The 115,343-nt window shown below is 70.6% G+C and carries 97 protein-coding genes and 2 pseudogenes (2 of these 99 only partly in view); 55 read left to right on the plus strand and 44 right to left on the minus strand.

Translation table 11 applies throughout. The features are described 5' to 3' along the window. Both OG965_RS36940 and OG965_RS36945 read left to right on the plus strand, forming a co-directional pair. Window positions 1-144 carry the end of a ricin-type beta-trefoil lectin domain protein gene (locus OG965_RS36940; protein WP_371656441.1) on the plus strand. The gene continues 366 nt to the left of window position 1, outside the view, so 144 of the gene's 510 nt are visible here — the last part of the coding sequence; the start codon falls outside the window, past its left edge; the stop codon is at window positions 142-144. Between the two features lie 383 nt (window positions 145-527). Beyond that, window positions 528-1,394: a GyrI-like domain-containing protein gene (locus OG965_RS36945; RefSeq protein WP_371656442.1), complete on the plus strand. Its 867-nt coding sequence runs from the start codon at window positions 528-530 to the stop codon at window positions 1,392-1,394. 54 nt (window positions 1,395-1,448) lie between these two features. Here the strand turns inward: OG965_RS36945 and OG965_RS36950 are convergent, their stop codons facing one another. Continuing rightward, window positions 1,449-1,595, minus strand: a complete 147-nt coding sequence (locus tag OG965_RS36950) for a hypothetical protein (protein ID WP_371656443.1) — start codon at window positions 1,593-1,595, stop codon at window positions 1,449-1,451. Between the two features lie 59 nt (window positions 1,596-1,654). Between OG965_RS36950 and OG965_RS36955 the strand changes: the two are divergent. Further along, a pseudogene (locus tag OG965_RS36955) lies at window positions 1,655-2,155 on the plus strand (prolyl aminopeptidase); the annotation flags it as partial. Window positions 2,156-2,380: 225 nt separating this feature from the next. Here the strand turns inward: OG965_RS36955 and OG965_RS36960 are convergent. Together OG965_RS36960 and OG965_RS36965 are read right to left on the minus strand one after the other, a co-directional pair. Continuing rightward, complete coding sequence (locus OG965_RS36960; protein ID WP_371656444.1) at window positions 2,381-2,620, minus strand: hypothetical protein; 240 nt, start codon at window positions 2,618-2,620, stop codon at window positions 2,381-2,383. 130 nt (window positions 2,621-2,750) lie between these two features. Further along, entirely contained in the window at window positions 2,751-2,921 is a 171-nt protein-coding gene (locus OG965_RS36965) for a hypothetical protein (RefSeq protein WP_371656445.1), read from the minus strand. On the opposite strand from OG965_RS36965, the gene OG965_RS36970 reads away from it, so the two are divergent. Further along, the gene (locus OG965_RS36970; protein WP_371656446.1) at window positions 2,911-3,528 is read left to right on the plus strand and encodes a TOPRIM nucleotidyl transferase/hydrolase domain-containing protein; all 618 of its coding nucleotides are present in this window, start codon (window positions 2,911-2,913) and stop codon (window positions 3,526-3,528) included. The genes OG965_RS36965 and OG965_RS36970 overlap by 11 nt on opposite strands. A gap of 42 nt (window positions 3,529-3,570) precedes the next feature. Here OG965_RS36970 and OG965_RS36975 read toward each other — a convergent pair whose 3' ends face one another. From OG965_RS36975 to OG965_RS36990, 4 genes are all read right to left on the minus strand, one after another. Then, a complete protein-coding gene (locus OG965_RS36975; RefSeq protein ID WP_371657160.1) occupies window positions 3,571-4,014 on the minus strand; it encodes an RpiB/LacA/LacB family sugar-phosphate isomerase in 444 nt (147 codons plus the stop codon). A gap of 250 nt (window positions 4,015-4,264) precedes the next feature. Continuing rightward, window positions 4,265-4,795: a hypothetical protein gene (locus OG965_RS36980; RefSeq protein ID WP_371656447.1), complete on the minus strand. Its 531-nt coding sequence runs from the start codon at window positions 4,793-4,795 to the stop codon at window positions 4,265-4,267. Window positions 4,796-4,857: 62 nt separating this feature from the next. Beyond that, a complete protein-coding gene (locus OG965_RS36985) occupies window positions 4,858-6,636 on the minus strand; it encodes a ferritin-like domain-containing protein (protein ID WP_371656448.1) in 1,779 nt (592 codons plus the stop codon). Continuing rightward, complete coding sequence (locus tag OG965_RS36990) at window positions 6,636-9,347, minus strand: xanthine dehydrogenase family protein molybdopterin-binding subunit (protein ID WP_371656449.1); 2,712 nt, start codon at window positions 9,345-9,347, stop codon at window positions 6,636-6,638. The genes OG965_RS36985 and OG965_RS36990 overlap by 1 nt, the downstream gene beginning before the upstream one ends. Window positions 9,348-9,680: 333 nt before the next feature. On the opposite strand from OG965_RS36990, the gene OG965_RS36995 reads away from it, so the two are divergent. From OG965_RS36995 to OG965_RS37005, 3 genes are all read left to right on the plus strand, one after another. After that, window positions 9,681-10,592 carry an SGNH/GDSL hydrolase family protein gene (locus tag OG965_RS36995; protein ID WP_371656450.1) on the plus strand — a complete coding sequence of 304 codons (912 nt, stop codon included), beginning with the start codon at window positions 9,681-9,683 and terminating at the stop codon, window positions 10,590-10,592. Between the two features lie 94 nt (window positions 10,593-10,686). Next, on the plus strand, window positions 10,687-11,226 hold the full coding sequence (locus OG965_RS37000; protein ID WP_371656451.1) for a hypothetical protein: 540 nt from the start codon (window positions 10,687-10,689) through the stop codon (window positions 11,224-11,226). A gap of 165 nt (window positions 11,227-11,391) precedes the next feature. Next, complete coding sequence (locus OG965_RS37005; RefSeq protein ID WP_371656452.1) at window positions 11,392-11,847, plus strand: hypothetical protein; 456 nt, start codon at window positions 11,392-11,394, stop codon at window positions 11,845-11,847. A 145-nt stretch (window positions 11,848-11,992) separates the two neighbouring features. Here OG965_RS37005 and OG965_RS37010 read toward each other — a convergent pair whose 3' ends face one another. Further along, complete coding sequence (locus OG965_RS37010) at window positions 11,993-14,614, minus strand: caspase family protein (protein ID WP_371656453.1); 2,622 nt, start codon at window positions 14,612-14,614, stop codon at window positions 11,993-11,995. After that, window positions 14,611-14,961 (minus strand): hypothetical protein, encoded by a 351-nt coding sequence (locus OG965_RS37015; RefSeq protein WP_371656454.1) that lies wholly within the window; start codon window positions 14,959-14,961, stop codon window positions 14,611-14,613. Before OG965_RS37015 ends, OG965_RS37010 begins: the two co-directional genes overlap by 4 nt. 374 nt (window positions 14,962-15,335) lie before the next feature. Between OG965_RS37015 and OG965_RS37020 the strand changes: the two genes are divergently transcribed. The 5 genes from OG965_RS37020 (at window position 15,336) to OG965_RS37040 (ending at window position 21,334) form a co-directional block, all read left to right on the plus strand. After that, on the plus strand, window positions 15,336-16,319 hold the full coding sequence (locus tag OG965_RS37020) for an ABC transporter permease (RefSeq protein WP_371656455.1): 984 nt from the start codon (window positions 15,336-15,338) through the stop codon (window positions 16,317-16,319). Between the two features lie 64 nt (window positions 16,320-16,383). After that, entirely contained in the window at window positions 16,384-17,286 is a 903-nt protein-coding gene (locus OG965_RS37025; protein ID WP_371657161.1) for an ABC transporter permease, read from the plus strand. Beyond that, the gene (locus tag OG965_RS37030; RefSeq protein ID WP_371656456.1) at window positions 17,283-19,370 is read left to right on the plus strand and encodes a dipeptide ABC transporter ATP-binding protein; all 2,088 of its coding nucleotides are present in this window, start codon (window positions 17,283-17,285) and stop codon (window positions 19,368-19,370) included. The genes OG965_RS37025 and OG965_RS37030 overlap by 4 nt, the downstream gene beginning before the upstream one ends. Before the next feature lie 93 nt (window positions 19,371-19,463). After that, the gene (locus OG965_RS37035) at window positions 19,464-21,146 is read left to right on the plus strand and encodes an ABC transporter family substrate-binding protein (RefSeq protein ID WP_371656457.1); all 1,683 of its coding nucleotides are present in this window, start codon (window positions 19,464-19,466) and stop codon (window positions 21,144-21,146) included. An 11-nt stretch (window positions 21,147-21,157) separates the two neighbouring features. Then, entirely contained in the window at window positions 21,158-21,334 is a 177-nt protein-coding gene (locus OG965_RS37040) for a hypothetical protein (RefSeq protein WP_371656458.1), read from the plus strand. A gap of 61 nt (window positions 21,335-21,395) precedes the next feature. Here the strand turns inward: OG965_RS37040 and OG965_RS37045 are convergent, their stop codons facing one another. Further along, a complete protein-coding gene (locus OG965_RS37045; protein ID WP_371656459.1) occupies window positions 21,396-21,995 on the minus strand; it encodes a short chain dehydrogenase in 600 nt (199 codons plus the stop codon). 147 nt (window positions 21,996-22,142) lie between these two features. Between OG965_RS37045 and OG965_RS37050 the strand changes: the two genes are divergently transcribed. From OG965_RS37050 to OG965_RS37070, 5 genes are all read left to right on the plus strand, one after another. Beyond that, the gene (locus OG965_RS37050; RefSeq protein WP_371656460.1) at window positions 22,143-23,027 is read left to right on the plus strand and encodes a LysR family transcriptional regulator; all 885 of its coding nucleotides are present in this window, start codon (window positions 22,143-22,145) and stop codon (window positions 23,025-23,027) included. A 259-nt stretch (window positions 23,028-23,286) separates the two neighbouring features. Then, entirely contained in the window at window positions 23,287-23,805 is a 519-nt protein-coding gene (locus tag OG965_RS37055; RefSeq protein WP_371656461.1) for a hypothetical protein, read from the plus strand. Between the two features lie 82 nt (window positions 23,806-23,887). Continuing rightward, window positions 23,888-24,736, plus strand: coding sequence for a DUF4097 domain-containing protein (locus OG965_RS37060; protein ID WP_371656462.1), 849 nt, complete (start codon window positions 23,888-23,890; stop codon window positions 24,734-24,736). Between the two features lie 71 nt (window positions 24,737-24,807). Then, window positions 24,808-25,797 (plus strand): ATP-binding cassette domain-containing protein, encoded by a 990-nt coding sequence (locus tag OG965_RS37065; protein WP_371656463.1) that lies wholly within the window; start codon window positions 24,808-24,810, stop codon window positions 25,795-25,797. After that, window positions 25,794-26,585 (plus strand): ABC transporter permease, encoded by a 792-nt coding sequence (locus OG965_RS37070; protein ID WP_371656464.1) that lies wholly within the window; start codon window positions 25,794-25,796, stop codon window positions 26,583-26,585. Before OG965_RS37065 ends, OG965_RS37070 begins: the two co-directional genes overlap by 4 nt. A gap of 116 nt (window positions 26,586-26,701) precedes the next feature. Here the strand turns inward: OG965_RS37070 and OG965_RS37075 are convergent, their stop codons facing one another. From OG965_RS37075 to OG965_RS37105, 7 genes and pseudogenes are all read right to left on the minus strand, one after another. Next, window positions 26,702-27,496 carry a GNAT family N-acetyltransferase gene (locus OG965_RS37075; protein WP_371656465.1) on the minus strand — a complete coding sequence of 265 codons (795 nt, stop codon included), beginning with the start codon at window positions 27,494-27,496 and terminating at the stop codon, window positions 26,702-26,704. Window positions 27,497-27,890: 394 nt separating this feature from the next. After that, window positions 27,891-28,100 (minus strand): annotated as a pseudogene (locus OG965_RS37080) (potassium-transporting ATPase subunit B); the annotation flags it as partial. Window positions 28,101-28,243: 143 nt separating this feature from the next. Continuing rightward, window positions 28,244-28,780, minus strand: a complete 537-nt coding sequence (locus OG965_RS37085) for a universal stress protein (protein ID WP_371656466.1) — start codon at window positions 28,778-28,780, stop codon at window positions 28,244-28,246. A 219-nt stretch (window positions 28,781-28,999) separates the two neighbouring features. Then, window positions 29,000-29,908, minus strand: coding sequence for a methyltransferase domain-containing protein (locus tag OG965_RS37090; protein WP_371656467.1), 909 nt, complete (start codon window positions 29,906-29,908; stop codon window positions 29,000-29,002). Window positions 29,909-30,409: 501 nt separating this feature from the next. Further along, window positions 30,410-30,868, minus strand: coding sequence for a TIGR03618 family F420-dependent PPOX class oxidoreductase (locus tag OG965_RS37095; RefSeq protein ID WP_371656468.1), 459 nt, complete (start codon window positions 30,866-30,868; stop codon window positions 30,410-30,412). A gap of 178 nt (window positions 30,869-31,046) precedes the next feature. After that, window positions 31,047-31,604, minus strand: coding sequence for a TetR/AcrR family transcriptional regulator (locus tag OG965_RS37100; RefSeq protein WP_371656469.1), 558 nt, complete (start codon window positions 31,602-31,604; stop codon window positions 31,047-31,049). A 5-nt stretch (window positions 31,605-31,609) separates the two neighbouring features. After that, entirely contained in the window at window positions 31,610-31,972 is a 363-nt protein-coding gene (locus OG965_RS37105) for a DUF1304 domain-containing protein (RefSeq protein WP_371656470.1), read from the minus strand. A 432-nt stretch (window positions 31,973-32,404) separates the two neighbouring features. Between OG965_RS37105 and OG965_RS37110 the strand changes: the two genes are divergently transcribed. Beyond that, window positions 32,405-33,871, plus strand: a complete 1,467-nt coding sequence (locus OG965_RS37110) for an NAD(P)/FAD-dependent oxidoreductase (protein WP_371656471.1) — start codon at window positions 32,405-32,407, stop codon at window positions 33,869-33,871. Between the two features lie 71 nt (window positions 33,872-33,942). Here OG965_RS37110 and OG965_RS37115 read toward each other — a convergent pair whose 3' ends face one another. From OG965_RS37115 to OG965_RS37125, 3 genes are all read right to left on the minus strand, one after another. Continuing rightward, entirely contained in the window at window positions 33,943-35,382 is a 1,440-nt protein-coding gene (locus OG965_RS37115; protein WP_371656472.1) for a condensation domain-containing protein, read from the minus strand. Window positions 35,383-35,437: 55 nt separating this feature from the next. Further along, window positions 35,438-36,838, minus strand: coding sequence for a condensation domain-containing protein (locus OG965_RS37120; RefSeq protein WP_371656473.1), 1,401 nt, complete (start codon window positions 36,836-36,838; stop codon window positions 35,438-35,440). A gap of 281 nt (window positions 36,839-37,119) precedes the next feature. Then, complete coding sequence (locus OG965_RS37125) at window positions 37,120-37,791, minus strand: response regulator (RefSeq protein ID WP_371656474.1); 672 nt, start codon at window positions 37,789-37,791, stop codon at window positions 37,120-37,122. Window positions 37,792-38,293: 502 nt separating this feature from the next. Between OG965_RS37125 and OG965_RS37130 the strand changes: the two genes are divergently transcribed. Both OG965_RS37130 and OG965_RS37135 read left to right on the plus strand, forming a co-directional pair. Then, window positions 38,294-38,650, plus strand: a complete 357-nt coding sequence (locus tag OG965_RS37130; protein ID WP_371656475.1) for a response regulator transcription factor — start codon at window positions 38,294-38,296, stop codon at window positions 38,648-38,650. Window positions 38,651-38,768: 118 nt separating this feature from the next. After that, window positions 38,769-39,962, plus strand: coding sequence for a GAF domain-containing sensor histidine kinase (locus OG965_RS37135; protein WP_371656476.1), 1,194 nt, complete (start codon window positions 38,769-38,771; stop codon window positions 39,960-39,962). A 59-nt stretch (window positions 39,963-40,021) separates the two neighbouring features. On the opposite strand, the gene OG965_RS37140 is transcribed toward OG965_RS37135, so the two are convergent. The 4 genes from OG965_RS37140 to OG965_RS37155 all read right to left on the minus strand — a co-directional run bounded on the left by OG965_RS37140 (window position 40,022) and on the right by OG965_RS37155 (window position 45,790). Further along, window positions 40,022-40,447 (minus strand): hypothetical protein, encoded by a 426-nt coding sequence (locus OG965_RS37140; RefSeq protein WP_371656477.1) that lies wholly within the window; start codon window positions 40,445-40,447, stop codon window positions 40,022-40,024. A 21-nt stretch (window positions 40,448-40,468) separates the two neighbouring features. Beyond that, window positions 40,469-44,413, minus strand: a complete 3,945-nt coding sequence (locus OG965_RS37145) for an SGNH/GDSL hydrolase family protein (protein WP_371656478.1) — start codon at window positions 44,411-44,413, stop codon at window positions 40,469-40,471. A 64-nt stretch (window positions 44,414-44,477) separates the two neighbouring features. Beyond that, window positions 44,478-45,083, minus strand: a complete 606-nt coding sequence (locus tag OG965_RS37150) for a hypothetical protein (protein ID WP_371656479.1) — start codon at window positions 45,081-45,083, stop codon at window positions 44,478-44,480. A gap of 170 nt (window positions 45,084-45,253) precedes the next feature. Beyond that, complete coding sequence (locus OG965_RS37155; protein ID WP_371656480.1) at window positions 45,254-45,790, minus strand: hypothetical protein; 537 nt, start codon at window positions 45,788-45,790, stop codon at window positions 45,254-45,256. 229 nt (window positions 45,791-46,019) lie between these two features. Here OG965_RS37155 and OG965_RS37160 point away from each other — a divergent pair, with 229 nt between their 5' ends. The 5 genes from OG965_RS37160 (at window position 46,020) to OG965_RS37180 (ending at window position 49,326) form a co-directional block, all read left to right on the plus strand. Then, the gene (locus OG965_RS37160) at window positions 46,020-46,163 is read left to right on the plus strand and encodes a hypothetical protein (RefSeq protein ID WP_371656481.1); all 144 of its coding nucleotides are present in this window, start codon (window positions 46,020-46,022) and stop codon (window positions 46,161-46,163) included. A gap of 104 nt (window positions 46,164-46,267) precedes the next feature. Beyond that, window positions 46,268-46,582: a hypothetical protein gene (locus tag OG965_RS37165; protein ID WP_371656482.1), complete on the plus strand. Its 315-nt coding sequence runs from the start codon at window positions 46,268-46,270 to the stop codon at window positions 46,580-46,582. A 241-nt stretch (window positions 46,583-46,823) separates the two neighbouring features. Beyond that, complete coding sequence (locus OG965_RS37170) at window positions 46,824-47,894, plus strand: M14 family metallopeptidase (protein WP_371656483.1); 1,071 nt, start codon at window positions 46,824-46,826, stop codon at window positions 47,892-47,894. Between the two features lie 99 nt (window positions 47,895-47,993). Then, window positions 47,994-48,620: a hypothetical protein gene (locus tag OG965_RS37175; RefSeq protein WP_371656484.1), complete on the plus strand. Its 627-nt coding sequence runs from the start codon at window positions 47,994-47,996 to the stop codon at window positions 48,618-48,620. Between the two features lie 52 nt (window positions 48,621-48,672). Next, window positions 48,673-49,326 carry a DinB family protein gene (locus OG965_RS37180; protein ID WP_371656485.1) on the plus strand — a complete coding sequence of 218 codons (654 nt, stop codon included), beginning with the start codon at window positions 48,673-48,675 and terminating at the stop codon, window positions 49,324-49,326. Window position 49,327: 1 nt separating this feature from the next. Here OG965_RS37180 and OG965_RS37185 read toward each other — a convergent pair whose 3' ends face one another. Further along, window positions 49,328-49,780, minus strand: coding sequence for a nuclear transport factor 2 family protein (locus OG965_RS37185; RefSeq protein ID WP_371656486.1), 453 nt, complete (start codon window positions 49,778-49,780; stop codon window positions 49,328-49,330). 396 nt (window positions 49,781-50,176) lie between these two features. On the opposite strand from OG965_RS37185, the gene OG965_RS37190 reads away from it, so the two are divergent. Both OG965_RS37190 and OG965_RS37195 read left to right on the plus strand, forming a co-directional pair. Beyond that, window positions 50,177-51,229 carry an ETX/MTX2 family pore-forming toxin gene (locus OG965_RS37190; RefSeq protein ID WP_371656487.1) on the plus strand — a complete coding sequence of 351 codons (1,053 nt, stop codon included), beginning with the start codon at window positions 50,177-50,179 and terminating at the stop codon, window positions 51,227-51,229. 324 nt (window positions 51,230-51,553) lie between these two features. Then, the gene (locus OG965_RS37195) at window positions 51,554-52,525 is read left to right on the plus strand and encodes a serine protease (protein WP_371656488.1); all 972 of its coding nucleotides are present in this window, start codon (window positions 51,554-51,556) and stop codon (window positions 52,523-52,525) included. Between the two features lie 45 nt (window positions 52,526-52,570). Here OG965_RS37195 and OG965_RS37200 read toward each other — a convergent pair whose 3' ends face one another. Both OG965_RS37200 and OG965_RS37205 read right to left on the minus strand, forming a co-directional pair. Further along, window positions 52,571-53,290 carry a helix-turn-helix transcriptional regulator gene (locus OG965_RS37200; protein ID WP_371656489.1) on the minus strand — a complete coding sequence of 240 codons (720 nt, stop codon included), beginning with the start codon at window positions 53,288-53,290 and terminating at the stop codon, window positions 52,571-52,573. Window positions 53,291-53,306: 16 nt separating this feature from the next. Beyond that, a complete protein-coding gene (locus OG965_RS37205) occupies window positions 53,307-54,239 on the minus strand; it encodes an alpha/beta hydrolase (protein WP_371656490.1) in 933 nt (310 codons plus the stop codon). Between the two features lie 268 nt (window positions 54,240-54,507). On the opposite strand from OG965_RS37205, the gene OG965_RS37210 reads away from it, so the two are divergent. Continuing rightward, on the plus strand, window positions 54,508-55,251 hold the full coding sequence (locus OG965_RS37210; RefSeq protein WP_371656491.1) for a class I SAM-dependent methyltransferase: 744 nt from the start codon (window positions 54,508-54,510) through the stop codon (window positions 55,249-55,251). A 167-nt stretch (window positions 55,252-55,418) separates the two neighbouring features. Here the strand turns inward: OG965_RS37210 and OG965_RS37215 are convergent, their stop codons facing one another. Further along, on the minus strand, window positions 55,419-58,703 hold the full coding sequence (locus OG965_RS37215; RefSeq protein WP_371656492.1) for a BTAD domain-containing putative transcriptional regulator: 3,285 nt from the start codon (window positions 58,701-58,703) through the stop codon (window positions 55,419-55,421). A 241-nt stretch (window positions 58,704-58,944) separates the two neighbouring features. On the opposite strand from OG965_RS37215, the gene OG965_RS37220 reads away from it, so the two are divergent. Both OG965_RS37220 and OG965_RS37225 read left to right on the plus strand, forming a co-directional pair. Then, on the plus strand, window positions 58,945-59,964 hold the full coding sequence (locus OG965_RS37220; protein ID WP_371657162.1) for an NADP-dependent oxidoreductase: 1,020 nt from the start codon (window positions 58,945-58,947) through the stop codon (window positions 59,962-59,964). Between the two features lie 5 nt (window positions 59,965-59,969). Further along, window positions 59,970-60,572 (plus strand): NAD(P)H oxidoreductase, encoded by a 603-nt coding sequence (locus OG965_RS37225; RefSeq protein ID WP_371656493.1) that lies wholly within the window; start codon window positions 59,970-59,972, stop codon window positions 60,570-60,572. Between the two features lie 244 nt (window positions 60,573-60,816). Here OG965_RS37225 and OG965_RS37230 read toward each other — a convergent pair whose 3' ends face one another. Both OG965_RS37230 and OG965_RS37235 read right to left on the minus strand, forming a co-directional pair. Beyond that, a complete protein-coding gene (locus OG965_RS37230) occupies window positions 60,817-61,320 on the minus strand; it encodes an RICIN domain-containing protein (protein ID WP_371656494.1) in 504 nt (167 codons plus the stop codon). Between the two features lie 162 nt (window positions 61,321-61,482). Next, window positions 61,483-62,124: a TetR/AcrR family transcriptional regulator gene (locus OG965_RS37235; RefSeq protein WP_371656495.1), complete on the minus strand. Its 642-nt coding sequence runs from the start codon at window positions 62,122-62,124 to the stop codon at window positions 61,483-61,485. A gap of 101 nt (window positions 62,125-62,225) precedes the next feature. Here OG965_RS37235 and OG965_RS37240 point away from each other — a divergent pair, with 101 nt between their 5' ends. The 3 genes from OG965_RS37240 (at window position 62,226) to OG965_RS37250 (ending at window position 65,739) form a co-directional block, all read left to right on the plus strand. After that, the gene (locus OG965_RS37240) at window positions 62,226-62,810 is read left to right on the plus strand and encodes a dihydrofolate reductase family protein (protein WP_371656496.1); all 585 of its coding nucleotides are present in this window, start codon (window positions 62,226-62,228) and stop codon (window positions 62,808-62,810) included. A 73-nt stretch (window positions 62,811-62,883) separates the two neighbouring features. After that, window positions 62,884-63,372 (plus strand): VOC family protein, encoded by a 489-nt coding sequence (locus OG965_RS37245; RefSeq protein WP_371656497.1) that lies wholly within the window; start codon window positions 62,884-62,886, stop codon window positions 63,370-63,372. A gap of 138 nt (window positions 63,373-63,510) precedes the next feature. Then, on the plus strand, window positions 63,511-65,739 hold the full coding sequence (locus OG965_RS37250) for an FG-GAP repeat domain-containing protein (RefSeq protein WP_371656498.1): 2,229 nt from the start codon (window positions 63,511-63,513) through the stop codon (window positions 65,737-65,739). A gap of 70 nt (window positions 65,740-65,809) precedes the next feature. On the opposite strand, the gene OG965_RS37255 is transcribed toward OG965_RS37250, so the two are convergent. After that, complete coding sequence (locus OG965_RS37255; protein WP_371656499.1) at window positions 65,810-67,315, minus strand: fibronectin type III domain-containing protein; 1,506 nt, start codon at window positions 67,313-67,315, stop codon at window positions 65,810-65,812. A 301-nt stretch (window positions 67,316-67,616) separates the two neighbouring features. Here OG965_RS37255 and OG965_RS37260 point away from each other — a divergent pair, with 301 nt between their 5' ends. Beyond that, window positions 67,617-69,908, plus strand: a complete 2,292-nt coding sequence (locus OG965_RS37260) for a hypothetical protein (protein ID WP_371656500.1) — start codon at window positions 67,617-67,619, stop codon at window positions 69,906-69,908. A 95-nt stretch (window positions 69,909-70,003) separates the two neighbouring features. On the opposite strand, the gene OG965_RS37265 is transcribed toward OG965_RS37260, so the two are convergent. Continuing rightward, the gene (locus OG965_RS37265) at window positions 70,004-71,236 is read right to left on the minus strand and encodes a phospholipase D-like domain-containing protein (RefSeq protein WP_371656501.1); all 1,233 of its coding nucleotides are present in this window, start codon (window positions 71,234-71,236) and stop codon (window positions 70,004-70,006) included. Window positions 71,237-71,519: 283 nt separating this feature from the next. Here OG965_RS37265 and OG965_RS37270 point away from each other — a divergent pair, with 283 nt between their 5' ends. The 8 genes from OG965_RS37270 (at window position 71,520) to OG965_RS37305 (ending at window position 81,176) form a co-directional block, all read left to right on the plus strand. Further along, window positions 71,520-72,884, plus strand: a complete 1,365-nt coding sequence (locus OG965_RS37270) for a (2,3-dihydroxybenzoyl)adenylate synthase (RefSeq protein WP_371656502.1) — start codon at window positions 71,520-71,522, stop codon at window positions 72,882-72,884. A 125-nt stretch (window positions 72,885-73,009) separates the two neighbouring features. Continuing rightward, window positions 73,010-73,357: a DoxX family protein gene (locus tag OG965_RS37275; RefSeq protein ID WP_371656503.1), complete on the plus strand. Its 348-nt coding sequence runs from the start codon at window positions 73,010-73,012 to the stop codon at window positions 73,355-73,357. 202 nt (window positions 73,358-73,559) lie between these two features. Further along, entirely contained in the window at window positions 73,560-74,108 is a 549-nt protein-coding gene (locus OG965_RS37280; RefSeq protein ID WP_371656504.1) for a GNAT family N-acetyltransferase, read from the plus strand. Window positions 74,109-74,306: 198 nt separating this feature from the next. Next, entirely contained in the window at window positions 74,307-76,505 is a 2,199-nt protein-coding gene (locus OG965_RS37285; RefSeq protein ID WP_371656505.1) for a trehalase family glycosidase, read from the plus strand. A gap of 113 nt (window positions 76,506-76,618) precedes the next feature. Next, a complete protein-coding gene (locus OG965_RS37290; RefSeq protein WP_371656506.1) occupies window positions 76,619-77,902 on the plus strand; it encodes an NAD(P)/FAD-dependent oxidoreductase in 1,284 nt (427 codons plus the stop codon). Between the two features lie 241 nt (window positions 77,903-78,143). Next, window positions 78,144-78,602 carry a hypothetical protein gene (locus tag OG965_RS37295; protein ID WP_371656507.1) on the plus strand — a complete coding sequence of 153 codons (459 nt, stop codon included), beginning with the start codon at window positions 78,144-78,146 and terminating at the stop codon, window positions 78,600-78,602. Between the two features lie 9 nt (window positions 78,603-78,611). After that, window positions 78,612-80,441 carry an alpha/beta hydrolase gene (locus tag OG965_RS37300; protein WP_371656508.1) on the plus strand — a complete coding sequence of 610 codons (1,830 nt, stop codon included), beginning with the start codon at window positions 78,612-78,614 and terminating at the stop codon, window positions 80,439-80,441. A 198-nt stretch (window positions 80,442-80,639) separates the two neighbouring features. Further along, window positions 80,640-81,176 (plus strand): hypothetical protein, encoded by a 537-nt coding sequence (locus tag OG965_RS37305; RefSeq protein ID WP_371656509.1) that lies wholly within the window; start codon window positions 80,640-80,642, stop codon window positions 81,174-81,176. Between the two features lie 34 nt (window positions 81,177-81,210). On the opposite strand, the gene OG965_RS37310 is transcribed toward OG965_RS37305, so the two are convergent. Then, entirely contained in the window at window positions 81,211-81,714 is a 504-nt protein-coding gene (locus tag OG965_RS37310) for a hypothetical protein (RefSeq protein ID WP_371656510.1), read from the minus strand. A 297-nt stretch (window positions 81,715-82,011) separates the two neighbouring features. On the opposite strand from OG965_RS37310, the gene OG965_RS37315 reads away from it, so the two are divergent. Then, on the plus strand, window positions 82,012-82,398 hold the full coding sequence (locus OG965_RS37315) for a hypothetical protein (protein WP_371656511.1): 387 nt from the start codon (window positions 82,012-82,014) through the stop codon (window positions 82,396-82,398). A 67-nt stretch (window positions 82,399-82,465) separates the two neighbouring features. On the opposite strand, the gene fabV is transcribed toward OG965_RS37315, so the two are convergent. Then, complete coding sequence (gene fabV / locus OG965_RS37320; protein ID WP_371656512.1) at window positions 82,466-83,674, minus strand: enoyl-[acyl-carrier-protein] reductase FabV; 1,209 nt, start codon at window positions 83,672-83,674, stop codon at window positions 82,466-82,468. 229 nt (window positions 83,675-83,903) lie between these two features. Continuing rightward, window positions 83,904-84,902 (minus strand): hypothetical protein, encoded by a 999-nt coding sequence (locus OG965_RS37325; RefSeq protein ID WP_371656513.1) that lies wholly within the window; start codon window positions 84,900-84,902, stop codon window positions 83,904-83,906. 326 nt (window positions 84,903-85,228) lie between these two features. On the opposite strand from OG965_RS37325, the gene OG965_RS37330 reads away from it, so the two are divergent. The 3 genes from OG965_RS37330 (at window position 85,229) to OG965_RS37340 (ending at window position 88,141) form a co-directional block, all read left to right on the plus strand. Then, window positions 85,229-86,146, plus strand: coding sequence for an endo-beta-N-acetylglucosaminidase H (locus OG965_RS37330; protein WP_371656514.1), 918 nt, complete (start codon window positions 85,229-85,231; stop codon window positions 86,144-86,146). Between the two features lie 158 nt (window positions 86,147-86,304). Then, window positions 86,305-86,715, plus strand: a complete 411-nt coding sequence (locus tag OG965_RS37335) for a hypothetical protein (protein ID WP_371656515.1) — start codon at window positions 86,305-86,307, stop codon at window positions 86,713-86,715. Between the two features lie 205 nt (window positions 86,716-86,920). Beyond that, window positions 86,921-88,141 (plus strand): GNAT family N-acetyltransferase, encoded by a 1,221-nt coding sequence (locus tag OG965_RS37340; RefSeq protein ID WP_371656516.1) that lies wholly within the window; start codon window positions 86,921-86,923, stop codon window positions 88,139-88,141. Window positions 88,142-88,213: 72 nt separating this feature from the next. Here the strand turns inward: OG965_RS37340 and OG965_RS37345 are convergent, their stop codons facing one another. Beyond that, complete coding sequence (locus OG965_RS37345; RefSeq protein ID WP_371656517.1) at window positions 88,214-89,113, minus strand: NAD-dependent protein deacetylase; 900 nt, start codon at window positions 89,111-89,113, stop codon at window positions 88,214-88,216. A 286-nt stretch (window positions 89,114-89,399) separates the two neighbouring features. Between OG965_RS37345 and OG965_RS37350 the strand changes: the two genes are divergently transcribed. The 3 genes from OG965_RS37350 (at window position 89,400) to OG965_RS37360 (ending at window position 93,481) form a co-directional block, all read left to right on the plus strand. Next, window positions 89,400-89,561 (plus strand): SflA family class IV lanthipeptide, encoded by a 162-nt coding sequence (locus tag OG965_RS37350; RefSeq protein ID WP_371656518.1) that lies wholly within the window; start codon window positions 89,400-89,402, stop codon window positions 89,559-89,561. A gap of 115 nt (window positions 89,562-89,676) precedes the next feature. Next, window positions 89,677-92,409, plus strand: coding sequence for a class IV lanthionine synthetase LanL (lanL, locus tag OG965_RS37355; protein ID WP_371656519.1), 2,733 nt, complete (start codon window positions 89,677-89,679; stop codon window positions 92,407-92,409). Beyond that, a complete protein-coding gene (locus OG965_RS37360) occupies window positions 92,369-93,481 on the plus strand; it encodes an ABC transporter substrate-binding protein (RefSeq protein ID WP_371656520.1) in 1,113 nt (370 codons plus the stop codon). The genes lanL and OG965_RS37360 overlap by 41 nt, the downstream gene beginning before the upstream one ends. 108 nt (window positions 93,482-93,589) lie before the next feature. On the opposite strand, the gene OG965_RS37365 is transcribed toward OG965_RS37360, so the two are convergent. The 3 genes from OG965_RS37365 to OG965_RS37375 all read right to left on the minus strand — a co-directional run bounded on the left by OG965_RS37365 (window position 93,590) and on the right by OG965_RS37375 (window position 97,323). Next, window positions 93,590-94,468 (minus strand): geranyl diphosphate 2-C-methyltransferase, encoded by an 879-nt coding sequence (locus OG965_RS37365; protein WP_371657163.1) that lies wholly within the window; start codon window positions 94,466-94,468, stop codon window positions 93,590-93,592. A gap of 9 nt (window positions 94,469-94,477) precedes the next feature. Then, window positions 94,478-95,803, minus strand: coding sequence for a family 2 encapsulin nanocompartment cargo protein terpene cyclase (locus tag OG965_RS37370; RefSeq protein WP_371656521.1), 1,326 nt, complete (start codon window positions 95,801-95,803; stop codon window positions 94,478-94,480). A 107-nt stretch (window positions 95,804-95,910) separates the two neighbouring features. Further along, complete coding sequence (locus OG965_RS37375; protein WP_371656522.1) at window positions 95,911-97,323, minus strand: family 2B encapsulin nanocompartment shell protein; 1,413 nt, start codon at window positions 97,321-97,323, stop codon at window positions 95,911-95,913. A 428-nt stretch (window positions 97,324-97,751) separates the two neighbouring features. Here OG965_RS37375 and OG965_RS37380 point away from each other — a divergent pair, with 428 nt between their 5' ends. The 6 genes from OG965_RS37380 to OG965_RS37405 all read left to right on the plus strand — a co-directional run bounded on the left by OG965_RS37380 (window position 97,752) and on the right by OG965_RS37405 (window position 104,182). Beyond that, the gene (locus OG965_RS37380) at window positions 97,752-100,898 is read left to right on the plus strand and encodes a hypothetical protein (RefSeq protein WP_371656523.1); all 3,147 of its coding nucleotides are present in this window, start codon (window positions 97,752-97,754) and stop codon (window positions 100,896-100,898) included. 18 nt (window positions 100,899-100,916) lie between these two features. Further along, the gene (locus OG965_RS37385; RefSeq protein ID WP_371656524.1) at window positions 100,917-101,993 is read left to right on the plus strand and encodes a hypothetical protein; all 1,077 of its coding nucleotides are present in this window, start codon (window positions 100,917-100,919) and stop codon (window positions 101,991-101,993) included. Window positions 101,994-102,148: 155 nt separating this feature from the next. Beyond that, entirely contained in the window at window positions 102,149-102,913 is a 765-nt protein-coding gene (locus OG965_RS37390; RefSeq protein ID WP_371656525.1) for an alpha/beta fold hydrolase, read from the plus strand. A gap of 249 nt (window positions 102,914-103,162) precedes the next feature. After that, window positions 103,163-103,738, plus strand: coding sequence for a DUF5994 family protein (locus OG965_RS37395; RefSeq protein WP_371656526.1), 576 nt, complete (start codon window positions 103,163-103,165; stop codon window positions 103,736-103,738). 5 nt (window positions 103,739-103,743) lie between these two features. Then, the gene (locus OG965_RS37400) at window positions 103,744-103,926 is read left to right on the plus strand and encodes a hypothetical protein (RefSeq protein ID WP_371656527.1); all 183 of its coding nucleotides are present in this window, start codon (window positions 103,744-103,746) and stop codon (window positions 103,924-103,926) included. Next, window positions 103,910-104,182: a hypothetical protein gene (locus tag OG965_RS37405; protein WP_371656528.1), complete on the plus strand. Its 273-nt coding sequence runs from the start codon at window positions 103,910-103,912 to the stop codon at window positions 104,180-104,182. The genes OG965_RS37400 and OG965_RS37405 overlap by 17 nt, the downstream gene beginning before the upstream one ends. Before the next feature lie 56 nt (window positions 104,183-104,238). Here the strand turns inward: OG965_RS37405 and OG965_RS37410 are convergent, their stop codons facing one another. The 5 genes from OG965_RS37410 to OG965_RS37430 form a co-directional block, all read right to left on the minus strand. Further along, window positions 104,239-107,298, minus strand: a complete 3,060-nt coding sequence (locus OG965_RS37410; protein WP_371656529.1) for a condensation domain-containing protein — start codon at window positions 107,296-107,298, stop codon at window positions 104,239-104,241. Next, entirely contained in the window at window positions 107,288-109,171 is a 1,884-nt protein-coding gene (locus OG965_RS37415; protein ID WP_371656530.1) for a non-ribosomal peptide synthetase, read from the minus strand. Before OG965_RS37415 ends, OG965_RS37410 begins: the two co-directional genes overlap by 11 nt. 1 nt (window position 109,172) lies before the next feature. Further along, window positions 109,173-111,041, minus strand: a complete 1,869-nt coding sequence (locus OG965_RS37420; protein ID WP_371656531.1) for a non-ribosomal peptide synthetase — start codon at window positions 111,039-111,041, stop codon at window positions 109,173-109,175. Beyond that, window positions 111,041-114,199, minus strand: a complete 3,159-nt coding sequence (locus OG965_RS37425) for an amino acid adenylation domain-containing protein (RefSeq protein WP_371656532.1) — start codon at window positions 114,197-114,199, stop codon at window positions 111,041-111,043. The genes OG965_RS37420 and OG965_RS37425 overlap by 1 nt, the downstream gene beginning before the upstream one ends. A 177-nt stretch (window positions 114,200-114,376) precedes the next feature. Next, a protein-coding gene (locus OG965_RS37430; RefSeq protein WP_371656533.1) for a non-ribosomal peptide synthetase crosses the window boundary here: on the minus strand, window positions 114,377-115,343 show its 3' portion. The gene runs 329 nt beyond the window's last position; the window shows 967 of its 1,296 coding nt (coding positions 330-1,296); its start codon lies beyond the right edge, outside the window; it ends in the stop codon at window positions 114,377-114,379.

Below are 115,343 nucleotides of genomic sequence, written 5' to 3' on the forward strand. Positions count from 1 at the left end.
GGGCCGCCCTCGGGCTGGTACGACGTCTGGCAGAACGTGTCGAGCGGGCTCTGCCTGTCGACACCCAGCGTACGCAACGGCACCCTCCTGCAAGCGACGGCCTGCGATCCCTCCAACCAGTACTACAGGTGGCATCAGCAGTAAGAGCCGTCGCGGGGAAACCAGCAGAGCGGCGAGGCATGCGTGACCGGGGGCCGTCCACCACCTGACGGCACAGCATGCACTGTCTCGCGGACCTGGACCCGGCCCTGGACCTGGACCCGGACCTCGACCCGGACTTGGACGTGTCCGCCGTCCACCCGGGCCACGCCGCAGCTTCAGCTCTGCCCGAGACGCGTGCTCGTCCAGGGGGTACTTCGCAGAGCCAACGGCCCTGCGCCGACCTTCGGCTCCCTGTCCGCCGCGCTCACCACCACCCTGACGCCCGAGGCCCACGCAGCCGTACCCGACCGTACCGGGCACAGGATGTCGGGTGCGGCAAGGTGAGTCCTTCCTAATGTGAGTGATCGAAAGGGAAGGAGGCCGGGGTGCTGGAGCGGCTCAACCAGGCCATGGAGCACATCGAGGGCCATCTCGATCAGCGGATCGAGGCGGCCGACCTGGCGCGGATCGCGGTGACGTCGGAGTACCACTTGCGGCGGCTGTTCTCCGCCCTGGCGGGGATCCCGCTGTCGGAATACATCCGGCGCAGGCGGCTGACGGTCGCGGGTGCCGAGGTGCTGACCGGCGAGCGGACGCTGCTGGAGGTCGCGGTGCGTTACGGCTACACCTCGGGGGAGGCGTTCGCGCGCGCGTTCCGTGCGATGCACGGCGTCGGTCCGGGAGAGGCCAGACGGGTCGGTGCGAGTCTGCAGTCCCAGCCCCGGATGTCCTTCCGCCTCGTCGTCGAAGGGAGCAGCAGCATGCGGTACAGGGTCGTGGAGAAGGAGGAGTTTCGTGTGGTCGGCAGGAAGGCGCGCGTCCCCCTGGTGCACGAGGGGGTGAACCCGGCCATCGCCGACTTCATCCGGGGCATCGGCCAGGAGACGCTGCAGCGCATCCAGAGCCTGTCCGACCAGGAGCCGGAGGGGATCGTCTCGGTGAGCGAGAATCTGGACGAGAGCCGTGCCGAGGGGACCGAACTCGACTACTACCACGGTGTGGTGACGGGCGCCGCCGTGCCCGAGGACATGGACGCGCTCACCGTCCCGGCCGGAACGTGGGCCGTCTTCGAGAGTTCCGGGCCGTTTCCGCAGGCGCTCCAGTACATGTGGCGGGACGTGTTCACCCAGTGGTTCCCGTCCAATCCGTACCGCAGCAGGCCGGGGCCCGAGATCCTGCGGACGCGTCTGTCGCAGGATGCGGCACAGGCGGACGCGGAGCTGTGGATCCCCGTGGAGCGGACCGCGCTGTGAGCCGTGGTGCGCGGTTGCCCAGAGCCGCCGCGCACCACGGCCCGTTCGGAGCGTCTACGGCAGGGCTTCCGCTTCGCCTTCCGGCACCGCACCGCTCTCCTGCGGGCTGTGCGCGATGAGGTGGGGTGCCGCCTCGGCGATCCGCTGCCGCATCGGGCGTCGGCGCAACGCATCCAGTGCCTCGCCGACGAGTCGGCTCAATGGGAACGAGAGTTCCGCCTCGAACTCCGTGGCCGCTGCCGTGGTGGCGGCCCATTCGCGTCGGCCGGTTCTTCCCCGAGCAGTGGGAGCGTTTCCTCGCCGGCGCTCCGGGCACACCGCGCGACGGCGACATCGTCGGGGCCTACGCACGTTTGATGGAGCACCCCGACGCCGCGGTACGGAACAAGGCCACGGCCGACTGGTGTACCTGGGAGGACGTGGTCCTGTCCGGCGAGACCAAGGGCGCTTCCCACCCGTACGGCGACCGCCCGCCGTCCGACCGGCTCGCGCCGGTGCGTATCTGCTCCCACTACTTCTCCCACGGGGCATGGCTGGAGGAGGGCGCGCTGCTGCGCGACGCCGACCGTCTGGCCGGCATCCCTGGCGTCCTCGTGCACGGCCGACTCGACATGAGCGGACCTCTCGACACCGCGTGGGAGCTCGCCCGCGCCTGGCCCGACGCGGAGCTGATCGTCGTCGAAGACGCGGGCCATCTGGGCGGTACGACGACCCGCGACCACGTACTCGGAGCTCTCGACCGGTTCGCTGCCGACGCCTGATCGCGGACGCGTCCCGGGCACGGCTGATGGTCGTCGGTGTCGGGCGGTGGGGTCGCCGGTGTGCTGGCGCCGACCGGGGCCGCGGCGGCTCTGATCGCTGTGGTCTGGCTGGCCATGACCGTACGGCCTCCCTCGTCTGAGAGACGACCGGCCTCGACGGTGCTTCTCACTTCAAGTCCCGCCGAGCATGGCGACGGGGCGAGTTCGTCGGGTGATGCGGTCGGGTCAGGAGTACCTCCTGTAGTGCTCGTTGTCGGCCTCAGATGCGGTGTGTCCGTACTTGGAGTAGAAGTTGCCCTCGTCGTACTGGTGGTCCTCGACGGGGTATGTGTGCGAGCCGTCGGTGGTGTGGTGCCGGGCGCCGGGCGCGACAGTCCTGCTCTGCCCGGCGGCTCCGTGTGTTCCGGCGGCCTGGGCCGCGGCGGCGCCCAGCACAACACTGCTGAGGGCGACTGCGGCGTGCATTCGTCGTGAGATGCGCATGCCCGGGCAAACGATCACGGGTGTTCCGGGTTACCCGCGGCGGCGCGGGCGCGCACGTCGGTGCTGAGGAGCGCTACACCCTGCGGCCGGGGCCGCGACCACACCCGGTCCGCTACATCGCGGCCCGAGCTTCCTCGACGAGCTCAGTGCCCCAAGTGATCGGGTAGATCGTCAGGTTGATGGCTGCCCAGGTGACGAGGGTGCCCGGCGTGTCGAGCGAGGTTCTCGAATATCGCGTGCCGTGCCGGTCGGTGGAAGTGCAGACTCGCTTCATGGCAGACATGTGGGCGTTCCGGGATGCGGTGAGCAGCTGGGCGGCCGGTGGTTCAGGCGAACCGGCGAGTGAACTGGCTGTACGACTGCGGTTGAGGACGGCGGTATTGCTGGAGGGGCCGAGTGATCTCGCGGCCGTCGAGGAGCTGGCCGCACGGCGTGGCCGGGATCTGGCCGCCGAGGGGGTGTGCGTCGTGCCGATGGGCGGGGCGATGAGCGTCGGTCGCTACGCCGGTCTTCTCGGGCCGCCCGGTCTCGGCCTGCGCCTGAGGGGACTGTGCGACGAGGGCGAGCAGCGCTTCTACGACCGTGGCATGGCGCGGGCCGGGGCGCCGCGCCACGGCTTCTACGTGTGCGTCGCGGACTTGGAGGACGAGCTGATCCGCGCGCTGGGCACGGCTCGGGTCGAGGAGATCATCCGGGCCGAGGGCGACCAGCGCGCTTGGCAGACCTTCCTGCAGCAGCCCGCACAGCAGGACCGGCCCCGGCAGCAGCAGTTGCGGCGTTTTCTCGGCACGAAGAAGGGCCGCAAGATCCGCTACGGCCGTCTCCTGGTGGAGGCCCTCGACCCGGGACAGGTACCGGCCCCGCTCGACGACCTCCTCACGAGCGTGTGACCGACGCACGAAAGCGCGTCGCAACCACTCCCGGCGCCCCTGTCACGCCTGGTCAAGGCGCCCCAGATGCCGGATGTTCTGCTGGTCGGTCCGGTCCTGGCTCGGACTGGTGTCGAACCACGCGTCCAGGATTTCCCCGAGTGTGGCTGCCGAGGTCAGTCGCAAGCCCAAGGCCAGGACATTCGCGTCGTTCCAGCGGCGGGCACCACTGGCTGTGTAGGCGTCCGTGCACAGCGCCGCCCGCACGCCAGGGACCTTGTTGGCCGCGATGCTCGCACCGGTCCCGGTCCAGCAGCACACCACCGCCTGGTCCGCTCGCCCCTCTGCCACGTCCCGCGCGGCAGCCTCCGTGCAGAACGCCCAGTCGTCCGTCTCTTCCGCTGCCAGTACGCCATGAGGGATCACCTCGTACCCACGGCGGCTCAGCTCCGCCACGAGTTGACGGGTCACCCCCTCGTCAGAGTCGGCGGAAACAGAGATCCGCAGGGTCGCCATGACATTCCCCTTCCGAAAGGTTCCTTGTTTGCAGCAGGCACCATCGTCTTACAGCAGCCGCCTCTAGACGCTCCGCGACCGTCGCGTGTGCCGCCTGGGCTGCCGCGCCATCGGCGTGGCGGCCGGCACGGATGCGCCGGACCGGTCCGCGGTGCCGGCACCAGCTTCCGCCCCGCTCTGGCAACCCTGGGTGTGTGAGAGGGCGCGAAGCGAGTGAGAGTCGTGCGGGTTCTACCGGTCGTCACAGGTGCTCGAAGTAGCGGATCCACCATGTTGCGCGGCCTCCATACGGGCCGTAGCCGGCGTAGAAGGACCCCTCGTCAGCGAGCCACGTCACGCCGTCGTAGGGCCGGTGGAGCAGCCGTGGGGGCACTAGCGTGTAGCCGAAATCGCAGAGGGCGGCCTCGATTCGGCTGCGGTCCGCAACGGTTAGCGCGCCCTCCCGAACGGCATGGTCCAGGTCGTCGTGGCTGTCGGGTCTCGGGGTGGTCACCACCGCGAGGTTGCCGAAGTTGCTCAGCCGCAGTCCCAGGGGAACCCCGGCCTCGGTCGCCTCCGACGGTATGGCGATGTTGAAGTAGTAGCTGGCGTCCTGGATCTGTTCGTCGAGTTCGCAGGCGTGCCCGAAGTCTTTGGTCAGCTGGTCGTTGAGCTGGGTCGCTCGCGCCGCGGCCAGCAGACGGTCGAAGCCGTCGGGAAACTCCAGGTGGTCTGGTCCCGACAGCTGGTCCAGAGCGTGAAGCAGGACCAGGACCCGCGCGTCTTCATTCATCGCGGCCACCTTACGGAGGCCCTGGCGCAGGCTTTGTGGCGGGCTGTCGAGAAAACCGTATTTCACCGCCCGCCAGGCACCAGCGACAGCTCCCAGAGCGTCTCCCGGGCGCAGTTGGCCGGGTAGTCGTACGGCAGGTGGCGGGCGTAGCGCTGCTGGTCGATCGTGATCTGTTGCACCATGGTGTGGGCCAGGCGCAGGTTCTGTGTGTCGTCCAGTCCGGGAGCGTAGCCCGCGACGAAGGCGTCGAACGGGAGGCCCTCGGCGCGATGGGCCAGTGCGGTGCCCAGGCTGCGCAGCGGGCCCGTCATGTGGCGGCGTGCGGCGCTGTGGAAGAGCATGCCCTGCCGGTAGGACGCGTCCAGCAGCATGCACACCGCCCAGTAGTGGAGGTTCGCGAGGTGGCGCAGTGCCGGGACCGTTTCGTCGGGGATGGGGTCGCCGGAGGGTGGCAGCCCGCTGGAGTGGCTGAGGGGGACCACCGGGTGGTCCGGGCCGGCTGGATTCCATACGTCAGCGCAGTCCTGGAGGGCGGGATGGGTGCCCTCGAACATGGACCGGAAGAGCGTGAAGTGTTCGCTTTCCCCTTCTTCGCGCAGCAGCTCCAGGCGGGCGAACCACGAGGTGTAGTCCAGCCGGTCCGGCTCCCGCTCCTGTAGCAGTTCGAGCACCCGTGTGACCTTGCGGTAGAGGCTGCCGACCTGGTTGGGGCGGGGGGCCGCAGGTGCTGTCGAGCCGAGCACCTCGTACAGGCGGTCGACGAAGGCGCGGTCCTCGGGTGTGTGCTGCTGGGCCGGGTCGACCGCGCTGGGTGATGCCTCGACGTATACGTACTTGGCCAGGCTGTGCAGGCTCAGGGGTTCCAGCACGAAGTCGAAGGGATAGATGTCCTGTTCGTACGGGAACTGCTGGCGGCCGAGGTGCGGGGCCGCCCCGAGTGCGACGAGCAGCGAGTTCACGATGTCGAGGTGGGTCATCTCCTCGATGGCCACGCCCATCAGGTGCAGTGGCCGGCCTCCGTAGCGATGGCTGGGCCAGCCGGCGAGGTCGGCGAAACGCGGCACTTTGATCGAGAAGGCGGCGTACAGGTACTGGACGAGCAGCGAGTGCTCGATCTCCGCGCCGTCGCGCAACAGCCGGATCAGTTCCAGCGTCGGATCGTCGAACACGGGGGTGTATCCGAGCCGTTCGGTGTCCGCCGCGGACAGCGCAGGTGTCCTGCTCAGCCGGGGCATGGCTCTATGGGCGGTTGCCCCGGTCTCCGGAGCGGTCGGTGGCGCGGCCGGGTTGCGTTCGCGCTCCGTCGGGGCGGGGGCCGGGGGCGCGCTCTGCGCGGTGGCCAGTACGGCCGCCCGGTAGCGCTCGTAGTCCGTGCAGCGGCACACATGCGAGCCGAGGACCGTGTCGACGGTCTCCTCCAGCTGCTGCTCCGCTTCGTCCGCAAGGCGGTTGTCGCCGGCGTGGTCGACGACGACGCTGCCGGCGACCGCGAACCCGGCCGCGCAGTATCCGCACTGGAACGCCTCACGCTCCAGGAACGCCTGCTGTACGGGGTGCAGCGTGCCGTCGGCCGCCAGGCCTTCGACGGTGGTGACGTCCCACCCCTGTACGTGGCGCATGCTGGTCATGCAGGCCTGGCGTGTCACCACCGGGGCTTGGGGGAGGGTGCGGACCGCGACGGTGCAGGCGCGGCATTCCCCGATGGAGCAGCCGATTTTCGTGCCGGTCAGGCCCAGGTCCTCGTGCAGGAAGTGGACGAGGGACATGTCGCCGGGCACGGAACGGCCGTGGTGGCGCACGCCGTTGACGGTGAGGTCCAGATCGGTGGTGGGCTCTTGCATCACGACCGCCCGTTGTCGGGGAGGGGCAGGTCCGCCAGGCGGATCGGGGTACGGGAGGGCCAGCAGCGGTCGTCGCCGTGCCCGAGGGCATGCGCGACGGCGTTGGCCACGGCGGGTGCGACACTCGTCATGGTTGCTTCCCCGATCCCCTTGTGCCGCAGGCTCGGACTGCCGGTGCCGAGCACACCCGCCGCCGGCAGGGGAACGAGGATCGTCTCGCGTCGGATTCCGGTGATGTCGGCGTAGCGTGCGAGCCGGTAGCGGTCGAAGTTGACGTAGGGACCGGCACCGGTCTCCGGGGGAAGTTCCTCGTGCAGTGTGTGGGAGATCCCCATGGCGAGCCCGCCCGCCACCTGGCCGTCGAGCGCGGCCGGCAGCAGTGGGTCGCCGGCGTCCAGGAACGTCACGGCGTCCACGACACGGATCGTCCCGTGCGTCGGCGCAATCTCCACGCCGACCAGGTGACCGGCCGCCGCGTACAGCGACCGCGGTACGACGTCCCCGCCCGGTCCACGCGCGACCGGGGCCGTGAGCGGGCCGACCGGGGTGAGGGGCACGGGGTCGTCGTCCGGCGAGTGGACGAGCGTCAGCGCGTCGACGGACGCCTCGTGAGACACCCCGTCGACCTGGAACGTCGCCTGTGACCAGCCGTTGCAGAAGTAACCGTGTGCCATGACGCATGTCTGGCCTCCTGTACGCACCAGCTCGCGCGCCAGTGCGGCCAGCGGCACCGCGGGGTGGCCCGGCAGTTGCACCGCACCATCGTGCCAAGCAGCCAGCAGGTCGGCGTCGGTCAGCGTGGGCTCGTTCAGCAGCGCGCGTGCTGCGGGGAGCAGGCGCAGCCGCAGGAGTGCGCGGCACGCCTCGCGGACCACGTGCACATGGAAGAACGCCGTCTTCGACGCGCTGCTCGCTCCATGGGACAGCGAGATCTTGACCTGGTCGTGCAGTCCCCGCTCCTTGAGGCGCTGGGCGAAGCGTTCGAAGGGCCCCACCACCCCGAGCCGGGCGACCACCGGCACCCCCAGCACGTCGTGGGCGGCCTGCTCCAGAGCGGCGCGGGAGCCCTGTCCCATCTCCACGCTCTGGCCCCACACCGCGACCTGGCCGTCGGCGGTCACCTGCACGGCCGTGTAGACGCTGTCCTGGGTGGTTCCGTACGCCTCCATGCAGCAGGCGAAGCCGACCCCGTACAGCGTGCCGTCTCCGCGCCCGGCGACCCGGTCACGAGCCTCGTCGCGCTGCTGCCACAGCGTGTGGTCGCGAGCCGCCGCGCAGACCTCGGCGGCGCCGACATGGAACCGCAGCGGAGTCCCGGCGAGGTCCGTGTCCGGGGCAGAAGCGGCGGTCGGCCCGTCGGTGGCGGAGCGGACCACGTTGGCCAGGCGGAAGTCGAGGGGATCCATGCCCAGGCCTCGTACGGCGAACCGGTCGAGCGCGGTCTCCAGGTTGAACGCCACCTGTGGGATGCCGAAGCCGCGCATGGAACCGACGGCGGGGATCGCCCGCTCCACCACGATGGCGTGCACCGAGGCCTGCGGCACCCGGTAGGGGCCGGTGGCGTGCAGGGCCGCGAGCCCCAGCACCGGCCCGTTGAGGTTTGCCTCGACACCTCCGTGCAGCACGACGAACGACCGCATCGCCTGGATCCGCCCGTCGGGATCCGCCCGGATCCAGCTGCGGACGCCGGAGGCGTGTCGTTTCAAGCCGCCCTGGAACTGCTCGCGCCGGTCGTACGCCAGCCGGACGGGGCCGGGCGCGAACACCGCCGCGAGCGCCAGGTAGTACGGGAACGGCGACTTGTCCCGGCCCCCGAACCCTCCACCGCAGTCCTTCGACCACAGCCGTACGGACCGTACGCTCGGATGCGCCGCGCGGCCGAGCAGCGTCTGGATGTCCGGCACGTCCCCGTGCGGCGACTGCGTGCCCAGCACCAGGTGCAGGGTGCCGGAGGAGTGGTCCAGCCAGGCCAGTCCGGCCTCCGGCTCCAAGAAGCCCGGGTCGGTCTGCTGGGTGAACGTCGTGGTGACGGCCCCGAGCGCTCCGGGCTGGGCCATGTCGCCTTCGATCGCCGAGAACAGGTGTTCCGCATCGGTGTCGGGCTGCCCGTTCCTGACGAACGTGCTCTGCGTGGCGTCGTAGGTGACACGCCCGCGGTTCCAGTGGGAGTAGCCGTTCGGCACGGTGGCGTCCAGCAGGTAGTGCGCCTGGCGCGGCGTGCCGGTGAAGCTCCGCTGCGTCCAGGCCTCCAGATCCTGCGCGATCAGCTGCTCCTCCGTGGGCGGGAGGACGCCGGTGGCGGGTCCATACGTCACTGGAGCGGCGCCTTCGCGCAACTCCTGCGCCGCGCGGCGGAACCGTACGAAGTCGCCGTAGACCACGATGGCCACCGGCTGACCGAGGTAGTCGGCCTTCTCACCCGCCGGCAGGAGCGCCTGGACGTTGTCGGCGGACACCCGGTTGCTGTACGGGGGCTGCGGGAGGTCCGCGGCTGTGACGACCACGTCGGGCCGCAGATCGGCCGGCAGCCGTGCGAAATCCACACCCGTGAAGAGTCGGTCGACGTGTCGGCTGCGCAGCAGCAGGGCGTGCCGGCAGTCCGTCGGCCAGCCCATGGCGGCCATGTCCGCCGGCCGGAAGTCGCTGGCGAAAACCTTTTCCCCGGTCACTCTGCGCATGCGCCCGTCGGCGGCGTCGCCGTCACTGCCCATGGTTTCGACCTCAACACCCACCGCGGCGCCCGGCAACATACGGTGCGCCTTATGGGGCCCTGCGGAGCGCCCGGGGGAGCGCCCGGGGGAGCGCGGCTCATGTCACCGCCGCTGTCATGGTCGTGAGGATTTCAAATAAATCCGGTCACCAATATTGACGCCGACCTGGCGGCACCTCACATTACCTATGGGTAGAACCGGTTGGTAATCCCGCACCGGTCCTCCGTGGTCGCCGGTGCCCGCACCGTCGTCCCGCTGCCGCCATTCGTTGTTCGAGCCGCTCCTTCGTCGCGCCGATCCGGGTGCGCCGTTCCCCGGGAAGAGAGAGCAACCATGCCCAAGTCAGCTCGATATGTCATGTCTGCGTCAGTGGCGGCGGGTGCGCTGGCCCTTGGACTCGTCGGCGCCACCACCGCGCACGCCACCCAGTCCCCGGCCCAGGATGCGGCCATGGCCCCTGCTCGGGCCCTGAACTACGTCGCCCTCGGAGACAGTTACAGTGCGGGCTCCGGCGTCCTGCCCGTGGATCCCACCAACCTGCTGTGTCTGCGGTCCACCGCGAACTACCCCCACGTCATCGCCGCCCGCACCGGCGCCCACCTCGCGGACGTGACCTGCGGCGGCGCCCAGACCAAGGACTTCTCCACATCCCAGTACCCGGGCACCGCCCCCCAGTTGGACGCCGTCACCGCCGACACCGAACTCGTGACGCTGACCATTGGCGGCAACGACAACAACACCTTCATCAACGCCATCCTGACCTGCGGCACTGCCGGCGTCTTCAGTGGCGGTCAGGGCAGCCCCTGCAAGGACCAGAACGGCACCGCCTTCGACGACCAGATCGACGCGAACACGTATCCCGCGCTCAAGACCGCCTTGCGCGCCGTCCGCGCCAAGGCGCCCCACGCCCGCGTGGCGGTGCTGGGCTACCCCTGGATCACCCCGGCCAAAGCCGACCCGTCCTGCTTCGTGAAGCTGCCCATCGCCTCCGGCGACGTCCCGTACGTACGCGGCATACAGGGACACCTCAACGCCGTCGTCCAACGCGCCGCCGACGAGACCGGGGCCACCTACGTGGACCTCTCCCGGGCGTCCGAGGGCCGCGACGCGTGCGCACCCACCGGGACCCGCTGGATCGAACCGCTCCTGTTCGGGCAGAACGTCGTCCCCGTCCACCCCAACGCGCTCGGCGAGCAGCGCATGGCCGAGCAGACCATGAGCACGCCCGGACTCGGACTCGGCTGATCAGAGGACCGTCGTTCCGCGGTCAGCCGTGATCCGGCGCCGCCCCGCGGTAACTTTAGTTCCCAAGTAAGGCTGTGTGAACTATGGTTGTCGCATGATGGTGCCTGAGATCACCCCAGAAGAACAGGTGGAGCTCGACAAGGCTCTGTACGACGCCTTGAATCCACTGGCCTCAGCCTTTCGCTCCCGAGAGACGGGTCTCTCCGTCGACCGCATGTGGGACGCGGATCCCGCAGAAGTGGCACTGACCGTCCTTGCCGCGTGGAAGGTGGTGGACGCGGAGGTCAAACGGCTGACGGCGAACGCGGCCGCAACCGCCGGCTCCTACGGTGCGAGTTACGAACAGTTGGGGGCCGTGTGGGGCATCACTCGGCAGGGTGCCCGCAAGAAATGGCCCGACGCCGTCAGTCGCCCGGTGCCCCCGACAGTACCCGCAACCACCCTTGAACTCTTCGGGGGAACGGCTGAACTGGTCCAGGTGCCATCCGGCGGCTGGACGTGGACCGGCAGGGGTGCCGATGGGGCATCGAGCGCGGTGGGCGGGGGAACGTGGTACCCGACCACGGAGGAAGCGGCAGCCCATGCGGGCGCGTTCCTCAAGGAACATGCGCTCGACGCTGTCGGTCGGTCCTGACGCCTCTCAGTGAGGGGGTGGAAGGCTGAACTCGGCGGTCAGTACTGCCAGTGAGGGCGGCCGCTGACGGTCCGGCAGTAGATCATTCGCCCGTTCGCGGCGTGCGTGGAACGGCCGAGATCGGCTTTACGGCAGAACTGGCCCGCGTTGTAGCAGTTGCCCGCGTTGGAGACGATCTCGCAGCTGCTGGAGTGGGTGGAGGCGGTGGCCTTCGTGCTCGGGTGGCTGCCCTGCGCCGGGGGCTTCGGGGTGCGCGACTTCGTTGGCGCGGGAGCCGGGGTGTGCGGCTTCGCGCTCGTCCGGCTCGGGGACGGGGTATGGCTGGGGGAGGCGGCGGGACCCGGGGTGGTCGCGGAAGGCGACCCGGTCCCCGGGGTGGCGCTCGCCGTGAGCGACGGTGGCGCCGAGGCCGCGCCCGAGGTGCCGTCCTGGCAGCCTGCGAGCGCGAGGGCGGCCGCCAGGGCCGCGCCGACGACAGCGGCTCTGGCGCGCCGTGAGCGTGAGGGTCTGGATATGCGCATGGCGGAGCACTCCTCATACGGGACGGATCGTGCACGCAGCGAACCTGCTCGCTCGCGCTGCGCAGCAGGCTACGCGCTCGGCGCCGTCGGCATCGGGTAAATGGACTGCGTACCACCGCCGCTGAGGGACTGTCAGGTTCGGAGCGGCGACCCGGCGGTTCGTTCAACCCACGGACGTGGACGGCGCCTTCCCGCCGGGGGCAGGCGTGCCCGATCAGCCTCCCCGTCCACCTGGCCGCGGACGATCACCCGGACAGGCCCCCGTCCGTGGAGCGCGGAATCTCCCGGTTGCCCAGGTGGTGGCCCATGCGGACCGCTCGGGACGACGGGTGGGCGATGGCCTTGGTCGACGGTCCTTCCTCGGCGTCGAGGTCGTGACGCAGTTCGTGTGCCTGGTGCATGAGCTGTCGTGCGTGCGCGTGGTTTCCCAGCGCCCACTCGATCTTGGCGATCAGGCGGTAGGCGTAGCTGAGGTTGGCGGGGGTGCCGACCGCCTCGAAGTGCTCCAGCGCGAGACGGGCATGGCGGCGGGCCATCTCCAGGGTTCCGGCCTTGCGGAGAGCTTCGGCCGCCGTCGCGTGCGCGTGGGCCGCCCCCTCCCGATCGCCACGCTCGTCCAGCAACCGGGCCGCCCTCTGGGCCAGTTCGACCGCGTCGGGATACTGCCCCGCGTGGATGCGCAGGGCTGCCTCGGCCACGAGGCACTCGGCCAGCAGCCCGTTGTCGTCCCCGGTTTCCTCCACCCAGGAGCGTGCCTCGGCCTGGAAGGTCAGAGCCTCCTCGACGAGATCGGCGGCCAGAGCCCGCTCGGCCAGGGCCATGAGGTGCCGGCCGTGCTCGGTCCCGGCCTCGGGTGCCGCCTCGGCCGCGCGCCGGAGTTCGGTGGCCACTTCCTGTCGCGTGGCCGACGGGGCGCTCACCGTGGGCGGGACGCGGCCGGGCGCTGGTTCCGCCCCCAGGCGGGCCAGGGCGGCCCGGGCCCGAGCGATACCGGCGCCGTGGCTGTGGTCCGTGGCGTAGCGGTAGGCGGCCTCGGCCTCCTCCTTGGCCTCCTCGGGCCGTTCCTCCTCGTGCAGGGCGTCCGCCACGTCGCAGCCGAGCTCGGTCGCGAGGTTCCACCGGTCCTCGCGCGCCGCCCGCGCCGCCGCGCGCAGTTCGCCGAGCGCGGCGGCCCGCCAGGCCGTGCGCGCACTGTCCTCGCCCGCGGGCCCCAGACGGCCGCGCAGGTGCAGATACAGCGAGGTCCGCCGCAGGACCTCCCCCGCGGGCGTGGTGCGCGAATAGCTGCGGTAGAGGTCGTGGAAGGCATAGCGGCCGTTGGCGCGCTGGAGGAGACCCACATCGACGAGCTCTTCCAGCATCAGCCCGCAGATGCCGGGCGGCAGACGGCACAGGGCGGCTGCGGAACGGCGGTCGAAGTCCGGCCCGGGGTGGCCGGCGCAGTCCCGGAGGACCTGCTTCTGCTGATCGCTGAGTGCCTCGTACGACACGGTGAAGGCCGTACGGACACGGTCGTCGTCGGAGTGCAGATGCTGCAGCGGACGGTCCGACTCCCGCATGGCGTCCAGGAGAAGGTCGGGCGGGGTGCGGCGCAGCCGGGCGGCGATGGGGCGCAGGGCGAGGGGGAAGCAGCTCAGCAGCTCGGCGATCTCGGTGAGTTCGGCTTCGTGCCCGGTGAGCCCGCTGATGTCCTGCATCAACGCCACCGCGTCGGAGACCTCCAGCGGAGCGAGTGCGTAGCGGCGGATGTGCTGCGGCGGCATCGCGTCGGTGAGCGAGGCACGGCTGGTGACCAGGATCAGCGCATCGCGCGGGGTCACGTCGGTGCGGTTGAGCTCGGCGGCGTCCGTGACGTCGTCGAGCAGTACGAGGGGTGGGTGGGTTGCCGGAGGCTTCTGCGTGCTGGGGGGGAGCCGCTGACGCAGCGCCGCCGCCAGCGCCGACTTGCCCACGCCAGGAGGTCCGTGGATGACGAGGACGCCGGGCCCCCGGGCGGCTTCCGCCGTGAGCTCGCGCAGCTCGCGTTCCCGGCCGAACAGTCGCGTGGCGGGCAGTGGCCCCGCGGCGTCGGCGCCGCGGTCGGCTTCGGGCGTTGTCGGCGCCGTGTGCGCGGGGTTGCGGAAGACGGCTATCCGCTCGCCCGAGTTGTGGGCCCCGATCTGCGGGTGCTGGGGGTGTTCCCGGCTGCTCAGGGTCTGGTGCAGCCGGGCGTGCACGGTCCCGAAGTCGAGCACCGGTCCGGCCTCGGGCGCGCCCGTCCGCAGGAGCCCGAGCAGGGCGCCGGTGAAGGCGGACAGGTCCTCGTCGGCCAGGGAGTAGGCGACTTCGGTGGCCGCGCTGGAGGTGAGGACGCAGACGCCGTCGATGTCGGCGGCCTGTTTCAGCAGGGACTCGCGGGTACTCATACCGCCTTCGACAGCGGCTCCGCTGAAGCAGCAGTCGAGGATCATGGCGCACTTGAGGCCGTGCCGACGGTGGGCCGAACGTACCTCGTCCCGGATGTGCGTGTAGGGCAGCGCGCGCCACATCTGCTGTTCGTTGGAGTCGTGCAGGGCGAGGTGAAGGTCGGTCGGCCGGTCGGGGTGCAGCAGTCCGTGCCCGGCGTAGTAGACGAGCAGTGTGTCCTCGGCTTCCCGCACGGCCGCGTCGATGGCCCGCATGACATCGCCGCCGTCGGCCTCGCTGCCGAGTACGCGGCAGCTCGCCGGGGCCAGGCCCCAGACCGCGTCGTCGCACAGGGCGTCCCGCAGTGCCGTGATGTTCCGTTCCACGGCGGGCAGTTGCGCGAGCTGACCGCCCGCGGCGTATGTGGGGATGCCGATCAGTACCGCCCGGGAGGCCGCGGGGTCGGACAGCCGGGCCGTCATGAGTCGGACTGCTCCGGCTCCCGGCGGCCCTGTAGTACCTGGAGAACGTCCTCGGCCGTCCCCTCCAGCACGGTCCCGTCGCTCTCGGTGATCCGTACGGTGGGAGTTCGCGCTCCGTGTGGGCGCCGCCAGGCGGCCGTGGTGACCAGCAGTCCGAGCAGGCCGACCGTGCTGTTCGCCACGGCGGTGATGGTGTCCACGGTCCCCATGGTGGTGGCCGGGGCCCCGGAGGCGCTCGCAGCCCCGATCGTGGTACCGGAACGGGCGACCGACGGATCGCGGAGCAACCACCCGGCCAGGGCCGTGGCGCCCGCGGCGCTCCCCACGCTGATCCGTACCTCGGTCATCCGGCTCCCCCGTGGATCATGCGACCAGTACCAGCTCCAGCAAGGTCAGCATCCCATCTCCGCCTGGCCCATGGGCGGATTCCCGGCAGTTTCCCCCCGTGGGGGCGTTGGTCCCGCCGGGCCGGGGTGCCACCGCTGACCACGGTCGGGGCGCACATCGCCCCGCAATCCAGACGGTTTACTACAGCCGCGTTTCGGCCTCATGGCGGAAACCCTCAAACCCTGGTGTCCCTTCCCAGGTACGGACCAGACTCATGCACGCACGTCTGTGCATACGTTCCGTACCTCCAGAAGGCTCCACCGCGCATGTATACCTCCCTCAGACCCCGTGCCCCCGAGGCATACCTCCCGCGTGCGGTGAGGAGGTGGCGGGCGTGGTGCGCTATGTGACGCGCAAGGCGACGGGCTGGCTCCTGATGATCGTGGTCGCGACCAACGCGACCTACTTTCTGGCCAGTTGGTTCCTGGACCCGCGGTCGAACTTCAAGGAGCTGCGGCCCGTCCGCAGCGAGGCCCAGATCGACCGGGCTCTCGCGCCGTACAACCTGGACCCGAGCGTGCCCCTGGTGCACCGGTGGTGGGACTGGTTCACCGCGGTGTTCCTCCGCTTCGACTGGGGGAAGTCGCCCACCGGTGTCTCCGTCAACGGGGAGATCGGCTACCGGTCGCTCATCAGCGCGGAGTTGGTCGTCATCGCGACGGTCCTGTCCGTCGTGATCGGCGTCGCACTCGGTGTGTACACCGCGTCGCGGCAGTACGGCTGGGCCGACCGCGTCACGCAGGCGGTGTCCATCGCGGTGTTCAACGTACCGGCGTCCGTCGCCGCGCTCGCCGTGGTCTTCGTCGCCATCTGGCTCAACCAGCACGCCGGGCTGCACTTCCTCTACGTCGCCGGTGAGAATTCACCGAACGTCGAGGGGCTGCTCCCCACGATCGGCGACCGGCTGCTGCACCTGATCCTGCCGACCCTGACCCTGACCCTGATGGGTTACGTCGGCTACCACCTGACACAGCGTTCGCTGCTGCTCGACACGATCAACGCCGACTTCGTGCGCACCGCCCGGGCCACCGGGCTCACCCGCGCCCAGGCGATCCGCAGGCATGCCCTGCGAGCCGCGCTCATCCCGACAGCGGCCTCCGTGGCGTTCAGCATCCCGTCCATCTTCACCGGGGCCATCATCACCGAGACGATCTTCGGCTGGAACGGTATGGGCCGCTACTTCATCCAGACCATCAGCAAGAACGACGTGCACGGCACGGTCGCGACGGCCGCCTTCGCCGCGGCGCTGACCGCGATCGGCGCGATCCTCGCGGACATCGCCACCGTCTTCCTCGACCCACGAGTGAGGGTGAGCTGACGTGAGTACCGATGTGAGTGCGGACGTGACGAGCGGTGATGCGTCCCCGGCGACAGCACACCCTGTGCCGCAGGAGGCACTCTCCACCCAGCGCAACGGACGCCACCTCGGCCGCGGCCGGCTCTATCTGCGGCGCTTCCTGCGCAACCGCCTCGCCGTCGTGGGCGTGCTGATCTTCGGTCTGCTGGTGGCGTTCAGTGTGTTCGGCGGCCTGTTCACCTCCTACGCGTACTCCGACGCCGACTTCGCCGCACTCACCCAGCCGCCGAGCGCCGCCCACTGGTTCGGCACCAACCAGGGCGGCAACGACATCTACGCCTCCACCGTGCACGGTCTCCAGCGCTCCCTGGTGATCGCCGTGAGCGTCTCCGTCCTGACCGTCGTCGTCGCGGCCGTCGTCGGCTCCAGCGCCGCCTACTTCGGAGGGCGGGTCGAGAAGGCGACGCTCGCCGTCATCCACTTCCTGCTGATCGTCCCTTCGTTCCTCATCCTCGCCCTGGTCTCCCACCGCCTCGCCGGCGACTGGCGGGTCCTCATCGTCGTACTGACGGTCTTCGGCTGGATGTCCACAGCGCGCGTGATCTGGTCCGTGTCCACATCACTGCGCGAACGGGACTATGTGACCGCGGCCGAATTCATGGGAGTGCGCCCGCTGCGCATCATCGTGCGCCACATCATCCCCAACCTCGGCTCGCTGCTGATCGTCAACCTGACGCTCGGCGTCGTGGCGACCGTACTGAGCGAAACCGCCCTGTCGTTCCTCGGATTCGGCGTCCAGACCCCGGACGTGTCCCTCGGCACGATGCTCGCGGACGGCGCGGGCACCGTCACCAGCGCCCCCTGGCTCTTCGCCTTCCCCGCGGGCCTGGTCGTCCTGCTCACCGTGTCGATGACCTTCGTCGGCGACGGACTGCGTGACGCCCTCGACCCCACGTCCGTGACCGGTGCGGCAGGAGGCCGACGATGACCCTCGCCACGACTGCTTCCTCCCCGCCCGCGGCGCCCACCGGCGCCACCCCCGTGCTCTCGGTGCGCGACCTGCGCATCTCCTTCCCCTCCGAGGCCGGCCCCGTCCAGGCGGTGCGCGGCGTGAGCTTCGATCTCCTGCCGGGCCGCACCCTCGGCATCGTCGGCGAGTCGGGCTCCGGCAAGTCGGCCACCGCGATGGGCATCATGGGGTTGCTGCCGCCCACCGCGGACCTGCGAGGCCAGGTGCTGCTCGGCGGACGCGACCTGATCGGCCTCGACGACAAAAAGCTCTCCGGGGTACGGGGCAACGCCATCGGCATGGTCTTCCAGGACCCCCTCTCCGCGCTCACCCCGATCTTCTCCGTCGGACGGCTGCTCTGTGACGCCCTGCGCGTCCACCAGGACCTCACCAAGCGGGCTGCCTGGGAGCAGGCCGTCGAACTGCTCGACCTCGTCGGCATCCCCGACCCGCACGAGCGGGCCAAGTCCTTCCCGCACGAGTTCTCCGGCGGTATGCGCCAGCGCGTCGTGATCGCCATGGCGATCGCCAACAAACCCTCCGTCCTCGTCGCCGACGAGCCCACCACCGCCCTCGACGTCACCGTGCAGGCCCAGATCCTCGACGTCCTGCGCCTGGCGCAGCGCGAGACCGGTGCCGGCCTCGTCCTCATCACCCACGACCTCGGAGTCGTCGCCGGCCACGCCGACGACATCGCCGTCATGTACGCGGGCCGGTTCGTGGAGCAGGCGGGCGTGCGGGAACTGTTCCGCCGTCCGACCATGCCGTACACCGCCAGGCTGCTCGCCGCCGTACCGACCGTGGACAGCGGCGTCCACCAACCCCTGGTCCCCATCGGCGGGGAACCGCCCCGCCTGGTGGACCTCCCGCAGGGCTGCCCGTTCGCGAGCCGCTGCGCCGTCGCCCTCGACGCGTGCCGCACCGACGAGCCGGAGCTGAGCGCGGTCACCGGACACGGCCACGTGGCCTGCCTGCGCGCCGGCGAGATCGCCGACGGGTCGCTGGATCCCGCGGGCGGTGTCGCCCCCGTCGACCGGTCCACCGGCTCCGAGCGTGCCGCGGCCGGTGAGGTGGTGCTCCGGGTGGAGGACCTCGTCAAGACGTTCCCGATCACCAAGGGCGCCCTCCTCAAGCGCCGGGTCGGCACGCTGCGGGCGGTCAACGGGGTGAGCTTCGAGCTGCGCGCGGGGGAGACCCTGGGCCTGGTGGGGGAGTCGGGCAGTGGCAAGACCACGACCCTGCTGGAGGTCCTGCGGCTCAGGAAGCCGGAGGGCGGCCGGATCGAGATCGCCGGCACCGACGTCAGTACGGTCGAAACCACCACGCGCAAGCGGGAGTTGAGGCGGGACGTACAGATCGTCATGCAGGACCCGCTGGGGGCCCTGGACCCGCGACTGCCCGTCTTCGACCTGCTGGCCGAACCCCTGCAGGCGATCGGACGGGACCGCGACTCGATCCGCTCCCGTATCGCGGAACTGCTGGCTCTGGTCGGGCTGGACACTTCGGTGGGCGACCGGTTCCCGGCCGCTCTCTCGGGCGGGCAGCGTCAGCGGGTGGGCATCGCCCGCGCCCTGGCCACCGAGCCCAAGCTGCTCGCCCTGGACGAGCCGCTCTCGGCCCTGGACGTGTCGGTGCAGGCCGGAGTGATCAACCTGCTGGCACGGCTCCAGCGTGAACTCGGGCTCGCCTACCTCGTGGTGGCCCACGACCTGGCCGTGGTCCGGTACGTATCCGACCGCATCGCGGTGATGTATCTGGGGCACATCGTCGAGACCGGGGACACCGAGACGATCTTCTCCGATCCCAGGCACCCGTACACCCGGGCACTGCTGTCGGCGATCCCGGTGCCCGACCCGGAGCGCGAACGCACCCGCGAACGCGTCGTGCTGCAGGGCGAACAGCCCAGCGCCGCCCGACTGCCCGCCGGCTGTGCCTTCGTCGACCGGTGCCCGCTGTACCGCCTGGCCGCCGCCGACGTACGGGAGCGCTGCCGCACGGAACGCCCCGCGCCGGCCGAGGTGGCCGGGCAGCCGGGACACCAGTACGCCTGCCACGCCGTCTGAGCACCCACCAGAACCCGAACCCCCAACCCTGCCCGGTCGCGGTCGAACCCGATCGCGACCGATCCGGAACCGAACCAAAGGAACCATTCCGCCATGCGCGCAAGACTGGCCCTGCCCATCGCCCTCGTCGCCGCCATCTCCGTCGCCGCCACCGCGTGCCAGTCCTCCTCCGACAAGGACGCGGCGAAAGGCGACGGCAAGGACGTGCAGAAGGCCGCGTCGTCGGCCGCCGACTACAACCCGAAGCCGTACGAGAACATCAAGGACGGCGGCACCTACACCACGGTCGGAACCTTCGACGAGCAGGGCAACCCGTTCAACGTCAATGGCACCTTGACCGCATCACGGGTCTGGTCCTGGTACAACGCCGACGCGATCACCTACGCACCCACCGGCGAAGTGCAGTACAACCCCGACTACTACAGCGACGTGAAGGTGTCCGTGGAGGGCGGCAACCAGAAGGTCACGCTCACGATCAACCCGAAGGCCACCTTCAACGACGGCACCCCGATCGACTGGACCGCGATCCAGGCCACCTGGAAGGCCAACAACGGGTCGGACAAGGCCTACGCCGCCTCTTCTACGGACGGCTACGACCGGATCACCTCCGTCGAGCAGGGCAAGGACGCCAAGCAGGCCGTCATCACCTTCAAGGGCGTCAACGCCGCCTGGTCGAGCCTGTTCACCACGTTCCTGCACCCCAAGGCCGCCACCGTCGACAACTTCAACAAGGCGTACGTCAAAACGGCCCACCCGGAGTGGGGCGCGGGCCCGTACACCGTAGGAACCTGGGACACCCACTCGGGCAACATCACCTTCGTCCGCAACCCGAAGTGGTGGGGGAAGAAGGGCAAACTCGACAAGCGCGTCTACGTCAACCTGGAGTCGACCGCGGCGGTCAACGCCTTCAAGAACGGTCAGGTCGACTACACCTCCGCCTCCGACGCGGAAAGCCTCAAGCAGATCAAGGGACTCAAGGGCACGGAGATCCGCAGCGGCGGCAGCCCGTTCGAGTACGCGCTGTACTTCAACACGAAGTCGTCCGTCCTCGCGGAGAGCGACGTCCGCAAGGCCCTCCAGCAGAGCATCGATCGCACCCAGATCGCGAAGATCCAGTTCCAGGGGCTCGACTACAAGGAGCCGCTGCCCGGCTCGGCCGTGCTCTACAGCTTCCAGAAGGGCTACCAGGACAACGTCTCGGCCGTGCTGACGTACGCGCCCGACGAGGCCAAGAAGACGCTCGACGCGGCGGGCTGGAAGCCCGGGGGCGACGGCATCCGCGTCAAGAACGGCAAGAAGCTCGAAGTCGGCTACACGCTCATGGGCGATGACCCGCTGGCCAAGGCCACCGCCGGCGCGTTCGCCGCGATGCTGAAGCCGGCCGGCGTCCACCTCGTGATCAAGAAGGCCGACGACGCGGACTTCTCCAAGATCCTCAGCGAGCGCAGGTTCGACCTCTTCGTGTCGGGAAACCGCTCCATGGACCCGTTCGGAGCCCGCTACCTGTGCGACTTCTACTGCTCCGACCGCGACTCCAACATCACCGGCTCGGGCACCCCGGCACTGGACAAGGAGATCCGCGCCGCAACGCAGATCGCCGACCTCGACCAGCAGATCACGGCGGTCAACAAGATCGAGCAGAAGGCGCTCCAGCAGTACGCCTTCCTGCCGCTGTACAGCGGCCCCTCGACCTACGGCGTGAAGAAGGGACTCGCCAACGTCGGCGCGACCATCTTCAACAGCCCGCTGCCCGAGACGGTGGGCTGGGCGAAGTAACGCGCTGCGGCATGGCGCGAAGCCGGGGCCCGCGCACCCAGGCAATCCCGGGGTCCGGCCTCGGGCCGGCGATCGTCCACGACCTCGTCACCGCCGACCACGGCACCGTCTTCGCCGCTGCCGCACCCGACGGCGGCGCCGAGGTCGGTTTCCGTCTGCCTCCCCACGACCCGGTGGGCTGCATGTGAGGGTCAGGGTGAGGGTGAGGGTGCAGGCCGGAGGGTGAACCGGTGCAGGTCTGCCGGAGTGCTAGCGCACCCGGTAGACCTGCCCCGTCTGTGCCCCCTCGACCGAACGGACGTACGCCGTCGCGACGCGTGCCGCCGGGACGGGCTCCATGCCGGCGAAGAACGGCCCGTAGGCGGGCAGGGACTCCTCGGCCACCGTCGGGCTCACCGCGTTGATCCGCTGCGGCGGGAGCTCGATCGCGGCGGCCCGCACGAACGCCTCGACCGCGCCGTTGGCCGCGGACGCGGCGGCGCCTGCCACGATCGGCTCCTCCGTGAGGATCCCGCTGACCAGCGTGAACGAGCCGGTCGCGGCGACGTGCCGGGCGCCTTGGCGGACCAGCTCCAGCTGGCTGAGAGCCTTGCCGCGGAACGTCGCCGCGAAGTCGCCCGCGGTCAGCTCGGCCAGCGGCTTGAACACGGCGTCGCCCGCCGCCACGGCCACCGCGTCCAGCGGACCGGCCTGCGCATACATCCGGGCCACGGCCTCCGGGTCGGTGACGTCGCAGACCAGGTCCCCGCCCGTGCGGCCCACGCCGGTCACTTCGTGGCCGCGCTGCGCGAGAGCCTTGTGCACCGCCGAGCCCAGCGTGCCGCCCGCGCCGATCAGAAGAATCCTCACAACCCACCATCCAATGCCTGGAAAAGAATCCCGGAAACACGGAGTGCCTCGGGGAGGGAACCGGGCGAACCACCCGGTGTATCCGACGCTACGGATCGCGCCCCGCACCCGGAAATGCCATCTGGGCAGTGACTATGCTTGCCAGGCATGGATGTGGAACTGCGTCACCTCAAGGCCCTGGCCGCCATCGCCGAGGCAGGCACCGTCACCGCCGCGGCCGCCGAGCTGCACATGACGCAGCCCGCCCTCTCCCGCACGCTCGCCCAGCTGGAGGCCCGCGTGGGGGTCCGCTTGGTCGACCGCTCCTCCCGGCACCTGGACCTCACCCGGGCCGGGGCGACCCTCCTCGGCCACGGGCGCGCCATCCTCGCCCACCTCGACGCGGCACTCGCCGACACCCGGGCCGTCGACCGGCCGCTGCGGCTCGGCTACACGTGCGCGGTCCTGGGACAGCAGACCGTCCCCCTGCTGCGCTCCTGGCGGCAGGCGCACCCGCACGCGCCGCTCGAAGTGGTCCGGCAGGACAACAGCACCGCGGGCCTGGCGACCGGCGACACCGACGTGGCGGTGCTCCGCACCGTCCCCGCCGACCCGCGCATCCGCACCGAGGCTCTCTACACCGAGGACCGGGTCGCCGCCCTGCCCGACGACCACCCGCTCGCGACCCGTGACCGGGTGCGCCTGGCGGAGCTCACCTCCGGCCCGCCCCTCCCGCTGACCCTGTGGCCGGACACCGGCACCGCCTCGGTGGACCTCTGGCCCCCGGAGCAGCGCCCGGACCGTACGGTCGAGGTACGCAACGTCGACGAGTGGTTGAACCTCATCGCCACAGGCGGCGCGTTCGGCGTCGGCGCCGCCGGTACGGCGGAGAGCCACGGCCACCCCGGTGTGCGCTTCATCCCCCTCGACGACGCCCCCGTCGCCACCGTCTACCTCGCCCGCCCGGCTCACCCCACGCACCCGCGCACGGAGGACTTCCTCGCGGCAGTGCGGGAGGTGGTCAGCACCCTGCCGGACGGAAATTCGGGCTGAGCCCCTGCTGCCGCCTGCGTTCATGCGTCAGCCGCGCCCGGCCGGTGTCCCATGGCGTTACGTGGCACCTGGTGGCACCGTCTGGTGCCATCCGGTGCCATTTCGCGACCCAAGCAGCGCATGGGCGCGCATGGCGGCGCAATGGCTCAGGTTGCCTGCTCTATGTTTCCGCAGGTCAGGGCCACCATCCTCAAGCTCATCCGAGATAAGGCACCACTTGGGTTTGCGTATGGCGCCATAGTGGTGCCACCATGGCGTCATGGACCTCACCCCGTATGTCGACACCCTTCGCCGCGAGCTCGCGGTGGCCGCCGAAGCCGGCGGCGAAGATGCCCGCGCACTGGCGGAGAGGCTCACCGCTCCGCTGGAGTCGGCGACGCGGTTGACCATGCTCAATGTGCTCTCCGCCGCGATGGACGAGGTCACCCGCGAGCTTGCCCCCGGCTCGGTCGACGTACGGCTGCGTGGGCTCGACCCCGACTTCGTGGTGACGCTGCCGCCCGCCGACGGTGGTGCCCCGGCGGAGCCGACCGCGCCCGTCGAACCGCTCGCGGTGCAGGTCCCCGCCGACGGTGACGAGGGTGGCACCGCCCGCGTCAATCTGCGTCTGCCGGCCCACCTCAAGGCGCGCGCCGAGGAGGCTGCGAGCCGCGAGGGCCTGTCGGTCAACGCGTGGCTGGTGCGGGCCGTGTCGGCGGCGGTCGACGGCGGTACGCGGCCGCGTACGACGGAGAAGGCCCACGCCGTCGGACAGAACTTCACGGGCTGGGTGCGCTAGCCGCGCCCTGCCAGCCCCACTTCACTCTCATCACGTCCCCACCAGCGGGGACGCCCCGACGACCCAAGAGGACGGGACAGTCATGCCTTCTTTCGATACCCCCGCAGCGATCTCCGCCACGGCGCACGTGGAGGCCGGTTCCATCCAGTTCACCGCGGGCGACCGCCTTGACACCGTCGTCGAGGTGCGGCCCCGCGACCCGAAGAAGGACCTGGATGTGCGGGCGGCCGAGCAGACCGAGGTCACGTACGCGAACGGCGCGCTGACCGTCAGGACGCCCAAAGGCAATCTGCTCGGCCTCGGCCGCACCGGCACCGTCGACGTGACGGTCGAGCTGCCCACGGGCTCGCGTATCGACATGACCGGCGCCTGGGCCCAGGTGCTCGGCGAGGGCCGGCTCGGTGAGGTCCGCGTGAAGACCTCGTCCGGCGATGTGCGCCTCGACACCACCGGGCCGCTGCACCTGAAGGCGTCGCACGGGTCCATCACCGTCGACCGTGTCGAGGGCACGGCCGAGATCACCACCAGCTCCGGCAGTCTGCGCGTCGGCACTGTGGACGGCTCCGCCGTCCTGAAGAACTCGCACGGCACCACGACCGTCGGCGCCGCGACCGGCGAGCTGCGGGTGAGCGGCGCCAACGGGGACATCGACATCGCGCGCGCCGAGGACTCGGTCACCGCCACCACCGCCCACGGCACCCTGCGTGTAGGCGAAGTGGCTCGCGGTACCGTCCAGTTGGAGACCTCCTACGGCGCCATCGAGGTCGGCATCCGCGAGGGCACGGCCGCCTGGCTCGACGCCGGCTCGGGCTCCGGCCAGGTGCGCAACACGCTCACCGCGTCGGAGGCTCCGGAGGGGACCGAGGACACCGTCAAGGTCCGCGCCCGCACCCGGTACGGCAACATCGACGTCCGCCGCGCCCGGGCCTGAGTGCCTGAGCACCGGCCCCGCGAACTCGCCCACTCACCCCAGTCACTTCACCCTTCGAACGGGAGGGCTCCATGGCTTCATCTGTCATGCCCACGTCCAGGCGGGGCGATGGTCCGCAGTCGCCCGCCGCCGTCTCCACCGTCGGTCTGCGCAAGTCGTACGGCGACAAGACCGTCCTCGACGGCATCGATCTGCGCATCCCGGCCGGTTCCGTGTTCGCGCTGCTCGGGCCGAACGGCGCCGGCAAGACCACCGCCGTAAAGATCCTCTCCACCCTCATCTCCGCCGACGGCGGGCAGGCCCAGGTCGCGGGCCACGACGTTGCCACGTCACCCGACGGGGTGCGTCGCGCGATCGGCGTCACCGGTCAGTTCTCCGCCGTCGACGGCCTGATCACGGGCGAGGAGAACATGCTCCTGATGGCGGACCTGCACCACCTGTCCAGGCGGGAGGGGCGGCGGGTCGCCGCCGAACTCCTTGAGCGCTTCGACCTGGTGGAGGCGGCGAAGAAGCCCGCCTCCACCTACTCCGGCGGTATGAAGCGCCGCCTGGACATCGCCATGACGCTGGTCGGCAATCCGCGGATCATCTTCCTGGACGAGCCGACCACCGGCCTCGACCCGCGCTCGCGGCACAACATGTGGGGGATCATCCGCGAGCTGGTGGCGGGCGGCGTCACCGTCTTCCTCACCACCCAGTACCTGGACGAGGCCGACGAACTCGCCGACCGCATCGCCGTACTGCACGACGGCAAGATAGCCGCCGAAGGCACCGCCGAGGAGCTGAAGCGGCTGATCCCGGGAGGGCACGTCCGGCTGCGCTTCGCCGACCCGGTCGCATACCAGAGCGCCGCGTCCGCGCTGCGCGAAGTCGCCCGGGACGACGAGTCGCTGTCGCTGCAGATCCCCAGCGACGGCAGCCAGCGCGAGCTGCGCTCCCTCCTGGACTGGTTGGACGCGGTCGGCATCGAGGCCGACGAGTTCACCGTGCACACTCCCGACCTCGACGACGTGTTCTTCGCCCTGACCGGCTCCACCGAGCCGAAGGAGTCTGTCCGATGAGCTCCCTCTCCCTTGCCGTGCGTGACTCGTCCACGATGCTGCGGCGCAATCTTCTCCACGCGCGGCGCTATCCGTCCCTCACGCTGAACCTGCTGCTCACGCCGATCATGCTGCTGTTGCTCTTCGTCTATATCTTCGGCGACGTGATGAGCGCGGGCATCGGCGGCGGCGGTCCGGACCGCTCCCAGTACATCGCCTACCTCGTGCCGGGCCTCCTGCTGATGACCATCGGCAGCACCACGATCGGCACCGCAGTGTCCGTCTCCAACGACATGACCGAGGGCATCATCGCCCGCTTCCGCACGATGGCGATCCACCGACCCTCGGTGCTCGTCGGGCACGTCGTCGGCAGCGTGCTGCAGTGCGTCGCCAGCGTGGTCTTCGTCGGCGCCGTCGCCGTGGCCATCGGCTTCCGCTCCACGAACGCCACGGCCCTGGAGTGGCTGGCCGCGTTCGGACTGCTCGTGCTCTTCGCCCTGGCGCTCACCTGGATCGCCGTCGGCATGGGCCTGATCAGCCCGAACGCCGAGGCCGCCAGCAACAACGCGATGCCACTGATCTTCCTCCCGCTCATCTCCAGCGCCTTCACCCCGGTCGACTCCATGCCGGGCTGGTTCCAGCCGATCGCCGAATACCAGCCCTTCACCCCCGCCATCGAAACCCTGCGCGGCCTCCTGCTCGGCACCGAGATCGGCAACAACGGCTGGCTCGCCATCGCCTGGTGCCTGGGTCTCGCGGTGCTCGGCTACTTCTGGTCGACGGCGAGGTTCAACCGCGACCCGAAGTAGCCGAGACGACCGCGCGGGCTGCCTCCCGAGACTCGTCCCGCCCCGGGGCGGCGTACTCCGACACCGCGTCGGCGTACGCCGCCCCGTCCATGTTGGCCTCCACGCTCGCCCCGGAATCACCCAGTCCGCGCGGAAATGCGGGTACTCGTGATTCCTCGGGCTGCTGCCGACCCGGTCGCATGGTGGACGTACTCCCGCTCCAGACGGAAACCGGCCGTCCACGCGAGCAGGCGGCTGGCCCGGTTGTATCGGGAGCAGGTCCAGCTGGCGGTACGGCCGCGGGCGGAAACGTCGGCGCAGAGGGCGACGACGCAGCTGAGGGCGAGTTGTTGGCGGCGGTGGCCGGGGGCGGTGACCACGGCGATGTCCTCGTACCGGCTGCCGAGGAAGTAGGTACAGGCGACCGCGAGAAGGCGGTCCTTGTGGAAGGCGCCCCAGGTGTGCCCGGAGGCGGCGAGCCCGCCGGGGCCGCCCCAACTGGCGTGGATCCAAGAGGAATCGGCATCGAGCGAGGCCAGCGCCTGGGCGTCGGCCGTGTCCATACGCCGCAGACTCACCCCGTGCGGGGGCCGCGGCGCCTCCGGCTTCTCGCGCCGGATGTACACCATCCGCTCCCAGGGCACGACACGGTCGAAGGAGGCGCCGAGCAGCGCCTCGAACTGGGCCGGGGCCTGCACGTATCGACCGGCCAGCGGGGCGAGCGCGGCGGGAGTCACGGCACCTGGTTCTCCGCGCAGGAGGACGTGGCCCGCGCAGGCGACGGCGACCATGTGGGGTCGGTCGGCCCGGTCCACCCACAGACGGCCGACCTGGGTTGCGAGAGCGTGCTCGGCCAGGGCTGCCGCCCCCGCAGAGGCGCGGGGGAACCAGCGGGCGTAGGCCGGGAGTTGGTGTATTGGCAGCTCCAACACGGGAGTCCTCCTGATTCGGGAAATGGGTGGGGGCGGGCGTTCCCCTGTCCGGCTCGCCCGCCCCTTGCCTCGTCGGCTGGGTGCCGGACAGGATTGCGGAAGTCATGGTGGATTCGTGGGTACGGGCACGGTGAGGTCACCCCGGGGAGGGGGGCGGTCGACCTGCGGGAAATGGAGACGCGCGTACGCCGCCGGGTTTGGGACGGCGGCGGCGTACGCGCGGGGGAGGCGCGGCTCTACAGAGCCGGCACGGGAACAGCACGCACTACCGGAGGCATCGGATGCGGTGGCCGGTCGTCATGGCGCGGACTGCTGTTCACAACACTGATCCAACTCCGGGACGATCCCGGACACAAGAGACCGGTCCAGTCCTTGACGCCCCTCTGATACGGGGTCAGCCGAGCCCGGGAATCATCGAGACGAAGAGGTCGACGGGCTTGATGCCGAGAAACGGCAGAACCAGTCCGCCGAGCCCGGAGAGGGCGAGGTTGCGCCGCAGCAGGTCGTGTGCGGAGGCCGGGGTGTAACGCACGCCGCGCAGGGCGAGCGGGATCAGCGCGACGATGATCAGGGCGTTGAAGATGATCGCCGAGGTGATCACCGAGGCGATGGGCGGCACGCTCACCGCCGAGGGCACCCCGGGCGGCGGGATGACCATGGTCCTCACACTGCGCCCGGGACCGGATCACGTGCCGGTCATGCCTGAAGTACCCGCGTCGGCCACGTCCTAGCGGGAATCGGTCGCGGTCAATCTGCCAACTCTCTTACGTCCAGGGGAAGTCGCCACGAGTTGCGGCGCTGCACGGCGTCGAGTTCGCGCTGGAGGGGTGAGGGCGGAACGGCCAGCACCGGGCAGGTGGCGTGCGCCAGGCAGTACCGGGCGACCGAGGGACGCGCCATTCGCCGGAGCCGCCCGCGGGTTCCGGCGCCGACGACCAGCAGGTCGCCGCTTCGACCGGCGGCCTCGACCAGCGCGGGCCCCGGCCTGCCTCGTACGACAAGACCCTGGAGGGGCACCCCGGGCCCGCTCGGCCCGAAGGCGCAGTCGAAGGCGTTGAGCAGCTGCTCGCCCGCGATCCGCCGGCATTCGGCCAGCAGGTCGAGCGTGGGCGATTCGCGGTGCCCGAGCTCGCCACCGGGTGGGGCCCAGGCCAGTACGGCGCAGAGCGTGGCGCCCGAGCGCCGGGCTTCGACGGCCGCGCGGTGGAGGGCCGTCAGGCTGCCCAGCCTGCCACTGACCCCGACAACGACCCGCGGCTCGGGCACCGCGTCCACGGCCGTCACCGCTCCTCGACGTGCAATGCGTTCATAAGCCCCATGAGAAGGCAGGACATTATTGATTTGTCCTCCTGTTGGCATGTTCCATACGCGGAACCGGCCTGCTCTTACACGCTCCTGACGGTGACAGCCGAGGTGCGGCTTCGGGATGGGCCGGCCTGGACAGGGAAGGCTGGGCAGACGAAGAAACGGCACCGCACGTCAGGCGGTTCCATCACCTTCGTCTCATGTCGGGGAAAGCGCGATCTGGATGCTCTGTTGTCCCTCGCGAAGGGTGACGCGGTAGTCGGCGTCGGCGTAGGCGGGCCAGCTGCCGGTCGCGGTCGGCCAGCCGAGCTCGCTGTAGGGGCGTTCTTCGCGTTGCCCGCGGACCTTCATGAATGCCACGCCGGTCACCAGGCGGCCCTGTGCGCCGCCGTTTCCGTCGGCGACGAGCCGCAGCAAGGCGTCGTGGCCGAAGGGGCCGTTGAACGGGGTGATGATGACCGCACCGGGTGCGGCCTGGTCGAGCCAGGCCTGTGGGATGCGGCGGACCGCGGCGGTCGAGATGATTCTCGTGTACGGAGCCCGCCCTGGGTATCCCTGCTCCCCGTCCCCGCACACGACGGTCGGCCGCAGACCGAGGTGGGCGAGCTTGTCCCGGGCCAGGTCGGCGAGGTGTTCGTCGATCTCCACGGTGACCAGTTGCTGCGAAGGAATCCGTTGGGCCAGGAGCGCGGTGCTGTAGCCGGTGCCGGTGCCGATCTCCAGGGCCCGGTCGCCGGGGTGGGGGGCGAGGTAGTGCAGCATGTCGACGACGACGGCCGGGCAGGAGGCGGCAGACGTGAACGCCTCCTTGGTCGGTCCGTCCTGCGGCTGCACACGGCCGTCGGCAACCTGCGTGATGAGTGAGGCCTGGGCGGTGTAGACGGCCCGCAGCCACGAGCGTGGCCGCACCGCACGGTCGATGACCGGGTGCAGTCCGTCCGCACCCGGGTGGGGCCACCAGACCTGGTCCGGCACGAAGTGCTCGCGCGGTACCGCCAGGAATGCCTCCCGCAGCCAGGGCCGCTCGTGGAAGTGGCCCGTGGGCCGTGAATCGAGTTCGGCCGCGCACTGAGCACGCAGCTCCTGCGGGTCCACCCGGCTTGCCATGGCCGGCCGTGCGCGTCTAGTCGTCCTCTGGCGGTGGGGTGGGTTCCGGCTCCGGAGCAGGATTGCCCGGATCGCCTGGCGAGCTGTGCGGCCCGCCCACCTGCCCGTCCGAGTCCTGACGGCTGCCCATGAACACCTCCAGTGCGAGCGCGGCGGCCAACTCACGGCTGTGGCCGCCACGTTACCCGGACGGTACCCCCGCGGCGGGGCCGGAGGTAGAGGGCGGGCTGTCACCCCATGTGCGGGCCCAGCGCGCCCAGCAGCAGGGCGACCTCCCTGCCGCCGCCGCCCCCACCTCGTCGCTGTGTGCGAGACCGCAGCGTCAAACCCGGTACACATCCCCGGGCACTGCTATCAGCGACGGCTGACGCCGAGTGGTCCCTACACCTGCCGCAGCTCCCATCACGTCGGCAGCACGCGGACGAATCCGCCGTCCTGGGGCGTGGACCGGATCAGCCAGGAGAGGCCGCCGCTCAACAAGCGTTGCGCCGGTGACCGGTCTCAGCCGTTGATGTCGAGTGCCGTCCCGTACAACCGGGTTACCTTGAGCCGGATGACCACCCGGCGCTCGGCGACCAACTGCTCCAAGAACGCGTCTTCGTCCTGCGGCTTCGCGGCCTCTGGCACCATCGCGAGCAGCTCTCGCCCGGTCGCGTCACCGGGTGTGGTCGTGATCTCGGAGACCTCGGCCTCGCCCTCGGCCACGGCGAACGACCATACATCGGCACCCGGAACATGGACGGCCGCGCGTCGGTCGCGCCGCAGCTGCTTGACCTTGATGCGGTCGGCAGTGGTGGAGAACCGCACGATGCGCGCTTCGGCGTCCCAGGCGTAGAGCATGGTGGTGAGATGAGGATGGCCACTGCTCTTATTGGTGGCGAGGGTGCCGAACTGCTGAGTGCTCAGCAGTTCGGAGAGGGCATCGTCGGACAGGGAGCGGGGTGCTGGGCCTTGAGTCATGACGTACTCAACTGCCCTGTGTTCCGGGGCATTCCACCCGGCAACGGGGGAGTGAGGCGTGCCCGAGAGGCAGAGGGACCCGCACGCACAGTGAAACTACGCGCTGTGGTGTGTAGGTGGGACTGGCCAGCGCCGCGCGGCCATGCCCCTCGTGGGGCGGGGCAGAGCGAATGGCTCGTCAGGCCAGGGGAGTGCGGTGCAGGGTGACGAGCAGACGCCAGACCCGCTGCGCGATTCCGGCGGGAGTGGCTTCGATGAGGCCGTGCAGCCAGTCGGCGAGCACCCCGGCGAAGGTCGCGGCGACGGCCGAGGCGACCAAGTCGGGCTCCGGCGCACCGGCCAGGGCGCGTTCGGTGCGACTGCGGGCCCGCAGGTCCTCATGGAGTGTGCGGCCGAGCGGACCGCCGCCGCCCGGGCTCAGAAGTTCGCGGTAGAGCCCGGTATGCGGGGTGAGACGGTCGAAGAAGGCGAGTAGGGCGGGCGGCGGGGAGGCGGGGTCGGGTGTGCCGCGCCAGGCGTGCAGGGCGTCCACAGCCTCGCGGACGACATCGGCGCAGGCGTCGACGGCGAGCGCCTCCAGGTCGGCGTAGTGGAGATAGAACGTGGCGCGGCCGACCTTCGCCCTGCGCACCAGGGCGGCGACACTGACCTCCGCCAGCGGGCGACTGGAGCACTCCTCCAGCAGCGCCTGGCGCAGCTTGGCCCGGGTCCGTGCCGCACGGGGATCTTCGTGCACCGCGGTCACCGCGCCAGCAGGACGGCGCCGAGCGCGAGTGCGCCGGGCAGCGCCTGGGCGATCAGGATGCGGCGGTTGGCGGTGAAACCCCCGTACAGTCCGGCGACGATCACACAGGCGAGGAAGAAGACCTGGACCCGGAACCCGGTCGGATTCCCTGCGATCAGACCCCAGACCAGCCCGGCCGCCAGGAAGCCGTTGTAGAGACCCTGGTTCGCGGCGAGCGGGGCGGTGGCGCGCGCCATGGCGGCGTCGAAGCCGGACAACTCCCGGCCCGGCTTCTTCTCCCACAGGAACATTTCCAAAACCAGGATGTACGCGTGCAGCGCGGCCACCAGGCCGACCAGCACCGTCGCGGTCGTCTCCATGGGTGCACTCACCTCTCATATGTCATGGACAGGTGTCCAGGATACATGGACAGGTGTCCAGCATTGCTGTGAGGGAAGAGACGGGACGGTAGAGGGCGGCCCCCGCGGCGGCGCCCCCCCCCCGCGACGGCGGCGCCCTCGGTCACCAAGAACAGCACCCCCGCGACAACCGCCGTCCGTCTTTCTGCGGTGCCTGCGGTGCCTGCGGTGCCTGCGGTGGGTGCCGTGCCTGCCGTGCCTGCGTCCGCGCTCATCTGTGGCCGTGATCGTCTCGCGCGACCATTCACCGCGATGGGACATCGGAGCATCGGTAAGCCATGGGGGAGGCTCCGGTCCTGCGGAAGGCGGTCTTGATCTTGGCTGGGCGGGGGTGGCTTGATGGCCGGGGGCCGCCGGCGGTCGCGGCTCGAACCGTGGGAGAAGGGCCTGGCTATGGCGGAGCAAGGGGCGGACGTACTGGTGGTGGGGGCGGGGGTGTTGGGCCGGTCGGTGGCGTTCGCGCTGGCTGCGGCGGCGCCCGGTGTCCGGGTTGTGCTGGCGGGAGATGTGGAGGGGGCGGGGGCTTCGCGGGCGGCCGGGGCGATGCTCGGTGTCCTGGGCGAGGTGACCCCGGCCTCTGTGCGTACCCGGCATGGGCGGTTGCGCCTTCAGCTGGCCGTCGAGGCGGCGGCCATGTGGCCGTCCTGGCGCGAGCAGGTGCACGCCACGGCGGGGGCGTCCCCGGCGGGGGACGGCTTCGGCGCGGGCACGTACATGCTCCTGAACGCGGTGTCCTCCCGCCTGGACGACGCGGCGTTCACCGCGATCATGGAGGCCGGGGACGGGTACGGGCTTCCCTGCCAGGAGGCCGATCCGCGTGAGGTCGCGGGGTACCGGCCACTGGACAACGACCGGGCGCTGCGCGCCCTGTACCTGCCGGACGAGCGGTTCGTGGACGCCCGCGCCTGGCTGGCCACCCTCGACGCCGCCCTCGCTGCCTTCCCGCACCTCACCCGCAGCGGGCCGGGCACCCTCAGCGCCGCCCCCGCCGGCCACTACCGGCTCACCACGCCCGAAGGGGAGTTCACCGCGCCCCGGGTGCTGGTCTGCGCCGGAGCCTGGACCAGCCGCCTGCTGGCCGATCTGGACCCGGACCTGCCGGTCGTCCCGATCCTGGCGGCGGCCGGGACCGCCCTGTCCGTAACCGCCCCGGAGCCGCTGCCGACGGTGATCCGGACCCCGAACCGGGCCTACGCCTGCGGACTGCACGCCGTCCCCCAGCAGAACGGCTCCTGGTACGTCGGCGCCACCTCTCACCCCGCCCTGGCCCCCACTGCCGCGACCACGCCCGGAGCCCTGCGCTCGCTCCTGGACGCGGCTCTCGGCCAGCTTCACCATGGCCTGCCCGGGGTGGAACTGACGGGGGTTCACCACGGCAACCGGCCGGTCGGCCTCGACGGCCACCCCGTCATCGGCCCCACGCCCCTGGAAGGCCTATGGGTGGCGGGCGCCACTCACCGCGACGGCCTGCACGTCTCCCCATACCTTGCCACCGCCCTGGCCGAGCAACTCCTCGCCCCGGCCGCCCCCGTTGGTGAGGTATGGCCCGACCTGCTGCGGCCGTGGGACCCGTGCCGACCGTTGATCAGCGACTACACCCGCGAGCAGGCCGCCGTCGAGGCGGCCTTCCACCATGCGGCGCTCGCTGCGGAGGCCCGCATGCGCCCGCCCCTCACCGGCAGCTGGCCCGAGGTGCTGTCCGCGGCGTACTTGCGGATGATGGAGCATGCCTATGCCGCCATGCCCGACGGCTACGTCCCCCCGCCCGACCTGGCTCCCCTGGCGTACGAGGACACCGGGCCGCAACTGGCCAAACTCGCCGCCGGACACCTCGACCGCCACCTCCGCGCCACGCTCTGACCGGGCCCGACGGCCCCGGCAGCGGCTACGGCGCCGACCTCTGCCTCCCTCGCTGGATCACTGCCCACCGGTCAGAGTGTCCCGTGACGGGCCATGTCTTCCATCGTCCGGGTCAGAGTCCCCACGAGGGCCGCCTTGGTGCGTCGCGCCTGCGGGGTGTCCACGTAGACGGAGTTGAGGTGGAGACCCTCGTGGGTGCGGTGCAACCAGAGGAACATGCCGTTCGTCGCGGGGACCGAGGTGTACACGTCGGCCTGCCAGTCGGCGTGACGCGCCGCGCCGGGGACGTCTCTGAAGTCCATGTACGAGAAGAAGTTGACCGCGTGGGGCCAGGGGCGTGCGTAGAGCTCGGGAGCGAGCAGCCGCAGCACGACGACGAAGGGGATCCGGCCACCTCGGATCATCCGCGTCGACGCGTCCTGGGCGGCGCTCATGGTCTGTGCGAAGTCCGCCCCGTCCGCCACCCCGAACTCGACCGGGAGCACGTTGACGAACCATCCCGTGCTGTGTGCGTGGCGGCCGCGGCCGCGGGTGCCCACCGGCACCAGAGCGCGGTGGACGTCGGGGCCGCCCTCCTTCCTGAGGCTGACGCCGACGGCGGCGAGGGCTCCGGTGGACACGCCGGCGCCGACCGCCCGGCAGCGGGCCTCCAGGGCCGCCGTGCCGGAGCGGTCCAGCAGTGTGTCGGTCGTGTTCAGTGCACTGCAGCCGGCGCCGGGCTCGATTCCGAGGTCCAGCGGGAACCTCGGGAAGGGGCCGCCGTTGCGGGCCATGAACCCCTTCCAGTGGTCCAGCCTGCTGTCGTCGGGACCGGTCGCCGCTGCCCGGCGCCGCTCCTCGCGGCCGTGGTCCAGGAAGCCGCCCGCCGTGGGGAGGTCCGGCTCCCGGCCGCACGAGAAGGCTTCGTAGGCGGTGGCGATGTCGTTCAGGACGATCATCATCGACGTGCCGTCGGTCACCAGGTGGTCGCAGGCGAAGTGGACCGTGGTGGACTCCGTGCGGATCATCGCGCCCATGGCGAACCAGGGCCCACGGCGAGTGTCGGTGGTCTGCAGGAACCGCTCCACGTAGGCGCGGGCCTCGGCGGGTGAGGCCATGGGCCCGTGGTCGACCGGTTCCAGTTTGACGTCCTCCGGGGCGGCAACCTGGAGGCTGAGGGCGCCGGACGACGCGCGGAACACGCAGCGCAGTACCTCGTGGCGCCGTACGCAGTGGAGCAGCGCGGCTTCGAGCGCCGGGTGGTTGAGCCGGCCGCGGATCTCGAAGGTTCCGGCGAAGCAGTCGGTGCGGGGGCGCAGGCTCCGGTTCTCGTCCTCGGCCTCGGCTGCGGAGGGCGAGGACGCGCCGAAGTGGTACTCCTGGTTGTAGGAGGGCATGGGGTGGTACGGCTCCGGGGCGGCGGAGCCGGTTGCCGTGTGCCGCGCGGCGGTACCGCCGGTTGCGGCGTGCACGCGCCATTCGACGGCGTGCCCGGGTGCGATGACCAGCTCCGAGCTGGGGAGTTGAAGCACCGGTGGGCGCCCCTTTCCGTAGGTGTGCGCCGCTCGTCGCAGGAGCGGGGGGCCGTCAGAACTGGCCGGTGCGGGCGATGCTTTCCAGCGTCTGCACGAGGGTCTTGACGAGGGCCGCCTTGGTGCGGCGGGCCTCGGGGGTGTCCACGAAGATGGAGTTCAGGTGGAGCCCGGTGTGGTCGCGGTGGAACCAGAAGAAGATGCCGTTGCTGTGCGTCGTGGAGACGTACTTGCGCGCCTTCCACGCCAGGTGGCTGTGCGCCCCCGGAGTCCTTCTGAAGTCCAGGTAGGAGAAGAAGCTGACGGCGAACGGCCAGACGCGGGGCCCGGTCTGATTGGCGGTCAGCAGGTCGAAGACGCGGACGAACGGAGCGTCGGCGTACGGCCGCATCGCTTGCAGGGCGCCCTGGGCGCCCGCCATGATGCCCGCGAAGTCGGTGTCGTCGGCCACCGGGAACTCGACCGGGAGCGTGTTGACGAACCAGCCCATGCTGTGTTCGTAGGGACCCTGGCCGCGCGTGCTGACCGGCACGAGGGCACGGTAGACCTCGGGCCCGCCTTCTCGTCTGAGGCTGACGCCGAGGGCGGCCAGTACACCGGTGGACGTCCTGCCGCCCACCGAACGGCAGCGGGCCTCCATCGCATCGAGGCGGTCCGAGGGCAGCAGCGTGTCCGCCTCATTGACGGCGCGGTACGCCACTCCCGGCTCGATTCCCAGGTCCAGGGGGAAACGCGGGAAGAGCTGTCCGCCGTTGCGCGCGACGAACTCCTTCCAGTGCTCCAGCAGCGCGTCGCCGGGGCCCATCGCCGCGCCGCGGCGCCGCTCGGCGGCACCGTGGACGAGGAAGCTGCGCGCCTCGGGGAGGAGCGGCTCCCGGCCGTCGGCGTACGCCGCGTAGGCCGTGGCGATGTCGTGGACGGCGACGGGGGTCGACACCCCGTCGGTCAGGAGGTGGTCACAGGCGAAGTAGACGGTGGTGGACTCCTCCCGGATCATCGCGCCCATGACGATCCAGGGACCCCGCAGCGTGTCGGTGCCCTGGAGGAACTGTTGTACGTAGGCGCGGGCCTCGGCCGGAGAATCGATCCGCCCGATTTCGACGCGTTCGAGCTTCACATCCTGCGGCGGGACGACCTCCAGCGCGGGCTCGTCCGCGGCCTCGCTGAAAACACAGCGCAACACCTCGTGACGCCGCACGAGATGGAGCAGGGCGGCCTCCAGTGCTCCGCGGTCGAGGCTCCCGCGGATCTCGAACGAGCCGCCGATGTACGAGGCGTAACCGACGTCCGCCGCACGGAGGTTCTGGGCGACGGAGAAGTGGTCCTTCTGGTTGTAGGAGGCGAGGGCACCCGGATCGGAGTCCTGGGGCAGCCCGGCGGTGCCTGCAGCGGACACCGTCCATTCCACGGCGTGTCCGGGCGCCATCTCCATGTCCTCGACGGGAAGTTGCAGCACGGGGAGCCTTCCTGATCGGTCGTCATGTCACTCGCAGATCCGAGGTCGTGACGCGGACGAAGGCTGACGGCGGACCCGCTCCGCCCCTGGGCGCGCCGCACCGGGTTCATGTACCTGTAACGAGCCGGACAGCACGCGGTGACGGCGCGCCCCGCGTGGCACGTAGCGCCGCCACGGGGCCAGATCCTGGGCATCAGGGAAGCAGGGCCAGAGCCTTGTATGCGTACGGGGGCGGGGCCCGCGGACCGCCTGACCGCAGCGCCCGCCCGCGACGCCACTGGCTAGCAGGACTCCAGGAACGTCAGCACGGCGAGCACTCGCCGGTGGTCGTCGGTGTCCTCCTGGAGGTTCAGCTTGCCCAGGATGCTGCGGACGTGCTTTTCGACGGTGCCCTCGGTGACCCACAGGCGGCGGCTGATGCCGGCGTTGGAGCGGCCTTCGGCCATGAGGGACAGGACCTCGAACTCCCGGGAGCTGAGGTGGGCGAGGGGGTCGTCGCGCCGCTGGGCGGAGACCAGTTCCTGGACCAGCGCGGGATCGACGACAGAGCCGCCCTTGCCGATCCGCTCCAGGGTCTCCAGGAACTCGTCGAGGACGGTGATCCGGCTCTTCAGCAGATAACCGATCCGGCGCCCGCCGGCCAGGAGCTCCAGGGCGTCCTCGACCTCGACGTACGCGGAGAGGACCAGGATGCCCGTGGCCGGGTGGCGGGCCCGGATGGTCTGCGCGGCCTGGAGGCCCTCGGTCGTGTGGCCCGGCGGCATTCTGATGTCGACGATCACCAGGTCGGGGTGCGCGCTCTCGACCAGTTCCAGGAGTCCTTCGGCGTCGCCCGCCTGGCCGGCCACCTCGTACCCGGCGCGTTCGCACAGGCTGGCCAGGCCCTCTCTGAGCAGGACGTCGTCATCGGCGAGCACCACGCGTCCGCGCGCCCGCCGCAGGTCAGCATCCACGGTCCCAGCTCCCTCGCCCGGCCACCGCACTGTGCCCCCAACAGCCTGCCGGAGTCCCGCGGTTACGGCTAGCCGGTAGTGCGCCATGGCGGAGGGCTGGAACCGGTGTTGGTGGCTGCCCAGGGTGACAAGGGTGCTCGGCGGGGCGATTCTTGGACCCAGTGGGAGCACACAGGCCCCGTCCAGGACCGTCCCTGGCGGGAGAGCAGCACGAGAGCAGCGGGAGATGTGGCGGGCGCGGGTCGGCGATCGACGGCGGTCGACCGGCGTCCGCCCGTGCAGGATGTGGCCCCCACGTGTGAGGAGCCGGACGAGTGTATCCCCGGCTGCCCAGCCGCCCGGAGCGTACACGCGCCAACAAGTCCAAGCCCCCCACTGGACCTCCGCATGTGCGTCCGGGCGGCCACCTAGCGACGGTGTGCCGACCGAGGCCCCCGACCTGCTCAGGCACATTCCAGCTAGCGGGAAGGCGCGTTCGCCCACCGGTTGACATGCTGTCACCATGTACCTGCGCTGCCTGCTCGTCGATGACAGTGCCCGGTTCCTGGAGGCCGCGTGGACCCTTCTCGAACGTCAAGGGGTCACAGTGGTCGGCGCCGCCTCGACGGGCGCGGAGGCATACCCGCTGGCCGCGCGACTGGTCCCGGATGTGATCCTGCTCGACATCGGACTCCTCCACGAGAGCGGCTTCGACGTCGCGGCCCAGCTGGCGCGCACGACCTCCGCGGCCGTCATCCTGATCTCCACGCACTCGCTGGAGGACTTCGAGGAGCTGATCTCGGAGAGTCCCGCACGTGGCTTCGTGCCCAAGTCGGCCCTGTCGGCGACGGCGATCCGTGAGGTCCTTGGCGCGAGTTGAGTCGCCGGCGCACCGCACCGATCCGGGCAACTGTTCGCCCAGGGCTGTCTGCGCACACATGGATGGCGGCCGCGGCGGGATACTGGCGCGGGGCCCGGGGCAGCGTGCGGGAGGAGTCATGGAAGGCGCCGAGAGCAGTGACATCCACGGCGAGATGCTGCGCGAACAGGACGACATGCTGCGCGAACTCGCCGCGACACTGGGGTCGTTGCGGCGCGTGGCCATGCTCATCGCGCGGGGCCGGCCGCCCGAGGCGGTGTTCGCCGCTGTGGCCAGAGAGGCCCTGCGGTACCTCGGCGACGGCTCGGTCAGCATGTTCCGGTACGAACCCGACGGCACGACCACGCTCCTCGCCCAGGAAGGCATAAAACTGGCGCCCGGCGTACGGGTCGGCGAGCACAAGCCGTCCGGCCCGTCGGCCGGGCTCACCGCGACCGTCCTGCGCACCGGACGTCCCGCCCGCATCGACGACTACCAAGAGGCGCCGGGCGTGGGGCCCTACCTCCTCACGGGGCTGCGGTCCGCCGTCGCGATGCCCGTCCACGTACAAGGACGGCTGTGGGGGACGATCGCCGTCGGGTCCGCGGAGAGGCTGCTTCCGTGCGATACGGAGCGGCGCATGGCGGACCTCACGGACCTGGTCGCGATCGCCGTGGCCAACGCGCAGGGCAGGGCCGACCTCATCGCCTCCCGGGCACGACTCGTCACCGCGTCGGACGACATCCGCCGGCGCATCGAACGCGACCTGCACGACGGCGTGCAGCAACGCCTTGTCGCGGTGGTCTACCGGCTGCGGGTGGGGATGGAGGCAGTCGGCGAGCCCGACGCGGTCCGCATCGAGATCGACGACGTCGCCACGGAGCTGATGGGCGTCCTCGACGACCTGCGGGAACTGTCCCGCGGCATTCACCCGGCGATCCTGTCCCGGGGCGGCCTGCGCCCGGCGTTGCGTGCGCTGGCACGACGCTCGCCCGTCCCCGCGAAGATGGACGTCCGTATCCGTGGCCGGCTTCCGGAGCCCGTCGAAGTGGGCGCCTACTACGTCGTCTCGGAGGCCCTCGCCAACGCGGCGAAGCACGCCCAGGCCGCGGGGGTCGAGGTGTCCGTCCGGACGGTCGGCGACCTCTTGCACGTGACTGTACGTGACGACGGCGTCGGCGGGGCCGAACCCATGCGCGGCTCGGGACTGCGAGGGCTCAAGGACCGGGTCGAGGCACTGGGCGGAACGTTCACCGTGGACAGCCCGGCGGGCCGGGGGACAACGTTGTCCTGCGCGTTGCCGCTTGAGCTCGGCGGCGGGCCCGGGACCTGAGAGCCGCACCGTGCTGACGGCTCGGGGCCGGGTGGTCCGCGTTCGTCGCCATGCGGAAGTCAGCCCCTCTCCGCGCAGCGCCCGTCATGCTCCTTCCCCGTTCGTACGACGGTGTCCGGGCCGAGTGGCACGGCGAGGGTGAACGACCAGCAGGTGTAGGTCGCTTCGGTGTCGGTGAAGGTGCGGGCGATGCGGATCGCGGTGGGGCCGCGCGAGATCGTCCAGTCGGCGGGGCGGTCCACGGCGGTGATCTCGGCGGTGGTGAGGGTGCCGTCGGCGGCGGCCCGATGGAGGGCGTCCGCCGTGTTGCGGACGGCGCGGTCGAGGCCGGCGCGGTCGGTGGCGCGGCGGCCGGCGGGCAGTTCGACCTGGAGCCACCACAGCAGGCCGCCGAGCGCGGCGAGGACGGCCGGCACGGTGATGAGCAGCAGGGCGCCGCCCGCACGGCGCGCCGTGCGGCGAGCGGTGGGGCGGCGCCTGTTCACGCTGTCTCCTCGGGGTCGCTGTCAGCCGCCGCGGTAACCGGTGGCGTCCAGGGCCGTGCGCATCACGGCAGCGTAGCCCGTGGTGCCGGCGGACTTGGGGTGGAAGGACTCCCGGCTGATGCACGCCTCGGGCAGCCAGTCCGTGGTGCACTGCTTGCCGGCCTTGGTGACCGGGTCGCCCTGGTGGAAGTCGCCGTCGCCGTTGGGCCCGATGACGACCTTGTTGATCCACTCGGGGTCGTCGCAGCCGCTGTGCCCGACGAACGACTGCACCGGATCGGCGTAGGCGATGTGCGTGCCACCCGCCCGCAGCCGGTCCGTCAGCGCCCGCTGCTTGGCGTCGGCGTAGTTGACGAGCTCGGCGAGCGCCTTCACCTCGGGCATCATGTAGTAGAAGGAGCCCGCGCACTTCTCGGTGCGGCTGAGCAGCTCCGGGTAGCCCATGAGGACGATCTGGGCGTTGCCCGCTCTGCTCTTGATGTCGGTCAGGACGGTCTCCAGGTTGGGGATCATCGAGTTGTCGATGATGCCCTTGTACTTGGGCAGGAAGCCGTCGTCGTCATTGCAGTTCTTGCCTATCCCGGAGCAGTCCAGCATGGCGTCGGCGAACCCGTTGTCGTCGTTGCCGCCGAGAGTCAGCATGACCAGCGTGGTGTCCTGCGACAGCACACCGGAGTTCACCTGGTTGATCTCGTGGAACTGGCCTTCGCCGAAGGACTGCCGGTCGGGCAGGAAGGGCCTGTCCCCGACGTTCTGTGTCATCGCCCCGGAGCAGGCCACGAAGCCGAGTTCGGCCTGCGGGTTCCAGGTGTCCGCCAGCGTGCCGAGCGAGGCCGAGGTGCCGGGCAGTTGCAGTTTGCGGCTCCAGGCGTTCTTGCTGCGGCGGCAGGCGTTCCAGCCCTTCTCGCCGTGGTCGGCGTTGGACTCGGGCAGGTAGTCGCCCGCTCCTTCGCCGGAGGTGTACGAGTCGCCGAGCACCGCCACGATGTGCTGAGGTTTGCCCGGCAGCGGCTGGAAAGCTGCCGCGTCCCAGGCCACGTCCTCGCTGCCGGTCCCGTCGGCGGTCTGGCTGCCGAGCCGTACCCGGGGGATGCCGTGCACCTCGTACACACCCAGCGAGACCCAGGTGTTCGCCTTGATCTTCTGGTTGATGTACCGGGTCCTGGTGAACTCGCCGGTGCCGGTGTCGATCTCGTACTTGGCCTGCTGGGTGTGGGCCCCGTGGTCGGGGACGTGGACGAATACACGGGTCCAGCCGTTCAGCACTTGGCCCAGTCGCCAGGTGCCGGTGGTTGCGAGGCGGGCGCCGTCGGTGCCCTGCCGGGTGTGGGTGAACCAGAAGTGGTTGGCGGAGCCCGCTCCGATCTGATGGGTGTCGATCTTCCCGGGGTACTGGTCGCCCGACGCCGCGAAGTCGAACTGGAAGGTGCCGTCCGACAGGACGGTGCCGCAGCCGCGGTTGTCGGAGCCGGCCGGGCGCATGCCGTTGGGGATGTCGTCGACGACGAGTGCCCCGGCGGGCAGGCCGGTTCCGCAGCGGGGCGGGTAGGAGTTGGCGTCGGCCTGCTCGGGATAGGTGTCGTTGAAGCGGTGGACCGCGTTGCCGCAGACGTTGAGGTTGCAGTTCTTCCACTTGCTGGTGCTGATCGGCGCGTTCCACCAGCAGTAGAGGTCCTCACGGGTGCAGGTGCCCTGGCCCGGCTTGTTGGCGTCGTTCGGGCCGATCTTGCTGGGGTCGCACTCGTTGGAGCTGTCGCAGAACAGGTCCTCCGGCGGCTTCATCGCGGTGCGGTCGACGCTCGTCGACCACCAGGCGGCCCGGTAGCCGGGCTGCATGTCACCCGGCTTGAACAGCGCTGAGATGGGGCGCGCGGCCCAGCCCAGGACCTTCTCCTGATACGGCCAGTCCTGCGGATGCGCCGCGTGCGAGTAGTCGTCGAGCCCGTCCTCGTTCTCCAGGAAGGGCGTGCGGTTGGCCTTCCACAGCGGGTTGGCGGGGTTGTTGGTGAAGCCCACGCCCCACTTGCCGTGGTTCTGCGGGGCCGAGGACTGCGGGTAGAAACCCGAGTTGTAGGCCCACAGCGCGAGGAACCAGCTCTCCAGATAGCTCGGGTTGCCGCCCGCGACGGTGAGTCCGGCCTTCCGGGTCTGGTTCCACTTCTCGGCGAGGATGTTCACCCCGGCGGCGATGTTGGCGGTGTAGTCGACCGCCACGGCCCGCTGCTGGAGGTCGTTCAGCGAGGTGTCGGCCTTGCGCATGCCGTCGGTCACCTGGGTGATGCCGTAGCCGCAGTCGGACTTGCTCCAGTCGATGCCCCAGGGGTCGGGGACCTGGCCGTCGGAGTTGTACGACGTGCCGTAGTAGTTGCCGATGAGAGGGTTCGCCGTGACGCCGGGAACCGCGAAGCGGGTCGCCTGCCACATGTTGGACTCCTGGGCGGTGATGCCGAGCATCACCTGCGCCGGGATCTGGCCGCCGCCGTCGAGTGCCAGGCGGGGGAAGAGGTCCTGCGGGCGGTAGGCGCCGATCGACAGGCCCTTCCAGCCCGCCGGGCGGGACACGTGCTTGTTGAGGTTGTTGCTGATGGCCTGGTCCACGGCCCACTCGACCTGGCGCGGAGTGGGTTGGAAGGCCTGCAGCTTGGGGTCGCCGCGCGGGACCGCGCAGGTGCGCTCCTCCTCCACCGGGTTGTGCGGATCGGCCGCGAGGCCCCGGCGGGAGGCCCCGCCACGAGGTGCGGACAGCGCGGGCGAGCGGGTGGTGCCCGCCGCCTCGGCGGGCGCCGCTCCCGGCGCCGCCTCCATGGTGCTGTCGGCCCCCGAGACGAGGTCGTGCAGGCCGATGCGTGCCGCGTGCGCGCCCGGGGACGGCTGCGGGCCGGTCAGCGTCGGGGCACCCGGCTGATCGGCCCAACCGACGGAGGTGACCACCGCCCGGCCGTCCAGCGAAACCGTGGCGCCCTTGAGCACACCCGAGGGACGTCGTACGGCGTCCGGCAGCCGGTCGCGTCCGGCCGAGGTCTTCCCGGTGACGACGACGGTCCCGTCCGGCGTGGCGGTCAGGTCCATCGCGGTCAGTGCTCCGGTGGCGAGCTCCTGCGGACGTACGGACTCACGTGCCGCACGGAGTGCGGCGGCGTTGCGGACGCCCTCGGCGGAGATCCGCATGACCGCGCCGGACGCCACGGCCGCTCGCGCCGTCGTCGTGGGGCGGTCCAGATAGACGATCCCGCCGTCCCGGTCCACGCGCAGTTGGAAGGGCACCGAGGAGGTGAGGGCGACGGGGGTGCGCCGCCCCCGGTCGGACCCGTGCAGGGAGATTCTGACCAGCCGATTGCCGTCGGCCGCCACGGCATCGCCGTCGTACGGGACGGCGGAGGTGACCTGTCCCGCGAGCTTGAGCGGGGCCTCGGTCCGGCCCGAGGTGGTGTCGACCGCGACCAGCCGGGTCGCGTTGCCGGCCATCCGCTCGTCGCTGAACTGCGACAGCAGTGCGGTTTCTCCCGTGCCGCAGCCCGGTGAGAAGTAGGCGAGACTCGCCTGCACCGGGAGCTTGGTGATCTTGCCGGTGGTCAGCTCCACCACGGCGGTGAACGCGCCGCGGCTCATGAGGTCCGGCTTGTTGGTGAACGTACGGGGCGCGTAGGCGACCACGGCACGTCGGCCGAAGGCCGTCACACAGGCATTGCCGATCCAGCGGTCGGTCTCGAAGCCGGGCTCGGACAAGGTGGCCGCGGTGCGCCAACTCCCCTGGTGGCGCGGGTCGGTGACGAGGAGGTGAAATCCTTCGGCGTCGCCCAGGGTGGTCCAGGCGCGGTAGGCAGGGCCGTTCGCGGAGGTGTCCTTGGCCGGAGGCGGGGAGACGGGACGGGCGGCAGGTGCCGCGGTGGCGTTCCAGCCCCCGGCGGCGAGAGTGGCACAGGCCGTCAGGACGGCGATGGCGACGGCCGTCCGCCGCTCCCTCATGGGCGAACGTCTGACGCGGTTGCGGCGCGGGGGTGTGCTGCGGATGCGCATGGTCTGCCCCCGCTCAGTCGCAGGTGGTCGCGGAGCGGACGGCGTCGATGAGAGCGGCCGAGGAGGAACTGCTGTTCTTCATGATCGCGGTGACCTTGCCGCAGCCGCCGCGTGTGCGGTAGACGGGGCCCGCGTACTGGGTGTAGTTGCCGACGTCCTCCGCGCAGCCGTCGTCGATGTAGTTGGAGCAGACCTTCAGCTTCATCCATTTGCGGGAGGCGGTGTTGTTGTCGAAGATCGAGCAGACCGGAACGTCGTTGGGGTCGTTGGTGGGCGCGGCCTTGGTGTAGATGAAGAGGGTGCCGAGCCGGTTGAGGTGGGGCGGCAGCGTCTCGGCGTATTCGAGGGACCAGCCGCTCCCGCAGATCACGGCGGCCGCTTCGACCGCCGCAGGCTGGGCCTTGGCGATGGCACGTGTGGCACGGTTGGCGGTTGCCGTCACCAGGGCCGGGGCGGCCTTCACCGGCTTCGGAACAGCTCGTGCCGGGGGCGGTGCGGACGTCGGTGCCGTGGCGGCCTGGTGGGGGGCGGCGCCGGCCGACGGGACGGCGAGCCCGAGTCCGGCCAGGGCAGCGGCGGCGACTGCCGTACGGACGAGGGCTGGGCGACAACGGGGCATCGGAGCTCCTTCGTTGATGTTCTTGGTGGGTTGGGGATGTGGAGCGGTTACGAGAGGGTGCGGGACGGGCGGGCCTGGCTTGAGATCACCCCTGGGGGCCGGACGTGCGATGGGGCCGCCTCCGCTGCGAGGCGTCACGCGGCGCCGAACCGGCGGCTCGCGTGGGTGGCTCAGTACCAGGGGGTGCAGAAGTCCTCTGAGCTGGAGCTGAGATGGACGCACGCCTGGGCCTGCTTGTAGCTGGGCTTGTAGAGGATTCCGGACCAGGAGTTGATCGTGTTGGTCCCCGCAGAGGAGTTCCAGCCGCTCTCGCCGATGCCGCGTGCGGCGAGCCCCCACTCCTCGTCGCCACCGCCCGTCCTGCGGCGGTTGACGTAGACCCAGCCGCCGCCGCTGCCCGTCGGATAGGTGATCCGGGACCAGGCGTACGGGTCGCCGTCGGTGGTGCCCACGCGCAGGTCGAGCGCGCCGAGCGGGTAGGGCACTCCACGAGCCGTACTCGGCCCTGCCTGCCAGGTCTGGATGTTCGGGTTGTGCCCGTCGCAGCCGAAACCCGAACAGGAGAAGGCGGCCGCCTGCCCGGCGAACGCGGTCGACGCGCCGAACGCCGTCGACGCTCCGAACGCGAGCAGCAGCCCCGCCGTCAGCGAGCCGGCCCGCGCGTATGAGCGTCTGCGCCGCGCGCCACGTAAAGCTGTCTCGTCCATGAAGGCCTCCTGGTGGTAGAGGGGTCTTGAGGGTTGGCAGTGTGCGGGCCCACACCGGTTGTCCGGTCCCTGCCGGTTGGATTCGAGCAGGTCGGACGGGAAACAGTGGGTGGACAAAGGGAGTTGTCCACGGACAATGCCGAGCAGGGGCTGTGACAGGAAGCTGCTGCGGCGGTGGCGTCAGTCGGTACGCCGAGCGGCTGGACCTCGCCGTCGAGGGGGGCAGGGGGTGGCCCGCGAGGTCCCCGCACCGCGCCTGCGCGTGCTCGTACCGCGGCTCGCCGAGTACGACGACGAGCGGGAGCTGATCACCGGCCTCGACGGGCTGTTGAGCGGGATGCCCGAGGCTCCGTTTGACTCGTTCTACGGCTGAAGCGCACCCTGGGAATACGGGGTACACATAGGACATATATCTACATCAGCCACGCGCCGTGGGCACCGCTGATGTGAGCCGGACGGCGCCCGGAAGAGGCCGTCATGTCCACCGCTCGTCAGCTCCTCCGCGTCCGCGTCACAGCCAAGGACGCCGAAACCCTGCGCGCCCTCCTGCGCGAGGCACGTCCCGATGTCGGGGGGCGCCCGCGCCGGGGCGAGGACGGCAGTTTCAGCATCGAGGCATACGCCTCCCCGGAGCAGGCCGAGGCCCTCGAACGCGAGGGTGTGTTGGTCACGACCATCGAGGACGCTGCAGCCACCGGCCGCGCCCGCCAGGCCGAAGTCGGCGAGGGGGACCGGTTCGCCCCCGACGACGCGGTCCCGCGCGGGCTGGCCCTCAAGGTGAAGGACGCCTAGGGCCTGTCCGGCGGATCTCGTCGGCACGCGGGGGCTTGGCACGCCCTCCCCCAAGGCCTTAAGGGCCAGGGGGGACCCCCAGCGGCGTTGTCGTCAGTTGCCGACGCTCCGCGTCGACGCCTTCCTCCGCCTTGCAGCTGGACGCGCCAAGCCCCCGCTCACCAGGATCGAAAGGGCGGCCAGGGCCGAGGCCGACCAGATCCGCCGGACAGGCCCTAGCAGGCCGCCCAGGAGGGACACCATGTCGTACTTGAACACCACCGAGGTCGAGTCCGCCGTGACCAGCCTGGCCACCGCCTTCCCGTCCGCCTGCGACCTGATCGACCTGCCCGAGCCGTCCGTGGAGGGCCGGGCCGGTCACGCCCTGCGGATCGGCACCGGCCCCGCCGGTACCCACGACAGCGTCGTCCTCATCGGCGGCGTGCACGCCCGCGAGTGGGGCAGCTGCGAGATCCTCGTACACCTCGCGGCCGACCTCCTGGAGGCCGGCGCCGAGGGTGCCGGGCTCGCCTACGGCGGCAAGACCTACACCGCCGCCCAGGTACGGAGCGTCCTCGACAACCTCGACGTCGTCGTCTTCCCGCTCGTCAACCCCGACGGCCGCCACTACAGTCAGACCGTCGACCCGATGTGGCGCAAGAACCGCAACCCGGCCAACTCCGGTGGCGACCCCACCCGTATCGGCGTCGACATCAACCGCAACTACGACTTCCTCTTCGACTTCGCCACCGCCTTCGACCCGACCGCCGGAGTGCGGGTCTCCGACGACCCGGGCGACATCCAGGTGTACCAGGGCCCCAGCCCCTTCTCGGAACCCGAGACCCGCAACGTCCGCTGGCTGCTCGACGCCTTCCCGCGGACCCGCTGGTTCGTCGATGTGCACAGCTACTCCGAGGACATGCTCTTCGTGTGGGGCGACGACGAGAACCAGTCGCTCGACCCGGCCAAGAACTTCGGCAACGCCGCCTTCGACGGCAAACGCGGAGTGGCCGGTGACCTGGCGTACGCGGAGTTCATCCCGAAGGGCGACTCAGACGACAGCGCCGTACTCGCCGAGCAGTTCTGCAAAGGCCTGCACGGCGTACGCGGCAGTACCTACAGCCCGATGTCGGCCTTCTACCTGTACCCGACCAGCGGCACCAGCGACGACTACGCCTACTCCCGGCACATCGTCGACCCCCACAAGGGCAAGATCTTCGGCTTCACCATCGAGTGGGGCAAGAGCTTCCAGCCGCCGTGGTCGGAGATGAAGCGGATCATTCTGGACGTGAACTCCGGGCTCGTACAGTTCTGCCTCGCCACGCTTCCGTAGACCCACTGTTGTTTTCGGGGGAGGTGCGAGGACGTACTCACAGGCGGGTGAGTACCTTCGCGCTGATGCGCCCTGCACTGGTGGGGTTTGATCGACACCATGCGTACCGACACCCACCCGGCACCCGCGCATCCCGCGACGCCGACGCCCGTATCACCGCGGCGCTTTCGCCGCACGGCTCTCATCGGGCTCCCGGTGCTGGCGCTGGTGCTCCTGATGGTCTTCCTGGCCCAGGCATGCGAATCGATGGCGGGCGGGCGCGTGCACTCGGCGCTGGACTATCGCCGGCATGTCGCCCGGACCAAGCAGGCGGGCATGGACACCGTTGGGCGGCTGCGGCCCGCACCGGCTCTGGCGGGCGCACTGCCGGGCGCCACGCTGGAGGGGACGGCGCAGGAAGAGGGCAACAGCTCCTGTGTCGACGACCTGGGCTTCGACGAGGGCGACGTCACGCGGGGTCGGCCCGGCTTCAGTTGGAGACTGCGGTTCGGGGACAGCCGCGGCTACCTGACGGCCGTGGAGGACCTTCGAGCCCAGTGGAAGGCCCAGGGCCTGACTGTCACGGACGTGCCGCCGCCGGACCGGGGTGAACCTGGCGAGGGTCTTCCCGGAGTACGTACGACCGACCACGGCATCGAACTGTCCCTCCGGCGCGACTGGTACACGGGCAACCCCACGGTGTACGCCAACGGCACGTGCATGCGACACCACGCGGGCCAAGGATGAGCCGGGCTGTCGGCTGCGGAGTGCCCCCGCTCCGGCCTTGTAGGCTCCCCGCATGCCACAACTCGGGGAATCGCACATGCCGGTGAGCGGGCAGCACGTGCGCCAGGCCGTTGCCTACTGCGTCGACGTCCTCGAAGGCGTCCCGGCTGCCCAATGGCACGACCGGGCCGGCGGCTTGGAGTGGACGCGCTGGGAGACCCTTGAGCACCTCGCGGACGACCTGCTCACGTACGCGCTGCGGTTCGGGCTCGCGCAGCCCATCGCCGTACCGCGCGTCCCGCTGCGTATCTCCAGCGATCGACCGGACGGCCCGGCCAACGTCATCTTCGGGGACCGCGAGGCAGGACCCAGGGGACTCCTGACCGTCGTGGAAGCCTGCGGCGGACTGCTCGCGGCCATCGTCGACACCGCCGACGCAACCACCTTGGCCCCGCACGTCTTCGGCGCCTCCGACCCGGAGGGCTTCGCAGCGATGGGTATCGTCGAGACCCTCGTCCACACCCACGACATCGCCCAAAGCCTGAGCCGCTTCTCGGAGCCCCCGCAGGATCTGAGTGAGCGAGTCCTCGCGCGACTGTTTCCCGACGTCTCCGTCATCGACACCCCGTGGTCGACTCTTCTGTGGGCCACCGGACGCATCGAGACACCTGGCCGCCCCCGCCGGACGAACTGGCGCTGGTACGGCGCACCGCTTGGCCGCAGCTGAGTCACGTGGCTTCGGTGCCCCTCGTGTCGAACGCCTGGGCGACGGCAAGGCTGTCTTCGTAGACATGGTGACGGGTGACAAGGCCGTCTTCGACGGTGAGGTGCAACGCGAACCGCGCGCGATAAGCGCGTCCGGTGAAGCGGGCGGTCTGACGGATCTCGCCGAGCACGACTGCGTCGCGGCCATCGACGAGGATGCGCTCGATCTCGGTCGCTGCCTGCCCAGGCACATGGTGCTCGGCAAGCTCGCGGTAGTGGGCGGCGGCATCGGCACGGGTGGAGCGGTGACGGATCCATGGGGTGGCGGTCCGCCCGTGCTCGGCCTCCGGCCAGTCCAGCTTCCAGTCGCCCCGCTCGGCGTACATCGCAGCGATGCGCTCGGGATGGCCCTCGCCGATGCGGTGCAACAGCTCCTCCACGACAGTACGGGTAGTTGCGGGTGCGGCTATGGACACGACACATCACTCCGATCCGACATCCGCGTCCGACCGACGCGGCGAGATCAGCATTCTCGCCAGCGCCGACAGATCGGCGCCATTACCTCCCAGGTAACGACACGGAGCGTCAAGAACCCCTTTCGCGATAGGCCCTGGCTGCATGCGACCGCGTCGGCGTGGCCTTACCCAGCGCCGCCGAACGAGCGCGCCGGCCAGGTTCTGACCTGGCTGCGGGACAACCCCCGGTAGAAGCGGCCGCGCCGCGCAAGGATGGCGTCAAGGCGGACCGTGGAAACGTATGGGAGGTGTCAATAAGCCCGGTTTTTCCCGTTAGGTGGGGGTTGGCTGTGACTGGTTCACGCCGACAGGCATCCCAGGCGATCCGGGCGGGGCCGAGTGACTGAGGGAGAGACAGTGAAGTTGTCCATACGCAAGAGGGGCTTCGCCCGTTTCGTGGTGCCGGTTACCGCCATCGCGGCCCTCGCCGCCTTGGCGGCGCCCGGCGATGCCTCCGCCGCCGCCCACAGTGCTCCGGCGTACCCCGCCGACCTCGACAGCCTGCTCAACGACCTCGTGCGGTACGGCGATTCCGCCACCACGAACGGTGAGCGGCAGTACGCGTCCGTGTGGGACAACCGTCACTGGACGTACCAGTGGGGCCGGAGCAACATTCCGACGACCAGCCATGTGTCGACCCGCAACGACGCCTCGGGTGTCACCTTCTCCAACCTTCAGGTGACTCCGGACGGTGAGGCGACCACGAGCCCCGGGGCCACCTGGTACGTGGGCAGCTCTTTCCTGACGAACAAAACCGACAGGGAGATGACGCTGACGACCCAGAGCTTCAGCAAGACGGTGACGGACACCCTGTCAACCGCGGTCACCAAGCAGTTCTCCACATCCCACAAGGTATCGGGGCAGGTGAATGTCGGTAACTTCTTCAGCGGCAGCGACGAGTTCACCGCCACATGGACCTGGGGTGAGACCGACACCAAGACGGAATCCGAGCAGGAGACCTACAAAGCGAAGTCCCAGTCGGTCCCGGTGCCGCCGCACACCACCGCCGTCGTCAAGGTCGTGCTCAAGCAGACGAAGAGCACGGGCGCGGTGAAGCTGGAGGGCGACCTGGACGGAAGCTTCACCAGGTCCTTGATCCGTACGGACTGCAACGACAGCGGTGCCTGTGCCCCCGGCCACGTTGTCCGAAGCAGTACGGAATCGGTGTACGACACGGCCCTGGCCGCCGTTCCGCTGCCGCCGGGCATCTACCTCAGCGGCCATCACACGGTCGCGGTTCCGGGCCTGGGCACCTATACCGCCGAGAACGGCTCGCAGTTCGGCGTCGAGGTCAGCTACGCGCCGCAGCAGTCGGCTCCGGCCCCTGGCGCATCGGCCCCGGCCCCCGCCGCATTGCACTCGTACTCCTACACGGTGCCTGTTCAGAAGGCTGCCGCACCTCCTCGGTGACCAGGCGTACCACCAACGCCGCCCGGGGCCCGCGGCCTGCATCGCGCTCGGCACCGCAGCGGACGGCATGGCGAAGGCGCCCGCTGAGGGCGTGTGGTGAAGGCCCCGTCCTCCACCCGGTCCGGCGGAAACTTCCTCCGGACCGGTCGCAACCTCGCGACTGGTCGCGCGTCGTATGGGGCAAGGGGTGTGACCCGCGCCCCGACAGCACCCGTCCGCAAGAAGCAAGAAAGGCAGACGATGTCAGCCACACATCGAGCATTCCCCCGCAAACTCGCCGCTGCGGGAGCCCTCCTGCTGAGTGCGACCACGACCACGGGGGCAGTGCTGCTGCCGACCTCGGCCCTCGCCGCGGAACCGGAGTCCATAACGACGCATTCCGGCGCCACAACCGAACAAGAACGCAGCCGGATCGATACCTACTGGACCCCCACACGGATGAAGCTGGCAGGCGCTTTGGTCCCCGAGATCACCCCCGTGCCCGAGGACGACAACACGCCTGACGATCCGCACCCGCTTCCCGCGAACACGCTGGATCCCGGGGCCACATGGACGCACGGCGGAGCGGTGAACAAGAGCGTCGGCCGTCTCTTCTTCACCTTCTCCGACGGCTACGACGGCAGTTGCACCGCAACCGTCGTCAACAGCGCGAACCGCAGCACCATCATCACGGCGGCGCACTGTCTGAGGGGCGTCGGGGCTCCCGCTGCCGACGGCACATGGAACCGCAACCTCTATTTCGTGCCCGGTTACCGCAACGGAACGAAGCCGCTCGGCGGTTTCAGCATCAAGAACATGGCCACCTCTTCCCGTTGGGACGCCGATCCGAGCAAGACGACCTCGGACGATGTCGCTGTCGCCGGCCACGACACGGGAATCCTCGTAGCAAACCCTTCAGCCGGGGGTCGACGGATCGCGGACGTCACAGGAAGCCAGAAGATCGCGTTCACCAAGCCTGCCAAGGACGAGTTCATCCACACCTTCGGGTACCCGAAAGACCGACTCAACGACCCCAGCGCCACATACACCGGATCCCGCATGATCCATTGCGCCGGACCGGCTCAGCCCGGCCCCAAAGCCCCCCTTCTGTGGGGTGAGCCCTGCGACATGTCACACGGGGCGAGCGGTGGCCCCCACCTCGCACAGTTCGACACCCAGAGCGGCACCGGCACCGTCGTCGGTGTCACCACCACCAGCGACGAACTCGCGGGCGGGCAGGCCAATACGCTCTACGCCACACGCCTTGGCGACAGTGCCCACCGCCTCTACAACTGGGCGCAGACACGCTCGGCCTGACCTCTTGGCTTGGCCAAGGTTTGCCGAGTCGGCGCCTTCGGATTCTCATGGTCGGGGTGTGAGCGGGGCCAGTGCGGTGGGTCGCACCGCACTGGCGGCGGCCGAGCCGAGTAGTAGTTCGGTCAGGTCATGGGGTTGGGCTTGTTCACCGGTGGGAGCCGCTGCCGCGATCCGGTCCAGCCGGAAGCCCCGGCCGGCCCGGCGGGTGCGGCACCAGGCGATGAGGTACCAGCGGCCGTCGGCGGTGAGCAGTCCGGCCGGCTCCACGACACGGTTGCTCTCGTGTCCTGCCGCGTCGGTGTAGGACAGCCGTAGCACCATGTTGTTGGCGAGGGCCTGCTCCACCGCGGTACGGATGGTGGAGTCGGTTCGTGCGGGCAGGGTAACGATCCGTGCGGCGAGTTGTTGGGCCGCCGCCGAGGCGGGGCCGGTCAACGAGGCTGTGATCTTCTGGGCCGCGGTGCGGGCCGCGTCGGCGTAGGGGGTGGAAGCGTCGGTCGCGGCGAGCGCGGCGGTCAGCGCCGAGGCCTCGTCGGCGGTGAGGTGGATCGGGGGCAGGGTCATCTCCGGGTCGATCGACCAGCCGCCGCCCCGCCAGGGTATGGAGCGCACCGGGACACCGGTCTCCATCAGGGTTTGCAGGTCACGCTGCACCGTGCGTGTGCTGACGTGGAACCGCGTGGCGAGCGCCGCGACCGTCAACGGTCGCGGCGCCGCCGCGCGCAACTCTTCCACCAGCGCGTACAGCCGGGCAGTTCGGTTCATGCGGCTGACGCTACCGTCACGCGGTGGCCAGGAAGTCCCGCTGGCGCCGCAGTTCCCGCTCGGTGATGGCCAGGGGGAACAGGGTGAAGCCGTGCATCGCGCCGGCGACGACGCCGAGCTCCACAGGCGCACCCGCCGCCTGCCACCGTTGGGCCAGGAACAGCGAGTCGTCCAGCAGCGGATCCTCGGTGCCGACGACGATCCGGGCGGGCGGCAACCCGGTCAGATTCGCGAACAAGGGCGACACCTCGGGGTCACGGCGCTGCTCCAGCCCCATCCCTGGCGTGAACAACTCGTAGCTGCTTCGCATCGTGTCGGTGTTGCTCAGCAGCTGCCGGGAGCCGAACAACCGCTGGCTTGGTGTCATCGACAGGTCGTAGGGGCCGAAGAGCAGGTGGGCCGCCCGGAACGCGCCGGTGATGCCGTGCCGGTCGCGAAGACGCAGCAGCGTCACGACGCTGAGGTGGGCACCGGCCGATTCACCGCCGATCAGCAGCCGTTCCGTACCGAACTCGGCCGCGGCGTGTGCCACCAGCCACCGGGCAGCAGCTTCGCAGTCGTCGGGCCCGGCGGGGAAGGGGTGTTCCGGCGCGAGACGGTACTCCACACTCACCACGGCCAACCGTGCCTGCTCAGCGAGCTGCCAGAGCCGCTCGTCCTGCCCGTCGGCGGACCCGAACACCCAGCCGCCTCCATGAATGTGCAGGTACACGCCGTCGACATGGTCCGGCACGAAGACCCGCACTTTCACTCCGCCCTCAACGACGCGGTCCCGGCCGTGCGGCAGCCGGACCGGTGGTGTGTCACCGCCGAGCCGGTTGGCCCGCAGGAGCGCCAACGTGGCTGCGCTCGGCGCCTGCCCTCGAACTGGACGGCCTGCGGCGGCAGCCTCAAATTGCTCGTTGAACGCCAGGGTCTCGGGGAGGCAGTCCTCATCTGTGATCGTCATGCCGTCGACACTCGCAGCTCCTCGCGACACCGTCCTGTCACCCTTTCTTTGTGAGCTGCGTCATGATCCTGCTGCGCTCCTGATGATGCGCCGGTGACATTGGGCGATAGGTGGGTCGCCCGGCTAACTTCTTTGTGTCATCTGCCAGTACGGCGGTCAGTCAGGGGCGGAGGAGACTGCCTGCCATGACCGCGACCCGGCGGGCCTTGAGTCCGGCGGGCCGATGTGGCCAGCCACGTACATGATGAAGCGCAGAAGGGGGCGGCACGTGAGCGTGCAGCAGTATGACGAGATCGGCGAGGCGTTCGAGGGGTTCAAGTCCCTGCCGCTGATGCGTTTCGGGGAGGTGCCGAGCTTCCTGGGCATGGTCGGGGACGTGAGCGGCAAGTCGGTTCTCGACCTGGCGTGCGGTACCGGTTTCTACAGCAGGGAGTTCAAGCGGCGCGGCGCCACGGAGGTCCTCGGTGTCGACATCTCCGTCGAGATGATCGCCGCCGCGCAGGAGTTCGAGCAGCGTGACCCGCTGGATGTGCACTACGAGGTCGGTGACGTCGCCGAGCTGCGGCCTTTCGATGGGCGCTTCGACATCGCGTTGGGAGTGCAGTGCCTCAACTACGCCGAGGACATCGCGGCGATGGAGCGGATGTGCCGCGACATCCACCGGAGCCTGGTGCCGGGTGGAGAGTTCTTCGTGCTCGCCCAGAAGCCCGACTACCGGTTCGACTGTCCGACCCTGGACAAGTACGGGTTCCGCTGCGAGCCGACCGGCGAGGAGATCGAGACGGGTGCGCGGGTGCGGGTCACGGCTCTCCTCGACCCGCAGCCGATCAGCATCGTCACCACGGCCCCGCGCCGCGAGGTCTACGAAGAGTGTCTGCGGGCGGCCGGGTTCAGTGAGGTGAAGTGGGTTCCGCTGCAGGTGTCCGAAGCCGGCATCCGTGAGTTCGGCGAGGACTTCTGGGCGGACCTCCTCGCGAAGCCGCCGCTGGAGATGCTGCGCTGCCGTGCCTAGCCGTGCCTAGCCCTGCCTCGCCGGGCAGGCCGCAGGGCGCGGGCGATGTCCGGCGTTCCTTGGGAGCACGAGGGTATGCCTGGACGTGCGTGCAGCCGGAATCCCGGGCACCCGCCTGGCCGTTGCCCGGAAACCCAAGCGCCAGTCATGTGAAGTCAGTGACCAGGTCAGTGTGTTGCTCTGGTGCTCAGGTCAGCCGTGGCCGACGATGGCAAGTCCCTTAGATGGTCGTCGGGTTGCAGGTCGCGGCCGTGCTGGAACGCGGTGGCGAAGGCGTCCTCGCCCATGGCTCCACTCGCGCGTGCGGTGACACGGTCGACGTCGCCGCGCTCGGCTCGGGGGAGTGGTGCGCCGACCGACTCCCGTACTGCGGCGGCCGTACCGAGCAGTCGGGCGGCGTGGTGGGGCCGTTCCGCGAGTGCCTGCGCGCCGGCCAGCCCTTCGAGCGCGAGCGCGACCGCCCGGGGATCGCCTGTCCTGCGTGCCGCGGTCAGACCCTCCAGGTGCAGCGCCTGTGCCTGGGGGGCATCGCCGCGCTGCTCGGCGACGAAGCCGAGCTCCGCGAGGATCAGAGCAGTCCCGGAATCCACGCCCTGCCTGCGGTTCCACTCCAGCCAGGGGCGCAGATGCACCTCGGCGGCGTCCAGGTCGCCCTGCCGGCGGGCACCGAGGGCGAGCCCGGTCGCGGCGAATTGCTCGGCGGGCCGGTGGGATTGCTCGGCGGCCAGCCGCCGCGCCCGCTCGTGGAGCTCCCCTGCGGACGCGTACTCGCCGGTGAGCAGCGCGATCCTGCCCAGCCTGGACAACCGGAACGACACGTCCGTCCAGAGCTGGAGTTCCTCCGCGATGCGCACACCGTCGCGGTGCAGACGGGCGGCCTCGTCGTAGTCACCGGCGATCTCGGCCAGTACGCCCAGTTGCTCGGCGGCCCTCAGTTGGCCCCACCGGTCGCCGAGCTCGGCGAAGCGTGCCGCGCTGTCGACGGCGTGCCGCCGGAGGCCGGTGAGGTCGCCCCGGTACATGGCCTCGGTGGCGCGGGTACTCTGCGTCGCGGCCATGCCCCAGCGGTCGTCGTCGGCGCGGAACTCGGCCAGCAGACCGGCGGTTTGACCCTCGACCGACGGGTCGGCGAACCCGCACCGGGCAAGCGCCAGGAACCACCGGGCCCTGGTATCTGCCCCGTCGTACTCCCCGTCGGTCGGCTGCTTCGGTTGCGCGTCGTCGCCGACGAGCAGTGCGAACGCGGCCTGCCGCGCCAGCGCGCTGCTGCGGGCCGAGGAGGAGCCCCGGTCGCGGGCGGGTCCGTCGTCGCCGGGGGCGCCGGAACCCAGCGCCATGTCGAACGACCGCCGGGCCTCGCCGAGGCGGCCGCGTAGGAACCAGTACCAGGCCAGCGCGTTGACCTGGCGCACCGCCAGGTCGGCGTCACCGTCGGCGCTGCCGTCCGCGGCAGGGCCCGCTGTCGCGTCGGCGAGTGCGTAGCGGAGGTTGGCGCTGTCGCTGTCGAGTCGTCGCAGCCAGCGGCGCTGGTCGGGGCCGTACAGCCAAGGCTCCGACCGCTCGGCCAGCTCGGTGTAGTGGGCCCGATGCCGTCGGCGGGCGAGCCGCGACTCACCGGCCTCCTGGAGCCGTTCGAGGCTGTAGGCGGCGACCGACTCCAGCATTCGGTAGCGGGGGCCGTCCTCGCCGTCCAGCACGGTGACGAGCGAGCGGTCCACCAGGCGGGTGACCACATCGAGGACGGCGTCGGCGGGTACGTCCGGTGCGGCGCAGACCTCCTCGGCGGCGGGCAGTGTGCATCCGCCGGCGAAGACGGCCAGTCGGCGCAGAACGGCGCGCTCCGGTCCGGTCAGCAGCCCCCAGCTCCAGTCGATCACCGCACGCAGGGTCCGCTGCCGGGCGGGTGCGTCCCGGCGCCCGGAGTTCAGGAGACGGAAGCGGTCGCTGAGGCGCTCGGCCAGCTCATGGACGCCCAGGGCCCGTACCCGGGCGGCGGCGAGCTCCAGCGCGAGCGGAATCCCGTCGAGTCGCTCGCACAGGAGCGCCACGGCGTCGGCGTTGGCAGGGCCGAGAGCGAATCCCGGCGCGGCCGCCGCCGCCCGCGCCGCGAAGAGCTGCACGGCGTCGGACTCCCGCAGCGGCTCGACCGCGTGCAGCGTCTCGCCCGAGATCGCCAGAGGCTCCCGGCTGGTGGCCAGGATGCGCAGGCCGGGTGCGTGGCGCAGGAGTTGCTCGGCCAGCTCGGCGACCGGCTGGATCAGGTGCTCGCAGTTGTCCAGGACGAGCAACATGCGTCGAGGGCCGAGCGCGTGGGCGAGGTGGTCCGACGCCCGCCCGGACGGCAGTTGGGCGCCTGCGTGATCGCGGATGTCGAGCGCGTCGGCCACCGCCGAGGCCACTTCGTCGGCATCGCCGCTGCCCGCGGTCTCGGCGGCGAGTTCGACCAGCCAGACTCCGTCGGGGAAAGCGTCGGCCGGTGGCGCGGCGGCCTCCAGCGCGAGGCGGGTCTTGCCGACGCCGCCGGGCCCGGTGAGCGTCACAAGCCGACCCGCTTGGAGCAGCGAACGTACGTGGGCGACGTCCTGGCGTCGCCCGATCAGGTCGGTCAGCCGGGCCGGCAGGTTCGTGCGGGGCGCAGCCGTGGCGGCGGCCGGGGAGGGCGGGAGATGCGCGGGGGCGATGGGGGCAGTGGCCGGGGTGGGTGCCAGCGCCGGGTCCTGGCGAAGGATCGCCTGGTGCAGGGCGACCAGGTCGGGGCCGGGGTCGAGCCCCAGTTCCTCGGCCAGACGCTCCGTCAGCTCGCGGTAGCTGTCCAGTGCTTCTGCCTGCCGGCCGGAGAGGTAGAGGGAACGCATGTGTACGGCCCGCAGCCCGTCCCGCAGCGGATGCAGCTTCACGAGCTCACCCAACTCGTCCGCGAGCGGGCGGTGTTCGCCGCGTTCCAGACGTATGCCGGCCAGTTCCTCCACCACGGTCAGCCGCTGCTCGTCCAGCCTGGTGGCCACCGCCTGCGCGAAGGCGTGGTCGCGGAACTCGGCGAAGGCCGGCCCGCGCCACAGCGCCAGAGCATCCGAAAGCAGTGGCACCCGGCCGTGTGGGTCCTCCGTGCGGCGTGCCTGCGCCGTCAGCGCGGCGAACCGACCGGAGTCCACCACGTCATCCGGCACCTGCAGCAGATAGCCGGCCGGACGGTGGGCGACCAGCTCCCGGCCACCGGGCTCGGCCAGCTCCAGCGTCCGGCGCAGCTGCGAGACCTTGGTCTGGAGCGTGTTGGCCGGGTTCTTGGGTACCGCCTCGCCCCACAGATCGTCGACGAGGCGGTCCGTCGAGACCGGCTGCCCGTGGTGCGCCAGCAGATCGGCCAGCAGGGCGCGGACCTTCGGCTCGCGGACCGTGACCGGAGCCCCCTCGTCGGTACGGACCTGCAGCGGGCCCAGCACTTCGAAACGCATGGCGTCACGCTAGCGCGCGCCCTGTTCCGGTCCGTGCGTGGCCCATGTGTGCCCGTGCGTGCCCGTGCGTGCCCGTGCGTGGACCGTCAGCAGATCGTGCGCGGCCCTCGGCAAGGTAGTTCCTGTCAACGAGAACGGCACCACCGAACGGAAGAGGAAGCCCACCATGTCGAACCCGACGAACCCGACGAACCCGACGAACCTGACGGCCACAGTGAACGCGGCGAACACGGCTAACACGATGAACGCGGCGAACTTCGTCTCCGGCCAGATCCGGCTCGCCTCGCGCCCCGTCGGTGAGCCCACCGCGGACACCTTCGAGCTGGTCCGCACCGACGTACCGGAGCCGGCCGAGGGCGAGATCGTCGTCCGCAACACCTGGATGTCGGTTGACCCGTACATGCGCGGCCGTATGGACGACGTGCCGTCGTACATCCCGCCCTTCCCCCTCGGCGCCGCGCTGGAGGGCAGCGCGGCGGGCGTGGTGGTCGCCTCGCGGTCCGCCACTGTGCCGGTCGGCGCGACCGTCTCCCACTTCCTGGGCTGGCGTGAGTACGCCGTGCTGGACGCCGCCGCCGCGACCGTCATCGACACCGACCTGGCCCCGGCGCAGGCGTACTTGGGCGCGCTCGGCACCACTGGCCTGACCGCCTACGCGGCGCTGACCGAGGTCGCGCCGGTGCGTGAAGGCGACGTGGTGTTCATCTCCGCCGCCGCCGGGGCGGTGGGCAGCGTCGCGGGACAGCTGGCCCGCAAGCTCGGGGCCTCCAAGGTGATCGGCTCGGCCGGCGGCCCCGAGAAGGCGAAGAAGCTGGTGACGGACTTCGGGTACGACGCTGCCATCGACTACCGCGCGGGCTCGTTGGAGGAGCAACTGGCCCAGGCCGCGCCGGAGGGCGTCGACGTCTACCTCGACAGCGTGGGCGGCGGCCATCTGCGGGCAGCCATCGGCGCGATGCGCACCGGTGGCCGGATCGCACTGGTCGGCGCCATCGGCGGCTACAACGTCACCGAGCCGGCCGCCGGCCCCGACAACCTCTTCCAGGCAGCCGCCAAGGAGCTGAACCTGCGCGGCATGCTGGTCAGCAGCTACTTCCACCTCTTCCCCGAGTGGATCGGGCGCGCTGCGGGCTGGCTCGCCGACGGCACCCTGCACACGGAACACACCGTGTTCGAGGGCATCGACCGGGCCCCGGCCGCCTTCCTCGGCATGATGCGCGGCGCCAACACCGGCAAGATGCTCGTCCGGCTGGACGGCTGACGGCCGTGGCACAGCACGCTCTGCTGGTCCTCGCCCACCCCCGCGGCGACTCCCTCACCGCCCAGATCGCCCACCGCGCCCGCGAACGCCTGGTGGACGCCGGGTACACCGTCGACCTGCTCGACCTGTACGCCGAGGACTTCGATCCCCGCACCGGCCCCGAAGACGAGCCGGACTGGGCGAACCGGGACAAGGAATACTCGCCCGAGGTCCGGTCCCACATGGACCGGATCGAGGCCGCGGACACCATCGTTGTGGTCTTCCCCCTCTGGTGGTTCGGGCTCCCGGCCATCCTCAAGGGCTGGATCGACCGGGTGTGGAACTACGGTTTCGCATACGGCCGCAGCCGCCCCCGCCTGGGCGCCAAGGGGATGCTCTGGCTCGGGCTTTCCAGCTACCCGCGCGAGCAGTTCGCCGAGCTCGGCTGGGACACCCTGATCGAGCGCCAACTCCGTGTCGGAGTCTCCGAGTTCTGCGGCATCAAGGACGCTTCGGTGGAATTCGTCCACGACTCCCTGAGCATCGGCGCCCTGGGACTCGCCGCAGCGGACACCGCGGTCGCCGCGTTCCTCGGGGCACCCGCCGAACCTGTCGCACCTGCGAGGTGATCCCACTCAGTAGGCACACAAGCGTCCCACGATGCGGCCCTCACCCTGGCCGCCGCTCCGGCGGCCAGGGTCTCGGATGGAAACTCCAGACGCGAAGGAATCCCCACTCATGAGCGACAACCGCACCATCACCAACCCTGCCGGGCTGCCGAAGGGCCCGAAGCCCGGTCCACGGCTGGGATCGCGGGAGCGGAGGCTTCAGTGCGCGGTAGCAGGCAGTGCCGCCCACCGCGGGAACGCCCACTCAGAAATGCCAATTCTGGTCGGCGTTGCCGTTGCACTCCCATTGGACTGCCGTGGCGTTCCAAGCGGTGCTGGCGTTGTCGATGCCTAGGCACAGGCCGGAATTGAGGTTGAGGAGGCGGAACGAATTGCCGCTGATGGGGCTGTAGAGCCACTTCTGGTCGGGGTTGCCGTTGCACCCCCACTGGACTGCACGAGCCCCCCAGGATCTGCTGCCGTTGTCGACCCCGAGGCACAATCCATGGTCGTTGGTCAGCGTGTAGGAGGAGCCGCCGTCGACAGAGTGAAAGGTCCACTGCTGGTCGGCATTTCCGTTGCACTCCCACTGGACCGCGCGGGTGCCCCATGCGGTGCTGTTCTGGTCGATGCCGAGGCACAGCCCGTCATTGTTGTTACGGATCCCCCAGCCACTCGCGGCAGCGGACGGAGCGGCAGCAAGCGCCACACCGGCAGCGACGGCCAAACCTGCGGAGACGGTGGTGATTCGGCGTAGGATTTTCGGCACGGAAGTCCCTCCCGACGCATTGCATTTGGATGCCTGTGACAAACCTTGGGCCCCGGGAGCAAGTCGCACAAGAGCCGGGTCCACTCAGCGGAACGAGCGGCTGTTACGTCGGCCTGTGGCCGGTGTGTCACCAACCTGACCGGCTCGGCCCGTGTGGCGAGGTCACGAGGTTGCCGTGGTGGGGCGGTTGCCGAGGGAGGCGGTGAGGAGCGGGAAGACATGGTCCGCCTCCGGAGTCAGCACGGCCTCGATCTCGTCGTCGGCGTGGCCGGCCAGGGTCAGTTCCTGGATGCGGCGGAACAGGAGGCGGTCGGCTGCGGCGATCAGGGCGGCGGCGGCCCGGGGGGCGACGGCGGGCGCGGGATCCGGGGTGATGGAGGCCAGCGCCGTGGCAAGTGCCTCCTCGCGCTGGTTGTGCAGTTCGAGCAATCGGGCGCTGAGGGTGGGGCTGTCGGCGACCATGCGGGCGAACTCGGGGCCGGTGAAGCCGACGACCGGGCTGTGTTCCGCCAGGGTGGTGCGGAACGCCCGTTCCAGCGCGGTGAGCGGTTCTTCGCCAGGGGCACGTCCGGTGACGGCGTGAGCCAGGCCCTGGGTGAACGCCTCGTGGTGGTCCAGGGCCAGGTCCTCCTTGCGGGGGAAGTAGTTGGTGACCGTCTTCTTGGCGACCCGGGCCGCAGTGGCGATCTCGGCGATCGTGGTCTGCTCGAAGCCCTGCTCGATGAAGAGCCTGGTGGCGCAGTCGGAGATCAGCTGCCTGGTCTCCTGCTTCTTGGACTCTCGGAGTCCCAGCTCGGTAGTCATGGAGCAATCTTACACTCGTAGCAAAATTATGCTTGACCGATCGAGTGGCCTCTGTCTAAAGTTACGTCCGTCGCAAAGTTCGCCTGAATGAACGGATCCGGATGCGCAAGCTCACGTACTTCATCGGCACCACCATCGACGGCTTCATCGCCGCCCCTGACGGTGACTACGACTTCTTCATGCCGTACGTCACCGAGGACTTCCTCCCGCACCTGATCGCCGAGTACGCGGAAACCCTCCCTACCCCGGCCCGCGCCGGACTCGGCCTCGCGGATGCGCCCAACACCCGCTTCGACACCGTGCTCATGGGCCGCGGCACGTACGACCCCGGTCTGGCCATGGGGCTCACCAGCCCGTACGCCCACCTGCGGCAGTTTGTCCTCTCCCGCTCGCTCGCTGTCAGCCCGGACGAAGCCGTAGAGGTCACCGCGGAGGACCCGACGCAGCTGGTCCGCCGGCTCAAGGGAGAGGAAGGGCTCGGGATCTGGCTCTGTGGAGGCGCCGACCTGGCCGGGCAGCTCCTGCCCGAGATCGACGAGCTGATCGTCAAGCAGTACCCGATCGTTGCCGGTTCCGGCATCCCGCTCTTCCGCGCCGACTTCTCGCCGCGTGCCTTCAAGCTCACCGACAGCCACGCGTTCGAGCGCGGGAACCTCGTCCTCACCTACACGAAGACGTCCGACTGACCTGACCGCCTGGCATCACCTTCGACCCACCACCCCGACACCACCGCGCCCCAACCCTCCAGGAGCCACCACCTTGCGCGTCACCACCTCCACCCTGTCCCTCACCGTCGCCGACATCGACGCCTCCCGCGACTTCTTCCGCACCCACCTCGGCTACCAGGTCGCCATGGCCGCCGACGGCTTCGCGTCCCTGACCCGCGATGATGCCGCCGCCGACCTCGTGCTGCTGCGGCGCGGCACCGAGGTGCTCCCGCCCGAACAGCGGGACCAGCAGGCGGCGGGCCTGATCTTCGCGCTTACCGTCACCGGCATCGAGGCCGAGGAACGGCGCCTGCGCGAGGCGGGCGCCCCGATCACCATGCCGCTGCGCGAGGAGCCCTGGGGCGAGCGGCTGTTCCAGCTGACCGATCCGAACGGAATCGTCGTGCAACTCGTCGAATGGGCCGCCACCGACGAGCCCGCGCAGGCCGCGCAGCCGGAGGAGAACGTCGCCATGCGCTCGGACGGCGTGGCCTCCGTACCCGGGACCGAAGGCACCCGCACCCTGCCCTGGGCCCAGTAACAACCCGCCCCCCTCGCGGCGCCCTCTCTCATGATGAGAAGACACGAGTAACTCGTACAACCACCACCCCTCATCGCAAGTCTGATCGAGCGGCACGCGCCGATGTGCGTACCGCTTGGCTCATCCGGAGGGACTCCCTTGGCTACCGCACGCACCACCCGACGCCGTCTCGGCGCCTCCGTCGCGACCGTTCTCGCCGCGACGGTCGGCGCCGGCGTCCTGGCCTCGCCCGGCGCCGTGGCCGCCATCGCTGCCCCGACCAGGGCCACTGCCGACGCGGCCGACGCGGCGAACCTGCCCCTCGGCGCCGAGATCGTCAGCACCGGCGACACCGGCTACCTCACGTCCCGTACGGACGACTCCGGCTACGCGGTCCTGCAGTGGCACAAGTACGCCGACGGCTCGGTACTGCCGATCAATACGGGCACCATGGGGCACAGCAGCAACTCCGACACCGTCGTGACCAGCGACGGCAGCATGGTCTTCCTGCGGGACATGAAGACGAACGGCAGCTGGTCCGCGTCCTTCAACCTCGCGTCCGTGTTCAAGCCCGGGGCGAAGCTCGTCGGCGTGGTGGGCGAGAACCTCTTCGTGAGCGTTCCGACCACGGGGGACTACCACGAGCTGTGGCAGCTCGCCCAAGTCAACGGCGTCACCAGCAAGACGAAGCTCACGTCCAACACCTACGGCGTGGACTACAAGGTCGTCGCCTCCACGGGCCACGACATGCTCGTCCTGGGCAGTTCCCGGGTCTTCTCCGGACCGACCTACCGGACCGAGTACTGGAAGGCGCTCACCAACGTCAACAACCACTCGGTCATCGACTGGGGCGGCACGGAGAGCACCGGCGCGTGGACCCAGGACTCCACGGGCGCCTACACCGCCGACTACAAGGCGTGGGTCGAGGCCAGCGCCGGGCGCACCGCGCTCGTCGTGGCCGCGCAGGGCACCCGCAAGACCTTCGCGATGGACAGCTCCATGAGCGGTGCCGTCATCGCCGGCATCCAAGGGAACACGCTGCTCTACGGGGTCCCGGGGAAGGCCGCCGACGAGACGCGGAGCCCGCTGTACGCCCGGAGCATCACGACCGCCGACGCCGTGCCGTACAAGCTCCTGGAGCACTTCTCCAGCGTGGCCCACGCACCGGACGGCAGCCTGCTCGTGCGCGGCGCCACGGCCGAAGCCGACGGGCTGTTCCGGGTCCACGACGGATTCGGCGGCGCCCCGAGCGTCACGCTCGTGGCGGACACGGGCCGGGATCTGGCCCTCAAGGTGACCGAGTCGAAGGTCCCCACCGCGGTGGACCTGGAGAAGGCGGGCACCACGGTCCCGATGGAGTGGACCCTGTCCCGCGCGAACGCCACCGTGGACCTCACCCTCACGCACGCGGCCACCGGCAAGAAGCTCACCAAGCACCTGTCCCAGGCGGCCTCCGGCAGTCGCTTCGCCTTCACCTGGGACGGCGTCCTGGACGGCATCAGCGCCCCCAACGGCGCCTACACCTGGCGGATCACCGCCACTCCGACCAGCGGCGCGGGCGGTCCGGCGACCGCGTCGGGGAGCTTCCAGGTCTCGCGCCTGGCCAACCCGCACGACCTCAACGACAACGGCTCGACGGACGTGCTCGCGCGGGACGCCTCGGGTGCGCTGTGGCGGGACGACCTCTTCGACTGGCCGTCGGGCAACCAGGCCACCACCGCCAAGCGGACGAAGATCGGTGCCGGTTGGCAGGTCTACAACCAGATCGAGGCCGCGGGGAACCTTGCGGGCGCCCCGGCGGGTGACCTCGTCGCCCGCGACTCCTCGGGTGTCCTGTGGCTCTACCAGGGCGACGGCGCGGGCAACTTCACCTCCCGCGTCAAGGTGGGTGCCGGCTGGCAGATCTACAACAAGATCACCGGTGGCAGCGATCTCACCGGTGACGGACGCCCCGACCTCCTCGCCACCGACACCTCCGGCGTCCTGTGGCTCTACAAGGGCACCGGCAGCGCGTCCGCCCCCTTCGCCACCCGCACCCGAGTCGGCGGCGGCTGGCAGATCTACAACCAGATCACCGCCGTCGGCAACATCGCAGGCGGTACGGCCGGTGACCTCGTCGCCCGCGACACGTCGGGTGTCCTGTGGCTCTACCAGGGTGACGGCACGGGCAACTTCACCTCCCGCGTCAAGATCGGCGGCGGCTGGAACAGCTTCTCCCAGCTCGTCGGCGCCGGCGACGTCACCGGCGACCAACGCCCCGACCTGATCGCCTACGGCCCGAACGGCACGTACGTCTACCAGTCGACCGGCTCGACGACGGCCCCGTTCAGTCGGCAGACGACCACCCTGTACGCGGGCGAGGGCACCAAGTTCAACACCATCGCGTAGGACTCGGCAGGCCCCTCACATCTTCACCCTCTGGCTGCGGCACAGGGATAAACCCTCGCGGGTGGCCGTATCAGCAGTGCGGTACGACCTCCCAGGAGCCGGGCGAGCGCAGATGCAGGTTGCTGACGGCGGTGGAGGTGTGGGGGCCCATGTACTGCCCGGTACCGATCGCGTAGCTCTTGTCGCCGATGAAGTAGGACCGCCCGGCCAGATTGTGGGAGACGTTGTCCGTGGTCCAGCAGTTCGGCAGCGGTGTTGTCGCTGTCGTGGTGGTCGCCGTCAGAGGGGCTGAACGGAGGCCTACGACCCCGGAGTTGTCGACGGCGGCGACGGTGTAGGCGTAGGAGGTGCCGGACGCCAGGCCGCTGTCGGAGTAGGCCGTGCTGCTGAGCGGGGTGGTGTTGGCTGTGCTGCCGTCGCGGTAGATGTTGTACGAGGCCGCGCCCGCGACCGGGTTCCAGGTCAGCGATATCGAGTTCGCGGTGGTGCCGGTGACGGTCAGGCCGGTCGGGGCGGGGAGCGCCGGTGTGGTGGGGGCGTCGGCGATCGCGTGCACCATGTTCGTGATCGCGGTGAGCTGTCGGCCGCCCTTCTCGGCGTAGTGGGTGTCACCGCCATACCCCCACCAGTTCCAGCAGCCGCGGGGGTTGTCGCTCGCGGTGGTGGCCTGGGGGTACAGGACGACCATGTTGTTCGTGTCGGCGTACTCGTTCAGGTAGGCCTGAGCCATGAACTTGTCTCCGATCAGCCCGTAGTACTGGTAGCAACCGTGCAGGGCCACCATCAGCCTGCATGACGCCCCCGCCTCGCACGATTGCGGGATGTAGGAGAAACCCTCGTTTCCCATGCTGATCGCGGACGCGCTTCCGCCGGGCACGTACGCGTTCTGGTCGAACTGGACAAGTCTTCCGGTCAGCGGGCCTGAGACGGCGGGCCTCACGCTGCCGAACAGGTGGGTGAGCATGTCCTTTTCGGGGTCGCCGCCACAGTTGTTGAGGTAGGGCGCTGCCGTTGAGGTGCAGGACACTTCGCCGAGCGGGCTGACCCAGGCGTGTCCGGCGTTCGATGCCGTGTCGTAGGTGACGTTGGCCCCGAAGTCGCGGTAATAGGCGGCGAGATCGTCGTTCACGGTGCGGTCCACGGTCCGGTCGGAACTTCCGTGGTAGAGCCAGACGGAGTCGCCGGAAAGGTTGGCGACGGCGTCGACGCTGCCGGACGCCGCCCGGTCGCGGGTCTCCTGCTCCAACTGTGCGGGGGTCTTGCGGGGCATGAAGGTGTCCATGCACGCGTACAAGGCGGTGGTGAGGTTGGCCTGCGCGCACTCGTACGGGCCCGCGGAGAAGATCCCGACTCCCTTGAAGACTTCAGAGTGCGCGACATGCAGTTGGTTGGCCAGGAACCCACCGGACGAAACCCCGGACACATAGACGGAGTCGATGTCGAGGGGCTGCAACAGTCCCTTGGCGGGGGTGGGGGCAGCAGCCCCGGCATCAGTAACCGGGCTTATGGACAGGGCGATTGCCGCCGACACTGCCACGAGCAGATTTCTGATGTTGATGCTCTTCAGGTAATGCATGTGCGGCTCCAAGCGCCGGTGGGTTCGACAATTTTGGGAGCGCTCGCCCGGCGTTGCAGCGTGGGGGCGCGACATACTCCACGGGCCTCACGTGGTGCAGGTCGCCATTGCCGACGTACCGGCGCGGCTTCAGGGGGCTGGGCGAGGCGCCGCGATCCACACTTGCGAGATGTTGAAAGCTCGCCAATCGGCGACGACTTGATCATATTCTTTCCTGGGCCTGCAAGATCATCTGGCCTGCACGCGTCCGGTGTCCGGCACCATCCATGCCGCCACCGGCCGTCAACGAGGGGGTAGACCAATGTTCGTCCCGAGAAAGTGCCCGAGATACGGCAGACGCGGCGCGGCTCTCGCCTTAGGGGTTCTCGCGCTGACCTCAAGCGTGGTCCTGGCCGCGCCGGTGACCGCTCAGGCGGCCGACTCCGCCGGGGTCCTCATACCGACGCCCGACGCCTACGCGGACCTCGCCAGCACGTTGCTCTCCACCAGCAACAACGGGGTGCTGCACCAGGAGGAGGGCTCCGCGAGCTATCTGTGGACCACTACGTACAACCGTCAGACCGTCCCGGTGACGGCGCTTGACGGCGTGCCCCGGGAAGCCATCTTCACGCAACACGACGAGTACGACCGGGCCGCGTACGCCACCACGGTGGATGACACCACCACCATCACGCTGGTCAACGTCGAGAAGAACACGAAGACGGACCTGACTCTGCCGCAGGGATACACCCATCCGCGGGTCTCCGGGGGCTTCGTCCTCGCCACCCGGGCGACAGGGGACGGCGGATACGACCTGCGGGTGCTGCGTCCCAGCGGCGCCAGCGCGCCGTACGACATTGCGGTACGGCTGCCGGCGGGGGCCACCGCGGAGGCCGAGCCGGTGCTGTTCGGCGGTGAGTCCACCTCGCTCGTCATCCGTTACCGCATCGGCTCGACCTACGGCTACGGCATCCTCAACGGCATCTCCGGCGCTGTCAGCGCGCTGCCGGTCACGGGCGAGGCGAGCAGCTTCCGCATCACCCGCGACGTGGTCACCTGGTTCACCCGGCAGGGCGGGCAGGGGGTGCGGGTGCTGTCGCGCGAGCGGCCCGGCGGCACGCCCAAGGTCGTCGAGCTGGCGCTGAAGTCCGCCGACAGTGAGGTCACCGCGTACGTCGTGGGCCGGAACGTACTGTGGACGGAGGGGCGCAAGGGTGCCCTGAACCTGACGCCGATCGACGGCGCGGAGACCTCCCGGGTGCTGCTCACGGAGTTCGAACAGGGCCTGGAACGGTCCGACAGCATGCTCACCGCTCTCGGCCGGACCGCGGACGGCACCCGCGCCATCCATCTGTTCACCGTGGACGGCAGCGGACTCGTCTTCGATCTGCCGCTGCGCGTACTGAAGCCGGTCAAGAAGGCGGACGGCTCGGTGCGGGCGCTCGGCCTGGACCGGGGAACCGTTCGGTTCGCCGACGCGCTGCCGGACTCGGTGCGGCTGTACGGCAAGGACATCGGCACCGCCCTCGACCCGGTCGCCGCGACGGATCTGCCCGTATTCGACACCGCCGCGCCGGGACGGTTCGCCGACGGCGGTGACGAGGGCCTGGCCCGGCTGGTCACCGATCCGGACACCGGCAAGGACGTCCTGGTGACCGGAGACGACCCCGCCAAGTCCGGGGACCGTCTGCCGCTGCCCGCCGCGGGCGGCCGTATCGTGGACGTCTCGCCCGAGTTCCTGCTCTACCGGGCGCCCGGCGCCGACGGCAAGAACTACGTAGTCGACACCGCCCGAGACAAGATCGTCCAGGAACAGCCCGCGCAGGCGGCGTCCCTGGACCACTCCACGCTCTGGACCGCGCAGCCGAACAGCTCCGGCACGCTGATCGCCACCGATCTGCGGACCGGCGAGCAGCGCGGCGCCATCGCGCTCCAGGCGGGCTGCGTCCCCGACGAGCTGCAGTCCAACGGCAGGCTCATCTACTGGAGTTGCACCGGCCAGGACCGGGCGGGGGTGTACGACGCGGCCGCCGACGTCGCGTACCCCGCGCCGGCCCATGACGTACTGCTCGGCGACGGCTTCCTCGCCCAGCGCGTGCCGGGCGGCGACACCGTCCGCCTCACCGGGCTGAACGACGACGGCACCACCGCTGACCTGGGCGCCGTCAGCGGCGTCAAGGACGCTGAGACGGCCGACAGCCGTGGAGTGACCTGGACGGTCGACCGGCACGCGGGCAAGATCGCCTTCGTCGACAGGGACGACACCGTCCATGTCACCGCGGTGCAGCGCGCCGTCTCGGCGCTGACGGTCGCCGACAGCTCCGTCCCGGCGGCCTTCCGGCCCGGCGACGGCGCTGTCTGGCAGGCCCGGTGGTGGCTGTCCAAGCCCGCCGCCTCCTGGAAGCTGACCCTGCGCAGCCGTGACACCGGCGCCGTCGTGCGTACCTGGACCGGCGCTGCGACGCGCGGCACCGTACCGGTGTCCTGGAACGGTGCCGTCGCGGACGCCACCGCTGTCGCCGGTGGCTACACCTGGTCCCTGACGGCCACCCCCGCTGATGGCCAGGGCCCGGCCCTTCGGGTGTCCGGGGCGCTGGACATCGCCGGTTCGTAACGTCCGAGGGAATGGGGCGGGGGCAACGCCCCGCCCCATTCCCTTGTGCCCCGCCATGCGTCCCTCGGGCGCTGCGGAAAGCCGCAGAGCCGCCGCTACTCGCTCTTGCAGGCGGTGACGTTGTCGCTGGTGCCGGGTACGGCCGCGGCCCGTGCGGCCTGGAAGTTGGCCTCGAACGCGCTGTAGACGGAGGGCGTGGTGATACGCAGCATCGCCTCGTCGTTGTTGCGCAGCGCCGGACCACTCCAGTTGTGGCTGCCGGTCCACATCAGCTTCTGGACGCTGCCCGCGTACATGCCGTCCACCAGCACGTTCTTGGAGTGCACGATGCGGTTCGGGGTGGTGCTGTCGGCGTCGTCATCGTGCTGGTAGCAGCGGTTGGTGATGCCGGAGACCCCGTGGAGGGCGTTCCACGTACCCGTGTCGGTCTCGCTGTAGACGAGGTCGATCAGACACCCCGCCCCGGCGAGTGCGCGCAGCTTGTCGGCAACGTCCTGACGGCTGATCTTCAACATGGCCGCGTGGACGGTCGTACGGTGCGAGCCGGCGGTGTCGGTCCAGCGGCAGGTGATGTTGTCCAGCGCGTTCACGACGGTGTCGGTGGTGGCGTCGGTGCCCGCGCGCGGGAAGAAGTAGTACTTATAGTCACCGGCGTTGCCGTACGTGTACGACCAAGCGGTGCGGTTCTGCGCGGGCAGCTTGTCGAAGTAGGAGAGGTAGCCGCTGTACAGCTCGGTGTTGCCCGCGACGGTGATCGAACTGTTCCAGTAGCGCGTGTAGTTGGACGGCGTCAGGTTCGAGGTGAGCTGCATGACGACGTTCTTCTGCGCGCCGCCGCCGACACTGTCGGCCAACAGGAACTTGTTGTGGTTGATGCCGGTTCCCGCCGGCCCCAGACAGGAGCTGCCCGTGGCGCAGAGCTTCACGTACGAGCTCTGCGACGTGTCCGTACCGAGAGCCGCCCGCAAGATGTCGTACGCCTGCGGGAAGTCACGGGTGCTCGCGTCCAGGACCACCTTGACGCTGAGGCCGCGGTCCGCCTTCGCGGCGACCAGTTCGTTCGCGACGGTCTCGTCCCACAGGTGGTACATGGCCAGCCGCAGCGAGGTTCCGCTGTCGGCGTTGGCGACGACGGACCGGACCTGGCTACGGATCGCCTGCTGTGCCGCGCTGTCCCCGGTCGGATCGTTGAACACCGGGCCCGTGGTCACCGTGGCGGCGCTCGCGGTGCCCACGGGCCCGACGAGCATCCCGGTGAGGACCCCCGTGGCGACGGCGAACGCACCGACCGCGGTGCGCAGTCGGCCGGGTATAAGGATGAGCTTCATGTCTCCCCCTGTCGGATCCAAAAATCTCGCGCATCCTAGCCGCGCGCGGCGATCACTGGGCAGGGGCCGCACGTGCGAGGAGACGGCGACGCACTACGTCACCGCCGACTGTCCTGACTGCCCCCCAGGTCGCCGCGGTGATCTCCAGGCCGTCGTTGGTCGACCACACCGCTGCCCAGGCAGTTCCTCAGGCGATCCTCTACTGCCCGAGGCGGCGCGTATCCGGGACACTGGCGGCCGTGATCGAAACCGTACCGAGTGACACCGGGAAGGAGTCTCAACGATGCTGGACAGCTGTACCCCGCTCCTGTCCGAGACCGTCGGCCGCTACTACGACCATGGTTACTACCAGGGCGCCGCCCTGCCCCAACTCCTCGCCGAGCACGCCCGCACCTACGGCACTCGTACGGCCCTCGTCCACGGCGAACGCCGACTCACCTACCGCGAACTGAACCGACGTGTGGACCGGGTGGCTGCCGGGCTCGCGCTTCGGGGCATCCGCTCCGGCGACCGGGTCATCGTCCAGCTCCCGAATGTGCCCGAGTTCGTCATCACCGTCTACGCCCTCATGCGTGCCGGCGCCCTCCCGGTGTTCGCGTCCATCTCCCACCGCGCCGACGAGATCGGACACCTCGCCCGTATCGCCGAAGCCGCTGCATACATCGGCCCCAGCGTCCACCACGGCTTCGACCACGCCGCGATGGCGGCGGAGATCAGCGACGACCATCCGCGTCTGCGCCGCGCCTTCACCCTCGACAGCCCCGATGGTGCCCAAGGCGGCTTCGCCACCGCCCCCAGCGGATGTCTGTTCTTCCCCCTGCGCTCCGTGGACGCTCCGAGGGGACCGGACCGCACGTACAACCCCAACGACGTCGCGTTCTTCCTGCTGTCGAGCGGGAACACGGCCCCACCCCAGCTCGTCCCGCGCACCCACAACGACTACGCGTATCAGAGCCGGGCCGCAGCCGAACTGATCGGCCTCGGCCCCGAAGACGTCTACCTCGCGGCCCTCTCGGCGGAGTCCAACTTCACTTTCGGCTGTCCCGGCATCGTCGGCACCCTCGCCGTCGGCGGGACCGTCGTGCTGATCGACGAACCCGGCCCCGCCGACGCCTTCCACGCGATCGAGACCGAGAAGGTCACCGTCACCTCCCTCGTCCCCGCTGTCGCGCAACTGTGGCTGGACACCCGCCTCAACGGCCAGTACGACCTCGCCGGCCTGCGCCTCATCCAGATCGGCGGCGCACGTCTCCACCCCGAACTCGCGGCCCGCATCCCATCGGCCTTCGACTGCCGCCTCCAACAGGTCTTCGAGATGGCTGAGGGGCTGCTCTGCCTCACCCGCCTCACCGACACCGACGCCGTCATCCATCACACGCAGGGGCGCCCCCTCTCGCCCGGGGACGAGATCCGCATCACCGACGCAGACGGCACCGACGTGCCGGCGGGAACTCCCGGGCAGCTCTGGACGCGCGGCCCCTGCACCCTGCGCGGCTACTACAAAGCCCCCGACCAGAACACCGGCTCCTTCACCGCCGACGGCTTCTGCAAGACCGGCGTCGTCGCCCGCCTCACCGAAGACGGCAACCTCGTCGTCGGAGGGGCGGTACCGACACTGACTGAGGCTTCCCGGGCCGACCATCTTTGAGATTTCTGTGCCGACGGTGTCACACATGGGGGTTGCCGCGGTTCAGCGAGGTGTGGGGGTCGCGCAGCGATGCGGGGCCCATCGCTCCAGATCGTCCGCTGAATCAACGCCCATAGGAGTATCCGATGTCCCTGGCATACATCATCGTCGCCGTTCTCACCGCGGCCTGGATCGGCTTCTCCGGATTCTCCCTGCTGCGCCGGGCTGACTTCGTGACGCAGCCGCTGATCGAGTACGGCGTCCCGCGTGCCTGGTGGACCCTGCTGGGGGCGGCCAAGGCGGCCGGCGCGGTAGGCCTGCTTGTCGGCCTGGCGGTCCCCGCGATCGGCATCGCGGCCGGGCTCGCCCTCGTTCTGTACTTCCTGGGCGCGGTCGTCACCGTCCTGCGGGCACGCTCCTACAAGACCGTCGCCTTCCCCGTCCTGTACCTCGCGCCAGTCGTGGCCACCCTGACCCTCGGCTACGCGGCCTGACCCGCGACAGCGGGCCGAACCCATCGTGCAGGGCACGAACAAGCGCACCGACGGAGCCTGTGCGACGCGGGCTGCCTGCGGCGTCGAGACCGCAGACAGCCCGCACTTTTCCTCATGTCACGGCCCGACTGGGACGATCACCAGGTCCGCCGAGGCCGAAAAGCGGTGGACAGCCCTTCGGCGCTGGGCGAGCATCGCCGCGATGAATAACGAACCTCTCTCCATCCCCAAACGCGTCCGCTTCGTCGAGCTCAGTGCAAAGGCGCTGCGGGCGCTTGCCGACGGAGACCTCGCCGCCGGGAGCGCCGAGGCTGGAGTCGCCCTTGACGAACACTTCGTCGGCGACCGGGCCCGCGGGATCTTCGGCTATCGCGCTGACCAGCTCGTCAAGGACCCGTCTGTCGCGCCCTGGATGGCACGCGCCGCGGTGTCCGAGCCGGACGGGGCCGTCGTCGGCGACGCCGGGTTCCACGGGCCGCCGGACGAGGCCGGCATGGTCGAGGTCGGCTACACCGTCGTGCCCGGGTATCGCCGCCAGGGCTACGCCCGCGCCATGCTGAGGGCGCTGCTCGTCAGGGCCGCGGCCGAACCCGGTGTCAGGACCGTGCGAGCCACCATCAGATCCGACAACAACGCCTCCCTGGCCACGATCGCGGGCTTCGGTTTCACGCGAGTCGGCGAGCAGGGGAACGAGCGCGACGGGTTCGAGATCGTATTCGAGGTCCCGGCAGACGCGATTCAGGCCGAGTAGCTCTACGGCCTCGGCGGACATGGCGGTGGCCCCGGTCGGGCCGTGACAGCTCGGGCGGGAGTTCGTCGCTGGTGGGGGAGAGTTCCAGCCGGAAAGGGCGAATCGCGTGATGCGCGGGCGACGCGCGTTCCATGCTGCCGAACACCCTCTTCGGATCTCGGATCACGGACTCGGACCTCGGAAGATTGGAATCCGCCGATGCGCCCCCACCCCCGTGCCCTGTCCACCCTCACCCTTGCCCTCGCCGTGGCCACCGCCTGTGTCCAGCCCACGGCTGCCGCCCCGCCCCGGCACACGGCATTATCCGGCCACGGCCAGGGCGACGACTACGACGACGTACTCGATCTCAGGGGCACCCCAGCGGCGGCGCTTCCCGGAGGCGAGACGGACACCAACCCGGTCAACGTCTTCGCGGACCAAGGGGCTTGGCATGCCTACGCCCTGCCGGCGGCGGACGCCCCGCGCGGATACGGCGGATTCACCGGCCCTCTCTACATCGCGCAGGAGTACCCCTGGTGGCTGAGCACCTCGTTCAGCCGCATCCGGCTGAGCGAGGACGGCCGCACGCTGGATCTCGCCGGCGGCGGCACGCCGCGCTTCACCTCGCGCCCCGGGGCCCTGGTCCAGGCGTATGACCTCGGCGGCGGTCTCCGGCTCACCCTTGAGCTCCGGTACGCCACGCACCGCACCGCCCTGGTACGCGCAGCGGTACGCAACACCGGCCCAGCCCCGCGCACCCTCGGCGCCGACTGGACCGGGAGCCTGCTGCGGCCCGCCCAGGCGCCCATGAGGCAGGCGCCCTCGCTGGCCGTCGCGCCCGGGGGTGTCGCCGTCGACTTCGCCAAGGTGCGCGCGGCGGACGACTTCCTCACCGACGGCACCGAACGGTTCGAGGTCCGCCACAAGGACCCGGTGCGCACGACCCTCACGGGAGAGGGGGACTCCTACCGTACGGAACTGGCCGCGTCCTTCACCCTCGGGCCCGGCGCGGAACGCTCCCTGGACTGGACCGAGAGCTACACGTTCACGCAGCCCGAGCGCACCGCGGAAGCGGGTGAGGTCCAGCGGGTGCTCGCCGATCCGGCGCGGACGGTCCGTACCGTCGACGCCCGTTGGCGACGGTACGTCGAGGGCGCCACCGCCGGGGTGGCGCCCGGTCGGCGGCTCGCCGTCAAGGCGGTCGAGACGCTGGTGACCAACTGGCGCAGCCCCGCCGGACGCCTCCTGCACGACGGGATCACGCCGTCTCTCTCGTACAAGTGGTTCGCGGGCGGTCTCTGGGCCTGGGACACCTGGAAGCAGGCGGTCGGCACGGCACGCTTCGACACGAGACTCGCCGAGGCGCAGATCCGCTCGGTGCTCGACCATCAGATACGTCCCGACTCCGCGACCCGGCCGCAGGACGCCGGGATGATCCCGGACGTCGTGTTCTACAACGACCCGCAGCGGGGCGGGACCAACTGGAACGAGCGGAACAGCAAGCCGCCGCTCGGCGCGTGGTCGGTGTGGCAGGTCTACCGGCGGAGCGGGGACAAGGCCTTCCTGCGGGAGGTGTACCCGAAGCTGGTGGCGTACGAGCGGTGGTGGTACCGCGACCGCGACCACGACCACAACGGGCTCGCGGAGTACGGCGCGACCGTGGATGTGGCCAATGGCACGGCCGGGCAGCAGCGGCTGGCCGCCGCCTGGGAGAGCGGTATGGACAACGCGCCCCGGTTCGACGCCGCGTCGGGTACCTCCGTCGTGCCCAACCAGGACGGCTACGGGCGGGTGACCGGCTACTCGCTGACCCAGGAGTCCGTGGACCTCAACTCCTATCTCGCCGGCGACCAGGAGCATCTGGGTCGGATCGCCGCGGAGTTGGGCAAGCGCGCGGACGCCGAAGGCTGGCGTGCCAAGGCGGCCGCCACCGCCAGCGCCGTACGGGAGAGGATGTACGACCCGGCGGCCGACTGGTTCCACGACACCGCGCTCGGCACGGGCACCCGGCTGGTGGACCGGGGGAGGGGCATCGAGGGCGCGATCCCGCTGTGGACCGGCGTCGCGACTCGGTCGCAGGCCGCCGCCGTACGCGAACGGCTTCTGGATCCAGCGGAGTTCGGCACCGCGATGCCCCTGCCGACGGTCTCCAAGAGCTCACCGTACTTCGCCTCGCGGCAGTACTGGCGCGGCCCCGTCTGGCTCGACCAGGCGTACTTCGCCATCGCCGGGATGCGCCGGTACGGGTTCGACCGCGATGCTGACGCGCTGACCGCGAGGCTGATCGACAGCGCGGCGGGCCTGACCGGGAACGCGCCGATCATGGAGAACTACGACCCGTTGACCGGAGACCCGCTCAACTCACCCAACTTCAGCTGGTCTGCGGCGCTGCTGCTGCCGCTGGTCACGGAGCGATAGCAGGGGCAGCACTCGATCCACAACTCTTGACAACCGTTCATGCACCTGACGCAGTGGGGGCACTGCACCACTCCACGAACGGCACCACACACTCCGAACGGAGCGATCAGCGCATGATCAAGCCTGAGAGCGCGGGATACGACTACGACGTCGTCATCAGCGGAGCCAGTCTCGCCGGCAGTGCCGCGGCGATCCTGCTCGCTCGACGCGGAGTCCGCGTCGCACTGCTGGAACGCCGCTCGGACCCCGACGCGTACAAGGTGCTCTGCACCCACTCCCTCACGGCCAACGCCTACCCGGTGCTGGACGAACTCGGCCTCATCCCCGCTCTTGAGAAGGCGGGAGCCGTCCGCAACCACGCCCGCTGGTACACCCGCTGGGGATGGATCGAGCCGAGGGCCGCGCCGGCGGGTCCCGAGCTGCCGTACGCGTACAACATTCGGCGCAGCACCCTCGATCCGTTGATCAGGTCCCATGCGGCGGAGACCCCTGGCGTCGATCTGCTCCTCGGTCATCACGTGACCGGGCTGGTCCGGGAAGCCGGGCGAACCGTGGGGGTGCGCGCGTCCACTCCACAGGGCGAGCGTGAGATCCGGGCCCGCCTGGTGGTCGGCGCCGATGGCAAGGACTCGGCGGTGGCGAAGTTCGCCGGGGTGCCCGCTCGGCAGTACGAGAACGCGCGGTTCGGCTATCTCGCGCACTTCCGCGATCTGCCGCTGCGCGACGGGATCAGTCACGCCTGGTTCCTCGAACCCGACATGGCGTACGCGTTTCCCAACGACGACGGGGTGACGGTCGTCGCGGTGCTCCCGGACAAGAAACGGCTGCCCGCGTTCCGGGAGGACCTGGAAGGCAGCTTCTCCGCATTCGTCCGCGCCCTGCCCGAGGCACCGCCCTTCGACTCCGCCGAGCGCATCACGAAGATCACCGGCACTGTCAACTACCCGCTGCACAGCCGCAAGCCGACCGCACCGGGCGTCGCGCTCATCGGCGACGCCGCCCTGACCGGCGATCCCCTGTGGGGAGTGGGATGCGGGTGGGCTCTGCAGTCCGCGCAATGGCTGGCGGAGGCGGTCGCCTCGGCCGCAACCGGTCGGGGCGACCTCGACAGGTCGCTCGTGGCGTACGAACGCAGACACCGGCGCCAGCTGCGCGGTCACCAGTACCTGGCCGTCGACTTCGCCAAGGCCCGTCCGTTCAATCCCCTGGAGCGGCTGATGTATTCGGCGGCAGCGCGCGATGAATCGGTGGCGCGGCACATGCATCTGTTTGCGTCCCGCCTCATCGGTCCGCTGCGCTTCCTGAACCCCGTGGCGCTGGCCAAGGCTTCAGCCGTCAACATCAAGCATCGCGGCGCGGCGGTGCCACCCGCGCCCCTGTCACAGACAGGGTCGTGACCACGGGAGACCAGGCTTCCTGGAGGCCCATCAAGCCAATTTCCGTACCACAGAGCGTCATTCGTCTCCATGGCACCACAGGGTCCGAGCTGCCCGGACGGCGCGGAGGGCCTCCGTCCGGGGCGATCGATTTGAGCCGGGCCGGTCTCAAGCGGTGTGCCAGGGTGGGCCACGCCGCGGCCGGCACAGCGGGACCACACACCCCGGGGCACGTCCGGGGCCACGGGGGAGGAGACCACGCATGGCGTGGGGCGAGTGGGAACAGCTGAAGCAGGACGCCGCCCAGCGGCACGGGTCGCAGACGCGGCTCAACCATTACCCGTCCGATGACGGGCCCGCTCCGGCGACGAGCAGCGTCACCGGGGGCCTGCAATCCACGCAGCAGGTGTGGAACAAGGCGGGTGAGGGCGTCGGAGGGCTGAAGGAAGGGGTGGGCAAGGCCCTCACCCAGCTGGCCGACGGGCAGCAGGGCGCCGACGCCGCGGGGTGCCTGACCGCGGGGGCCCAGAAGGACGTGTACGACTCCTGGTCCCGGTACCTCAGGAGCGTCGACGAGCGCTGCGGCAGTGTCAAGGAGGCGCTGGAGAGAGCCGGGCACGACCTCCTCCTGACCGACGACGCCGTCAGGGACGCGTTCGGTGCCATCGACAGCCGGTACGCCGACACGCCCGCTGTCGGTGGCCAGGGCCCGGGGCGGTGACGGGCTGCCGTGGATCTCGCGACGCTCAAGGCGCTGAAGCCGTCCGAATTCGCGCAGGCGGCTGACGGCTACCGCGCGAGCAGCAACATGGCCGCCGCGGCCAAGGACCACATCGACAACGTCGTCGCAGCCGGCATACGCGGTTCCCTCAGCGGGGTGGCCCGGGATGCCGCGCTCGCGGAGCTGAAGCAGCTGTCGGCCAACTTCCACTACACGCAGATCGAGTGCGGGCTGGTGAGCGCCGCGCTCAACGGGTTCGTCCACGACATGGACGCGGCCCGCGGCAAGCTCCTGTCCGCGCTCGGCGACGCGGAGACGTTCAGATTCACGGTCGGCGCCGACGGCAGCGTCACCTACCCGGCCGGACAGGCGCGCAACAGCGTCGAGTTGCCGCCCCCCGGCGGCACGGTCGCCGCGGGCGCGGCGCCCCAGGCCTCCGGTGCCCAGTCCGCCGTCGCCCGCATGGGCCCCGACCCCAACCCCCACCGGGCCGAGGCGATCGCCCTCGCGGACCGTATCGCCGCCGCGCTCAAGGAGGCGACGGAAGCGGACGCCAAGTGGGAGCCGAGGATACGGGCGCTGAAGGCCGACGACGACCTCACCGTCTCCACGCACGACCTCGCCGACGCCCAGTCGGACATGGGAGGCGTACGGGAGGCCGGCCGGCGCTACCTGGACTCCATCGGCGGGCCGCCGAAGGACGCCACCCCCGTGCAGAACGCCGACTGGTGGAAGAGGCTCACCCCCCAGGAACAGGAGGCGTACCTCTCCCTCAGACCCGACTTCGTGGGCAAGCTCGACGGTCTGCCCGCCGAGGTCAGGGACGAGGCCAACCGGACGGTGTTCGACGAGAAGCGGGCCGAGTACCGGATCAGGCTGGACGCGATCCCGAGACCGCCCGCCAACGAGTGGACCTTTGTGATGACCCGCGCCGGGGCCGCCAAGATCCATACTGACGAATGGTCGAACTGGGACCGGAAGTACGGCGACGACTACCGCCACCTCACCGCCTCCCTCAAGGGCATGGAATCCATCCAGAACCGCTTCGACATCACCGGCACCGGAGGGCTGCCCGAGGCGTACCTGCTCGGCTTCAGCCCCGACGGGCGCGGCCGCGCCATCGTCGCCACCGGAAACCCGGACACGGCGCAGCACCAGGCGGTGTACGTGCCGGGCACGGGCTCCGACCTCGCCAACATCGCGGGCAAGATCCACGAGATGAACGACCTTTGGCGCCAGACCCACCAGGCGTCCCCGGGCGCCTCGGTGTCGACCATCACCTGGCTGGGCTACGACGCTCCCCATGACCCCGTCAAGGACGCTCCCTTCGGGCACTACGCCTACGACGGCGCCCCGGCCTACCGCCGGTTCATGGACGGCCTCGACGCCTCCCACAACGGTCCCGGGGAACCGCACCGGACGGCCATAGGTCACTCGTACGGCAGCACCCTCATCGGGGCCGCGGCGCAGAAGGGCGATCTCAACGCCGACGACGTGATCTTCGCCGGAAGCCCGGGGGTCAAGGTCGGTTCGGCCGGGCAGATGGACGTACCGAAGGGGCATGTGTGGAACGAGGAAGCCGACGGTGACAAGGTGCCCGACGTCGGCCGTTTTGGTCTCGGTGGCAGCCAGTGGAAAATCGGCGGCGGAACCTTCATCATCCCCAGCGACGACGTCTTCGGGGCGAACCAGATGAACACCCGCGCCGAGAACATCGGCCCCGAGCATTTCAAGAGTTCGCAAGGGCACAGCCATTACTGGACCCCGGGCACGACCGCGCTGAAGAACCAGGCGCTGGTGGTGGTGGGCCAGTACGGAAACGTCACTGCTCCCCGGTAGCGCGGCGCCCGCACCGCACCCAGCCTCCAGTTGAAGCACCCTCCCCGGCGGATGGAGATCCTTGAGGGTGCCGGTGCGCGCTGGATCCGACCCCGGCTCAGGCAGGCTCTTCCCGGGATTGCCGGATCCTCGTGTCCTCGGTCCTCTACCGTACGGATACGCCGCCCTGCCCATAGCGGCCGCCTGAGGAGGAATCCGTTGTTGTCGCCTTATGGTCCCCAGCACGCTCCCGCCGGCGATGTGGGCGCGGCTCTGATGATCATCGACTCCAGGCTCAAGCAGATCTATAGCGGCAAGACCGGGACCGACGCCGAACAAGAGGCGCTGATCGACCAGTTCATCGCGTCACTGGGCTCGCAGGGAGCCGATGACTTACTGGACGGCGCCTGCACGCTCATCTACATGTTCATGACGTGGCTGCGGAAGGCCCACGAGGAGCACGGCAAGGACGTCATCGAGTACGTGGTGCCCAACCTGGTGGCCGCGATGCGGATGATGCCCAAGAGTGTCCGCCCCGAAGCCATCCCCACCATGGCCGGCCTGGTCATCGCCGCGGGCACCGGCCTGAGCCCCAGCCTGTGGCGCAATCAGTATGGAGACTGGACTGAGCAGGAGATGACTGCTCTGGAAGTCACCGCTTTTCTGCTCGCGGAGCACATCAACCGCATCACCGAGGACCGTGACTTCGCCACCCGCCTGATCACCGAAGCGCTCTCCCGCTCCGACGGAGAATGACGTGTCCTACCGGGTCCACCTGGCCGAGCCGCGGTCAGCCGGAGCCCGTGTACACGAAGAGCTGCGGGGACCAGGACGTGCAGTTACGCCCCTGGCCCTCGTCGATCGACTGGGCGCACGCACGGACCTTGAAGTTCCAGCTGCCGATTTCGGGGTTGTTCCAGGTCACGACGCGGTTCTCTCCCATGCGCCCTTGCCAGGTGCCCCATTCGCGCCCTGTCGGATGGGTGTACGACACCTCGTAGTAGGCCCACCGGGGGCTGGAATTGCCGCCGTAGTACAGCTTGAGGGTGCGGGAGCAGCCGTCGTACCGGCCGCCGATGTAGGGGGAGTACGTGTACTTGTACTTCGTAGGGGTGCCGCCGACGCTGGTATCACGGGCGGCCGGCGGATAACCGTCACGGACGCCGCACTGTCGCCCCGGAGCCGCGGCCGATGTCTGCGCCGTGGCTGCGCCGGGCGCCGCAGCCAGGCCGGCGGCGATCATCACTGCCGTGCAGAAGACGGCCGACGTGCGCCGCCGGTTGTGGACGATCATGGTCGCTCCCTTCGCCACGGGAAGGTCTCGCGCGTGACGACGGTGTGACGGACACTCCGTGCCACGCCGACCTCTCCGGTACCACGGAGGCCAGGGCGGTTGCGGTGGTCCCTCAATATCAAGAATACCGAGAAGAGCTGGACGTCACGACCCGGTGCTGCGCACGGAAAGGCGACGACTCGACGGCTGCCGGCCGAGACCTGCCGTGCCAGACTCACCCACTACAGCTCCAATGCCCACCCCACTGACGACTTCACGGAGGATTCAATGGCCCTGGCCGCGAAAAAGTGTGTCTCCATGGGACTGGCAGCCGCAGCCCTGACCCTGCTGCCCGCAGGCCACGCGAACGCGGCCTCCGCCCCACCGAGCAAGTACGCGGTCTCCTACGGGCAGACCTACAGCAAGGGGACTCTGACCTGGTACAACAGGTCCGTCCAGCTCACCGGGGAGCAGAAGTCGGTCAGCGCGTCGAGCTGCCGCAAGACCTACATCGCGGCGTACCGTTCCGACGGCGGCCCCAAGTACACCCGGCTGAGCGAACGCACCACCAAGCCGGTGTGCGGCAAGTCGATCGACATCTCCGTAAACGTTCCCGCGGACACGGTCGGCGGGGCCGACTACGTGTACATCTGCCTCGAAGACACCCGCAATTCCTTGAAGTGCGAGACCTTCGACCGGCCGTAACCGGACGTCCGGAGCCGAAGGTGATCTCCAGCGCGAGCCGGCCGGTCTCCGGCGTTCGTGGCGTGGGTCAGATGGTGGGAGTGGGCCAGGGGACGTCGGTTTCGACGGCGGCGGTGTAGTCGACGCCGGGGACGGAGAAGCCGTAGAGGCGCCGGACTTCGTCGCTGAACCAGGCGAGGTCGGCGAGTTCGGTGATGGTGTCGCTGGTGGCGGTGGACCAGCGTTCGGCGACGGCGTTCTGCACGGCGGGGTCGAGTTCCCAGGTGTCGAGGCGGACCCGGCCCTCGTCGTCGAGATCGAGGGGGCTGGCGCCGGTCAACTGGTCCCACAGCTCCACGAGTTGACCGATCGGGGCCACCATGGCCTCGCCGAGGACGCCGCGCAGCAGCCCGACGTACAGGGCGATGCCGGGGATGGCGGTGGAGGACTGGGTGACGGCAGCGGCGTTGACCGAGGTCACGGCCCGGCCGCCCAGGGTCTTGCCGAGGCGCTCGTCCAACGTGCGTGCGGTGGCTTCGAGATGGGCCTTTGCGACGCCGATGGTGCCCTGTCGGTAGATCGCCGCAGTGAGTGGCGAACCGATGTAGGACAGGGCGGCGGTGGTGAAGCCGTCGGCGAGCAGGGACCGGTCGGCCAGGAAGGTGATCCACCGTTCCCAGTCGGTGCCACCCATCACCGCCACGGTCTGCTCGATGTCGTCGCCCTCGGCCGCCTCGGTGGTGACCTCCTTGACCTCCGGGGCGCCGGACTCGTCGAAGACGAGGGTCTTGGTGGTGTACGGCGAGCCGACCGGCTTGAGGACCGAGGCGTACACGCTGCCGGTGTCCGGGTCGGTGCGGCGAGGCGCGGCCACCGAGTAGATCAGGAAGTCGAGTCGTCCACCGAATCGCTCGGTCAGGAGGTCGGCGACCTGCTCCTTCATCGCGTCGCTGAACGCATCGCCGTTGAGGAAGATCATGTCCCGCCCGTGCTGTTGGGCGAGCCGGGCGGTGGCGGCGGTGCGATACCAGCCGGCCGTGCCGGTGCGGCGCGCGGGCGCCTTCTCGAAGCACACGCCGATGCCGCGGATACCGACACGGGCCAGGCCCGCGATCGTAGCGGCCAGGCCGTATCCGGCGGACGAGCCGATGACCAGAGCCACCGGTCCTTCGCCCTCGACGGTGACCGGGGTGGGGACGGCTTCCCACATCTCGTCCACCAGCTGTCGGCAACCGCCAGGATGGGAGTCGAGGAAAAGGAAGCCCCGGCTCTTGGGCGCAATGACGCGTTCGCTCACGGTGTGGTGTCCCAGGTGTCGTCACGGACATGGACGGGGTGGCCGCCTCGGCCACCCCGTCCCGTAAGTCTGCGGCCGCGCGGATGAACCCGGTGATCATGACCGGCACAACGATGTCCAGCCGGGCTTGGAGGGTTCCCACTAGCACAAGATCGCCGACGAGCCCGACTCGCCCGGGCCGGCCCGCCGTTCGCCGGACCCGGGCAGCCACCGGCCGCTGACTGGGACGTTACGGGCGCCAGTCGGCCTCCAGGTCATGGGAGTCGGTCTTGGTGAGTTGGGTCAGTGCGGTGCCGTCGGCCCGTACCAGGTAGAGGTGTTCGGGGTCCGCGTCGTCGGCACCGCCTCTGGTGAAGACCAGGCGGCTGCCGTCCGGGGACCACGAAGGGTTCTTGTCGTTGAAGCGGTCCTTGGTGATGCGGTGGAGTCCGGTGCCGTCGGGGCGGACGAAGTAGAGGTGGGCGAATCCGGAGGAGTCCACGCGGCTGAAGGCGATCCGGTTGCCGTGCGACCAGTCGGGCGTCCAGTCGTAGGAGCCGGGCGCGGTGAGCGCCGTCTGGGTCAGGGTGGACAGCCGGATCCGCATCACCCTGCTGTGTCCGCCCGCGTCCGCGCGGTTGAACGCCAGGTACTTGCCGTCCGGGGACCACGTCGGATGGAGGTCGTCCGCCACGGTGTGGGTGAGTCGGGTGGCGGGAGTGCCGTCGATGTCGGCCACATAGATCTCGCGCTGGGTGCCGACCGGCTTGGCGTAGGCGATCAGCTTGCCGTCCGGGGACCATGCCGGGTCGGAGGCGCCCTTGGTGCCGGGGACGGGCTTCAGGTCGCCGCCCGTGGTCTTCATCGTCCAGATGCCGTCGATGGCGCCACCGGATCCATAGCGGACGAAGGCCACCCGCTTGCCGTCCGGCGACCAACTGGGCATCACATCGCTGACGGCGCCGGTGTGGGTGAGTTTGACGGGCGTGCCGCCGCTGGGGGAGAGCGCGTAGAGGTCCTCCGTGGGTGCTGCCGTGGTGTAGCGGGCGAAGACAATCGGGTGGCCCCCCGCCGCCCCCGCGTCTGCCGCGGCGCCGAGGGTCAGTGGTGCGGCCATGGCGATGGCCGTGGCGGTCACCGCCGCCCGGCGCCGCGTGGTGCCGTCCGCGCAGGTCCTGCCGATCTTCCGAGCCCTTGCGGCGGTTCTGCCGTTGCCGGTGCGGTGTTGTTGGCGTGTCAAGGTGTCCACCCCGATCCCTCCCTGCGGCCGGCTACCGGCCGCTGCGGCCCGTAAACATCCCACCGATGGGGCGCGGGGGGAAGCAACAGCACCTGGCCATACGGGCCCTGTGACGTGGTCCGTACACCGCTGTCACACGCGATGTACGTGCGAACGCGCGGCATCGCGTGCCCGGGGCACCCTATCCAGGCCGCCCTGCGGTATGGCAGGCTCCGGTCCGGCCGGAGCGGGCGGCCCGTACGGCATCAGCCGACCGCTTCCGCGCGGCAGGCGTGGAGCGCGCCTGCCGCTGGTGGAGAAACCGCACGAGCGATGCGACGGGAGGCTGATCGGCAATGCGCACATCACGCCGGAGCACAGCACGGACGACGGCACTCGCACTCCTGGCCACCGCGGCACTCGCGGTCGGCGCGACGGCGACCACCCCTGCGGCGGGGGCACCCGCGGCGAAGAAGCAGGGGCCGACCTCGGTGGCCTACATCGAGGTGAACAGCAACAGCATGCTCAACGTCGGCAAGTACAGCCTGGCCAACGGCGGCGGCAACGTCTTCGACATCGCCGTGGTGTTCGCCGCCAACATCAACTACGACACCGCCAAGAAGTCGGCGTACCTGTACTTCAACCCCAATGTGCAGCGCGTCCTCGACAACGCGGCGACTCAGATCCGCCCGCTGCAGGCGAAGGGCATCAAGGTCATGCTGTCGGTGCTCGGCAACCACCAGGGCGCCGGGTTCGCGAACCTGCCTTCCAAGGCGGCTGCTTCGGCATTCGCCAAGCAGCTGTCCGACGCCGTGAGCACGTACGGCCTCGACGGCATCGACTTCGACGACGAGTACGCCGAGTACGGCAGGAACGGCACCGGCCAGCCCAATGACAGCTCGTTCGTCCATCTGGTCTCCGCGCTGCGCGAGAACATGCCGAACAAGCTGATCTCGCTCTACAACATCGGCCCGTCGGCGACGAGACTGTCCTACGGCGGCGTGAACATCTCGTCGAAGTTCAACTACGCCTGGAACCCGTACTACGGCACCTGGGGTGTGCCCGGAATCGCCCTGCCGAAGGCGAACCTGTCACCGGCGGCCATCGACTTCGCATCTACGTCCTCGACCACCGCGGCGAGCCTGGCCAGGCGGACCGTCAGCGAGGGCTACGGCGTCTACCTGACGTACAACCTGGACGGCTCCGACCGGCACACCTATGTCTCCGGCTTCACCCGGCAGCTGTACGGAAGCGACGCCGTGTACACCCCCTGAGGCGCGGGGGCGGCCACCATTGGCGGCTGTTGCAGGACGGTGACAAAGGCGGGGCAACGCATACGGGGCGAGGGGCATCTCTCCAGGTAAGAAGCGAGCAAATGGCACCAACTCACTGAAGCGTGAGATCTGGGGCTTTTCGACTGAGAGGGATATTCATGGCCATCACCAAGCGGCACTCCCTGCGTATCGCTGCCGTGGGCGTCGTCAGCGCGGCGTCCGTCGTTCTCGCGGGAACCGTGGCCTCGGCCGCCACCCCGGCGGCCGCCGCCTCCGGCGCGCAGGCGACCGCCGCCAAGGCCGGCATCACCGCCAAGCCGTCGGTGACCTCGGTGAAGGCATGGCAGCTGTTCCGGGTCACCGGCACCGCTACCGGTCTGAAGGCGGGCAGCAAGATGGTCCTCCAGCAGAAGCAGGGCGCCAAGTGGGTCAGCCTGCCCGCCGTGACCCCGCTCAGCTCCAAGGGCACCTACTCGCTGGGCGTCAAGCTGGGCCTGAAGGGCAAGAACGACCTGCGCATCGTGAGCGGGAGCACCGCCTCGCCGGTGTTCAACGTGACCGTTCGCTGACCTCCCGTCCCGCGCGGGCCCGCACGTGGCCCGCGCGCACGGACCAACAGCCCGTGGCCCACTCCGGCCACGGGCTGTCCGCGTTCCGTACGACGTCCGCCCGCGGGAGGGCCGTAATTCGCTTGACCTGGCCACGGGGCAACGCTGCACTGTGGCGGGACATCACGAGGGGTGGTGCCGGTACGGCAGGAAGGCAGCGGCAGCAATGGAGATCCGTTCCACGACCGACCAGGACCTGGATGTCTTCGTCGACACCCTCCATGCCGCGTTCGGGCGCTTCCCACAAACCCCGGCCGAGGGCGGCGGGGTGTGGTGGTCGGCGCTCGAAATGGACCGCGGTCTGCTCGCGATGACGGCGGACGGGCGTCCCGTGGGGACGGCCGGTGCGTACTCCTTCGAGCTCACCCTGCCCGGCGAGATCCTCGTCCCGACCTCCGGGGTGACTGCCGTCGGTGTCCTGCCCTCGCACCGACGCCAGGGCGTGCTCAGCGCGATGATGCGGCATCAGCTCACCGAGCTGCGGTCCCGGGGGGAGTTCCTCTCCGTACTGCTGGCCTCCGAGGCGCTGATCTACCGCAGGTTCGGGTACGGACCGGCGACCTATACGCAGCGGCTGACGGTTCCGCGCCACCGGGCCGCCCTCGTCCTCCCTCGGGCGCGCGGAACGGCCGACGTCCCGGCGAGCGGCTCGGTCGAGGTGCTGCGGCGTGCCGACTGTGGCGAGATCCTGGAAGAGGTCTACGACCGGTACCGCCGCGCACAGCCCGGCGCGCTGTCCCGGCCGCACAGCTGGTGGGCCCTGGGCGCGGGGCGGCCCCCGATCTCTCCGGCGCCGCGCTACGTCGCCGTCCACCGTGACGCCGACGGCGTTCCGGACGGGTACGCCAGCTATTTGATCGGCGAGCCCGATACGTTGACGGTCGACGAGATCATCGCCGCGGACGACGCCGTCTTCACGGCCCTGGCCCGGTTCGTACTCGGACATGACCTGGTCACCCAGGTCGTGTTCAAGCACGTCCCGCCCGAGCACCCGGTGCGCTGGCAGTTGGCGGACTTCCGTGCGGGCCAGGTGAGCGACGACACCGACTGGCTCTGGGTGCGGCTGTTGGACGTCCCGCGTGCGCTGACCGCGCGCGGCTGGTTCATGGACGGCGAGCTCGTCCTCGACGTCGACGACCCGTTCCTCGGCGAACACGGCCGCTACCTGCTGACCGTCCGGGACAGCAAGGCCGAGTGCGTCCCGACGGACCGGGAGCCCGACCTGTCCCTGGACGTGAGCGACCTGGGCTCGATCTACCTCGGCGGCACCGCCCCGAGCACGCTCGTGCGCGCCGGACACATCCGCGCCCACCGCCCGGGCGCGGCCACCCTCGCCGACGCCCTCTTCCGCGCCGAGCGTTCCCCGCACTGCCTGCACTGGTTCTGACCACGCGCGCGCCGACCCCGCACAGGCCTTGTTGGCCGGTGCCACGGGGGCTTCAGCGGTGCTTGCCCTCGGTCAGGGCGTCGCCGGGTCGTCCACGGGGATGCCCAGGTGTTCGGCGACGGCGGTGAGGGTCGTTCCCAGGGGGAGAGCGACCCGGGTGGCGGCGTGCTGGTCGCCCCGGGTGGGGTCCCGGTTGACGATCACCACCGGGGTCCCGGCGCGGGCGGCCTGGCGTACGAAGCGCAGCCCGGACATCACGGTCAGCGAAGAGCCCAGGACCAGCAGCGACGTCGCCCCGTCCACCAGCGTGCGGCAGTGCGCGACTCGCTGGGGAGGAACGGTTTCACCGAAGAACACCACGTCCGGCTTGAGGACGCCGCCGCAGACGGTGCAGGGCACCACGTGGAAGTCCCCGACTTGTTCGTCGGTGAGGTCGGCGTCGCCGTCGGGGTTGATCGCGGCGGCCACCGGAGCGAAGCCCGCGTTGGCCTCCTCCAGTCGCCGGGCGAGCTCGCGGCGCGGGCTGATGTCGCCGCAGGAGAGGCAGACGACCCGGTCCAGGCTTCCGTGGAGTTCCACCACGCCGTCGCTGCCCGCGGCCTGGTGCAGTCTGTCGACGTTCTGGGTGATCACGCCGCTGAGCAGGCCGTGCCGCCCGAACGCGGCCACGGCTCGGTGTCCGGCGTTGGGCCGGGCGCGGCCGAAGGTGCGCCAGCCGAGGTGACTGCGAGCCCAGTACCGGCGGCGGGCCTGGGTGCCGGCGGTGAAGTCCTGGTAGGTCATCGGCGTGTGCCGGCTGAGGCTTCCGCCCTCGCCCCGGTAGTCGGGGATGCCCGACTCCGTGGAGAGGCCGGCTCCGCTGAGCACCAGCACACCGCCGCTGCTCAAAGCGTCGGCGACCGGTCCCAGATCCGTGGTGCCGGGCGGCAGGCTCGCGTCGGGGGTCCAGCTGAGCGTGGGGCGCATGCGCATACGGCCAGCGTACGAAACGGGCGGGGCGTCGGCACAGGGCCGTTCTGTACGGGCGGCCGGAGGCGGAGCGTCCGTAGACCCGTCAGCGGCCATGCATGCGCGCAGACCAGGTGCGTCCTCCCCGCTGCGGGCGGCTCGTTCTGCCTCTGGCGATCCCGCCGCCCGGGGTATGCGGATGAGACCTCAGGTCCTCCCTCTTGCCGGTTCGTTCGGCGTCGGTGAAACTGGCATGCGCTTGACAACCTCTCCACCGAACCTTCCCCTTCTGCACACAGAAAGGACCGCCATGAGCCCTCTGGCACTGCAGATCCGCGACGCCGGCCCACTCGACGTGGCCGTGGAAGAAGAAGAGATCCCGTTCGAGGAACAGACAGACCCCAGCCGTGGCCTCCAGGCGTGCCTGGCAGACCCCTGGGTGACGGCGACGACCCGCTTCGCCTGCGACTAGGCGAGGACCGCGAGTGGCGGCCGGACCGGCCTCGGCCGGTGAGGACAGGTCCGGGACGGCCGCCACTGGCGTGCACCGCTCGGGCCCCCGCGCGTCCCGCGGGCGAGGGACTTCGGTGCCCCGGTCCGGCACACCGGGCCCGGAACACAGCCTCGACCGGCAACTCAGGAACCTGCTCGTCGACTGCGAGCGGCGTCTCGTCGCCGACGATCAGTGGCTCTGCCTGTTCGCTTCCCACCCTCGGGCAAGTGAGCTTCCCGGCCACGGTTGGAAACTGCATGTATCCGCCCGCGCGGAGGACCTGTCGCGGGTCGCGGACCTGGTCGTCCCCGTGCTGCTGCGCTATGTCTGCGACGCCAAATTCGCCCGCGACGCGGCGGTGTTGAGCCTGATGAACAGTGGAGCGCTCGACGCCGCGCTCGTAGGGAAGGCGGTCACCGTATATCCGCGACCGGGGGATGTGACGGCGCTGGGCGGTGAACTCGCGGATCTCCTGGCCGGCCGACCGGGCCCCCGGGTGCTCAGCGACCGGCAGATCCGCTCCGATGCCCCCGTCTACTACCGCTACGGCCCGTTCCGGGCCACGGGCACCGATGATGCCGCGCTCGTCATGACCGGCCCCGACGGGGTGCGCTTCCGTGGGCGCGCGGGCACTCGATACCGCCAACCACCGTGGTCCGCCGACCCGTTCCGGGCCGCCACGCCGCCCGCGGGCCGTCCTGCCCGCCTGATCGGCGGGCGATACCGGCTCACCACAGGCATCTCCCGTTCCCCCCACGGCGACGTCTACCGCGCCATGGACACCGCCTCCGGCGAGCGCGTGATCGTCAAACAGGCCAGGGCCTACGTCGGCGAGGGCCCCGACGGTGTCGATGCCCGCGGCCGCCTGCGGCACGAGCACACCGTCCTGCGAGCCCTCGCGGGCGTCGAAGGCGTCCCCCAGGTTCGCGACCACATCCGGCACGGCGACGACGAGTACCTGGTCACCACCGACTGCGGGCCCGTTGACCTGCGCCGCGATGTACTCGGCCACGGGCCGTACGCGCCCGCCGCTGAACCCGCGCTCGCAGGCTCCGGGGCAGTCGGGGCGACAGCGGACAACCGTGAAATCGCCGCGTTGGCACGCCGTTTGCTGGCCGTGCTCGACGCAGTGCACGCCCGTGGCGTCGTGGTGAGTGATCTCAAGCCGTCCAATGTGGTGCTCGGCGAGGACGGCACCGCGTACCTCGTGGACTTCGGCGTCAGCGCACTGCACGGTGACCGGCCCGCCGGCGCGACGCCGGGCTACTCGATGCCGGTATACCGCGCGGGCGAGCCGCCCGGGCCGGCCGACGACCTGTACGCGCTCGGCGCGACCCTGCACTTCGCGCTGACCGGCATGGACCCGGTGGTCGTCGACCGCGACGAGGCCGTCAACCGGGACCGCACCCTCGCCTGTCTGGCCGCCGTACTCCCGGACGCGGCGCACCGGTCGGCACGCGAACTCGTCGGCGGACTTGTGGACCCCGACCCTCTACGGCGTGCCGCCTACGCACGGCGGGGGCGCGGGCATCCCGCACCGGTGGCCAATGGGCGCCAACTCCCGTCACCGCCAAGGGTTACCCGCGGCCTACTGGACGACCTGATCGCGCACACCGTCGCGACCTGCGCGACCGCCGTCGGCGAACTGCCCGCGGGACCGCAGCCCCGGCAGACGCAACAGCACTTCGGGCTGACCCTTTACGACGGTGCGGCCGGCGTGGGCCTGGAACTGCTGCATCACAGGGAACAGCCGGGCGTCCCCCAGGCCGTGGCCGCCCTCGCCCATCGCACCGCCCACCACACCGCCCTGCCGACGCTGACCGCCGCGCTGTACACCGGCCGCACCGGCGTCGACCTCTTCCTCGACGCCGCCGTACTGACCGGCACAGCCGAGGCGTTCGTCCCCCCGCCGAGCCTGCGACCCCACGACGACACCGGTGACCAGATCGGCGGTGCGGCGGGCGCCGGGACCGGGCTGTTGGCGTTGGCCCGGCGCGCGCACGCGGCGGGGCGGGACGAGGAGGCCGGGGCGCGGCTGGCCGCAGCGGGAGCGTGTGTCCGCACCCTGCTGGCTGCGGAGAGCGGGCGGGAGCGTCCGCAGCCGCAGCGTTCGGCGGCGACGTCCGAGGCGGCGTTCGAGTTCGGCTTCGCCCACGGCCGTGCGGGCGTCATCCACTTCCTGCACGCCTACCACCGCTTCACAGGTGACCCGGCCGCCGGCGCGGCCGCCCGCTCGGGACTGGACGAACTCGCCGTACACACCCCCCGCCTGTTGGCGCTGGCCGCCCGCCCCGAGGCCCACCGGCGCTACGGGTCCTGGTGCCGCGGACTCGCCGGGATCGGAACCCTGCTGATCGAGGCAGGCGGGCACGAGGGGGACCCGGGCCTGACGGACCTGGGGGTGCGGTGCGCCTGGGCGTGCCGCGACCTCGCGCCCCGGATGAGCCCGGTGTCCCAGTGCTGCGGGCTGGCCGGCGTCGGCGAACTGCTCATCGACGCCGAGGCCGTCACCGGCGACGGCAAGCTGCACCGCGCCGCCGAGGACGTGGTGGGGCTGATCCTGTCCCGCAGCGGCGGCACCCCGCGTCGGCCGCTGTTCCCCGACAACACCCTGGCCGCTTCGGGACCGGGGTGGGCCACCGGCAGCGCGGGTGTTCTGTCCTTTCTGCGCCGCCTGCGCGACCACGGCGGCCCGCGCCTGTGGAACGACAGCGCACCGGCCCCGGCGCACGTGTTATCACTCCCGGAGAGCTTTGCAACCGGAAGTGAGAGGGAGACGCCCACACATGAATACGCCACCATCCCCACGGGGAGCGGAGTGGACTGACGGATCATCCGTCCGGATCGGCGCTCTCGTCCCGCTGACTCGGCCCGGCTGGGTCGAGGCGGGCCGGCACCTGCTCGCTGGACTTGAGCTGGCGGTTGGCGACGTCAACGACACCGGCGGGATCGCCGGAAGGCCACTTGAGCTGGTGGTCCGGGACAGCGCGGCTGACCCGGAGAGGGCCGCGGCGGCCGTGGACGAACTGGCCCAACTGGGCGTGGCCGCCATGGCGGGGGAGTATCACAGCGTCGTCGCCCGCGCCGCTGCCGCCAGGGCCGACGTCCTCGGCCTGCCGTTCCTCTGCTCGTCGGCGGTTCTCGACGCGCTCACCGAACAGCCGACGGATTGGGTCGCGCGCCTCGCCCCGGCCCAGTCCCACGGCTGGCAGATCTACGCGGACTTCCTCCTGGGCGCGGGCCACAGCCGCATCGCCATAGCGGCCGAGCCGAGTGTCTACTGGGCATCCGGGACCCGCATTCTGCGGGACTACCTCGCTCCACGCGGCGCCACCGTCATCGAACTCGACATGCGCGCGCTCACCCCCACCGCCGTGTGCGACGCACTCGTCGACCACCGTGCAACAGCCCTCCTCCTTCTGGTCGGCCACCCTGAGCCCGCGGTGCCTGTCGTCAAGGCTGTCCGCCGCGACCAGCGCCTGGCCGAGATCATGATCGGTGCTCCGGCCGGGCAGCCGGAGTTCTCCGAATGGGCGGCGTCGCTGGGTGATGACGGCGCCGCGATCCCGTTCTTGCGCTACCTGCCCGAGCGCCTCGGCCCACTCGGCGCACGGGTCGAGACGGCCCTGCGCGAGCGGCTGGCCCAAGCACCGTCCTTCGTCGCCTTCGAGGGCTACGACACGGTCGCCGTCCTCGCCGATGTGCTGCGTTCGGACGGCGCGGACCGGGCGCGCACTGCCGCATCCTGGCCGCGCGTCGCAGTCGAAGGCACCCGGGGGCAGATCCGGTTCTCCCGTACGCCGGGTATCAGCGTGTGGCAATGGGCTTGGGCGCCCGTCCAAGTCGTCGATCGGGATCCGGCGGAACCCGATCGCTTCCGGATCCTTCACACGGGCTGAGAGAGCACGGAGGTCCGACTGCGGTGCCGGTGGCCTCGCCCGGGGTGCACCGCGGATGCTCCGCAAGGGCCGGGTCCGTTGGGCCCGGCCCTTGCGGGCAGCGGTCGGTCAGACGCGGTCGGCGGCGATCAGGAGGTACTGGAAGGAGCCGTCCTCGTACGAGTTGAGGAACGCCTCTTCGATGCCGGTGACCAGGGAGGACGTGGCCCGCAGCTGCCAGTAGGGCGTGGTCGCGGCCGTCAGGTCGATGACGGCTTGCGGCACGAGGCGGTTGTCGGCCATGGCTCGCAGGTATTCTCTGCGGGAGTGGATGTTGCATTCGAAGTGGGCGTTGATCTGGGAGACCCACTTCGAGGGCTGGCCGTAACGCGGGTTCCAGCAGCCGGTGATGGTCACATAGCGGCCGCCGACCGCGAGGACGCGGGAGTGCTCGGCGAAGAGGTCCTCAAGGTCGACGTACATGCTCGACTCGTTGTTCCACGAGGCCGAGGCCTGCCCGGTCTCGAAGGGCATGTCCAGCATGTTGCACACGCGGGCGCGGACATGGTCCTCGATGCCGAGTTCGAGGGCGCGCTGGTTGGCGAAGTCGGCCTGTTTGGCGGACAGGGTGACGCCCTCGACGTTGCATCCGAACCGCTGGTGGGCCATGACCATCGACCCGCCCCGCCCGCAGCCGGCGTCCACGAGCGTGTCGGCACGCCCGATGGTGCCGAGGTGGTCCAGCAGGACTTCGGCCTGTGCCGACTCCAGGCGGTGAAGCTCGGCGATCAGTTTCTTCTCGTGCTCGCTGTCGTCGGCGTCCCCGAGGGCGGCGTGGTCGACGTCGCCGATGCCGTAGTGGTGGTGGTAGAGCCCGTCGACGTCGCCGAGACGCAGGTTCACGGGCCTGGCCTCATGGTCCCAGTAGCGGGCGATGTCCCCCTGATAGGGCGACGCCGGGGCGGGGACGAAGGCGGAGGTGTTGGTGAGCTCGGTGGTCACAGGAATGTGCACTCCTTACCAGAAATCGGGCAGGCTGTATCGGTAGGTGTTGGTCTGGTGCCAGTAGTGGTTGCCGTCGACCCACGCCGCCACTCCCCGCAGGAAGCGCAGCACGCTGGGTACGGGGCAGGCGGCAGCGACGGCGGCGGCTTCGGTTTCGAAGTCGTGCATGAGCTGGTTGTGGACCTCGACTGCCTTCAGATAGGCGTCCTTGTCGGACATGCCCTCACGTTCGGCGATCACCACCGGCAGGTTCAGGTGTCGGCCGGGGCTGTTGAGTTCCTTGGTGTACGAGTACAGGTCGTTGACGATGGTGGTGGCGTTGCCGGCGAGTGCGATGACGCGCTGCATGGCGGGCCGGGCGTGCAGGTCGGCCGGCAGTTCGTAGCCGCCGACGGTGTCGGTGATGGTGGGGCAGGGCCGGAAGTTGTTGAACTGGCGCATTGCCAGGTACTCCCACACCTCGGGAACGGTGTCCGTCTCGGCCCACGCGGCCTCGGCGAGGTATCCCAGGTGCAGACGGGCCATGTCGTGCCGGAACCGGTCGGCCTGTGAGGGCGCGGCGTGCTGGAGGAAGTACTCCATGGCGGAGCGGTAGGCGCGCCGGGGAGCGTCCGACTGGAGCGAGGCGGCCCACTCCGGCTCGTACTCCGTCGTGGTGTGCAGCGGGTCGAGGGCGGTGTGTGCCAGCAGGAGGCGGCTGCCGAGCCCGATGGGCGAGCCCCCGTGGTCCTCGCAGTAGCAGTCGTCGACCGCGTTCTCGGCGACCATCAGCCGTGCGGCGACCATCAGGTGGTCGGTGGTGGGAGCGTCCGGATGGCAGGCGACCATGTAGCGGGCGACGGAGAAGCCGTCGAACTGGTCTTCCCACTCCGGGGGGTATGCCTGGACCTCGTCCACCGCCCATGTCTTGATCCTGCGGCTGATCTCCTCCACCCGCGACGGGTCGGGCTGCGGCACCGGGTGGTGGTAGAGGCCCGGGATCGGAGTGCCTTCCACCGGTGTCACGGGAGCCGGGGACTGCTCGCACCGGCTCAGTTGCAGGCCGGCCGTACCCAGACCGGTGGGGCCTCGCAGGATCCGTTCCAGGGCCGGGTCCAGTTGCCTCACCTGGGCGGCACTGTCCCGCAAGTGCCGCGCGATCAGGTCACTGCCCGGGGCGTTGCCGGGTGGTGACTCGCCCGGAAGAGCGGTTGGCGCGGCAGGGACAGGGACGCGGGGCGGCCCTGGCAGGCGGAGCCGGGCATCGGCTTCCACATCGGCGGCAACAGTGCGGTCCCCGAAACGGGCCGCGGCGGCCGGCAGGCTCGACTGCACAGGGGCAGCACCAGGATCGGGCATCCGTAACTCCTTGATGAGGTGAGGCGGGGCGGACTGCCCCGGGTCCCGGGCATGTTCGACCCGCGGCCGGGGAAGGTCCGGGCCGTTGGGGGCGCTGAACGGCTCCCCTAGTGGTTCCAGTGGGCGATCTGCACGTTCTCCAGCACGCCGAGCGCGTTGGGCACCAGGATGGCGGCGGAGTAGTAGGTGGTGACCAGGTACGAGGCGATCGCCTGCTCGCTGATGCCCGTGTGGCGCACCGACAGACCCGGCTCGTACTCGTCCGGCAGGCCGGTCTGGTGCAGACCGATGACGCCCTGGTTGTCCTCGCCGATTCGCATGGCGAGGATCGAACTGGTCCTCTCCTTGCTGATGGGGATCTTGTCGCAGGGCAGGATCGGCACGTTCCGCCACGCAGGAACCCGCTGCCCGCCGAGGTCGACCTGGTCCGGATAGATCCCGCGGGCGTTGAGCTCGCGCCCGATCGCCGCGATCGTCCTGGGGTGGGCGAGGAACAGCTTCGTGCCCCGGCGGCGGCAGAGGAGTTCGTCGAGGTCGTCCGGGGTGGGCGGGCCGGAGTGGGGCTGGATCCGCTGCTTGAAGTCGGCGTTGTGGAGCAGGCCGAACTCCCGGTTGTTGATCAGCTCGTGCTCCTGGCGCTCGCGCAGCGCCTCGATGGTCAGCCTGAGCTGCTCCTCGGTCTGATTCATCGGCCCGTTGTAGAGGTCCGAGACCCTCGTGTGGACCCGCAGAACGGTCTGTGCGACGGAGAGTTCGTACTCGCGCGGGCGGAGCTCGTAGTCGACGAAGGCGCCCGGCAGTCTGGCTTCGCCGGTGTGGCCGGCCGACATCCCGATCTCGGCCTCGCCATGGCGGTTCTGGCGCCGGCGGGGCAGCGAGCCGAACTGCTCGATGTGGGCCCGCAGGCTCGGTGCCCTGGACAGCACGGCGCCGAAGTCGGCACGGGAGAGGGTGAGCAGGGTGCCGGCGGTCTCGGCCGTGGCGGTGTAGTCCCATGTGGCGTCGGCGTCCAGAAGGGCCTGCTCACCGAAGTGGTGGCCGTCGGCGAGCAGGCCGATGCCCGCTTCGTCACCGTACTGGCCGACGGAGGTCTGGCTGATGCGGCCGTGGACGATCAGGTTGATCCGCTCGGCGGGGGCGCCGCGCTCGACCAGCACTTCGCCGGCGCGGAAGTCACGCTGGACACACCGGTCGGCGATCGCGGTCAGTACGTCGGCGTCCTCGAAGCCGCGCAACAGGGCCAGTTCGCCGAGCTCTTGGGGGATCACCCGGACGTCGGCACCGTCCTGGACGAATGCGATGTACCCATCACCGACGGTGTACGTCAGCCGACGGTTCACCCGGTAGGTGCCGCCCTTGGCCTCCACCCAGGGGAGCATCCGCAGCAGCCAGCGATCGGTGATCCCCTGCATCTGCGGCGCGGACTTGGCCGTGGTGGCCAGGTTGCGGGCGGCCGCGGTGCCCAGGCTGCTCTGCCGTGCCGGCTCCAGCTCCGTCTCCGGGCTGGTCTCGATGGTCATCCGCCGGGCTCTCCTTCGCGAGGGGGTGGTCGGGGTGCGCGGGCCGACCGGTGATGGCGACATGAGGGCAGACCTCGGCAAGCCCTCCAGTTCCCGAGCACCAGTAAAGGGCCGGTGTGCCAGGCTCGGGCCAAGATGGGTTGTTGTTACTTCGATGCAGTGGTCTTGCCCCGCATGATGTTTGTTCGGGTGGCCGAAGGTATTCGGACTGCTCGAACGCAAGCTCACCAGGCTGCCACCCCGGCAACGGCCCTGTGTTCCGCTCAGTGGACCGAAGCGATTGCCATTCAGCGCGGAACTGGCATCCTGAACAGGCCGTGTAGCAGGACGCGGATGAACATCCCTATTCCCACGGGGAGTTGGCGCGTGATGACCGGGGCGCATCACGCGCCACACGCCCTGTTCGGGCGAGCCTCCCTGGAGAGTGCATGGAACCGCTATTCCGTATGTCGTTGATCCGCCCCGCGGTCAGTCAGGATCCGGATCAGCCAAGTATCGAGCTGGCTCAGCAATCCGCCTTCCAGGACGTGCTCGCCACCGCGTCGGAATCGAGCACGCCCCGTGCGGAAGTGCGCCGCGTGGCCGGGGAGTTCGTCGCGTCGGCCAGATTCATCGGGGCCCCGGCGAAGACCCCACTGGCGATGCAGACCGCCACGTTCGCCGCCGCCCTCGGACGGCTGCTCGCGAGCCCACCTGTTGGGCAGCCCAACGCCCTGCGGCTCGCGGTCGTCAAGGCGGTGCGGGATGCGTACGGGGCTGAGCCTCCGGCCGTGGTGGGCGGGCAGCCCTACCAGGAGTCGGTGTCGCGGCTCCGGGACAGTCTGCTGGCGATCAAGTACCTGCCGACCGCGCACAGTCGGCCGATCGACGCCCTCACCGACCAGCTGCGGTACTTGGAGGTGATCGCACGCCTGGTCTCGGACGCGGCGTTCCCGGCCAAGGCGGATGATGTCCGGCGGATGCTGCGGCGATCTCTGAAGCTGCCCAGGGCGACGGGCCTGGAACCCGAGCTTTCGACGAGCGCGGCCGAAGCCCGCCGGCGGGAGCAGGAGGAGCAGGCCGCGGCCCGCCGCCGTGAGCGCGCCGCACAGCTGCTGGCAACGCACAAGCGGCTTCGGGACGCGGTGGTGGAGCTGACCGGCCTCGGCGGAGAGCATCTGCAGGCCACCTCGCAAGCGGACGGCGACGGGTCCGTACCGGCCGCCGACCTCCAGCCCCTGGCCGCACTGGCCCGACAAGTCAGCTTCCACAGCCGCCTCGGCGAGGCGAACCTGCGTGCCCTGGGCCCGGCTCCCGCCACGCCGCTCGCCGAGCCCGCGGCGGACCCCCCGGCCCAGCCCCCACCGGCGCCGCCGGTGGAGGGCGCCGCACTGCTCGCGGGGCAGGTCTTCGGCGCGAAGCCCGACCTGCTGTCGGGTACTCCGCCGTTCAAGGCCTTGCAACTCAGTGACCTCGGCTTCCGACTGCGGGCCAGTGCTCTTGACACCCTGAGCGCGGCCACCAAGACGCTCCTGTCGGAGCGCGGCATCGGAGTGAACGCCCAGCCGCTGGACCGGATCGTGGCCCTGTTGCAGGACGAGCGGACCTCGATCGGCGGGGAGCTGGAGACCCTGGTGGGCCGTCCGACGCGCCGCAGTGTCAAGCGCATCGGCGACACGCTCGTCACCCTCTCGACCCCGCTGCCCTCCCCGTGGACGGACCTGGTCGTCGGGGAAGGCCTGGCGCCGGAGTCCGTACCGCTGGTGGACGAGCGGATCCCGTACACGCGCGGCACGGTCGCCCCGTCCGGTGTCGCGGACCTGATCCTGGTCCGCCAGCAACTGGTCGGCTACGAGGGGGCCGAAGTCGCCCACATCGAGAACGTACTGCGCGGTGAGAGCAAGCAGCGCGAACACACCCGGCGACAGGAGACCGAGCAGATCACCTTCACCGAGACCGAGGTCACCACGGCCGAGGAACGGGAGCTGGAGTCCACGGACCGGTTCGAGATGACCCGGGAGGCAAGCTCGGTCATCAAGGAGGACGCACAGCTCAAGGCGGGACTGACCGTGTCGGGCAAGTACGGGCCGACGGTCGAGTTCAACGCCTCCGTCGAAGGCTCGTTGTCCCGCTCGAAGGAGGAGGCCACGAAGTCGGCCGCGACCTTCGCGCAGGACGTGACGCAGCGCAGCTCCAACCGGATCTCCGAACGGGTCCTGCAACGCACGTCCCTGCGCGTCACCACCGAGGTGACCGAGAAGAACAGCCACGGACTGGACAACCGGAACGGCAACGGCAACATCTCCGGGGTCTACCAGTGGGTGAACAAGGTCTACGAGGCCCAGATGTACAACTACGGGCTGCGGACCATGTTCGACTTCATGGTGCCGGAGCCCGCCGCGTACTTCATCGAGACGCTTCAGTCGGCGCACGCCAGTGCGGTGGACATCGCCAAGCCGGCCCCGTTCACGATCCGGCCCGACCAGATCACCGAGCTCAACTACACCCAGTGGGTGCAGCTTTACCACGCGACGGACGTGTCCCCGCCGCCGGAGATTTACCGCACGAAGTCATTCGACTTCAAGGCGGGCGGCGGCGACAGCAAGACCGACTACACGCACTCGGGGCAGATCGGCATCGACGACGGCTACATGGCCGTCCAGGTCTCCTGCGGCGCGCTGTTCAACCTCTGGCAGCAGAACTGCAGCGTCGACGTGCTCGTCGGCAGCAGGACGCACAGGTTCCACTACGGCGACTGGCTGTGGACGGCGCCGATGACGCAGGAGCGCGACTCCGTCCCGGTCGCCGTCCAGACCTGGCGGATCTCGGGCGTCGCCGTCGGAGTCGAGGTGAAGTGCCAGCGCACCGAGCGGGCCCTGGACAAGTGGCGTCTGGAGACCCATGCCAAGCTCACCACCGCCTACCTCGCGCGCCTGTCGGAGTACGAGCAGCAGCTCGCCGCCCTCCAACTGCAGGCCGGGGTGCCGATCCATGGCCGCAACCCGCTGGCCAACCAGCTCATCGTCGCCGACGAGCTGCGCAAGAGCTGCCTCAGCATCCTCACCGACCAGCACTTCGACCTGTTCGGCTCGATCAACGTGGTGACGAGCGACGGCCGTGCGATTCCGCAGATCGATGTGGCAGAGGCCGCCGCCGAAGGCGCGTACGTACGGTTCTTCGAGCAGGCCGTCGAATGGGAGCATTTGACGTGGGTGGCGTACCCGTACTTCTGGGGTCGTAAGAGCCAATGGGACGAGCGGCTGAGTTACGAGGACCCGGACCCGCAGTTCAATCAGTTCCTCAAAGCCGGGTTCTGCCGGGTGACCGTGCCGATCCGCCCCGGTTTCGAAGGGGCTGTCGACCACTACATGAACTTCGGGGAACTGTGGAACGGCGGTCCGCTGCCCGCGATCACGAGCCCTCTCTATCTGCCCATCGCCGACGAACTGGCCGAGCGGCTCAACCGTCCCGGTGACGAGGTCCCCCAGGGCGCCCCGTGGCGGGTCCGCATCCCGACGACCCTGGTCAAGCTGCGCCACGACGACGAACTGCCCGCCTGGCGCAAGGACGCGTCCGGCGAGTGGGTGGAGAACTGAGGAACAGGAGCGGTTGGCATGGCGAAGGCCACCTCGTTCGGCGCGGTTGTCGCACTGATCCGGGCCGCGGAGGACCTGCTGATCAAAAAGGCCGGTCAGACGAGTCCCCTGGACCGCGTCAGTACTCTGCGGGGCGTCTACTACGGGACTCTGTGGAGTCTCGACTACAAGGTGGAATCCGTCCGCAGCACGGGTGGCGCGAATATCCGCAACCTCGGATTCCTGACGTACACCGGAGGAACGATCCCCGCGGATCCCCGGCCGGCCTTCGCCGGGACCAGCATCATGGCCGACCTCCAGGCCAGCCAGAGCATCCGCGACCGGGGGCGCGGCATCGACATCGGGCACATGCTGATCGGGCTGGAGACGCGTTCGAGTCAGGTCCTGCGGACGCAGAACTTCACGGGACAGGGCGGAACCGGCCTGGAGATCGTGACCTGGCTGGGTGACCTCGGCGGCGGCGCCGCGAATCTCGCCAAGCGCCGCATCCTGAGACCCACGAGTGTGGAGGTCATCTTCCACAACCGCACGTCGGACTACGGGGTGATGGACAACCTGGAGGGCGATGCGGCCGGATACCTGGTCGCCTGCGGCACGACGCCCGGCGGGGCCCCGCAGTACCCGCCGGGCAAGGGCATCGCGGACGCACTCGCCAGCTATCTCCCTCTGGGGAGCAAGGCCGAGTGGGCCCAGCGCGCCGGCCGATTCGCCGGCGCGCTCGGTGCCACGGTGTCCTCTGCGGGAATCGTCAACAAGGCTGCCCTGATCGACAAACTCGCGGACAAACTCTATGAGTTCGCCGTGTGGTACGCGGCGACCAGATGGGTAACGTCGGGCGAACTCCTCGGCCCGGCCGCGGACAAGGCCTGCCAGCACATGAAGGGAACGGCACGTGAGGTCGCCACGGTCTTCGTCACCACGCTGTCCTCCGCCATCGCACGTCCACCGACCCCCATCGACGCCACCGGGCCGTACCCGGGGCAGAGTGCCACGGGCCCATGTGCCAGCTCGATGCTGAAGGCCGCGTCGACCGACGTCGGCGCGGTCCGCAAACAGCTTGATCAATGGGTGAAGGAACTTGGCCATTTGTTCTAATGACCCTGACTGCTCTGAGCCTGGACCACTGGGGCCCCACCCGGAGACATGGGGGCGTACGGGGTGTCGCGTTGCCCCTGCCTGCGGCGATCGCAAGACTTGACCGCCGGTGACCATCGGTATCCGTGCACGGCCATCTCACGGTAGGGGATGTTGTGACAGGTCAGGTCATTCCGCACGACGTACTGGGCAGCGGTCCCGTACGGGCTCTCGTGCTCCACAACTGGTTCGGCGACCGGTCGAGCTTCGATCCGATGCGCGAGCACCTGAACGTGGAAGCGTTCAGTTACGCGTTCCTGGACTGCCGCGGGTACGGCGAGGCGATCGACACGGACGGCGCGTTCACGATGGAGGAGGTCGCCGAGGACGCCCTCGCCGTGGCCGACCATCTGGGCTGGGAGTCCTTCTCGGTCATCGGCCATTCCATGGGCGCCAAGGCGGCCCAGCTGATGCTGCTGGACGCCCCGTCGCGGATCCGCTCGATCATCGGCATCTCGGGGGTTCCCGCGTCCGGGTTTCCGCTCGAAGGGGAGACCTGGGAGCTGTTCGCCGGCGCCGCGGAGAACCCCGGAAACCGCCGGGCGATCATCGATAACACCACCGGCGGGCTCCGCGACGACGCCTGGCTGGACGCCATGGCCGGCCGCTCGGTGGAACGTTCCTCGGCAGCGGCTTTCCGCGCGTACCTGGACTCCTGGGCGCGCGGCGACTTCCATGAGCGGGTGAAGGACAACCCGGTCCCGGTCCTCCTCCTCGCCGGGGCGAACGACCCCGCCCTGGGACCCGAGGCCATGCGGGCCACCTGGCTGCAGTGGTACCCGAACGCCCAGCTTGAGGTGCTCCCGAACACCGGGCACTACGCACCGGAGGAATCTCCCGAGGCGGTCGCCGCGGCGGTCGAGCGGTACCTCGGCCGCTGAGGCTTCAGGATCAGGCCGCGCGGGGCGGTGCCGTCGTCTGCGGGTTCCACGGCACTGCCGCCGTTCGCCACCGCGCACCCGCTTCGCCGCCCACGGGAAAATACCTGGTCAAACCGGTCCGAGTCGGTTGAACCGGCGTACAGTGAAAGTACCGGGAGTACTTCGCACACCGGCTTCAATGTGGGTGTCATTTCCGGCGATCACGAAAAACCGGGCTGCCTGCGGACAGCCCGGGGGCAGGTCCGCACCATGACCACCGTCCTAGACCGGACCGCACCCCGCGACCTCGCCGCAGAGTTCCCGGCACGCTTGTCCCTCACCCCGAAGACCACCCTCGCCGGCCAGCTCGACGGGGCCTGGTGGCCCTACTCGCGCGACCTCGAAATCGAGCTTCCGCCGCTCGCGGCCGCACTCGACGAGCCCTGGGGACGCATCACCCACGTCACCGTGAACCCCACGCTCTGGCCCGTCATCCCGCGCACGGTTCCCGTGGCCGGGCACACCGTCCACGTGGGCTGGTTCACCGAACAGCACCCCGACAAGCTGATCCTGCTTTCCTACACCGTCGGCCGCTTTGACCTGCTGGTGATCCCACCCGAGACCGAGCCCGCAGCCGCTGCCCGCCTCATGGCCGCCGCGACGATCCCCGGCAGTGTCCTCACCGCAGGCGTCCTGATGGCCAACGAAGCCGCCATCGGGCGCGGCATCCGGGACGCCCGACGTCGGCAAGCCAGCTGGGAAAGCGATGGCGGAGCCTGCATGTCCCCCATCGGGAACCCGGTAGGCAGACGCGCCCTCCCGGTGCCCGGCAGCACCTGGAGGTGAGCAGCATGGAGACCTTCGTCATCATCGCGGTGATCATCCTTGCGACCGCCATCGGAATGCGCCTGATACACGTGCTCAACGCACAGCACGACGCGCGTATCGCCGCCTTCCACTTCAGCGACCCCCTGCCCAGGCCTCCCGGCCAGCCGGACGACACGAGAGGACGCGGTTATGGCCACACTGAGTGAACGCAAGACCTACCGCGAACAGGTGCTCCGGGTCCTGTACGAGGCCGTCGAAGGCAATCGTCTCCTCGGCCTCACAGGCGCGAACCTCCGGCACGACCTCGACGTACCGGAACAGGACCTGGCCGCCGCCTGCACCTACCTCGCGGGCGAAGGCCTGATCACCGTCGACTGGGAGCCGGGCAACACTCCGGCGATGGTGACTCTCACCCACCAGGGGATCCGAAGCATGGAGGCCGAGGAGGAAGAGCACGGCTGATTCCTCCGGCAGCCGAACACAACTCCCGGCCCAGGAAAGGCGCTGAGCTCCGATCGTCAGGCGTCGTCGCCCGTCATGCCGTCGATCATCTCGGCCAGTACGGTCCGCCGGTCCTCGCCCGGTTTTGTCCGGAGCGTGCGGGCCAGGCGGTGGCTGTCGTAGTGCCAGCGGTGGTCGAGATCTCGCGGGACGTCGTCGGTCTCGCGGACGTCGCCGCGTGAGCCGAGCAGTTCCGTGAGGTCGTGGGCGAGGTCGTGCCAGGACACGTGGCCGCTCACGGCGTTGGCGACGCCGTGGACGGGGCGGTCCAGGCACTCGGTCACCGCGCGGGCCAGGGCGGCCGCGTGGACCCAGGCGGCTCCGTACCAGGGGTGTCCGCCGGTACCGGGACGGGGCAGCTCGATCGGTTCGCCTCGGCGGGCGGCCTGGTACAGCGTGCCGATGGCGCCCCAGCGCAGCTGTTCGCGCAGCCGCTCGTGCGCGCCCCACACGATCGGTGACCGCAGGGCACTCGCTCCGCCGCGTCCGTCGGTGCCCGCGGCGCGCAGCACCATGGCCTCGCAGTCGATTTTGGCCCTGCCGTACGGGCTGATGGGCTCGCAGGGTGGTGACTCCTCCGGGACCTGGTCCGTGTGGGGGTGTCCGTAGGCGTCGACGCTGCTGACGAAGACGAAGGGTCCGCGGCTCCAGGCGTCGACCATCGTCTCCATGGCCGCCAGGTCCACTTCGGGCCGGGTGAACGTGCAGGCGGCGTGGATGATCGCGTCCGCTCCCGTGACGGCGTTACGCAGTCCGGCCAGGTCGGTGAGGTCGCCCGCGACGACGTCGACGCCCTCGGTGGCGATCAGATGGGCGGATTCCGGCCGGGCCAGGGCCAGCACGGGGCGGCCCTGGGCGGCCAGTTCCCGCAGGATGAACGCGCCGACGCCGCCGCTCGCGCCGGTGACCAGCACCGTGCCCGGGCGGACGGCGCGGGCACGGGCGGGCCTGCGCGTGGTCTTGGCGGCGGCCTGCTGGGCCGCCCGCTCGTCGAGGAGCGCGGTGAGCGCCCGGGGCGTGCGAGCCTGGAGCACGTCGAGGCCGGTGAGCGGCAGGCCGAGCCGGGTGCGCAGACGTTCGGCGAGCTGTACGGCGATGAGGGAGTGGCCGCCGAGGGCGAAGAAGTCGTCGTCGGGCGACGGCGTGAGGCCGAGCAGCGAGGTGAAGGCCTCGGTGACGGTTCCGGCTCGCGCATGGGACGGGCTGCTCGGCACGGGGGATCCGGGCAGCCGGGCGGTGTCGGGGGTCCCGGCGGTCGTCTCGGGCAGCGCGTCCAGCAGCGTGACCGCGGCGGGCACGGACTCGGGTGCGAGCGAGCGGCGCAGCAGAGCGAGCAGTTCGTTGCCGGACGGGCCGACGCTGTCGTTGAGGACGGCGTAGGCGACGGTTGGCCCCTCGACGGGCTGGACGACGAGGGCGTCGGCGACCTGCGGGTGGGCGCGCAGGGCATGGGCCGCAGGGTGATCGGCACTGTCCGGGGCGCCGGCCCTGGCGGCGGACGGGGTCGCCGCTTCCGCGTGACCTTCCGGCGGGGCCTGCGCACCGGGGACGTGCGGTGTGCCCGGGGCCGGGCGCCGGGTGGTGGGCGGGCGCGGTGTGCTGAGGCCGGGCAGCTTGCTCAGTGCGAGCTCCGGGCCGGCCGCCGCCGCGTCGAGGAAGGCGGCGTAGTCGCGTACGGTCGCCTGCGCCGCGGCCTCGTCCAGCGCGTCGCGGTCGAACTGGACCAGCGCCGTGGGCTGTTCGGCGTCGCCCAGGGACAGGCCGTAGGACAGGGTGAACTTGGCGCCGCCGGTGGGCACGTCGACGTACTCGGCCGAGGTGCCGGGCAGTCGGAGCACCGTGGGCTCGCCCAGCACGTCGGAGGTGACGCGGACCAGTGCGGTGCCGTCGGTGCCGCGTGCCGTGGCGCCGAGGCGTTCCAGGACGAGGTCGAAGGGGAGGTGGCGGTGGCGCTGGGCCTGAAGGAGCGCGTCGCGTACACGGTGCAGCAGCTGGGCGAAGGACGGGTCGCCGCCGGCGTCGACGCGGACGGGCAGGGTGTTGACGCACAGGCCGACCAGGCCGCGCATGGCGGTTCCGCTGCGGTGGGTGCCCGCTACTCCGATGACGAGGTCGTCGTCGCCGGTGAGGCGGTGCAGCGCGGCGAAGGCAGCGGTGAGCGACACCGCGAAGAGCGTGGCGCGCCGCTCGGCGCCCAGCGCCCGCAGTGCGGGGGGCAGCGCGGGTGGGAGCGGCACGGTGTGCACCGCTGCCGACGGGTCGGTGGTACGCGGCGCGAGCGTCGCGGGCGGGGGCAGGCGGGGCGGGGTGGCGTCGGCCAGCAGGCCGCTCCAGTGGTCCAGTTCCGGCTGGAGGCCGGGGATCTCGTCGTGCTCGCGGCGCGCGTAGTCGGCGTACTGCGGGGGTGCGGCGAGGAGAGTTCGGCCGGAGCCGTCGACGGCCGCGGTGTAGAGGGCGGCGAGTTCATCGGCCAGGGTGTCCAGGGAGCCGCCGTCGACAGCAATGTGATGGAGCGTCAGCAGAACGGTGTGGTCCTGCGGTCCGTGGCGCAGGACGCGGGCGCGTACCGCCTCACCTGCCGCGAGGTCGAACGGCCGGGCCGCCTCTTGGCGGAGCAGCGCCGGGGCGTTCGTCGTGGCGGTGTCGACGACGGGCACGGCCACGGTGTGCGGGGCAGGGAGCACCTCCTGGAAGGGCTCGCCGTCCTGGTCGGCGTAGCAGGTGCGCAGGATCGTGTGCCGGGTCACCAGTGAGGTCAGGGCGGTGGCCAGCGCGGCCGGGTCGAACGGGCCGCGCACCCGGGTGGCGAAGGGGACGTGGTAGGAGTCGCCCGCGCCGCCGAGCCGTTCCATCAGCCACATCCGGCGCTGGGCCCGGGACAGGGGCAGGCGGCCGGGCCGCGGGGCAGTGCCGGGCTGGGCGGCGTCGCGCGCTGCCTGCCCGCTGGTGCCCAGGGCGGCGTGGGTGGCCGGAGCGGCCGAGGCGCGCCGGGCGGCGGTGGTGCGGGCTCGGCGCAGCAGCTCGTGCTGGAGCCGCTGCTGTTCGGCTTGCGCCGTGGAGTCGGCGTCAGTGGACATCGCTGTGCTCCGGGGTCTGGGGGTGGAGGTCGCTGTGGGCGGCCAGCAGGGCGCGTTCGACGAGGGCGGCCTGGGCGGCGACGGTCGGGGCGGCGAAGAAGTCGGCGAGGGCGAGCTCGACGCCGAGTTCCTCGCGCAGGTCGTCGGTGACGGCGAGGGCGAGGAGGGAGTGGCCGCCCAGAGCAAGGAAGTCGGCGTCGCCATGGGTGACCTCGCTGCCCAGGTTCCGGCTCCACACCTCGGCGACGGCCTCCTCCAGCGGGCTCATCACCGGGGCGGGCGTGGCGGTGGTGTCCTGGGCGGCGGCCTGGGTGCGGTCGCTCAGCGCGCGCCGGTCGACCTTGCCGGACGGGGTCAGGGGAAGACGCGCCACCAGGGTGATGGCGTCGGGCACCAGATGGGCGGGCAGGACGGCGGTGAGCCGCTCGCGCAGCGCCGAGGCGGCGGGTACGGGCCCGGGCGCGGCGACGACGAACGCCACCAGGCGCGCCTCGGGCGTGCCCGCGCCGTCGACTGTCACGGCGGCGTCGTCCACCGCGGGCTGCTGGCGCAGGGCGTGCTCGACCTCGGCGGGTTCGATGCGGAACCCGCGGACCTTGACCTGGTCGTCGTTGCGGCCGTGGAAGTCCAGGATGCCGTTGTGGCGGGCGGAGACGATGTCGCCCGTGCGGTAGAGGCGTCCGGCGGTGGGGTGGTCGACGAATCGCTCGGCGGTGAGCTGGGGCCGGCCCGCGTAGCCGTGGGCGAGCCGGGTGCCGCCGACCCACAGTTCGCCCCGGTCGCCGTCGGGGACCGGGTTGCCGTCGGCGTCCAGGACGTGGACGGTGGCCCCGGCGACGGGGCGGCCGATCGGCAGCGGTGCGTCGCAGTCGTGGCCGGTGACGGTGTGGGCGGTGGCGAAGGTGGTGGTCTCGGTGGGGCCGTAGCCGTTGACCAGCTCCAGCCAGGGGAAGGCGGTCAGTACGTCGCGGGCGTGGCTGGCGGCCATGGCCTCGCCGCCCACGATGACCGAGCGGAGCTGGGCGAAGACGCGGGAGCGGCGGGCGGCGAGCTGGTGGAAGAGCGCCGTGGTGAAGAACGCCACCGTCACGCCGTGGCGTTCGACGTGGCGGGCCAGGTCTTCCAGGGAGGGCCGCGGCACGGTGCACACCACGACCGCGGCGCCGTTGGCGAGCGCCGCCCACACCTCGAAGGTCGAGGCGTCGAAGGTCATGGGGGAGTGGAACAGGAGGCGGTCGCGGGCGGTGACGGTGAGGTAGTCGGGTGCGGTGACCAGTTCGGTGATGGCCCGGTGCGCGAGGGTGACGCCTTTGGGACGGCCGGTGGAGCCGGAGGTGAACATGATGAAAGCCGGGCTGTCCGGCGCGGCGCCACCCGCCAACGGGCCGTCGGCCAGCGGCTCTTCGGGCAGGGCCAGGACGGGGCCGGTGAGCGCGGCCGCGTCCAGCAGCTTGGCGTCGCCGACGGTGAGGGTGACGCCCGCGTCGGCGATCATCGCTTCGGTGCGGGGTCGGGGCTGTGCGGGGTCGAGCGGTACGCACACGGCTCCGGCCCACCACAGCGCGAGTTGCGCGACGACGGTGCGGGCGGAGCGGGTGGTCAGCAGCGCCACCCGGTCGCCGGGCGCCACCTGGTGCTCGCGCAGGTGTGCGGCGAGGGCGCGGCCGGCCCGGTCGAGTTGGCCGTAGGTGAGGGTGGTGTCGCCGTCGACGACGGCCAGGGCGTTGGGGGTGCGTTCGGCGTGGAGGGCCACGAGGTCCGGCAGCGCCGTCGCGTGCGCCGGGGAGACAACGGGTGCCTTGGCGGGGGAGCCGGGCCGGACCTCGGCTGTGGGCTGCGCGGTGCGGGTGGGCTGAGGCGTGGTGGGTGTCATGTCAGGCTCCTGCCGGTCGCGGGGTCCGGCGCTGGTCGAGGAGGGCGGCGAAGGCGCGCAGGTCGGTGCTGCGCAGCAGTTCGTGGGCGCGCGGGCGGATGCCGGTCTCGCGCTCGACGACCGCGAGGAGCCGCGCGGCGACGACGGAGGTGCCGCCGATGTCGGTGAAGTTGTCGCCGAGTACGGTCGCGGGCCGCCCGAGGAGTTCGCGTACGGTCGCCAGGACGAGTTGTTCGCCAGGGGTGGCGTCGGCCGGGGCGTCCGCGCGGGCCGCGGGCGCCGCGGGGGTGTGGGTGGCCAGGGCGGCCCGGTCGACCTTGCCGTTGGCGTCGAGCGGGTAGGTGTCGACGAAGTGCACGGCGGCGGGGAGGGCCTGCTCGGGAAGCCAGGCACGGACCGCGGCGAGCAGGTCGCCGGACGCGGGCGTCGTACCCTCGGCGGGCCTGACGTGCGCGAGGAGACGGGCCAGACCCGAGCCGTCGTAGTGCACGGTGACGACGGCCGTGCGCACGCGGGCGTCCTGTTCGAAGGCGGCCTCCACCTCGCCGAGTTCGATCCGGACCCCGCTGATCTTGACCTGGTTGTCGAGGCGGCCGAGGAACTCCAGGCTGCCGTCGACGCCCATACGGACCCGGTCGCCGGTGCGGTACAGGCGGTCGACGGCTTCCAGCGCCGGGTGCTCGGGCGGGGTGGTGAAACGCTGGGCGGTGAGCTCGGGGTCGAGGTAGCCGAGCGCCAGGCAGTGCCCGCCGATGCGCAGTTCGCCGTCCTGCCCGCGGGCGACGGGCAGGCCGTCCTCGTCGGTGACGACGACGATGACACCCGGCAGCGGGGTGCCGATCGGCGGCGGGGCCACGTCGCCCGTGGCCGTGTCGGCGGCACGCATCGCGTAGGTGGTGGTGACGACGGTGGCTTCGGCCGGACCGTAGGCGTTGTGGACGGTGGCCGTGACGTCCGGGCCGGGGCGGCGGCGCATACGGTCGCCGCCGACCACCAGGTGACGCAGTTTCAGGTCCTGGGGCCAGGGCCGGTCCAGGAGCGGTTCGACGGTGGGGGTCGCCGCCACGCAGACGGTGACGGCGGCATCGCGCCACCAGTCGGTGAGCACGGCCGCGTCCCAGCGGGTGTCGTCGGGGGCCGGGACCAGGGCGGCACCGGAGGTCAGCCCGGCCCACAGCTCCAGCAGGTGCGGGTCGAAGGCGACGCCGATGAGCAGGGACTGCCGGTCGCCCGGCGCCAGACCGGTGGCCGCCCGGTACCAGTCGAGGGCGACGGACAGCGAGGCCTCGGCCACGGCGACCGCCTTGGGGCGGCCGGTGGATCCGGAGGTGAGGACGGCGTACAGGGTGCCCTCGGGCGCGCGCCGTCCGCCCTGCGGGCGGGCGGCGAACGCGGCGACCGCGCCGGCGGGGGCGTTCACGCCGGCGGTGGGCAGGGGCAGCGGGGTGTGCTCCCCGTCGCGGTGGGCCGCGGGCAGGACACCGGGGTCACCGATGAGGCAGGCGACGTCGAGGTCCTCGGTGACGGCCTGGGTGCGGCGCTCACCGGGGCGCGGGCCCAGCGGCAGGTAGACGGCGCCGATCCGGGCGAGCGCGACGGCGGTCACCACCAGGGCGGTGGAACGGTCGAGGCAGACACCGACCAGGTCCCCGGGCCGTACGCGGTCGCGCAGGGCGGCGGCGATGCTGTCGGCGGCGGTGGCGAGTTCCTCGTACGTCCAGGTCCGCGCGCCGTCGATGACGGCGGGGGCCTGCGGAGTGAGCCGGACCCGCTCCTCGAAGCGGGCGAGGACGGCGGTCGGTTCGGCCTCGGGGCCGTGGGCGATGCTCGGCACCAAAGTGGTGGTGGCGGGGGAGGGGGACTGGATCATCACGACTCCGTGGAGGCAGGGGCGGTGGCGGCGAGGGCGTCGGCCTGGTCGGCGAGCACGGGGTTGCGGAAGAGCACCTTCAGCGGCGGGCGCGTGCCCAGGTGGGGCTCCAGCCAGGCCGCGAGCTCGGCGGCCAGCAGCGAGTGGCCCCCGATGTGGAAGAAGTGGGAGGCGGTGTCGAAGCGGCTGTGGCCGAGAACCTCACGCCAGCCGTTCACGAGCAGCGCGGTCATCGGATCGTCCGGCACGGCGGCAGCCTGCTCGTGCCCGGATGCGGTCTCGGTCTCGGGCGCCGCCGGGGCCACGGGGTCGAGGGCGGCGGCGCGCCGGGCCAGGACCGTACGATCCGGCTTGCCGCCGGCGAGGGTCGGCATGGTCTGGAGCCGCGCCCACCGGGCGGGTACCAGAGGCCCGGGCAGACGGTGGCTCAACTCGGTGTGCAGGGCCTTCTCGTCGACGTCGGAGAGGTCGGCGCCGTCCTCGAAGAAGCCGACGAGCCGGGGCGCGGCCGGGCTGTCGCGGTCCAGGACGACGGCGCAGGAGCGGCCGCCGAGCGCCGCGGACGCCGCCGCCTCGATCTCTTCCAGCTCGATGCGGTGACCGCGCAGCTTGACCTGGTTGTCGCGCCGCCCCAGGAAGTACAGCAGGCCGTCCAGGCCGCGGTAGCCGAGGTCGCCGGTGAGGTAGACGCGTTGGCCGCCGAGCGCGTCCACGGCGATGAACCGGGCAGCCGTCACCTCCGGGTTGCCGGGGTAGCCCTCGGCCAGGCCGGGCCCGGCGATGGCGAGTTCACCGACCCCGCCGACGGGCAGCGGGCGGTGGTACGCGTCCAGGACGTGGACGCGCTCGCCCGGCAGTTCGGTGCCCAGGGGGATCTCGGCGCCTTCGGTCAGGGCGTCGCGGGATATCTCGTGGACGGTGGAGCTGATGGCCGCCTCGGTGACGCCGTACGCGTTGAGGACGGTGGCGTCGGTGTCGGCGAGGATGCCGCGCAGGGTCTCGGCGGGAAGGCGCTCGCCGCCCAGGACCAGGAGCCTGGGGGCCCAGCTCTCGTCGCGCAGCGCGGGCCGCAGCTCCTCGCGGGTGGAGAGGAAGTAGCTGGTGGGCAGGTTGGCGACGGTGACCCGGGCGGCGGCGAGCAGCTCGGCGAGCTCCGGCCCGGTGGGCACCTCGTGCTCGGGCACCACCAGGCACGCCCCCGCGTGCAGGGTGGGCAGCACCTCCTCCAGCGCCACGTCGAAGGACGGCTGGGCGAACATGAGGACCCGGTCGGCACTGGAGAGGGCGAACCGGTCGGCCATCGCGGTCAGATGGTGCTCCAGCGCCGCGCGGCCGACGGCGACCGGCTTGGGCGTCCCGGTGGAGCCGGAGGTGTGGATGACGTAGGTCGTGGCGGGCAGGACATCGGCGGTGTGGGCGCGGGGAAGTACCGGCGCGTCGATCCGGGCGGTGGGCAGGGAGTCCGGGAGGGCCGGGCCGCCCTCGCCGATGAGGACCAGTGCCGGGGCGAGCCGCTCGACCAACAGGGCGATACGGGCCGGCGGATCGGCGGGCGACAGCGGGCAGTAGACGGCGCCGGTGCGCAGACAGGCCAGCAGGGCGACGACCGAGTCGGCCCCCCGGGGCAGGACGACGGCCACCGGCAGGCCCGGCGTGATGCCCGCCGCGCGCAGCCGCTCGGCGAGCGAGGCGACGCGCCCGTCGAGTTCGCCGTACGTCACACGGCGCGCGCCGCACAGCAGGGCGGGCAGCGACGGGTGGTGGGCGGCCACCGGATCCAGCAGATCGCGCCCGGCCGGGACGGGCACGGCCTCGGCGGCCGCCTCCACCGCGGCCGGGGCGAGGTCGGCCAGCGGGGCCTGGGGAGTGTCGAGGTAGGCGCGCAGCAGGTCGAGGAAGCGGCCGGACAGCAGCCGGGCGACGTCCTCGCCGAACAGGTCGGCGTCGTAGTCCCACACCAGCGTCATTCCGGGCGCGCCGTGGCGCGGGGTGACACCGCGCCGGTCGTCCGGCAGCAGCACCACGTCCAGGTCGAAGCGGGTGGTGCCGGTGTTGAACCCCTCGAAGAGGGTGATGTCCAGGCCCGGCAGGTCGATCTCGGGCAGCGGAGCGTCGTGGGCGCTGAACATGACGGAGAACAGCGGGTTGTCGGCGCCGGAGGTATGCAGGCCGAGCGCCCGCGTCAGCTCCTGGACCGGTACGTCCTGGTGCGGCAGGGCGCGGATGAGGGTGTCGGTGACGTCATCCATGGTGTCCTGGGCCGGGGCGGCGGCGTCCAGGGCGAGCGGCAGGGGGATGGTGTTGACGAACATGCCGACGGCGTCCTCGTAGCCCAGGGGCCGGTTGCCGACGGCGGTGCCGATGACCATCCGGGAGCGGCCGCTGTGCCGGCGCAGGAGTTCGGCGAACAGCCCCAGGAGCGTGGCGAAGGGGGTGAGGCCGCGCTCACGGGTGTGCTCGCGCAGCCGCTCGGCGAGATCGGCGCCGATCGTCTGCCGCAGCTGTCCGCCGTGGTGCCTGCGACGGGCGCCGGGGCGGGCGAGGCCGGTCAGCGGCAAGTCGTGGGGCTGGTCGCGCAGTTCGGCCTGCCAGAAGTCCAGGGACTCGGGAGCGTAGGCGGTCTCGGTCTGGGCCTGGACGTGGTCCGCGTACGAGGGGGCGGGCGGGAGCGTGAGGGTTTCGCCCATGACGCGGGCGCGGTAGACGCGGAAGACGTCGTCGAGCAGGATCGCGAAGGAGTGCCCGTCGTGGATCAGATGGTGCTCGACGTGGACGAGCCGGTGGTGGTGCTCGGCGAGCCGCGCCAGCGTCCAGCGGATCAGCGGCGCCTCGAAGGTGTCGAGCGGTGTCTCGGCCTCGGCGCGCAGCAGGTCCTGGAAGGCCGCCTCGGGGTCTTCCTTTCCGGTGAGGTCGACGGCGTGCAGCCTGGGTCGGCACTGCTGGGCGACCCGCTGCCCGGGTACGGAACCGGGCAGGGCGACGAGTTCGAGCCGCAGGCCGGGGTGGCGGGCCAGGGTGGCGCCAAGGCCCTCGTGCAGGGCCTCGGTGTCCAGGGGGCCCCACAGGTCGAGTGCGGCGGTGAAGTTGTAGGCACGGCTGCCGGGCTGCATCTGTTCGTGCAGCCAGACGATCTCCTGCGAGGCGGAGAGCGGAAGCATGTCGGTCCCTGAGGTCGTCGGGGCGGTTTTCCGGGCCCGGTCACGGTCGTGGCCGGGTGCGGTCGTACGGGCGGCTCCGCGGGTCGCGCGGGGCCGCGCCGGAGAAACGTGGGCATGGGCGAGGGAGGTGGGTGGCGCTTCGAGTCCGCGCCGCTGTGGGGTGGTCCGGGCAGCCGGTCAGCCCGCGGTTCGCGCCGCCGGGCGCAGCGCCTGGGTGAGCGCGTCGAACGCCCGGTGCGCGGTGGCGTCGTCGAGCACCGCGCGGTCCCACACCATCCGCAGGCGGATCTCCGCCCCCTGGGTGACGGAGACGGCGAAGGGGCCGCGCACCGGTCTGCCGTCGACGTGGACCTCCCGGCCCTGGACACCGGCCAGCATCAGGGGCGGTCGGCGGCTGTCGTCGTCCACGGTCAGCAGTCCGTCCAGCGCGCCGTTCCAGCCCGGGCCGGCGGACCGCGCGGCGGCCACGACCGCGTCGAAGGGCATGTCGGCCCGGTCGAGGTCGTCCCACCAGGCGTCGGCCGTCGCCTCCGGTGCGGGCCCGTGGCCGGTGGCGGCCGGGAAGACGACGGTGTTGAGGAAGCAGCCGACGACCGGCTGCGCACCCGTGGGGCGGCCGCCCCACGGGTAGCCGAGCGGAACGACGTGATCCGGTCCGTACAGCGCGCTCGCCGCGGCTCGGCAGGCGTCGAGCAGTCCCGGGAAGGGGACGCCGTCGTCGTGCGCGGGCAGCAGGGCCTCGGCCGAGCCGCTGGGAAGCGTGCCCGTGGGCACGCGTTCCGGACGCGGCAGCGGGGCGTGGGTGCGCACGGCGCGCAGCCGGTCTGCCCAGTAGGCGGCTGCCTCCGGCGTGTCCGCGCGTTCCTCGGCGGCGAGTTGGAGCAGAACCGCCTCGCGGTAGGCGGCGAGTTCGGCCTCCGTCTCCTCGGGCGCGGCAGGGGGCTCGGCGGTGTCCTCGGCGTATGCGGCGCCGAGTTCTTCGGCGATCCGCGCCAGCGACCGGCCGTCGCAGACGGCGTGGTCCAGGGCGATGGCGAGGATGTCGTCGGTGCGGTGTTCGTCATCGCGGGCGAGGAACAGCCGCAGGGGCGGGGCCTGTGGATCCCAGGAGGCCAGTGCGCGGCGCAGGGTGTCGGCGGGCCGC

The sequence above is a fragment of the Streptomyces sp. NBC_00224 genome (genome assembly GCF_041435195.1).
Taxonomy (GTDB): Bacteria; Actinomycetota; Actinomycetes; order Streptomycetales; family Streptomycetaceae; genus Streptomyces.

Bases quoted from the DNA above. Each gene is read 5' to 3' on its own strand.
- OG965_RS36960 (WP_371656444.1), bottom strand. From the start codon at position 2,620: ATGCACGCCGCAGTCGCCCTCAGCAGTGTTGTGCTGGGCGCCGCCGCG.
- OG965_RS36970 (WP_371656446.1), top strand. From the start codon at position 2,911: ATGGCAGACATGTGGGCGTTCCGGGATGCGGTGAGCAGCTGGGCGGCC.
- OG965_RS36965 (WP_371656445.1), bottom strand. From the start codon at position 2,921: ATGTCTGCCATGAAGCGAGTCTGCACTTCCACCGACCGGCACGGCACG.
- OG965_RS36980 (WP_371656447.1), bottom strand. From the start codon at position 4,795: ATGAATGAAGACGCGCGGGTCCTGGTCCTGCTTCACGCTCTGGACCAG.
- OG965_RS36985 (WP_371656448.1), bottom strand. From the start codon at position 6,636: ATGCAAGAGCCCACCACCGATCTGGACCTCACCGTCAACGGCGTGCGC.
- OG965_RS36990 (WP_371656449.1), bottom strand. From the start codon at position 9,347: ATGGGCAGTGACGGCGACGCCGCCGACGGGCGCATGCGCAGAGTGACC.
- OG965_RS36995 (WP_371656450.1), top strand. From the start codon at position 9,681: ATGCCCAAGTCAGCTCGATATGTCATGTCTGCGTCAGTGGCGGCGGGT.
- OG965_RS37000 (WP_371656451.1), top strand. From the start codon at position 10,687: ATGATGGTGCCTGAGATCACCCCAGAAGAACAGGTGGAGCTCGACAAG.
- OG965_RS37010 (WP_371656453.1), bottom strand. From the start codon at position 14,614: ATGACGGCCCGGCTGTCCGACCCCGCGGCCTCCCGGGCGGTACTGATC.
- OG965_RS37015 (WP_371656454.1), bottom strand. From the start codon at position 14,961: ATGACCGAGGTACGGATCAGCGTGGGGAGCGCCGCGGGCGCCACGGCC.
- OG965_RS37030 (WP_371656456.1), top strand. From the start codon at position 17,283: ATGACCCTCGCCACGACTGCTTCCTCCCCGCCCGCGGCGCCCACCGGC.
- OG965_RS37035 (WP_371656457.1), top strand. From the start codon at position 19,464: ATGCGCGCAAGACTGGCCCTGCCCATCGCCCTCGTCGCCGCCATCTCC.
- OG965_RS37040 (WP_371656458.1), top strand. From the start codon at position 21,158: ATGGCGCGAAGCCGGGGCCCGCGCACCCAGGCAATCCCGGGGTCCGGC.
- OG965_RS37050 (WP_371656460.1), top strand. From the start codon at position 22,143: ATGGATGTGGAACTGCGTCACCTCAAGGCCCTGGCCGCCATCGCCGAG.
- OG965_RS37055 (WP_371656461.1), top strand. From the start codon at position 23,287: ATGGACCTCACCCCGTATGTCGACACCCTTCGCCGCGAGCTCGCGGTG.
- OG965_RS37060 (WP_371656462.1), top strand. From the start codon at position 23,888: ATGCCTTCTTTCGATACCCCCGCAGCGATCTCCGCCACGGCGCACGTG.
- OG965_RS37065 (WP_371656463.1), top strand. From the start codon at position 24,808: ATGGCTTCATCTGTCATGCCCACGTCCAGGCGGGGCGATGGTCCGCAG.
- OG965_RS37070 (WP_371656464.1), top strand. From the start codon at position 25,794: ATGAGCTCCCTCTCCCTTGCCGTGCGTGACTCGTCCACGATGCTGCGG.
- OG965_RS37090 (WP_371656467.1), bottom strand. From the start codon at position 29,908: ATGGCAAGCCGGGTGGACCCGCAGGAGCTGCGTGCTCAGTGCGCGGCC.
- OG965_RS37095 (WP_371656468.1), bottom strand. From the start codon at position 30,868: ATGACTCAAGGCCCAGCACCCCGCTCCCTGTCCGACGATGCCCTCTCC.
- OG965_RS37105 (WP_371656470.1), bottom strand. From the start codon at position 31,972: ATGGAGACGACCGCGACGGTGCTGGTCGGCCTGGTGGCCGCGCTGCAC.
- OG965_RS37110 (WP_371656471.1), top strand. From the start codon at position 32,405: ATGGCGGAGCAAGGGGCGGACGTACTGGTGGTGGGGGCGGGGGTGTTG.
- OG965_RS37130 (WP_371656475.1), top strand. From the start codon at position 38,294: ATGTACCTGCGCTGCCTGCTCGTCGATGACAGTGCCCGGTTCCTGGAG.
- OG965_RS37135 (WP_371656476.1), top strand. From the start codon at position 38,769: ATGGAAGGCGCCGAGAGCAGTGACATCCACGGCGAGATGCTGCGCGAA.
- OG965_RS37145 (WP_371656478.1), bottom strand. From the start codon at position 44,413: ATGAGGGAGCGGCGGACGGCCGTCGCCATCGCCGTCCTGACGGCCTGT.
- OG965_RS37150 (WP_371656479.1), bottom strand. From the start codon at position 45,083: ATGCCCCGTTGTCGCCCAGCCCTCGTCCGTACGGCAGTCGCCGCCGCT.
- OG965_RS37155 (WP_371656480.1), bottom strand. From the start codon at position 45,790: ATGGACGAGACAGCTTTACGTGGCGCGCGGCGCAGACGCTCATACGCG.
- OG965_RS37165 (WP_371656482.1), top strand. From the start codon at position 46,268: ATGTCCACCGCTCGTCAGCTCCTCCGCGTCCGCGTCACAGCCAAGGAC.
- OG965_RS37170 (WP_371656483.1), top strand. From the start codon at position 46,824: ATGTCGTACTTGAACACCACCGAGGTCGAGTCCGCCGTGACCAGCCTG.
- OG965_RS37175 (WP_371656484.1), top strand. From the start codon at position 47,994: ATGCGTACCGACACCCACCCGGCACCCGCGCATCCCGCGACGCCGACG.
- OG965_RS37180 (WP_371656485.1), top strand. From the start codon at position 48,673: ATGCCACAACTCGGGGAATCGCACATGCCGGTGAGCGGGCAGCACGTG.
- OG965_RS37200 (WP_371656489.1), bottom strand. From the start codon at position 53,290: ATGAACCGAACTGCCCGGCTGTACGCGCTGGTGGAAGAGTTGCGCGCG.
- OG965_RS37205 (WP_371656490.1), bottom strand. From the start codon at position 54,239: ATGACGATCACAGATGAGGACTGCCTCCCCGAGACCCTGGCGTTCAAC.
- OG965_RS37215 (WP_371656492.1), bottom strand. From the start codon at position 58,703: ATGCGTTTCGAAGTGCTGGGCCCGCTGCAGGTCCGTACCGACGAGGGG.
- OG965_RS37220 (WP_371657162.1), top strand. From the start codon at position 58,945: ATGAACGCGGCGAACTTCGTCTCCGGCCAGATCCGGCTCGCCTCGCGC.
- OG965_RS37235 (WP_371656495.1), bottom strand. From the start codon at position 62,124: ATGACTACCGAGCTGGGACTCCGAGAGTCCAAGAAGCAGGAGACCAGG.
- OG965_RS37240 (WP_371656496.1), top strand. From the start codon at position 62,226: ATGCGCAAGCTCACGTACTTCATCGGCACCACCATCGACGGCTTCATC.
- OG965_RS37255 (WP_371656499.1), bottom strand. From the start codon at position 67,315: ATGCATTACCTGAAGAGCATCAACATCAGAAATCTGCTCGTGGCAGTG.
- OG965_RS37260 (WP_371656500.1), top strand. From the start codon at position 67,617: ATGTTCGTCCCGAGAAAGTGCCCGAGATACGGCAGACGCGGCGCGGCT.
- OG965_RS37265 (WP_371656501.1), bottom strand. From the start codon at position 71,236: ATGAAGCTCATCCTTATACCCGGCCGACTGCGCACCGCGGTCGGTGCG.
- OG965_RS37270 (WP_371656502.1), top strand. From the start codon at position 71,520: ATGCTGGACAGCTGTACCCCGCTCCTGTCCGAGACCGTCGGCCGCTAC.
- OG965_RS37275 (WP_371656503.1), top strand. From the start codon at position 73,010: ATGTCCCTGGCATACATCATCGTCGCCGTTCTCACCGCGGCCTGGATC.
- OG965_RS37280 (WP_371656504.1), top strand. From the start codon at position 73,560: ATGAATAACGAACCTCTCTCCATCCCCAAACGCGTCCGCTTCGTCGAG.
- OG965_RS37285 (WP_371656505.1), top strand. From the start codon at position 74,307: ATGCGCCCCCACCCCCGTGCCCTGTCCACCCTCACCCTTGCCCTCGCC.
- OG965_RS37290 (WP_371656506.1), top strand. From the start codon at position 76,619: ATGATCAAGCCTGAGAGCGCGGGATACGACTACGACGTCGTCATCAGC.
- OG965_RS37295 (WP_371656507.1), top strand. From the start codon at position 78,144: ATGGCGTGGGGCGAGTGGGAACAGCTGAAGCAGGACGCCGCCCAGCGG.
- OG965_RS37310 (WP_371656510.1), bottom strand. From the start codon at position 81,714: ATGATCGTCCACAACCGGCGGCGCACGTCGGCCGTCTTCTGCACGGCA.
- OG965_RS37315 (WP_371656511.1), top strand. From the start codon at position 82,012: ATGGGACTGGCAGCCGCAGCCCTGACCCTGCTGCCCGCAGGCCACGCG.
- OG965_RS37330 (WP_371656514.1), top strand. From the start codon at position 85,229: ATGCGCACATCACGCCGGAGCACAGCACGGACGACGGCACTCGCACTC.
- OG965_RS37335 (WP_371656515.1), top strand. From the start codon at position 86,305: ATGGCCATCACCAAGCGGCACTCCCTGCGTATCGCTGCCGTGGGCGTC.
- OG965_RS37340 (WP_371656516.1), top strand. From the start codon at position 86,921: ATGGAGATCCGTTCCACGACCGACCAGGACCTGGATGTCTTCGTCGAC.
- OG965_RS37345 (WP_371656517.1), bottom strand. From the start codon at position 89,113: ATGCGCATGCGCCCCACGCTCAGCTGGACCCCCGACGCGAGCCTGCCG.
- OG965_RS37350 (WP_371656518.1), top strand. From the start codon at position 89,400: ATGAGCCCTCTGGCACTGCAGATCCGCGACGCCGGCCCACTCGACGTG.
- OG965_RS37360 (WP_371656520.1), top strand. From the start codon at position 92,369: ATGAATACGCCACCATCCCCACGGGGAGCGGAGTGGACTGACGGATCA.
- OG965_RS37370 (WP_371656521.1), bottom strand. From the start codon at position 95,803: ATGCCCGATCCTGGTGCTGCCCCTGTGCAGTCGAGCCTGCCGGCCGCC.
- OG965_RS37375 (WP_371656522.1), bottom strand. From the start codon at position 97,323: ATGACCATCGAGACCAGCCCGGAGACGGAGCTGGAGCCGGCACGGCAG.
- OG965_RS37380 (WP_371656523.1), top strand. From the start codon at position 97,752: ATGGAACCGCTATTCCGTATGTCGTTGATCCGCCCCGCGGTCAGTCAG.
- OG965_RS37385 (WP_371656524.1), top strand. From the start codon at position 100,917: ATGGCGAAGGCCACCTCGTTCGGCGCGGTTGTCGCACTGATCCGGGCC.
- OG965_RS37395 (WP_371656526.1), top strand. From the start codon at position 103,163: ATGACCACCGTCCTAGACCGGACCGCACCCCGCGACCTCGCCGCAGAG.
- OG965_RS37400 (WP_371656527.1), top strand. From the start codon at position 103,744: ATGGAGACCTTCGTCATCATCGCGGTGATCATCCTTGCGACCGCCATC.
- OG965_RS37405 (WP_371656528.1), top strand. From the start codon at position 103,910: ATGGCCACACTGAGTGAACGCAAGACCTACCGCGAACAGGTGCTCCGG.
- OG965_RS37410 (WP_371656529.1), bottom strand. From the start codon at position 107,298: ATGTCCACTGACGCCGACTCCACGGCGCAAGCCGAACAGCAGCGGCTC.
- OG965_RS37415 (WP_371656530.1), bottom strand. From the start codon at position 109,171: ATGACACCCACCACGCCTCAGCCCACCCGCACCGCGCAGCCCACAGCC.
- OG965_RS37420 (WP_371656531.1), bottom strand. From the start codon at position 111,041: ATGATCCAGTCCCCCTCCCCCGCCACCACCACTTTGGTGCCGAGCATC.
- OG965_RS37425 (WP_371656532.1), bottom strand. From the start codon at position 114,199: ATGCTTCCGCTCTCCGCCTCGCAGGAGATCGTCTGGCTGCACGAACAG.